Source organism: Pseudomonas sp. S3_A09 (assembly GCF_054668065.1).
Genome location: NZ_CP162752.1, coordinates 2057180 through 2172261, shown reverse-complemented (window position 1 = coordinate 2172261; position 115082 = coordinate 2057180). Strand labels below are relative to the sequence as shown.

Here is a 115082-nt window from a genome sequence, read left to right as displayed (position 1 = left end):
CTTGGGCACCGGCGGCGGGGTGACTTTATTCACCTTGTTGTCCTGGAACGGTGCGACCTCGGTGGTCTTGGGTACCGCCTTTTTATCGAGGGTGCCGCTGCCCTGCTGGTTGTCTTGGGCGAGGAAATCAGCTTTCTCGGGCTTTTTTTCGCTCTTGAACGTGGCGAGGGTGATTTCCAGGGTTTTGCTGATCTGTTTGGGCTCGACCATGGTGAAACCCACGCCGAGGATCAGGGCCAGATGAATCAACGCTGCCAGAAACAGGGTAAAACCGAGCCGATCAGCCGGGCGCACGCCGCTGTGGGAGAGTTCGGGGGGCAGCTCGGACGGGAGTGTCATGACAAAAAAACCAACATCGCGCGTTTCACAGGTGGGGCATGATAGCGCAATGTTGGTGCGTGTCCGGCTGTTCTATATCACTTGGCTTGCAGCTTGCGCTCAATGGCGGCCATCAGCATTTCGCCGATGTTGGTGCCAAACGCATTGTCGATCTCGCGGATGCAGGTCGGGCTGGTGACGTTGATTTCAGTCAGGTGCTCACCGATCACGTCCAGGCCGACAAACAGCAAGCCCTTTTCACGCAAGGTCGGGCCGACCTGGGCTGCAATCCAACGGTCCTTGTCCGACAGAGGGCGTGCTTCACCACGACCACCGGCCGCCAGGTTGCCGCGGGTCTCGCCGGCCGCCGGGATGCGCGCCAGGCAGTAATCCACCGGCTCGCCGTCGATCATCAGGATGCGCTTGTCGCCGTCCTTGATCGCCGGCAGGTAGGCCTGCCCCATGATCTGCTGGGTGCCCAGGGCGGTCAGGGTCTCCAGGATCACTGACAGGTTCGGGTCGCCCGCGCGGTGACGGAAGATCGAGGTGCCACCCATGCCGTCCAGCGGCTTGAGGATCACATCGCCATGTTTGGCGGCGAACTCACGCAGCACGTCGGCGCGGCGGCTGACCACGGTCGGCGGCGTGCATTGTGGGAACAGGGTGGCGAACAGCTTTTCATTGCAGTCGCGCAGGCTCTGCGGCTTGTTGACGATCAGCACCCCGGCGCGCTCCGCCTGCTCCAGCAAGTAGGTGGAGTAGACGAATTCCATGTCGAACGGCGGGTCCTTGCGCATGAGGATCACGTCCAGATCGCTCAGCGGGCTGTCGATTTCATCCGCAAGCTCGAACCACTTCTGCGGGTTGGCAAACACCTGCAGCGGGCGCATGCGTGCACGGGCCTCGCCGTCGCCCTGGTAAAGATCGCGCTGTTCCATATAGAACAGGGTCCAGCCGCGGGCCTGGGCGGCCAGGAGCATGGCCAGCGAGCTGTCCTTTTTATAGGAAATGCTGGCGATAGGGTCCATGACAATGCCGACGCGAACGCTCATGGGGGATTTCCTCTAGCAAATTAGGGCGCATAAAAGTGGCGTCAGAGTGGCGCTGTGGCTGTTGTGGGTCAAGGAAAAACCACCTGGCCGGTTGCTCGATAGATTGCGTCCGGAGACTGTGCTAAAAAGACTGCCACGGCGCAGCAGCCCTTGAATTCCAAGGCTTGTGGCGCTCATCCTGTGCAACATCAGGCAGTACACACCGAAAACCGATTCGCTGTGGCGATGGCAGAGCAGATATGGAACAGCATTCCAACGCCTTGAGAGTGATGGTGATCGACGATTCGAAGACGATCCGCCGCACCGCTGAAACTTTGTTGAAGAATGTGGGATGCGATGTCATCACGGCCATCGACGGTTTCGATGCCCTGGCCCGGATTGTCGATCATCACCCGCACATTATTTTTGTCGACATCATGATGCCGCGCCTGGATGGCTATCAGACCTGCGCACTGGTGAAGAACAACCCGGCGTTCAAGTCGATCCCGGTGATCATGTTGTCCTCCAAGGACGGCCTGTTCGACAAGGCCAAGGGGCGCATTGTCGGTGTCGATCAGTTTTTGACCAAGCCTTTCAGCAAGGACGAACTGCTGGGTGCGATCAAGGCCTACGTGCCGGGGTTCGCCGCAGTAGAACAAGCACACTGACGCCGCCTCACAAGGGCCGGCGTCCACCTATGTAGTGGGGAAAACCATGGCACGTGTTCTGATCGTCGACGACTCGCCGACCGAAATGTACAAACTGACGGGCATGCTGGAAAAGCATGGCCATCAAGTCCTCAAGGCCGAAAACGGCGCGGATGGCGTGGCCCTGGCCCGCCTGGAACTGCCCGACGCCGTACTGATGGACATCGTGATGCCTGGCCTGAATGGCTTCCAGGCCACCCGCCAGCTGTCCAAGGAGCCGGAAACCAACGGCATCCCGATCATCATCATCACCACCAAGGACCAGGAAACCGACAAGATCTGGGGCGCGCGCCAGGGCGCCAAGGATTACCTGACCAAGCCGGTGGACGAAGAAACCCTGATTGCCACCCTGAACAAGGTATTGGCCGGCTGACGGTCCGCCATCATGACCGAGTCGCAAACCGCCTTCGAGCTGCTGTTGGGCATCGACCAACGTTGCCGTCTGCTGGCGGCTGACCTGCCGTCCCAGGAAACCCGCCTGCAACGCTGGAGCGGGATCGGCTTTCGCCTGGGCCAGCATTGGTATGTTGCGCCCATGGGCGAAGTCGCCGAAGTCCTGCATGAACCGCGTTGCACGCTGATGCCCGGGGTCAAGGCCTGGGTCAAGGGCGTGGCCAACCTGCGTGGGCGCTTGCTGCCGGTAATGGACCTGGGCGGCTTTCTCGGCCTTGAGCTGTCCAAGGCGGGCAAACAGCGGCGGGTGTTGGTGGTGGAATATAACGACCTGTTTGTGGGGCTGCTGGTGGACGAGGTGATGGGGATGCAGCATTTCGCACAAGACGCATGGCTGGCCAACGACGCCCCCGCCGCTCCGTTTATCCAGGGCCGGTTCGATGGCGACCCGCTGTGGCAGGTCTTCAGCCCCTTCGCTCTGGCCCAGGCCCCTGGCTTCATGGATGTTGCCGCATGACCACCGCTACCACGCCAAAACCCCAGGCCGGCTCGCGCAGTCGCTCGCAGATCGTCGTGCTATTCATTGCACTGATCGTGTTCATCATGTTGCTGTTCGCCAATTTCGCCTACCTCAACACCCAGTCCACCTATGACAAGCAGTACATTGGCCACGCCGGTGAGTTGCGCGTGCTGTCCCAGCGCATTGCCAAGAACGCCACCGAAGCCGCCGCCGGCAAGGCGGCTGCGTTCAAGTTGCTGGGGGAGGCGCGCAACGACTTCGCCCAGCGCTGGGGTTACCTGAAAAAAGGTGATCCGCAAACCGGCCTGCCTGCCGCACCCAGCGCCGTACGCGCCGAGATGCGCGCGGTACAGACCGACTGGGAAGCGCTGCTGAAGAACACCGATGCGATCCTCGCCAGTGAGCAGACCGTGCTGTCGTTGCATCAGGTGGCGGCGACCCTTGCCGAAACCGTGCCGCAACTGCAGATGGAGTCGGAAAAGGTCGTTGACATCCTCCTGCAGCGTGGCGCGCCGGCCAGCCAAGTAGCGTTGGCCCAGCGCCAATCACTGCTGGCCGAACGCATCCTTGGCGCGGTGAACACCGTGCTGGCCGGCGACGAAACCGCCGTGCAGGCCGCCGACGCCTTTGGCCGTGATGCCAACCGCTTTGGCCAGGTGCTCAGCGGCATGCTCCAGGGCAACCCCGGCCTGCGCATCACCCAGGTCGAAGACCGCGACGCCCGCGCACGCCTGACGGAAATCGCCGAGCTGTTCGAGTTTGTCTCCGGCTCCGTGGATGAAATCCTCGAAACCTCGCCGCAGTTGTTCCAGGTGCGAGCCTCGGCGAGCAATATCTTCAACCTGTCGCAAACGCTGCTTGAGGAAGCCTCGCACCTGGCCACCGGGTTTGAAAACCTCGCCAGCGGGCGCAGCTTCGACACCATCGGCGGCTATGTGCTGGGCCTTCTGGCGCTGACCTCGATCATCCTGATCGGCCTGGTGATGGTGCGCGAGACCAACCGCCAATTGCACGAAACTGCCGAGAAGAACGAACGCAACCAGAACGCGATCATGCGTCTGTTGGATGAAATCGAAGACCTGGCCGACGGCGACCTCACAGTGACCGCCTCGGTGACCGAAGACTTCACCGGCACCATCGCCGACTCCATCAACTATTCCGTCGACCAACTGCGCGACCTGGTCGCCACCATCAACCTGACCGCCGGGCAAGTCGCTGGTGCGGTGCAGGACACCCAGGCCACCGCCATGCACCTGGCCCAGGCGTCGGAGCATCAGGCCCAGCAGATCGCTGAAGCTTCCACCGCAATCAACCAGATGGCCCAGTCCATCGATCAGGTTTCGGCCAACGCCGCCGAGTCCTCGGCGGTAGCGGAGCGCTCGGTGGAAATCGCCAACAAGGGCAACGAGGTGGTGCACAACACCATCCACGGCATGGACAACATTCGCGAGCAGATCCAGGACACCGCCAAGCGCATCAAACGCTTGGGCGAGTCGTCCCAGGAGATTGGCGACATCGTCAGCCTGATCGACGACATTGCCGACCAGACCAACATCCTCGCCCTCAACGCCGCGATCCAGGCGAGCATGGCGGGGGATGCCGGGCGCGGTTTTGCGGTGGTCGCCGATGAAGTGCAGCGCCTGGCCGAGCGCTCATCGGCGGCCACCCGGCAGATCGAAACCCTGGTACGGGCGATCCAGGCCGACACCAACGAAGCGGTTATTTCCATGGAGCAGACCACTACCGAGGTGGTGCGCGGTGCGCGGCTGGCCCAGGACGCCGGGGTGGCGCTGGAAGAGATCGAAGGCGTGTCGAAAACCCTGGCGGCGCTGATCCAGAGCATCTCCAACGCGGCGCAGCAACAGACCTCGTCGGCGGGGCAGATTTCCCTGACGATGAATGTGATCCAGCAGATCACCACCCAGACCTCGTCGGGCTCCACGGCGACGGCTGAAAGCATTGGCAACCTGGCGAAAATGGCTAGCCAGTTGCGCCGGTCGGTGTCGGGGTTCACCCTCCCGCCGCCCAAGCAGGTCAATGATTGAAATGCTATCTGAAGAACACCACAGTCCAACTGTGGGAGCTGGCTTGCCTGCGATAGCGGTCTGTCAGATACAGATGTGTTGCTGACCCACCGCTATCGCAGGCAAGCCAGCTCCCAAATTTGATCTCCACCAGTCGGGAGATCTTGGCAACATCAGCAACCCACGAATTCTAAGCGGAGCAGTTATGGTTGATCGGCACGACTACGTGGCCCTCGAATGGGTCAAGGGCGACATTGCCGAAACCCTGAAACAGGCCCGTTCGGCGCTGGACGCGTATGTCGAAACCAGCGACGGAGACGCCATCAGCGAGTGCCTGGCCGCTGTCCACCAAGTGCATGGCGCGTTGCAAATGGTCGAGTTCTACGGCGCAGCCTTGCTCGCCGAGGAAATCGAAGCACTGGCCCTGGCCCTGCAAGCCGCAGGCGTCAGCCAGCGCGACGAAAGCATCCGCCTGCTGCAACAGGCCCTCAACCAGTTGCCGCTGTACCTGGACCGCGTGCACAGCGCCCGCCGCGACCTGCCGCTGGTGGTGTTGCCACTGCTCAATGACCTGCGCAGCGCGCACGGCGAAAGCCTGCTGTCGGAGACCAGCCTGTTCAGCCCGCAACTGCTGACGATAGCGCCGCTGCCCGACGAGGCCCTGGCCCAACGCGCGGTGCCCGACCTGAAAGAGCAACTGCGCCAGTGGCATCAACTGCTGCAACAGGCCCTTGCCGGGCTGCTGCGCGAAGATCATGGGCCCAGCAACCTGGAAGACATGGCGCGGGTGTTCGCGCGCCTTGAAACGCTGTGCCAAGGCGCGCCGCTGTTGCCGCTGTGGCAAGTCACCTCGGCACTGGTCGAAGGCATGCTCACTGGCGTGATCGCTAACAGCCCGGCGCTGCGCAGCCTGCTCAAGGCCAGCGACAAACAACTCAAGCGCCTGCTGGCCCAGGGCATCGGCGGGATCAACCAGCCGGCACCGGATGAGCTGCTCAAGAGCCTGCTGTTCTATGTCGCCAAGGTCACCCGGCCGACGCCGCGCATGCAAAGCCTGAAAGAGCGCTACGGCCTGGATGAAGCCTTGCCCGACAGTGCGTTAGTCGACGCCGAACGCGCCCGCCTGGCCGGGCCGGACCGCAACGCCATGGGCTCGGTGCTGGGGGCCTTGTGTGAAGAGCTGGTGCGGGTCAAGGAACGCCTCGATTTGTTCGTACGCAGTGACCGCCAGCACACCAGCGACCTCGATGCGTTGCTCGCGCCGCTGCGGCAGATCGCCGATACCCTGGCGGTGCTGGGCTTCGGCCAGCCGCGTAAAGTCATCATCGACCAACTCGCCGTGGTGTTGAGCCTGGTTCAAGGCCAACGCGAACCCAACGACGCAGTGCTGATGGACGTCGCCGGCGCGTTGCTCTACGTCGAAGCCACACTGGCAGGCATGGTCGGTACCGTCGAGCCGGAAAGCCGCGAAGAAAACCGCCTGCCCACCACCGACCTGACCCAGATCCATCAGTTGGTGATCCGTGAATCCTGCCAGTGCCTCAAGCAAGCCAAGGAGCTGGTGATCGACTGCATTGAAGCCGACTGGGACCGCCAACGCCTTGAGTCCCTGCCGGAGCTGCTGAGCCAGGTGCGCGGCGCTTTGGCGATGATTCCGCTGCCCCGCGCGGCAAGCCTGATGCGCGGCTGCACGGATTATGTTGATGAACAGTTGATGGGTAACGACGCACCACCCTCCGAGGGGCAACTGGCGCATTTCGCCGATGTGATCAGCAGCCTGGAATACTACCTCGAACGGATGCTCCAAGACCCCGATGCCGCAGGGGAACGGGTGCTGGAGCTGGCCACGCACGGCCTGGCGGCGCTGGGTTACCTGCCTGCCGAGAAACCCTGGCGCCAAGCCCTGGTTGCACCGGACGGAGCACGTGCGGTGGAGGTTACGCCGAGCCAGTCGCAGTTCGACGCGCTGGCCAGTCCCACGTCGCGCCTTAACCCGCCCGCCCTCCAGCGCCCCGGCAGCCTGCTGCCGCCGCCGGCCGATGAAGAACCCATCGACGATGAACTGCGCGAGGTCTTCCTTGAAGAGACCGACGAAGTGCTTGAGGTGCTGCACCGCAATCTACCCAACAGCGCGGACAAAATCGCCCAGGGCGAAATGCGCCGTGCCTTCCACACGCTCAAGGGCAGCGGCCGCATGGTCCGCGCCCTGGTCTTGGCCGAGCTGGCCTGGGCGGTGGAGAACCTGCTGAACCGTGTGCTCGAGCGTAGCGTGACCCTTGGCCCCGACGTGCAGCAGGTACTGGATGAAGCGGTGGCCTTGCTGCCGGAGTTGATCGCTGACTTTGCCATCGACGACCAGCGCCAAAGGGATGAGGTCGACGCCCTGGCCGCCCGCGCCCACGCCTTGGCCAGCGGCATGCCGGTGCCGGCCGCCGAGCCTCATGACCCGATGCTGCTGGAGATCTTCCGCAACGAAGCCCAGAGCCATCTGGACAGCCTCAATCACTTCCTGCACCAGGCCGCCGAGCACGTGCCATTGCAAGTCAGCGATGAACTGCAACGCGCCCTGCATACCCTCAAGGGCAGCGCCTACATGGCGGGCGTGTTGCCGATCGCCGAGCTGGCCCGCCCGCTCGACCACCTGACCCGCGAATACAAGGCCCACCGCCTGCCGCTGGACCTGGACGAGGTGGAGTTGCTGTTGGAAGCCGAAGGTCTGTTTCAACGGGGTTTACGCGATCTGGACCGCGATCCCCTGGCGCCGATCAAAGGTGCAGAGGACTTGATCAACCGTACCCAAAGCCTACTGGATCATCAGCTTGAAGCGCTGCTCGACGTGCGCATCAAGCGCGACCCTCAGCTGATCGCCAACTTCCTCGCGCAGGGCATGGACATCCTGCTCGATGCCGAAAACCTGCTGCGTCGCTGGCAGCAACACCCCGGCGAGCGCCAGGAACTCACCGCGCTGCTGGACGAACTGACCACCTTGGGGGAGGGCGCACACGTCGCTGACCTGCACGCCATCGATGCACTGTGTGAAGCCTTGCTCGACCTGTATGGCGCTGTTGAGGAAAGCAGCCTGGCCGTCAGTGAGCGGTTTTTCCATGAGGCCGAACAGGCCCATGAAGCGCTGATCAGCATGCTCGACCAACTGGCCGCCGGCCAGGAAATCAGCCCGGCGCCAGCCCGCGTCGAAGCCCTGCGCGAGCTGCTGGATGAAGCCCTCGACCCGTCCGCCACCGGCCTGATCAAAAGCGACGGCAGCCGGGTGTTGAGTGTTTCCGAACTGGGCGCCGCCACACAGCAGTTGGATCACGAAACGGAGAGGGACGACGAGATCGTCGAGATCTTCCTCGAGGAAGCCGTGGACATCCTCGACAGCGCCGGGCAGTCGCTCAAGCGCTGGTTGCTGGAGCCCGACAACGCCGCACCGCTGTCGTCGCTGCAACGCGACCTGCACACCCTCAAGGGCGGTGCGCGCATGGCTGAAATCGAGGCCATTGGCGATCTGGCCCATGAGTTGGAATGCCTGTACGAAGGGCTGGTGGACCGCCGCTACAGCTACACTGCCGAACTGTCCCACGTGCTGATGGCGAGCCATGAACGCCTCGCCTTGCAGCTTGAAGAACTGCACCATCACCAGCCGCTGAGCGACAGTGTCGAGCTGATCGCCAGGGTGCGGGCGTTGCGCCAGGGCAGCGCGCCAGCGGCACCGGCCGCCGCACCGCCAGCGTCCGGCGCCGACCCTGAGCTGCTGGATATCTTCCTCGAAGAAGCCGCCGACATCCTCGACAGTTCCAGTGCTGCGCTGTCGCGCTGGCAGGCAGAGCCGGGCAATCGCCAAGAAGTGGAAACCCTGCTGCGCGACCTGCATACCCTCAAGGGCGGCGCACGTATGGTCGAGATCGCGCCCATCGGCGACCTGGCCCATGAGCTGGAGTTTCTCTACGAAGGCCTGTCCGCTGGTTTGCTCGCGCCGTCCCCGGAGCTGTTCGCGTTGCTGCAAGGCTGCCACGACCGTTTGGCGCAGATGATCGACGCGGTGGCGGATGGTTTGCCGGTCGGTTCGGTGGACAAGCTCATCGAGCGCATCAAAACCCTGGTACATCCGAGCGACGAACCGGTGACGCCGGTGGCGCTGCCTGCAGGCAAGGCGGAGGCCGTCGTCGACCCGATGGCCGATATGGTGAAGATCTCTGCCGAGCTGCTCGACGACCTGGTCAACCTGGCCGGTGAAACCTCGATCTTCCGTGGCCGCATCGAACAACAAGTCAACGACGCACGCATCGCCCTCACCGAAGTGGAAACCACCATCGAGCGCATGCGCGACCAACTGCGACGCCTCGACACTGAAACCCAGGGCCGCATCCTCAGCCGCCAGCAAGCCGAAGCCGAGCGCCTGGGCTATGAAGACTTTGATCCGCTGGAAATGGACCGTCATTCGCAGTTGCAGCAACTGTCTCGCGCGCTGTCCGAGTCCGCCTCCGACCTGCTCGACCTCAAGGACACCCTTGAGCGCCGCAACGAGGACGCCCACGACCTGTTGCAGCAACAGGCGCGCATCAACACCGAGTTGCAGGAAGGCCTGATGCGCACGCGCATGGTGCCGTTCGAACGCATGTTGCCGCGCCTCAAGCGCATCGTGCGTCAGGTGGCGGAGGAGTTGGGCAAAGACGTGGAGTTTATCGTCGGCAACGCCGAGGGGGAGATGGACCGCAACGTGCTGGAGCGCATGGCCGCGCCGCTGGAACACATGCTGCGCAACGCCGTGGACCATGGCTTGGAATCCCGCGACGCAAGGCTGTTGGCTGGTAAGCCGGAAAAAGGTCGCATCACCCTGGACCTGACCCACGAAGGCGGCGACATCGTCTTCGACATGCGTGACGACGGCGCCGGCGTTCCGCTGGAGGCCGTGCGGCGCAAGGCGATCAAGCGTGGGTTGCTCGACCCGAATCAAGACATCAGCGACCGCGACGTGTTGCAGTTCATCCTGCAACCGGGGTTTTCCACGGCGGAAAAGATCACGCAGATTTCCGGTCGCGGCGTGGGCATGGACGTGGTGCATGAGGAAGTGCGTCAGTTGGGCGGCTCGATGGTCATCGATTCGACGCCGGGCGAAGGCGTGCACTTTCGCATTCGCTTGCCGTTCACCGTGTCGGTCAACCGCGCATTGATGGTGCAGTGTGCAGACGACCAATACGCGATTCCGCTCAACACCATCGAAGGCCTGGTGCGCGTGCTGCCCCATGAGCTGGCCGGGCACTATCAGCAAGACCCGCCGCGATATGAATACGCCGGGCAGCGCTACGAGCTGTTTTACTTGGGCGACCTGCTGCACACCGTCAGCCGCCCGAAACTGCTGGGCCACTATCAACCGGTCCCGGTGCTATTGGTGCAGTGCAACGAGCGGCGCGTGGCCATCCATGTGGACGCCATGGCCGGTACGCGGGAGATTGTGGTCAAAGGCCTGGGCCCGCAGTTTGCCGGTGTGCAGGGTTTGTCGGGTGCGACGATCCTGGGTGATGGCCGCGTGGTGCTGATTATCGACTTGCTGGCGCATATCCGTGCGCGGCAACCCGCGTTGCCGGCGCAAACGGCTGACCTGCCATTGATCCTCAACGACCCGCTGAAAAAGCGCCCGTTGCTGGTGCTGGTAGTGGATGATTCCGTCACCGTGCGCAAAGTCACCAGCCGTCTGCTGGAGCGCAACGGCATGAACGTCCTCACCGCCAAAGACGGCATCGACGCGCTCGCTGTGCTCGAAGAACACACCCCGGACCTGATGCTGCTCGACATCGAAATGCCACGCATGGACGGTTTTGAAGTCGCCACCCAAGTGCGCAACGACCCCCGGTTGATGCGCCTGCCGATCATCATGATCACCTCGCGCACCGGCCAGAAACACCGCGACCGCGCCATGGCCATCGGCGTCAACGACTACCTCGGCAAGCCGTACCAAGAGTCGGTGCTGCTCGAAAGCATCGCCTACTGGAGCAAGTCCCATGCTTGACCACCGCACCAGCCAACTCACCGGCCTGCTGCTGCCCCTGGCCGACCGCCACCTGGTGTTGCCTAACGTCGCCATTGCCGAATTGATCGACTTCCAGCGCGGCGAACCGGCCAGCGATGCCCCCCGTGGTATTTGCGGCAAGTGACCTGGCGCGATCGGCAAATACCACTGATCAGCTTTGAAGCGGTGTGCGGCGAAGCGAGCGTAACCGGCGAACGCTCGCGGATCGTGGTGTTGAATGCGTTGGGTGGGCGGCCGACGTTGAAGTTTATTGCGCTGGTGATCCAGGGCATTCCACGCTCGTACAAGCTCGACAGTGAGTTGAGTTACGTGGACGTGCCGCTGTGCTCGCTGGAGTTGGCGGCGGTGCAGGTGGGGGAGCATGTGGCGAGGGTGCCGGATCTCATGGGGCTTGAGGCCCTGCTGGTCGAATCCGGTTTGGCATAGATCCCTGTAGGAGCCGGCTTGCCGGCGATGACGGTCTGCCAGCCCACTCATTAACAACTGACCCACCGCTATCGCTGGCAAGCCAGCTCCTACAGGGGATTGTGCGTGCCTTTAGGCCTCAATCAATCCGCGCAAACCGCTCAATCACTGGCTGCTCCCGATGCTCGGCCTGCCACAAGTCATAGGCGCTTTGCATCGACAGCCATAACTGCCCAGTGCTCACACCTGCCCGCTCAAGCCGCACCGCCAAGTCAGGACTGACAGGCGCACGCCCATGCAAAATTCTCGAAAACGTCTCACGGGCGAATCCCAGGCGCCGGGCCATTTCGGTGATGGTGATGTCCAGGGTAGGGATTACATCTTCAAGCAGGATTTCACCTGGGTGAGCCGGGTGGCTGGGCTCATCCACGTCACTGTTCGTGGGGAGGTTTATGAATACCGCAGCTACCCGCTGGAAGGGTTGGGCGCTGTGACCATAGATATGAAGTTGTAGGCCGAATGGGCTCTCGGATTTTTCCTGCAAGATTTTGGGCTGTGCATGAACTTGTCGCGTGCCGTCAGCGCGCCTAGTCTTCGTTCTGTCATCGCAAAAAACGGTGACACGGACGTGCAAGTCCGACGAAACTGTTTAGGCGTACAAACGCCCAGCCATCCAACGGGCGTTTTTTGTGCTCGCTGCTTTATGGCGGCTGCGCGCAGGAGGTCTTCGGACCTGCTGGGTGTCCTAAACAGGCCCGGTCTTGCACACCTGCGCACGGTCGCCACCCTCATTCGCGTGCAAGCGAACGGTGGCGCTCCTTAGTCACTGTTTAGGAGCTTCATCATGGTCAAACCTACCCCTAATCCGCCGCTCTTCACCGTAAACCCGCACGAAAACACCGAAACCCTGCTGGTCAACGCCAGCGAAACCCTGTCTTCCCTCAACGCACTCACCTGCAACCTGGCCTTCGACCTGGACACCTCCCAGCGCGCAATCATGCTCGGCATCCAGCAAATGGCCGCGTTGGGGCAGCTATTAGTGGACCGTGCCCTGGAACAGATTTCCCCTTCTCCAGTCGCTTAAAACTTGATCGTTCCCAAAAAGGGACCTATCGTTCCCTTTTTGGGACTCTTTGGCCGCTGCCATGCACACCTTGCCGCTCAGCACTGCACTCTTCACCGTCACCCAACAAAAAGTACTTGGCTTGCTGTTCGGCAAACCCGACCAAAGCTTCTTCACCAATGAAATTGCGCGATGGGCCCAGGTGGGCAAGGGCAGCCTCACCCGCGAGCTTGAACGTCTGCAGTTGGCGGGCATCTTGAGCATGACGCGCCAAGGCAACCAGACCCATTATCAAGCCAACCCCCAATGCCCGATTTATTCGGAATTGTTGGCCATCGTGCGCAAGACCCTGAGCCTGGATGAACCATTGCGCACTGTACTGGCGCCGTTCGCCAAGCAGATAACCTGGGCGTTTATCTACGGCTCCATCGCCAAAGGCGAGGCGCACTCATCCAGTGACATAGATCTCATGTTGATCGGCGAAAGCCTCAACTACAGTGAAGTCATGGAGCGGCTCATGCCGCTGGAAGAGCAACTGGGCCGCACCCTCAACCCGACGCTTTACACTCCCGAAGACTGGATCGGCAAATGGAATGCCGGGAACAGTTTTGTGCAGCGGGTCGTGCAGCAGGACAAGATCAATCTTATGGGGAGCGACCCCCTGGAATCCACGGATGGACAACAAGGTAAATCTGGAGAACCTGCAACGTAGCGGCGGCTTGAAGGCTGAGCCGCCGGATCGCAAGGAGTGTGATGGGCTGGTGCGTTCAGCCAGAGATCGGTTGAGGGATGCTGGCAATCCACAGTTATCATTCGCCAGTCGTTTCGACCTGGCTTACAACGCCGCCCATGCCATTGCTCTTACGGCTTTGCGCCTGCAAGGGTATCGCTCGGACAAACGCTATCTGGTCTTTCAATGCCTGGTTCATACCGCAGACGCCGGCAAGGTGCAGGTGAGGTTGTTGGCGTTGTGTCATGAACGTCGGAACCTGGCGGAATATGAAGGGTACATGGATGAAGATGAGGCGCTGCTGGGCCAGTTAATGGAAAGTGCTAAGACATTAATGAGCAATATGGAAGCATTGCTTGCTGGTCATAGGTGGGAATGAATCACCGGTCAACTGTAGGAGTTGGCGAGCCAGCCCCAACAGGAGGCTGCATGTTTGTTGGTGCTCTGTTACTCCAACCGTAACGATCCGCCGCCGAGCTTGATTGATGGCCCCCTCAATCACTCCTAAGGTAAGCCCCACGACAGCAAACCCGTGGAGCGACCATGACAACAACAATAACCCCCGACTCGCGCTGGACGCGGCGGCGCGACGAGAAGCAGCGGCGGCTCGCGCTGGTCAAGCAGTATGCGGACGGGGCGGTGTTGCCCAGTGACAAGATCGTCGAGGCGCTTGAGGCGCTGATCCTCCCCGGCGACCGTGTTGTACTGGAAGGCAACAACCAGAAACAGGCCGACTTCCTCTCGCGCTCCCTCGCAAAAGCCGACCCCGCCAAGCTTCACGACTTGCACATGATCATGCCCAGTGTCGGCCGTTCCGAGCACTTGGACCTGTTTGAAAAGGGGATCGCCCGCAAACTCGACTTCTCCTTCGCCGGCACCCAGTCCCTGCGCATCAGTCAGTTGCTGGAGGACGGCCTGCTGGAAATCGGCGCGATTCATACCTATATCGAACTCTATGCACGGCTGGTGGTGGACCTGATCCCCAACGTCGTGCTTTCCGCCGGTTTCATGGCTGACCGCGCCGGCAATATCTACACCGGCGCCAGCACCGAAGACACCCCGGCGCTGATCGAACCCGCCGCGTTCAGCGATGGCATCGTCATCGTGCAGGTCAATCAACTGGTGGATGACGTCACCGATCTGCCCCGTGTGGATATTCCGGCGAGCTGGGTGGATTTTGTGGTGGTGGCTGACAAGCCGTTCTACATCGAGCCGCTGTTCACTCGCGACCCGCGCCATATCAAGCCGGTGCACGTGTTGATGGCGATGATGGCGATCCGTGGCATCTACGAAAAACACAATGTGCAGTCGCTCAACCATGGCATTGGCTTCAATACCGCCGCCATCGAGTTAATCCTGCCCACCTACGGCGAATCCCTTGGCCTCAAGGGCAAGATCTGCCGCAACTGGACCCTCAATCCGCACCCAACCCTGATCCCTGCGATTGAAAGCGGCTGGGTGGAAAGTGTGCACTGCTTCGGCACCGAGCTGGGCATGGAGAACTACATTGCCGCCCGGCCGGATGTGTTCTTCACGGGCCGTGATGGCTCGATGCGCTCCAACCGGATGTTCTGCCAACTCGCCGGCCAATATGCGGTGGACCTGTTTATCGGCGCCACCCTGCAGGTCGATGGCGACGGCCATTCCTCCACCGTGACCCGTGGCCGCCTTGCCGGGTTTGGCGGCGCACCCAACATGGGCCACGACCCGCGCGGCCGTCGCCATGGCACGCCCGCCTGGCTGGACATGCGCCACGACGATGCCCCGGAAGCCCTGCTGGAACGCGGCAAGAAACTCGTGGTGCAAATGGTCGAGACCTTCCAGGAAGGCGGCAAACCCACTTTCGTCGACACCCTCGACGCCGTGGAAGTTGCCCGCAAAAGCGGCATGCCCTTGGCGCCGATCATGATCTACGGCGATGACGTTACCCACCTGCTTACCGAAGAGGGCATCGCCTACCTGTATAAGGCGCGTTCCCTCGAAGAGCGCCAGGCGATGATCGCCGCTGTCGCAGGTGTCACGGCCATCGGCATGCGCCACAACCCCAAGGACACCGCGCGCATGCGCCGCGAAGGCCTGATCGCCTTGCCCGAAGACTTGGGTATCCGCCGTACCGACGCCACCCGCGAGCTGTTGGCCGCCAAAAGTGTGGCCGACCTGGTGGACTGGTCCGGTGGTTTGTACAACCCGCCCGCCAAATTCAGGAGCTGGTAAATGCGCGCACTCAAACTGCATGAACTGACCCTTGCTGAACGCCTGGCGGACATGGCCGTCGATGCGCTGATCGATGAAGCTGACTTGTCGCCCAAACCCGCTCTGGTGGACCGTCGTGGAAACGGCGCCCACCACGATCTGCATCTGGGCCTGATGCACGCCTCGGCGCTGTCGCTGTGGCCGATGTTCAAGGAGATGGCTGAAGCGGCGATTGAATGGGGTGAAGTTGGCGTGCCCTTGCGCGAAGCTCTCGGTCGTATCGGCCGTGAAGGTGAGCAAGCAATGCTCGTCACCACCAACGGCGTGAATACCCATCGCGGCGCGATCTGGGCCCTGGGCTTGCTGACCGCAGCGGCGGCGCTGGAACCCCGCGCCGTCACCCTGAACGCAGCCAGATTAGCCCTGCTCAACGACCGCTACGCCCCACAACCCATGAGCCACGGTGCCCAGGTCGCGCAACGCTACGGCGCTCGCGGTGCCCGTGAAGAAGCCCAGCTCGGCTTCCCCTCGGTTGTGCAACGCGGCTTGCCGCAACTGTATAAAAGCCGCCAGCAAAATGCAGGCGAACAGAACGCACGCCTGGATGCCCTGCTGGCGATCATGACCGAGCTGGCCGACACCTGCGTGCTCTACCGCGCCGGTCCCGAAGGGATCAGCACCATGCAACGCGGTGCGCGCGCCGTGCTGGACGCGGGGGGCAGCGCCACTCTGGCCGGTCGTCGTCAATTACATGAACTCGATCAACACCTGCTGGCCCTGAATGCCTCCCCCGGCGGCGCCGCCGACCTGCTGGCCGCCTGCCTGTTTATCGACCGCCTCGACGGAGCGTTGTGATGGAAACCTTATCCTTTGAATTCCCCGCCGGGCAGCCGCCAACAGGCCGAGCGCTGGTAGGTTGCGTTGGCTCGGGCGACCTGGAGGTGCTGCTGGAACCGGGTACCCCGGGCAGGCTGACCATCCAGGTGCAGACCTCGGTGAATGGCGCCGAACAACGCTGGCAGCATCTGTTCGAACGCATCTTCCAGGAACAGACGCCACCGGCCTTGAAGATTGATATCCACGATTTCGGTGCCACCCCCGGCGTGGTGCGTTTGCGCCTGGAGCAGGGTTTCGAGGAGATCGGCCATGACTGACTTACTCGCCAAACACAGCTTCGTTGAGTTGGGCGCTCGGCAGCGGGCCAAGGCTCTGCTGGACGCCGGCTCCTACCGCGAATTGATCGACCCGTTCCAGCGCGTCATGTCACCGTGGCTCGGCCGCCAAGGCGTGGTGCCCCAGGCCGATGACGGCGTGGTGATCGCCAAGGGCAGCGTCGATGGCAAGCCTGTCGTCATTGCTGCCATCGAAGGCAACTTCCAGGGCGGTAGCCTCGGTGAAGTGGGTGGCGCGAAAATCGCCGGCGCCTTGGAGCTGGCAGCCGAAGACAATCGCAAGGGCATTCCCACTCGCGCCGTGTTGCTGCTGGAAACCGGTGGTGTGCGCCTGCAGGAAGCCAACCTCGGCCTGGCAGCCATCGCGGATATCCATGCGGCGATTGTTGACCTGCGCCAGTACCAGCCAGTGATCGGCGTGGTGGCCGGCAGTGTCGGCTGCTTCGGCGGCATGTCCATCGCGGCCGGGTTGTGCAGTTACCTTGTCGTCACCCGCGAAGCCCGCCTGGGCTTGAATGGCCCGCAAGTGATCGAACAGGAAGCGGGGCTTGACGAGTACGACTCCCGCGACCGGCCTTTCATCTGGAGCCTCACCGGCGGCGAGCAACGTTTCAACAGCGGCTTGGCCGACCGATATGTGGCTGATGATGTGGTCGAGCTTCAACAGACCGTCAGCGCATTGCTGCAACAAGGCCTGCCCACCCAGCAACGCAGCCGCCAGGCCGAGTATTACCTGGCACGCCTGGCCGAACTGGACGCCACGGCGCAGATCGACCCGGTGACGGTGCGCGAGTTGTATCAAGGAGAACGCTCATGAGAGGTTTGCAGTGGTTCAACGCATTGAGCGTCGGAGCGACAGCCGTTGAAGGTTTGCCAAATTCGCTGAAAGTCGCCGATGGTGTACTGGGCGAACAGCCCGTGCGCTATATCGCCGTGGTTACCGACGCGCAAAACCACTTTCCCCGCGCACGCAAGGGTGAGGTCGGTCTGCTGGAAGGCTGGGGTCTGGCGAAGGCCGTCGATGAAGCCATCGCCCGTGGCGACAAGCGCCCCATCATCGCCATCGTCGATGTACCGAGCCAAGCCTACGGGCGTCGCGAAGAAGCCCTCGGCATCCACCAGGCCCTGGCGGCCGCCGCCGACAGCTACGCCCGTGCTCGCCTCGCCGGGCACCCGGTGATCGCGCTGCTGGTGGGCAAGGCCATGTCCGGCGCGTTTCTCGCCCATGGGTATCAAGCCAACCGCCTGATCGCCCTGCGTGATCCCGGTGTGATGGTGCACGCGATGGGCAAGGCCTCGGCCGCGCGCGTGACGCTGCGCAGCGTCGAAGAGTTGGAAGCCCTGGCCGCCAGCGTGCCGCCCATGGCCTATGACATCGACAGTTATGCCAGCCTGGGTTTGCTGTGGGGAACCTTGTCGGTCAGCCACATTGAGCAGCCCACGCCGGAGGATGTGGCGCAGGTCAGCGATTGCCTGGTGAGTGCGATCAAGGATATTGCCAGCACCGACTTGAGCGGGCGCCTCGGCGCGACCAACCGCGCCGCCTCCAGCCACGTGCGCCAACTGCTGCGGGAGCAATGGTGAACGCTCACGACCTGCTCTGGGGCATGACCCCGGCGCACCTGCCCGCTGACGCTGCGGCGTGGGCGGTGGAGGCGGTTGGCACGGTGGTGGTGCGTCGCGCAATTGTCGCGCCGGGCCTGGTCGCGGTGGGCGTGCGCGGGCGTCTGCGTGAGCAGCGTTTTGCCGCTGAACTGCCGATTGCTGCTGTGCAGCGGCGAGTCGTGCCGGAAGCGCTGCGTGACGTTGTCTCGACACGCGACTTACCGGCTTTGCAGGCACTCGAACAGCTGCGACCGGTGCTGGCACCCTTGAATTGGGGCATCACCGGCAGCGCAGGTTTTGAGCTGGCAACGGGCATTGAAGCAATGCATGCCCAGAGCGATCTGGACTTGATTCTGCGCACGCCCGCGCCGCTGGATCGCAACGATGCGCGCGACCTGCTGGCAACGTTGGACAAGGCCGCGTGTACCGTGGACCTGCAACTGCAAACACCGTTCGGTGCTGTCGCCTTGCGCGAATGGGCGAGTCCATCGCGGCGGGTGCTATTGAAAACCGCCGGCGGTGCGCACCTCGTCATCGATCCCTGGCAGGCCGTGGCATGAGCAGCCTTCTGGTCTTTCCCGGCCAGGGCGCCCAGCGCCCCGGCATGCTCCAGGCGTTGCCGGCCGATGTATTGGAACAGGCCAGCGATGCCTTGGGTGAAGACGTTCGCGCATTGGATTCGGCGCAAGCCCTGGCGAACACCCGCGCGGTGCAGCTTTGCCTACTGATTGTCGGCGTAGCCCACGCCCGCCAGCTGCAACGCACGCCGGATTACGTCGCGGGACTGTCCATCGGGGCTTACCCTGCGGCGGTGATCGCGGGTGCGCTGGACTTTGCCGATGCGATCAGGCTCGTCAGCCTGCGCGGCGAGCTGATGCAGAACGCTTATCCACAGGGCTACGGCATGACGGCGATCATCGGCCCCGAGTTATCCACTGTCGAACACCTGCTGGCCGATATCCACAGCCCCGACAGCCCGGTGTACCTGGCCAATATCAACGCCGACAACCAGACCGTTATCGCCGGCAGCAACGCAGCGATGAAGCGTGTCGCCGACCGCATCAAAGGCAACGGCGTCGCCAAGCGCCTGGCCGTCAGCGTGCCGTCCCATTGCGCGTTGCTGGAGCAACCGGCCCAGGTCCTGGCGCAAGCCTTTGTGCCGCTCAAGGCGCCGCGTATCACCTACCTGAGCAGCACCCGCGCGCGGCCTATCCACAACCCCGAGCAATTGCGCGACGACCTGGCCTTCAACATGTGCCGCATCGTCGACTGGCGCGGCACCGTACAAAGCGCCTACGAGCGCGGCGTGCGCCTGCAAATCGAATTGCCACCGGGCGCCGTGCTCACTGGCCTGTCACGCCGGGTGTTTGAACAGGGCACGGTGATCGCCTGCGAAGGTGCGCGCCTGGATACCTTGCAGGCCTTGCTGGAAGAGGAGGGGCTACGCCACCGATAAAGCACTACCCAAGGCTTTCGAAGCACAAAAACAACAATTTCGATCGAGCACTTTGAGGACAACAACAATGATTATCTACGGTGTGGCATTGCTGGCGATCTGCACGCTTGCGGGCGTGATCATGGGCGACATGCTTGGCGTGTTGCTCGGCGTCAAATCCAATGTGGGCGGGGTAGGCATCGCGATGATCCTGCTGATCTGCGCCCGCCTTTGGATGCACAAACACGGCGGCATGACCAAGGACTGCGAAATGGGCGTTGGCTTCTGGGGCGCGATGTACATCCCGGTGGTGGTGGCGATGGCCGCACAACAAAACGTAGTGACCGCTTTGCATGGTGGCCCCGTTGCGGTGCTGGCAGCGATTGGTTCAGTGGTGCTGTGTGGTTGCACCATCGCGCTGATCAGCCGTACCCACAAGGGCGAACCCTTGCCCGATGAAGAGCCACTGATCGCGCCAGTGGGAGGTCGTTGATATGTGGGATCTCATCGAAAAAGGGTTGGAACATAACGGCCTGATCACCGCATTTGCCTTTGTCGGCGTGGTGATGTGGATTTCCGTGGTGCTGTCCAAGCGCCTGACGTTCGGGCGCATCCACGGCTCGGCGATTGCTATCGTCATCGGCCTGGTCCTGGCGTGGGTCGGCGGCACGATCACGGGCGGCCAGAAAGGCCTGGCTGACCTGGCGCTGTTCTCCGGCATCGGGTTGATGGGTGGCGCGATGTTGCGCGACTTCGCCATCGTCGCAACGGCGTTTGAAGTGCAAGCCACCGAGGCGCGCAAGGCCGGGATGATCGGCGTGATTGCGCTGCTATTGGGCACGATCCTGCCGTTTATCGTCGGTGCGAGCATGGCCTGGGCGTTTGGTTATCGCGATGCAATCAGCATGACCACCATCGGTGCTGGCGCCGTGACTTATATCGTCGGCCCAGTGACGGGGGCGGCGATTGGCGCGACCTCGGATGTGATGGCGCTGTCGATTGCCACCGGGTTGATCAAGGCGATTCTGGTCATGGTGGGAACGCCGGTCGCGGCACGCTGGATGGGGTTGGATAACCCGCGTTCGGCGATGGTGTTTGGTGGGTTGGCCGGCACGGTGAGTGGGGTGACGGCGGGCCTGGCGGCGACGGATCGGCGGTTGGTGCCGTATGGCGCGCTGACGGCGACATTCCACACCGGGCTGGGTTGCCTGCTTGGGCCTTCGTTGCTGTATTTCATCGTACGGGGGCTGGTCGGCTAACTTCGGAATGTGTGTTGTCGGGTCGGGCGTCTTCGCGAGCAAGCCCGCTCCCACATTTGGAATGCATTTCAAGTGTGGGAGCGGGCTTGCTCGCGAAAGCGGTGTGTCAGGCTGTCACCTGTCGATTGGCATACATCCGACACTCCGCCAACAATGCCAGCAAATTCGGATCACGCTCCTTGGCCTTCAGAAACACCACGCCAATATGCTGCTGCAACCGATACCTGGGTTGCAGCGGTATCAGTTTCACGCGGTTCTCATACACGGCTGCAATCCGCCCCGGCAGCAGCGCATAACCTACGCCTGAGCTGACCATGCTCAACAGCGTGAAGATGTCATTCACCTGCATCGCCACCTTCGGCTCGAACCCTGCCTGCTTGAACACGCGGTTGCCATCCTGGTGGGTGGCGAAGCCTTGGGTGAGGGTGATGAAGGTTGCGTCACGCACGTCGGCGAGGTCGATCTCACGCTCGCGGTCGAAGGGCGAGTCGGCGGGAGTGGCGAGGAAGATATCGTCGGAGAACAGCGCGATTTGTTCGCAGTCCGGGTCGTTGGCGTGCTCGTCGAGGGAGATCAGGATCGCGTCCACTTCCATGTTCTTGAGCTTGTAGAGCAGGTCGAAGTTGGAGCCCAGGATCAGGTCGATATTGAGTTCGCTGCGGCGGATCTTCAGGCCCATGATCAGTTGCGGCACGGTTTTCACCGTCAGCGAATACAACGAGCCAAGCTTGAAACGTTCGGCGGAGAAGCCGGCCGCTTCGCGGGTCAGGCGTACGCTGTCGACCACATCGGCCACCAGTTTCTGCGCGCGTTCTTCCAATACGTAGGCGCTTTCCAGCGGCGTGAGGTTGCGCCCTTCGTGTTTGAACAGCGGGCAGCGCAGGGCGTTTTCCAGGGAGTGGATGGCGCGGTGCACGCTGACATTGCTGGTTTGCAGCTCGGCGGCGGCGCGGGCCAGGTTGCCGGTGCGCATGAACGCCAGGAAGATTTCCAGTTTCTTGAGGGTGAATTCTTCGTCGATCAGCATGGCCGTGGGCTCTTGTTCGAATGCTGTTGATTGTGCCCGCAAAACCCTCTCGCGTCCTCGGAACGTCATAAGCCGCTTGCACTCTTATGCGCAAGGCTGGACGCTTGGCAGCCAGCCCATGACGGTTACAGGAGGTCGGAGAACGATGTACCACGGGGAACGATTCAACGCCTGGAGCCATTTGCTCGGTGCTGTCGCGGCGTGCATTGGCGCCGTGTGGATGTTGGTGGTGGCAAGCCTCGACGGCAGCCCTTGGAAGATCGTCAGCGTGGCGATCTATGGTTTTACCTTGATGGTGCTGTACAGCGCTTCCACCGTGTACCACAGCGTGCGCGGGCGGCGGAAAGAAATCATGCAGAAGGTCGATCACTTTTCGATCTACCTGCTGATCGCCGGCAGCTACACGCCGTTCTGCCTGGTGACCCTGAGAGGGCCGTGGGGCTGGACGCTGTTTGGCATCGTGTGGGGGCTGGCGGTGATTGGCATCCTGCAGGAGATCAAGCCGCGCTCAGAGGCGCGCATCCTGTCGATCGTGATTTACGCGGTGATGGGGTGGATCGTGCTGGTGGCGGTCAAACCGCTGCTCGCCGCGCTGGGCACGGCGGGGTTTATCTGGTTGGCGTCGGGCGGGGTGCTGTATACCGTCGGGATTATCTTCTTTGCCCTGGAGGACCGCCTGCGCCACTCCCATGGTATCTGGCATTTGTTTGTGATTGGCGGGAGCCTGCTGCACTTCGTGGCGATCATGCATTACGTGCTCTGACGGACAACATCTGTGATCCTCGTTGCTTCGACAGAACGGTCTCTACAGCCGCTCCAATAACTCCCGGGCGCGGTGGCCGAAGATCTCCAGCAAATTCGCCAGCATATGCGGCGGAGGCTCATCGGCGCGGGTCAGGGCGTACAGGGTGATCGGCAGCGGCGGCGTGAGCGGGCGGATGCAGGTGGTGGCCGTCGACGCACCCAGCGCGGTGAACGGATCGATCACCGTCAAGCCGGCCCCGGACTCCACCATCGCGCGGGCCAGGGAATAGGTTTGCACCGAGATCGTGACCTTGGGGGGTGGGTCGACGTTTTCCAGGTAGCTATCGAGTTTCGCTGCCAGCGGGTCGGCGCTGGAAAGGCCAATCAGCGCCGTGCCTGCCAGGTCCGCCAGGGGCAATGGTTGGCTCAGTTCGGCGTCGGACCAATAGCCTTTAGACGCCAGTGCCACCAGCACACCATTGGCCAGCACTTGCGTGGTCAACCCTGGATGGCCGGAGAAGTTGAGCGTCAACGCCAGGTCAATCTCGCGCATCAGCAGCTTCTGCACCAACTCGCGGCTATGGTCGCTGGACAGCTCGCACGCCATCTCCGGGTAATCGCGCTTCCATTCCAGGATCGCCGGCGGCAGCAGCGACAACGCCAGCGCCGGGATCGCGCCGATGCGCACACTCTGGCCCGGTGCTCGGCGCAGACTTTTGGCCAGCCGCCGCACGCCTTGCAGGCTTTCGGTGACTTTCTCCACTTCGCTTTCCAGCGCCAGGGCTTCCGGTGTGGGCTGCAATTTGCCGCGCACCCGCAGAAAAAGGGGGAAGCCCAGTTGCAATTCGGCGTGCTGCAGCACCTTGGTCACCGCCGGTTGCGACACATGCAGCAACTGCGCGGCGGCGCTAACGGAGCCGGTCTGGCGGATGGCCTGGAAGATTTCGATATGACGCAAGCGCATGGCAAGTCCATAACCTTTGTTTATAGGTGATCCATCTTTATTCATTGTCGGCAGCCTGTCACCTGCCCCTAGGCTTGAGGCCTCTGGATTTAAAGGTGGGCGGCGGAAATGGTGTGCATCATTGGGGGGGAGTGATTGGTCTGGCCAGCGCCTATGCGTTGGTGCGTGCAGGTCATGAGGTGACGCTGATCGATGCACGCGAGACCCTGGGCAGCGAGACCAGCTTTGCCAATGGCGGGCAGTTGTCCTATCGCTACGTGGCGCCACTGGCCGATGCAGGGGTGCCGCTGCAAGCCATCGGTTGGTTGTTGCGCGGTGACTCACCATTGAAACTGCGGCCGCGCCTCGACCCCCAGCAATGGCGCTGGATGGCCGCGTTCCTCGGCGCTTGCCGTGGCTCGGTGAACAAACGCAATGCCGCCCACCTGTTGCGCCTGGCGTCCCTGAGCCAGGACACCTTGCAAGTGTGGCGCGATCTCGATCGCCTGGATGGCTTCGACTGGCGGCGCAACGGCAAGCTGGTGACCTTTCGCAATGCCAACGCTTTTGAGCGCGCGCGTGGCAAGGTCACCGATATCCTGCAACAGCAGGTGCTGTCGACCGCCGATTGCGCTCGCCTGGAGCCTGCGCTGGCGGACGGTGGTTTTGTCGGTGGGATTTATACGCCGAATGAGGAAGTCGCTGATTGTCATGCCTTCTGCCAGCGGCTGGCGGCGCGATTGGAAGCGTCGGGACGTTGCCGCTTTATGCTGGGCCGAAAGGTCACCGGCATTCGCCACGCCAAGGGTAGGGTGCAGGCCATCGAATTGGGCGATGAGGTTATGCCAGTCGAACACCTGGTGCTGGCGGCTGGGTATCGCAGCGCGGAGTTGGGCGTGCCGTTGCCGCTTTACCCGCTCAAGGGTTACAGCCTGAGCGTACCGATTGGCGCGCAACACCAGGCACCGAACGTGAGCATCACCGATTACGACCGCAAGATCGTCTACGCGCGCATTGGCGAACAACTGCGGGTGGCGGCCATGGTGGATATCGTCGGCTTCGACGCCCGTCTTGAGCCCAAACGCCTGGCGCTGATGAAACGTCAGGCCTTGGAGACCTTTCCACTGGCGGGCGACTACGACCAGGCGGTGGAGTGGGCCGGTATGCGCCCGGCCACCCCGACCGGCGTGCCGCTGATCGGCGCCAGTGTCTATCGTAACCTGTGGCTAAACCTGGGCCACGGAGCCCTCGGTTTTACCCTGGCCTGTGGCAGCGGCCAGCTGCTGGCCGAGTTGATTGGCCAACACGCGCCTTCTATTGATATGCAGGGCCTGGCACCCCGCGCCGCATGAGGATGTCTGCATGACTATCACCCGCATCAGCAGTAACGAGCGCCTCTCGGGCGCAGTGACGTTCAACGACTTGGTGTTCCTCTCGGGCCAGGTGCCCGGCGATGGCCTGGACGTGGCGACACAAACCCGTGAAGTGCTGGCCAGGATCGATGCGTTGCTGGCCCAGGCGGGCAGCGACAAGGATCATCTGCTCAACGCCACGATTTACCTGAAAGACATCAGTGAAGGTTTCGCACCGATGAATGAAGTGTGGTCAGCCTGGCTGTCACCGGGTTTAGCGCCGACGCGCACCACGGTGCAGGCAGAACTGGCGCGACCGAGTGTATGGGTGGAAATCAGTGTGATCGCTGTACGTAAATGACTTTAAAGACCAACGGAGAATAACAATGAAAAAGATCCTGTTGACCGGCTGCACCCTGGGACTCTTGCTGGGCGCACAGGCCCATGCGAATCAAGCACCGCTGGACGGCACGCTGGGCAAGATCGCCAGCGCCAAGTCCATTACCTTGGGCTATCGCGATGCGTCGGTGCCGTTTTCCTACGTGGGGGATAACAGTGGCAAGCCCATGGGCTATTCGGTGGAGCTGGCGAGCAAGATTGTCGAGCGCATCCAGCAGAAAACCGGCGTGGCCACGCTTAATGTGAAATACAACCTGGTGACGTCCCAGACCCGCATCCCCTTGGTGCAGAACGGTACCGTCGACCTGGAATGCGGTTCCACCGGCGTAACCGCCGAGCGGCAGAAGCAGGTGGCGTTTTCCTACGGGTTCATCTACGTGAAGGGGCAATTGCTCACGGCCAAGGACAGCGGTATCAAAGGCTTTCCCGACCTGGCAGGCAAGAACGTGGTGACCACCGCCGGCACCACCAACGAGCGCTTCCTCAAAAGCTACAACGCCGAGCACAAGACCAACATGTTCGTGATCAGCGCCAAGGATCACGGTGAGGCGTTCAAGATGCTGGAGACCGGTCGCGCTGCGGCCTTTTACATGGATGACGCGTTGCTCTATGGCGAGCGGGCCAAGGCCAAGGACCCGCATAACTGGGTGGTGGTGGGCGAGGAGCAATCGCGGGAAATCTACAGCTGCATGTTGCGCAAGGACGACCCGCAGTTTCTTGCGGTGGTCAACGAGACACTTGGCGACCTTTACCGCAGTGGGGAGATCAACGGGATTTACCAACGCTGGTTCGAATCCCCCATTCCGCCCAAGGGCTTGAACCTGGAATTCCCGATGACCCGTGAGTTGAAGGCGATTATTGCCAAGCCGATCAGTGATCCGGTGGAGTAAGCCCTAGAAATCGCCCCACAACTGTTGGGCGACGGCCAACGCCACCACCGGTGCCGTCTCGGTGCGCAATACACGCGGGCCGAGGCGGGCGGCGTGGTAGCCGGCGGCTTGCGCAGTGTCGACTTCCAGGTCGGTCAGCCCACCCTCAGGGCCGATCAGGAAGGCCAGGCTCGATGGCTTGGCATGGCTGACCATCGGCTCGGCCACGGGGTGCAGCACCAGCTTCAAGTCCGCTTGGGTCTGTTTCAACCAGTCCGCCAACAGCAGCGGCGGATGAATCACCGGCACCGTGGAGCGCCCGCATTGTTCACATGCGCTGATTGCCACCTGGCGCCAGTGCTGCAGGCGTTTGTCGGCGCGTTCGTCCTTGAGGCGCACTTCGCAGCGGTCGCTGAAAATCGGGGTGATTTCGCTGACGCCCAACTCGGTGGCTTTCTGGATCGCCCAATCCATCCGTTCGCCACGGGACAGGCCCTGGCCCAGGTGAATGCGCAGTGGCGATTCGGTCTGGCCGCTGAAGCTTTCCGTAAGCTGCACGGTGACGCGCTTTTTGCCGACCTCCAGCAGGCTGCCCCGGAACTCCAGGCCGGAACCGTCGAACAATTGCACGGCATCGCCTTCGCCCATACGCAATACGCGGCTGATGTAGTGCGCCTGGGCTTCCGGCAATTCGTGATCGCCGAGGCTCAGCGGGGTGTCAGTGAAGAAGCGGGACAATCTCATTTCTGTTCTCTGAAGAGGTTTACGTAGGGGGTCGTTGATCAACCCGGATCGCGGAAGCCTGGGTGGAAGTCCTTCGGCACTGCAACGCTGACGTTGCTGTGGGTGGCAATGTCGATGCCTTCGCTGGCCACTTCGGCGAGGAAGTCGATCTGCTCGGGCGTGATCACATAGGGCGGCAGGAAATACACCACGCTGCCCAATGGCCGCAACAGCGCACCGCGTTCCAAGGCGTGCTCGAACACCTTCAGGCCACGACGCTCCTGCCAGGGGTAGGCGGTCTTGGTGGCTTTGTCCTGGACCATCTCGATGGCCAGCACCATACCGGTCTGACGCACTTCCGACACGTGCGGGTGGTCCACCAGGTGCGCCGTGGCGGTGGCCATCCGCTGGGCCAGGGCCTTGTTGTTTTCGATGACGTTGTCTTCTTCGAAAATATCCAAGGTCGCCAGCGCCGCCGCGCACGCCAGCGGGTTGCCGGTGTAGCTGTGGGAGTGCAGGAAGGCGCGCAGGGTCGGATAGTCGTCGTAGAACGCGTCGTACACGTCATCGGTGGTGACCACGGCCGCCAACGGCAGGTAACCGCCGGTGAGGGCCTTGGACAGGCACAGGAAGTCCGGACGGATGCCGGCCTGTTCACAGGCGAACATGCTGCCGGTGCGGCCGAAACCTACAGCGATTTCATCGTGGATCAGGTGCACGCCATAGCGGTCGCAGGCTTCGCGCAGCAGCTTGAGGTACACCGGGTGGTACATGCGCATGCCGCCGGCGCCCTGGATCAGCGGTTCGACGATCACGGCGGCGACGGTGTCGTGGTTGTCGGCCAGGGTCTGTTCCATGGCCAGGAACATATTGCGCGAGTGTTCTTCCCAGCTCATGCCCTCGGGGCGCAGGTAGCAATCCGGGCTCGGTACTTTGATGGTGTCGAGCAGCAGCGCCTTGTAGGTTTCGGTGAACAGCGGCACGTCGCCCACCGACATCGCGGCGATGGTTTCGCCGTGATAGCTGTTGGTCAGGGTGACGAAGCGTTTTTTGTTCGGCAGGCCGCGGTTGAGCCAATAGTGGAAGCTCATCTTCAGCGCGACTTCGATGCAGGACGAGCCGTTGTCAGCGTAGAAGCAGCGGGTCAGGCCCTCGGGGGTCATTTGCACCAGGCGCTCGGACAGTTCGATCACCGGCTGGTGGCTGAAGCCGGCCAGGATCACATGTTCCAGCTGATCGACCTGGTCCTTGATGCGCTGGTTGATGCGCGGGTTGGCGTGGCCAAATACGTTGACCCACCAGGAGCTGACAGCATCGAGGTAGCGCTTGCCTTCGAAGTCTTCCAGCCACACGCCTTCACCCCGCTTGATCGGGATCAGCGGCAGTTGCTGGTGGTCTTTCATCTGGGTGCAGGGATGCCACAGCACTGCGAGGTCGCGTTGCATCCACTGGTTGTTCAAGCCCATCGGTTATCTCCTCGAAGCGGTCCTGCGGCCGGCGCAGGTAAATCAATCGCGCAAGCCTATGCAATGGACGGCTGTGTCACAACCTATTAGAGATAATTCGCAGTAAACGTAGGACGATCTGTCACGTTTCTTAGGAATAGTCCTTAATCCATCGTTAACGTACTGTGCATAATCTCAAGATCGTATTTCTCGATATTTCAAAGCGAAATTTTCGGCTTTAATTCGATAGGTAAATCGCTAGTCTTGGGCACAGCTCTTACGGGATTTGGGACATGCAGCTACGTAATTCGTCGGCCCGCTATGGTTGGGTCAGTATGGTTTTGCACTGGGGCGTAGCCTTGGTGGTGTTCGGGTTGTTCGCGCTGGGCCTGTGGATGGTCGGTCTCGACTACTACAGTGCCTGGCGCAAAGACGCGCCCGACTTGCACAAGAGCATTGGCATCACGCTGTTCGCCATCATGCTGGTGCGTATTGTCTGGCGCCTTGTCAGCCCACCGCCGCCACCGCTGGCCAGCTACAGCCGCATGACCCGTATCGGTGCTGCGTTTGGCCACGCGTTCCTGTATCTCGGGCTGTTTGCCGTGATGATCGCCGGTTACCTGATTTCCACCGCAGACGGTGTCGGTATTCCGGTGTTTGGCCTGTTTGAGATTCCTGCCGTGGTTTCCGGATTACCGGACCAGGCAGATAACGCCGGCTTGGTGCATCTGTACCTGGCCTGGGTGTTGGTGGTCTTCGCCGGCTTGCACGGCGTGGCTGCGTTGAAACACCACTTTATCGATCGTGATGCGACCCTTACGAGAATGCTGGGGCGCAAAGCCTGATGTTCAACCTCGACTCACAAGGAATAGAAAGCATGTTGAAAAAGACCCTCGCTGCTCTGGCAATCGGTACTGCTCTGCTCTCCGCAGGCCAGGTGATGGCTGCTGACTACAAGATCGACAAAGAAGGCCAGCACGCCTTCATCGACTGGAAAATCAGCCACCTGGGCTACAGCTTCATCCACGGTACCTTCAAGGATTGGGACGGTACCTTCAGCTGGGATGCCGCCAAGCCAGAAGCCAGCAAAATCGCAGTCGACGTGAAAACCGCCAGCTTGTGGTCCAACCACGCCGAGCGTGACAAGCACATCGCCAGCAAAGACTTCCTGGACGTTGCCAAGTTCGCTGACGCCAAGTTCGTTTCCACCGCAGTCAAGTCCACCGGCGACAAAACCGCTGATGTGACCGGCGACCTGACCTTCCACGGCGTGACCAAGCCTGTGACCTTCAAGGCCACCTTCAACGGTGAGGGCAAAGACCCGTGGGGCGGCGAGCGTGCCGGCTTCAACGCCAAGACCACTGTCAACCTGAACGACTTCGGCATCAAAGGCCCAGGCCCGTCCTCGCAGACTGTGGACCTGGACATCTCGCTGGAAGGTGTGAAGCAGAAGTAATTTCTGTTTTACCCAAAAAAACCGGATCCTGCGATCCGGTTTTTTTATGCCAGGAATGCAATCAATGCGGGAGCTGGCTTGCCTGCGATTGCATCGACTCGGTGGGCCTGACGCGCCGAGGTGCCCGCATCGCAGGCAAGGCAGCTCCCACCGCTGATTTGTGTTGAGTCAAAAAAAAGCCCCGTCTCGAAAAGAGGCGGGGCGTTTTTTATGGCGCTTTGAAACTCAGCGATTGCGCGTCAGCAGCGCTGGTTTTTCACCACGAGGACGGCCTGGCAGTTGATCCAACTGCTCGGGTGTCGGGAAGCGATCAGCCTTCGACTCCTTGTGGATGATCTTTGGCGCCGGACCACCACGAGGGTTCTGCACGGCTGGCTCGGACGAACGTTGCTGGTCGTCACGGGCCGGGCGGCGGTTGTTGCTGCGCGAGTCTTCGCGGCGAGCCTGGCCATCACGCGGCGCGCCGTTACGCGGGCCATTGCGCTTGGCTGGCGGCGTACCGGTAGTGCCGCCGCTGCTGTTGCGTGGACCATTCTGACGACCACCTTGTGGCTGGCCGCCACGGGGAGCACCTGCGCCAGCGCCCTGTGCCGGGGCGCCTGGGCGACGGCCACGGCCTTGGGCCGGCTTGGCCTGGGGCACGTAGTCGACGCGGTTACCGAAGTTATCCACATCGTCGTCCAGGAACTCGTCCGGAGCACGGTCGGCAGCAGCGCGTGGCGGCTGGCTCGGCTGGCGCTGTTCGCGGGCCGGAGTGCCTTCGCGGGGCTTCTGCTCACGGGCCGGGCGTTCGCCACGGCCGCTGGCAGATTTTTCCTTGCCCTTGTCTTTGCCCTTGTCGCGACGGCCACCGCCACCCCCGCCGCCGTTCGGGCCATCGCCCTTCGGACCGCGTGGGTTGCGCGGGTTGCGCACGTCCGGACGCTCGCGCGCTTCAGGCTTCTCGGCCTCCACGGCGCTGGCATCGAAGCCCATCAGGTCGCCGTCGGCGATTTTCTGCTTGGTCATGCGTTCGATGCTTTTCAGCAGTTTTTCTTCGTCCGGTGCAACCAGGGAGATGGCTTCACCCGAACGACCGGCACGGCCGGTACGGCCGATACGGTGCACGTAGTCTTCATCGACGTTTGGCAGCTCGAAGTTGACCACGTGTGGCAATTGGTCGATATCCAGGCCGCGGGCGGCGATATCGGTGGCAACCAGGATGCGTACGGAGCCGGCCTTGAAGTCGGCCAGGGCCTTGGTGCGCGCGTTCTGGCTCTTGTTGCCGTGAATGGCGACGGCGGTGAGGCCGTGCTTGTCCAGGTACTCGGCCAGGCGGTTGGCGCCGTGCTTGGTGCGAGTGAAGACCAGCACCTGTTCCCACGCGCCGGCGGTGATCAGGTGGGCCAGCAGCGCACGCTTGTGGCTGGCGGCCAGGCGGAATACGCGTTGCTCGATACGCTCGACCGTGGTGTTCGGCGGCGTGACTTCGATGCGTTCCGGGTTGTGCAGCAGCTTGCCAGCCAGGGCAGTGATGTCCTGGGAGAACGTTGCCGAGAACAGCAGGTTCTGACGTTTGGCCGGCAGGCGGGCGAGCACCTTTTTCACGTCATGGACAAAGCCCATGTCGAGCATGCGGTCGGCTTCGTCCAGCACGAGGATTTCCACGTGGGACAGGTCGACGCTGCCTTGGCCGCACAGGTCGAGCAAACGACCTGGGCACGCGACCAGCACGTCCACACCACGGGACATGGCCTGAACCTGTGGGTTCATGCCGACGCCGCCGAAGATGCAGGCGCTGACGAACTTCAAATCGCGGGCATACAGCTTGAAGCTGTCGTGCACCTGGGCGGCGAGTTCGCGGGTGGGGGTCAGGACCAGAACACGCGGTTGGCGCGGGCCGTGACGCTGGGATTTGTCCGGGTGACCATTGGGAAACAACCGCTCCAGAATCGGGAGGGCGAAGCCGCCGGTTTTACCAGTACCTGTCTGAGCCGCAACCATCAAGTCGCGACCTTGCAACACGGCGGGAATGGCCCGCTGTTGCACCGGAGTAGGCTCGGTATAGCCCGCTGCCTCGATGGCGCGGACTAAAGCCTCGGAGAGACCGAGGGAAGCAAAGGACATGAGTAATCCTGTTTTAGTTAGGGCTTGGCCCAAAGGGATAATCTTGCCGGGCGTGAATGGCGCTTAGGGGAGCGCAACCCCGTCCGGTCCTGCTGCGTCTGGCGGGCACTCCACCGGCTCGCGCGGGCTGAAAGCTGCGCTGTAGCGGGGTTGGGTGCCTTTTTCAAGACCTCAGCGGCCGGGCGTGAGCCTGGCGGAAAGGCCGGAGTATAACAGAGCAATCACGGCGCGCTGCTTTCCTGCTGCTCAACGGTGTGTCCAGCGCCCGTAATCGCTTGGATTCCACCATATTTGGCGCTCAATGCGCTATATGCCGGTTCTTGTTTGAAGCGTTTGAGCTCGGCGGCAAAGCGTTGTACCAACAGATCCATGCCCGCGCCACGGCGCACCGCAAGGAACTGCTGCTGGCGGCTGACCACCGCCGGCGCCTGGCTGACCTTGCCTTCCAGGCCCAATGCCTTGATCACATGCTGGCCCACCCTGCGGTCCGTGATCACCAAGTCGATGCGCCCGAGCATCAATTTGCCGAAGTTGGCCTCATGGCTGGGAGCCGGTTCGTGGTTGAACAGCGCTGAATCGCTGAAGTCGGCGCCGTACAGGTAGCCCGGCGACGTGCCGACCGTAAGGCCGCGCAGGTCTTCGAGCCCTTGTACGGGGTGTGGGCGCTCATTGGCGTAGAACAGCACGAACTCCACATCCGACAGCGGTTCGCTGGGATACAGCAGCAAGGCGTCGCGCTCATGGCTGTGGAAAATGTCCAGTGCCCCGTCGGCCTGGCCCTGGTCGAGCATGGCCAGGCAGCGCTTCCAGGGCAGGAACTGCCATTGCACCTCGACGCCCAGGCGTTGGAACACGATCGCCGTGGTTTCGTAGTCCAGGCCGCGCATGGTGCCATTGTCGTCGTACACATAAGGCGCCCATGGCTCGGTGACAATGCGCAGTTTCTCGCCATAAGCGGCCAGGCTCAGGCAAGTAAAGAGGGTGGCGGTCAACAACTTGAGAATGACGGGCATGGCCTGAGGTTACGATGCTCCCGCCCTAAAGAGAAGCTCTGGCACGCGCATCCGCAGGCGGGGCTAGGTGGCGCTATTTGGCCGGCGACGTCATCAAATGCTCATAGATCGCCACGCGGCGCTTGCCGAGAATCAGGCGCACCACGGGGTTGGCGAACCAGTGTTCCAGCTGGTGGGCATCGATCGGGCGTTTCTGGCGTTCTTCCTGGTTCTGTCGGGCCTTGTCCCACCACACCGGGCCACACGCCTGGTCGAATTCATTCTCGTGCTCGTAGCAGCCATAGAGAATTTCGCGGATGAACTGCTGCTGGTGCTTGGGCAATACCAGGGTAATCAGTTTGTACAACAGGCGCTGCAGGCGGGGAGGGCGCGGCAGGTGTGAGGAGACCTGGCGAGTGTCGGCCAGTGCCAGTGCGCTGGTCGGGGCCGCCCCATGCTTGGCGATCCACGCCTTGACCTTGGCGCGAAACAGCTGCTTGCGGCTCCAGTAATGGTGGATCAGGTCCGGGCATTCGCGCACGTTGACGGTGCGATAGGCGGCGATCGACAGGCAGAATTCTTCCAGGGTGTAGGCGCCCTGGGCATGGGGGAACAGTTCGTCCATCAACTCGATGGAGCGATCGAGGATATGCGCGTCCTGTTGCGTCAGGCCCATGACCCCGGAGTTGAGGGTCATCATGTCATCGTCGGCCACGCCCATGTTCAGCAGGCGCTGGCGCAGGGCGGTGTAGAGAAGGCTTTCGTGGTTGTCGCCGTACTTGGTGTAGAAGGCGTTGCACAGCAGGGTGCCAGGCTGCACGCGCTCGAACAGGTCCATCGGTGAGTGATGGAAAAAAGTGTCGGTGTCGATCAGCATGGCCACCGGCGATTCTTCCAGCACTTGGCGCAACACCACATGCTTGGTGCGGAAGTGATAGCCGTGGGGCTCGCTCCAGCGTTTACGGGTGGCTTCGTCCAGCGGGCGTACGCGCACTGGCAAAAGGCGATAGGGCTCCGGGTTGTCGCTGAATACCTGGATGTCCACGGCGGCTTCCGGGGTGTCCTGCAGGAAGGCCAGCGCACTGGCGATGCTGAACACCGCTTCCTGGTGGTAGGTCTCGGAGCCGAAGACCAGGTAGACCAGTTGTGGGCGGGAAGTCGTGGGCACTGTATTCATGGACTGCTAGGTTCCGTGGCATGTAAAACGACGAAGGCCCTCGTAGAGACGAGGGCCTTGGCACAGCCGGACAAACTTCAGCGTGGCAGCTTGAGGTTGTTCCAGATGGCAAGGCTGGGTTCAGCCTGGTTCAGGGTATAGAAGTGCAACCCTGGCGCGCCACCTTGCAACAAATCTTCACACATAGTGCTGATGACCTGTTCGCCGAACGCCTGGATGCTCTTGACGTCGTCGCCATAGGCTTCCAGTTGTTTACGCACCCAGCGTGGGATCTCGGCACCGCAGGCGTCGGAGAAGCGCGCCAGCTTGCTGTAGTTGGTGATCGGCATGATGCCTGGCACGATCGGGATGTTCACACCCATGGCCCGTACACGCTCGACAAAATAGAAGTAGCTGTCGGCGTTGAAGAAGTACTGGGTGATCGCGCTGTCAGCGCCGGCGTTGGCCTTGCGCACGAAGTTTTGCAGATCGTCTTCGAAGTTGCGGGCCTGGGGGTGCATCTCCGGGTAGGCCGCCACTTCGATATGGAAGTGATCGCCGGTTTCTTCACGGATGAAGCTCACAAGGTCATTGGCGTAGCGCAGCTCACCGCTGGCCATGCCCATGCCGGAGGGCAGGTCACCGCGCAGGGCGACGATGCGCTTGATGCCGGCGGCCTTGTATTGGGTCAGCAGGCCGCGCAGGTCGTCCTTGCTGTCGCCCACGCACGACAAGTGCGGAGCGGCGGGAACTTTGACTTGGCTTTCCAGTTGCAACACGGTGTTGATCGTGCGGTCACGGGTCGAGCCGCCGGCGCCGTAGGTGCAGGAGAAGAAGTCGGGGTTATAGCTGGCCAACTGCGTGGCAGTCGCCATCAGTTTTTCATGCCCAGCATCGGTCTTGGTCGGGAAGAACTCGAAGCTGTAGCGACGGTCTTGGGACATGGTCGTATCCTTGGAAACTCAAAACTGGAAGGCTTACACCGTCAATGTGGGAGCGGGCTTGCTCGCGAATGCAGTGGGTCAGTCATGATTGCTCCGACTGACACTCCGTATTCGCGAGCAAGCCCGCTCTCACACAAGCCCGCTCCGATAGGGAGAGAGCCGGTTACTTAGTAGCGGTAAGCGTGCGGCTTGAACGGACCTTCAACCGTCACGCCGATGTAGTCGGCCTGGGTCTTGGTCAGTTGAGTCACCACGCCGCCGAAGCCGCGGACCATTTCCAGGGCCACTTCTTCGTCGAGTTTCTTCGGCAGTACTTCCACGGTCAGGCGCTCGGCTTTCTGCGCAGGCGACAGGTCGGCGTACTTCTGGCCGAACAGGAAGATCTGCGCCAGTACCTGGTTGGCGAACGAGCCGTCCATGATGCGGCTTGGGTGGCCGGTGGCGTTGCCCAGGTTAACCAGGCGGCCTTCGGCCAGCAGGATCAGGTAGTCGTCGTTCTGTGGGTCGAAATCACCAGCGCCGGTGCGGTGAACCTTGTGCACCTGTGGCTTCACTTCTTCCCATGCCCAGTTCTTGCGCATGAAAGCGGTGTCGATTTCGTTGTCGAAGTGACCGATGTTGCAGACAACGGCGCGCTTCTTCAGGGCTTTGAGCATGTTCGCGTCGCAAACATTCACGTTGCCGGTAGTGGTCACGATCAGGTCGATCTTGCCCAGCAGGGCCTTGTCGATGCTGGCTTCGGTGCCGTCGTTCTGGCCGTTGATGAACGGCGAAACCACTTCGAAACCGTCCATGCAGGCTTGCATGGCGCAGATCGGGTCAACTTCGGAGACCTTGACGATCATGCCTTCCTGACGCAGGGACTGGGACGAACCCTTGCCCACGTCACCGTAGCCGATCACCAGGGCTTGCTTGCCCGACAGCAGGTGGTCGGTGCCGCGCTTGATGGCGTCGTTGAGGCTGTGACGGCAGCCGTACTTGTTGTCGTTCTTGCTCTTGGTCACCGAGTCGTTGACGTTGATGGCCGGGATTTTCAGCTCGCCCTTGGCCAGCATGTCCAGCAGGCGGTGCACGCCAGTGGTGGTTTCTTCGGTCACACCGTGGACGCGGTCGAGGATCTGCGGGTACTTCTTGTGCAGCAGCTCGGTCAGGTCGCCGCCGTCGTCGAGGATCATGTTGGCGTCCCATGGCTTGCCATCTTTGAGGATGGTTTGCTCCAGGCACCACTCGTACTCTTCTTCGGTCTCGCCTTTCCAGGCGAACACGGCGATACCGGCAGCAGCGATAGCGGCAGCGGCCTGGTCTTGAGTCGAGAAAATGTTGCAGGACGACCAGCGTACTTCGGCACCCAGGGCAACCAGGGTTTCGATCAGCACGGCAGTCTGAATGGTCATGTGGATGCAACCGAGGATCTTGGCGCCTTTGAGCGGCTGCTCAGCGGCGTACTTGCGACGCAGACCCATCAGGGCAGGCATTTCGGATTCGGCGATGAATGTTTCGCGACGGCCCCAGGCGGCGAGGGACATGTCGGCGACTTTGTAGTCGTTGAAACCTGCAGGCGTGTTTACTGCGCTCATGAAGAGCCTCCATTCGTAGTGTGCGAATGGGCGCCGTTGTGCGTTTAGTATCAGGCCAGGTGGACCAGGCCGGACAACGCCCCATCCGAGCCTGACAGGTTGAACCTGCTGCAGCGCCCCTCGGACAGGTGGCGGGAGAACGGTATCAACCAGAGATGACCGTTTTGAAACGGCGCCGATTATAGCCTTGTGCGCCAGACTTCCCAAGCCTTTCCGTCGGCCATATGAAGATCGCTGATGGGGTTGATAGGTAATGGCACATAGAGCTTGGGCCCACGCTCTGCCATGATGTTGCCCATCATTCGGCAAGACGCTTTGGAGTGACCATGAACTTCCACACCCGCAAATGGGTAAAACCTGAAGACCTCAACCCCAACGGCACCCTGTTCGGCGGCAGTCTGCTGCGCTGGATCGACGAAGAAGCGGCGATCTACGCCATTGTGCAACTGGGCAACCAGCGCGTGGTGACCAAGTACATCTCCGAAATCAACTTTGTCAGCGCCTCGCGCCAGGGCGACATCATCGAGCTGGGCATCACCGCCACTGAGTTCGGTCGCACCTCTATCACGTTGACCTGCGAAGTGCGCAATAAGATCACCCGTAAAAGCATCCTCACAGTAGAGAAAATGGTGTTCGTCAACCTGGGTGAAGACGGTTTGCCGGCACCCCACGGTCGCACCGAGATCCGGTACGTGAAGGATCAGTTCAAGGACGATAGCCTTCCCGAGTAACCCCGCAGTGGGGTGATTTGCTTTACCAAATCATTCCGTACGGATCTTTCGCAGGCGCTCTCATCACTCAGGGCCACATCCCGTAGAGAGAGCCCGTGCATGAAAGTGTTTAATGCGATCGCGACAATCCAACCCTCATTGAACGAAGAGGCCTTCTCCCCGACCCATCAAGCGGTGGAGACGCCTCTGGTGGAGGGGGTTGGTGCGCGCAATATGACGCTTCTGCGTGATCACCAGGGACGGGTAGACGTATTTTTGTCGGCGCCACCCGTTACCAGCCTTGTACTCAGTGGGGGTGGCGCCAAGGGCATTGCTTTCTCGGGGGTGGTGCGGGCACTTGAGGATGCTCAGAAGCTGCAAGGTATCCAATCGATCTCCGGTTCATCTGCCGGTGCGATTTCAGCGGCACTGATTGCCAGTGGTATGGGGGCGCAAGCGTTCGACAGGTTGTCGGACAGCATCGATTTGCCCAGCCTGCTGAACAGCAAGGACGTCGTGACGGCCTGGATGCAGGATGCCAGTTCGACACTGGGCAAACTGGTCGGCCGCTTGCCCGGCGCTGCCGGCAATATTTCTCAGTTGCTGATGACCTTGCTGCCGCGCCTGCAGACCGAGGCATTACCCCTTGAAGAAGTGATCCGCAACGAGTCGCGCCAGTCGATTCTGGAGCATATCGCGCAAACCCCTCGGGAAACCCGGCCGGGCGAAGTCATGCGCATTGCTGACAAATTGAGTGCCGGTGCCGCCCCTACGTTTGGCGATCTTGACGTGTTGAGCCGGCATATTCCTGCGATCAAGCAGCTCAACATTACCGGCACCGGCATGTTTGCTGGCCGTCCGCAGTTGGTGGTGTTCAATGCCAGCCTGACCCCGCAGATGGATATCGCCCGGGCGGCGCATATTTCCGGCTCGTTGCCGCTGGTGTTCAAAAGCCCGGAGGAGCGGGGGCATGGTTTCCAAACCTCAACTGAAACCACCGCGTTCAAGGACGGCGGCATGCTGCTCAATACACCGGCGCCAGGTGTGGTGGATCGGGCATTTCCCGAGAGTCCCCTGACCAAGTCTGAGTCCTTGATCGTCAAGTTCGAGTCCGACGCGGCTGATGCGCGAACGCGCAGTGGCAGTTTTTTCAGCAGCTTGGCAGACCGCATCACCGGTGTTCCGCATTCGGCTGCGGGAGCCTTTCAGGACAAAAAGCTTGAGGCGTTCGCCGAGCAGATCGTGACATTGCCCCTGAAGACGGAAAAAGGTGATTTTCGAGGCCTGCTCACGGGCACGGTCAACTTCACGATGCAGGATGAGCATAAGCAACATCTGCAGGCGAAGGCGCGCCAGGCGGTAGACGCGCATCTGGAGCGTCGCAGCACCGCGCTTGAGCGCCACTCGTTCCAATCGCTGGATGACGCCGTGTTGGCCATGGACGATGCAATGCTCGCCAGTGTGCAACCAGCGCTGCAAAAAGATCCCGCCGCCGCGGATGTGCTGACGTTTCGCAAGAACGCCCAACAGGCGTTGCACGCCCTGGATGGCGCGATTATCGAAGCCAACCAGGCGAAGGGCGCGCTGGTGTTCACGCCGAAAATCTTATCGGCCCTGCGTAACCTCGACGCCCTGGCCCGGCGTCCCGAGCAAATCGATTGGTTGGGGCGGCGTCTCAATGTCGCCAGTCAGCGCAATTTCCAGCAGTTGTTGCAAGTGGCAGCCAAGCAGATCGCGTCGGGCGCCTTGCCGATGTCCAAGGTCATTGGCAGCGCTGTCGCTGAGATGAGCGTGCGTGATATTGCGATGAAAGCTGAAAGCTTCACGCGGGAAGTGATCTACCCTTCGCTGTTTCGGCCGGGCCAGCCCGACGCCAATGTAGAGCTGTTACACCGTGCGGCCCAGGATTTGGCGTGGTCTTCCACGCCCACTGAATTCAACCGAGTGCTCGATACCATCAGCGACCGCTACAAGGCGCGCAACAAACCCTGGGACCGGATGTCCAGTGCCACCACCGTGGAGCAGGCCAAGGCCTGGCGTGTGCAGGTTTAGTTGCCTGGCCACTGAACAGCCATTGCGGCGGCGTGTCGTAGCTACAGGCACCCCTTGGACTCTGGATGATCATGACCACCGACGAAGCAGGCAAAACCCCCAACCTGTCGCAGGAAGAGCAGCACGACGTGGACAAAAACCAGCCGCCCCGTGCGGCGGTGTTGCATGAAATCATCCGCACCCAGGGCGACCAGGAGCTGGAGCGCAGTGTCGCCGCGTTGTGGTGGTCGGCATTGGCTGCCGGGCTGACCATGGGGTTGTCGCTGATGGCGATGGGCTTGCTCAATTCCCGTTTGCCGGAGGGCGAAGCTTTCAAGGTGATCGCCAGCTTCGGTTACTGCGCAGGCTTCCTGGCGGTGATCCTCGCGCGCCAGCAATTGTTCACTGAAAATACCCTGACCGCCGTGTTGCCGGTGATGAGCAAACCCACGCTGGGCAACGCGGGGCGACTGTTGCGGCTATGGACGGTGGTGCTGGTCGGCAACCTGTGCGGCACCCTGCTGGTAGCCTATGTGATGTTGCACCTGCCGATCTTCGATACCAAGACCGACCTGGCCTTCCTCGAAATCGGTCGCAAGATCATGGAGAACGATACTGGCCAGATGTTCGCCAAAGGCATCATCTCCGGCTGGATGATCGCGACCATGGTGTGGATGATCCCGTCGATGGAAAGCGCCAAGATGTTTATCATCATCTTGATCACTTACCTGATGGCCCTGGGGGATTTCACGCATATCGTGGTGGGTTCGGCGGAGGTGTCGTACCTGGTGTTTGCCGGCGAGCTGGCATGGAAGGACTTCTGGCTGGTGTTCGCCGGCCCGACCTTGGCAGGCAATATCATTGGCGGCAGCTTTATCTTTGCGTTGATCAGTCATGCGCAAATTCGCAGTGAAGGCAGCCTGCCGGACAAGAAAGCTGCGGACCCGAGGCATCCGCAGCAGATCAGCAAGGATCAGTGAGTGTCCGGCGCGGCCTGGGGCTCGTCCCGGGTCACGCGCTTGACCAGTTTGCCGATGCTCAACCCCTGCAACAGGATCGACGAGAGCACCACGATGTAGGTGATGCTCAGCAGCAGGTCACGCTCCGGGCCCAGCGGCAGTGCCAGGGCCAACGCTACCGACACACCACCGCGCAAGCCGCCCCAAGTGAGGATGCGGATGGTGCCGCGTGGCACCGTGCGCCAGCGCCGTAGCAGCAGGATCGCCGGGGCCACCGTCAACAGGCGCGACAGCAGGATCGCCACGGCCAGCAAGCTGGCGGCGAGCACGTGCAGCCAATTGAACGGCAACAACAGCAGTTCCATGCCGATCAGGGCGAACAGTAGGGCGTTGAGCATGTCATCGAGCAACTCCCAGAAACCGTCGAGGTAGCGACGGGTCATGTCGTTCATCGCCAGCTTGCGGCCGAGGTTGCCGATGATCAGGCCGGCTACCACCATCGCAATCGGTGCCGAGACGTGCAGTTCGGTGGCCATCGCCGAGCCGCCGATCACCAGGGCGAGGGTCAGCATCACTTCGATCTGGTGCTGCTCGATGCTCTTGATCATCAGGTAGACCAGGTAGCCGATCAGGCCGCCGAACGCCACGCCGCCGATGGCTTCATGGGCGAATAGCATGGCGGTGGCGCCGACCGTGGGGGTTTCGCCCAGTTGTGCGATGCCCAGCAGTACGGTGAAGACCACGACTGCGGTACCGTCGTTGAAAAGTGATTCACCCACGATGGTGGTTTTCAGTGGTTTCGAAGCATTGGCCGTACGCAATACACCCAGCACGGCAATCGGATCGGTAGGTGAAATCAGCGCGCCGAACAGCAGGCAGTAAAGGAAGCTCACGTGCCAGCCGAACAGGGCAAAGATGTAGTACGCCAGGCTACCGATCACCACCGTCGCGATCAGTACGCCAAAGGTTGCCAGCAGGCCGATGGGCCAGCGATAGCTGCGCAGGTCGTTAAGGTTTACGTGCAAGGCGCCGGCGAACAGCAGGAACGACAGCATCCAGTTCATCAGCAGGTCGCCGAAGTCGATCTGGCCGATCAACTGCTGGATGCGCTCTTCCAGGCCAGGGTAGCCGAGAACGCTCAACCCTTGCAGGATCAGCGAAAACACCAAAGCTGTGACCATCACACCGATAGTGGGCGGCAGGCCGATAAAGCGGAAGTTCACATAGGTGAGCAGGGTGGTGAGGCAGATAAAGGCGGCGACAAGTTCAAGCATCCGGGGTCCTTGGAGTTGGGTGGCAGTGCGTTATTGGGTGGATGGACCGCACCTGTGGCGCGATGTTGCAAGGCATTGGCTAAAACGCCATAGAACCTTTGGGCGAGCCAGGGCTCATAGCGGTGAGTGCGGTTTGGTATTTTTAGTGCTAAAACTCTAATCGCTGTTTAAAACTACAAAAGGAATGTGTGATGACGGTGGCTTTCTGGTGTGTGTTGATCGCAATTTTTCTACCTTACCTGTGCACGGGTGTGGCCAAGTTCAGCGGTGGCAAGTTCGGTCCACGGCAGAACCACGACCCCCGCGCGTTCCTGGACACCCTTGAAGGGTTTGCCAAGCGTGCCCACAGTGCCCAGCTCAACAGTTTTGAAGTCACACCGGCCTTCGCGGCCGCAGTGATCATTGCGCACCTGGCCGGTACGGCCGAATTGGTGACCATCAATGTGCTGGCCGTACTGTTTATCACCAGCCGCCTGCTGTACATCATCTGCTACCTGGCGGACTGGGCGATGCTGCGGTCGCTGGTGTGGTTCGTGGGGATGGCGTTGATTGCGAGTTTCTTCTTCGTATCGATCTAAAGGTCGAGCGGAGCCCCTATGGGCGCGGGCTATTGTGGCGAGCGGGGCAAGCCCGCTCACCACAATAAACCGAGTTTGGCAGAGCGCTTTCAGCTCCCGACAGGTGCATCCGGCACGTGCGGCAATGCTGCGCCCTTGGGCCACAACATCCAGATCTGCCCCTGCTGCTTCATGTTCCCCGCCAGTTCGCCGGCCGTATCACCGGTACCCCAGAACAAATCCGCACGCACTTCACCCGTGATCGCACCACCGGTGTCCTGTGCGGCGACGGGCCGTATGATCGGTGAACCGTCCGGCTTGGTAGTCGACAGCCACAGCAGGCTGCCCAAAGGAATTACCTTGCGATCCACCGCCACGCTGTAGCCGGCGGTCAGCGGCACGTTCAAGGAGCCGCGCGGGCCTTCGTTGCTGTCGGGACGCGCGCTGAAGAACACATAGCTGGGATTGCTCGCCAGCAGTTCCGGGATACGCTGCGGGTGCGACTTGGCCCAGGCGCTGATGGTACCCATGGTGACGTCTTCTTTCTTCAATTCGCCTTGTTCCACCAGCCAACGGCCGATCGGGCGATAGGGGTAGCCGTTCTGGTCGCCATAACCGATGCGCAGTTGGCGCCCTCCGGCCAGTTGGATGCGGCCAGAGCCCTGGATTTGCAGGAATTGCAGGTCCATCGGGTCAGTCAGCCAGGCGATTGGTTTGGCTGTGGAGCCCTGGCCGTTGATGACGCTGGCATCGTCGTAAGGCTTGAGCACGCGACCTTCCAGGCGACCGCGCAGGCGCTTGCCCTTGAGTTCGGGGTAGATACTTTCCAGGTTGACGATAATCAGGTCGTCCGGCACGCCGTATACCGGCACGTTGGCTTTGGCGGTCTTGGTCAGGCTCCCGGGGTAGACCGGTTCGTAGTAGCCGGTGATCAAGCCGTTCGGGGTGTTGTCAGCCGAGCGTAGGCCGAACACATCCAGGCGTTCCTTGAGAAACCCGCGCACCGCCACGGCATTGCTCGGCACTGTCGCGGCTGCCGCACAGGTCGCGCCCCACACCGGGTCGGCCTTGAGGCGCTGGCAGGCGCTGCGCCAGGACTCAAAACCCGCCAGCAGGTCGCTGTCGGACACTGCCGGCAAGGCTTCCCATGGCGCACTCACATAGGTGGCGACAGCGTGGGGTTTCGACGTTTCGTCTTTGGCTGTTTCTTTGCCCGCGTCGCAGCCAGCCAGCAGCGCGATCATCGGCAGGGCCCACGCCAGGCGGCGGCCCCAGGGTTTCAACGTGACATTCATACAAACAATTCCTGAAGCGATTGCCCGCGCCACAGCGCTGTTTGGCAACCCTTATTATTAATAGGGCTATTGGTCTTTACGGGCGGGGCGAGGATACTGGCCGCCGTTTCCCGTGACCTCGAAGCCACCATGACTTTTAAAAAACTGACCGTTGTATTGCTGGCCTGCCTGACACTGTCCGCCTGTGGCGGCGTGGATCCGAATTCGCCGCTGGGCCAGCGCAAGGCGATCTTCAAGCAGATGCTCAAAACCGGCGAAGACCTGGGCGGCATGTTGCGCGGGCGGATCCCATTCGACGGCGCTAAATTTGCCGAAGGCGCAGTCAGGCTGGACGCGTTGTCCCATGAGCCTTGGAAGCATTTTCCGAGCGTGCGCGAAGAAGATCACACCAGTGCCAAGGATGATGTCTGGCAAAAGCAGGCGCAGTTCCAGCAACTGGCCCGCGACCTTGAAGCGGCCACCGGTGAATTGGTGATCGCCAGCCAGGTTCAGCCATACAAAGCGAGCAACCTGGGGCCGGCAGTGCAGAAAGTCGAAGATGCCTGCAGCGCATGCCATAAGCAGTTCCGAGACCACTGACCGGTTTTACTGGTCGAGCTCTTCCACCGCGTCCTGCAGTTCTTTGCGGGACTCGGCGAGTTTGTCCTTACGTTTGTTGATCTTGTCCGCGTCACCTTTTTTCATGGCCTTGTCGAGGTCGGCCTGACGGCGGCTGACTTCATGCTTGGCATCAAGCACCTTGTTTTCCCGTTCCTTCTTCAAGGACGCCTCGGTGCAGTTGGCGGTGACTTCGCTCAAGGCTTTTTCCAGACCGGCTTGCTGGGCGCTGTTGCCGTGCGCCTTGGCCTGTTCGATCTGGGTGCTGATGGCTTGGCGCTTGGCGGCGCAACCGGTGAGCTGCGGGGCTTCTTCGGCGGCCAGCAGGGGGGTGGCCATGAAGCTTGCGACGGTCAACAGGGCAAAGGGGGCTAGAAATTTCATGTGGGACTCCAAGGTCGCAATCTGATGGTCGGCTCGGGTTCAAAACCCATCGATGCCGGCCACGCGTAATGTGTCTGCCAAGGCCTGTACTTGCGGGTCGCGGAAAAAGGCGCTCAGTTGCGCCGCGCGGCCCGGGCCGATGCCATCGATGGCCAGCCAGGCCTGGGTGTCTCTGGCGACCAGCGTCTGCCAGTCGCCTTCCAGGTTGTTGCGTGCCGCGGGTGGTACGCCCAAGGCTTTGAGCCATTGTGCAAAGGACCGCTGTCGTGCGCTGTTGAGGCTTTCGAGCACTCGCGTACGGCTGCTATCACCGAAGCCCTCAATGTTAGCAAGCTCTGCCACATCCAGGGTTAACCAATCGAGAAAGCTTGCGATTAGACCGGCCTGGATCAATACGTTCCAAGTCTCGCGACCTATGTGCGGTAACGCCAGGCCCTGATTGCCGCTCAACCAGGTGAGGCGCGCCAGCAGTTGCTCTTCGCAGCCTGGGTCCAGTTGCCAGCAACTCAAGGCATGAAAGTCCCGAGGGTCAGGTGCCGCCAAGTCGGCCCTATGAGCATTTCGCAGGATGACCTCGTCCAGTCGGGGGATCACCTGGCCCGCAAGGCTGATGGAGACCTGGTCGCCAGGGCGGATATCCAGCGTTTGCCAACGCTTCAATGACCCGGCGCTCACACGACTGATCTGGCGGTCATCCAACTGCACCGGTTCCAGCTCAAGCATGGGTGTGATGCGTCCGGTGCGACCGATCTTGAATCGTACGTTGCGCACCAGCGCCAGGGCCTTGGCCGCCGGATACTTCCAGGCGACCGCCCAATAAGGTTCGCTGGCCTTCCATCGTCTGGCGGGCGGACGCTGTGCCTGGTGCAACACCACCCCATCGCTGGCGAATGGCAGTGGATGGTTGTACCAATAGGCGCGCCAGTGCGTGGCTTCGGCGATATCCCGAATGGGCTGACTGTAGCGTCGGCTGTCGGTAAAACCCCAGCGTGCCAATGCGGCCAAACGCTCGGTAAACGACCCCGGACCCTCGGGCCATGCCCATACGAACAGACCGATGCCGGCGGCGTCGGCGTCGCTCAATTCGAGGCGGTTCATCAGCCCGGCCACCTTGCTGCGGGCATTGAGCCCTCCGTTTGCCGATTGCACGTGGTCGTCGAGGTGCCAATAGAGTTCGCCTTGCAGCACCAGGTCGATGGGCTCCGGCAACTGCTGGACAATGCCGGGGATCCTGCGCGCGGACGCCGACCAGTCGTGGCCCATCAGGCCATCGCCCCGGCTGATGACTTGGCGCAGGCGACCTTGTCGATACACCAGGGTCACCGCCACACCGTCCACCTTGGGTTGAATCCAGACATCCTGGCGTGTGCTCAGCCAGGCGCCGACTGCCTGTTCATCCAGCAGTTTCTCAAGGCCCGTATGGGCAATGGGGTGGCGTAGGGTGCCGCGTGAGCTCGCCAGGGGGTTGTCGGGTTTCGGGGGGGACTCAGGGAAGCACCGGCGCCAGTGGGTCAGACGTTGGCGCGCCTGGTCATAGAGTTCGTCGCTGACGGGGGATTGGTTGAGGCGGTGGTAGCTGTCGTCCCAGAGGCGTATCTGTTCGGTCAGTGTGTTGACCTGTGCCCGGGCTGTGTCGGGACACTCTTCGGCCCACCCCCTGAAGGGTAAAATGCTGAGTAAAAGCGCTAGCAGTAAAGGCATCATGAGCATCCTTGCTCGGAAAGGGTGCCCAGCCTAAATGATCCGATCGGCCACAAAAAAGCCCCGACGCTGCGGGGCTTTTTACTGGGTATTTCTATTTACTTGAACAGACCGCCCAGGGCCTTCACGGCGTCTGGTTTATCGGCCTTCGCCTCTTGAGTTTGCTGCTTCGCGTCGGCTTTTGCCTGGGCTTCAGAAAGTTTGTTGCAACCTTTGTTGATCTGGTCTTGCGCGGCTTTGAAGGCCTTCACCTTCAAGGTGTCCTTCTGGGCTTCAGCTGCATCGATCTTGGCTTGCAGATCGGCTGCTTGTTTCTGGCAATCGCCAGCGTTGCCGCCACCCAGTTGGGCGCTCAGGGCACCACTCAATGCGCTCAGGTCGGCGGCGTTTACCGGCAGGGCGAACAGGCTGAAGAGAAGGGCGGCAGGGGCGAGCGTGGAGATGCGCATGAAAAACCTCAATGTTCGATTGCCTGCGCGTTTGTCTGTCTCGGGCTGGCGCAGGGCAATATCCAAATAAGGTAAAGGGCCCGAGAGGGCGCGGATTCTAGAGGGCCATCATTAGGCCTGCAAGGTTTGGATCCAAAAAACGTGAAGATCATCGCGCAATAAAAAGCCCCGCCGGAATAACCCGGCGGGGCTTTTGTGCATCGAGAGCGATTACAGGCCGGCGGCAATCCGCAGGTCGTTGGCGCGGTCGGTTTTTTCCCAGGTGAAGGTGGTGAAGGTGTCGTCGCCGACGGTCTTCTGCGCTGGGGTACGACCGAAGTGGCCGTAGGCTGCGGTTTCCTGGTACATCGGGTGCAGCAGGTCGAGCATGGTGGTGATCGCGTAAGGGCGCAGGTCGAAGATCTCACGCACCAGCTTGACGATCTTGTCATCGCTGATCTTGCCGGTGCCGAAGGTATTCAGCGAGATCGACGTAGGCTGGGCTACACCGATTGCGTAGGAAACCTGGATCTCACAACGCTCGGCCAGACCGGCCGCGACGATGTTCTTGGCCACGTAGCGACCGGCGTAGGCCGCCGAACGGTCAACCTTGGACGGGTCTTTACCCGAAAACGCACCACCGCCGTGGCGGGCCATGCCACCGTAGCTGTCGACGATGATCTTGCGACCGGTCAGGCCGCAGTCGCCTACTGGGCCACCGATGATGAACTGGCCGGTCGGGTTGATGTGGAACTGGGTGTCCTTGCTCAGCAGTTCGGCCGGCAGCACGTGCTTGACGATAAGCTCCATGACGCCTTCGCGCAGGTCGGCGTAGGACACGTCCGGGTTGTGCTGGGTCGACAGCACGACCGCGTCGATACCCACCACCTTGCCGCCTTCGTAACGGCAGGTCACCTGGGACTTGGCGTCCGGACGCAGCCACGGCAGCAGGCCGGATTTACGGGCTTCGGCCTGGCGCTGTACCAATTGGTGCGAGAAAGTGATCGGCGCAGGCATCAGCACGTCGGTTTCGTTGCTGGCGTAGCCGAACATCAGGCCTTGGTCGCCGGCGCCTTGATCTTCAGGCTTGGCACGGTCGACACCCTGGTTGATGTCTGGCGATTGCTTGCCGATGATGTTCATCACGCCGCAGGTCGCGCCGTCGAAGCCGACGTCGGAGCTGTTGTAGCCAATGTCGGTGATCACGTCACGCACCAGCTGTTCCAGGTCAACCCAGGCGGAAGTGGTCACTTCGCCGGCGATGATCGCTACGCCGGTTTTCACCAGGGTCTCGCACGCCACACGGGCGAACTTGTCTTCAGCAATGATGGCGTCCAGCACCGCGTCAGAAATCTGGTCGGCGATTTTGTCCGGATGCCCTTCAGACACGGACTCGGAGGTGAAAAGGGAGTATTCGCTCATCTCGATGTTTTCCTGATATTTACCGATGGTGAGTGTCGCCAGCCGGTCGCTGAAAATGGCGGACCTGGATCTGGAAACCATTACGTAAACCTACATAGAGGCTTTCCCCGGGAACGAGTCCCGCAGCGGTGGCCCAACGGGCCAGATCATCCTGTTCAAAACCCAACCAGAGATCACCGCAGGCCTCCCTGGCCCAATTCTGGTTGTGGCTGCATAAATCCGTAACCAACAGGCTACCGCCGGGGTGCAGCAGCCCGGCCATTTGCTTGAGGGCGTCGGCGGGTGCGGCGAAATGGTGCAAGACCATGTTCAGCACCACGCAGTCGGCCTTTAACGCCGTGCTGTTCAATGCGTCGGCCAGTTGCAGGCTGACATTGCCCAGTGACTCGCGCTCACAAAGCTGGCGCGCCAGTTCCAGCATCGCCGGGCTGTTGTCCAAGGCTGTGACTTGCTGAAAGCGCCGCGCCAGCTCCGGCAGGAAACCGCCATCGCCGGGGCCGACTTCCAGTGCCGTGGCCTCTTCACTGAAGCTCAGCTTGTCGAGCAACGCCAATACGCTGTCGCGGTATTGGGCAAGACCGGCAATCAGGTCTTGCTGGGCGCGAAACTTCTCGGCAACCCGTGCGAAAAAATCCTGACTCGCGGCAGCGCGCTGCCCATGGACCTGGCCGATGCGCGACTGTACGTCGCCTGGCAGGCTGAGGTTGTCCACTTCTTCGAGCAGGGCAGCGTGCAGTTTGCCGCCCAGCAGTTCGGTATGGGGCAGCGCACGGCGGTAGAAAATCGCATTGCCTTCACGGCGGGTGGCTACCAGGTCGGCCTGGGCCAGTACCTTCAAGTGGTGACTCATGCCCGATTGGCCGATGGCGAAGATCTGTGCCAGTTCCAGTACGCCGAAGGAATCGTTGGCCAGTGCGCGCAACACGTTCAGACGCAACGGATCGCCAGCGGCCTTGCACAAGGCTGCCAGTTCATCGCCGTCGTCGGGGCGCAGTGAGGGCATAGGTAGATTCATAAGGCCAGCAGTCTAGTGACGGGTGGAGGGCATCGCAAGGTCAATATCAAAAAGTTTTGATATTGATCGATAAGTGGTGGTTATAAGCCGCCGCTATAACTGTTAGACGAACCGGTTAAAGGTTTCTGCAAGGGATTGATGCCCAAAGCACAGGAAAAACGTCCTCAAGTGACTATCTGTCATTGCCCGCAGGCGGTGGCTGAGGGAAAATGCCGGTCCTTTTTTCCGTTTCTTTTCAGCAAACCCAGGAGATCAGCGATGCCCAGCCGTCGTGAGCGTGCCAACGCCATTCGTGCACTCAGCATGGATGCCGTGCAAAAAGCCAACAGCGGCCATCCCGGTGCCCCGATGGGCATGGCGGATATCGCCGAGGTGCTTTGGCGTGACTACCTGAAACACAACCCGAGCAACCCTTCGTTCGCCGACCGTGACCGCTTCGTGCTGTCCAACGGCCATGGCTCGATGCTGATCTACTCGCTGCTGCACCTGACCGGCTACGACGTCACCATCGACGATCTCAAAAGCTTCCGCCAGCTGCACAGCCGCACTCCGGGTCACCCTGAATTCGGCTATACCCCAGGCGTCGAGACCACCACCGGTCCCCTGGGCCAAGGCCTGGCCAATGCCGTTGGTTTTGCGCTGGCCGAGAAAGTCCTGGGCGCGCAGTTCAACCGTACAGGCCACAACATCGTCGACCACCACACCTACGTATTCCTGGGTGATGGCTGCATGATGGAAGGCATTTCCCACGAAGTCGCTTCCCTGGCCGGCACCCTGGGCCTGGGCAAGCTGATTGCCTTCTACGATGACAACGGCATCTCCATCGACGGCGAAGTCGAAGGCTGGTTCACCGATGACACCCCTAAGCGTTTCGAAGCCTACAACTGGCAGGTGATCCGCAACGTCGACGGCCACGATCCGGAAGAAATCAAGACCGCCATCGACACCGCCCGCAAGAGCGCGCAGCCAACCCTGATCTGCTGCAAGACCACCATCGGTTTCGGTTCGCCGAACAAGCAGGGCAAAGAAGACTGCCATGGCGCCCCACTGGGTGACGCGGAAATCGCCCTGACCCGTGAAGCATTGAAGTGGAACCACGGCCCGTTCGAAATTCCGGCCGACATCTACGCCGAATGGGATGCCAAGGAAAAAGGCCTGGCCACCGAAGCCGAGTGGGACCAGCGTTTCGCAGCCTACTCCGCCGAATTCCCTGAGCTGGCCAACGAGCTGGTCCGCCGCCTCGCCGGCGACCTGCCTGCCGACTTCTCGGAAAAAGCCTCGGCCTACATCGCCGAAGTCGCGGCCAAGGGCGAGACCATCGCCAGCCGTAAAGCCAGCCAGAACACCCTGAACGCGTTTGGCCCATTGCTGCCTGAGATCCTCGGCGGTTCGGCCGACCTGGCCGGCTCCAACCTGACACTGTGGAAGGGCTGCAAAGGTGTTTCGGCTGAAGACGCCAGCGGCAACTACATGTACTACGGCGTACGTGAGTTCGGCATGAGCGCCATCATGAACGGCGTGTCCCTGCACGGCGGCCTGGTGCCTTACGGCGCGACCTTCCTGATGTTCATGGAATACGCCCGTAACGCCGTGCGCATGGCTGCGCTGATGAAGAAGCGCGTGATCCACGTGTATACCCACGACTCCATTGGCCTGGGCGAAGACGGCCCTACGCACCAGCCGGTCGAGCAATTGACCAGCCTGCGTACCACGCCAAACCTGGACACCTGGCGTCCAGCCGACGCGGTGGAATCCGCCGTGGCCTGGAAACACGCCATCGAACGCAAGGACGGCCCTTCGGCGCTGATCTTCTCGCGTCAGAACCTGCAGCACCAAGTGCGTACCGACGCACAGATCGCCGACATCAGCCGTGGCGGCTACGTGCTCAAGGACTGCATCGGCGAGCCTGAGTTGATCCTGATCTCCACGGGTTCCGAGGTGGGCCTGACCGTCCAGGCGTACGACAAGCTGACCGCCCAGGGCCGCAACGTACGCGTTGTGTCCATGCCGTGCACCAGCGTGTTCGAAGCCCAGGACGCCGGCTATAAGCAATCGGTCCTGCCATTGCAGGTCAGTGCGCGTATCGCCATCGAAGCGGCTCACGCCGACTACTGGTACAAGTACGTGGGCCTGGAAGGCCGTGTGATCGGCATGACCACCTACGGTGAGTCGGCGCCGGCGCCAGCATTGTTCGAAGAGTTCGGTTTCACCCTGGAAAACATCCTGGGTCAGGCTGAAGAGCTGCTGGAAGACTAAGCTGTCGATTGAGGTGGCTGTACTGGCCTCTTCGCGAGCAAGCCCGCTCCCACATTGGAATGCATTTCAACTGTGGGAGCGGGCTTGCTCGCGAAAGCGGTCTAACAGCCACCCCTTCACCCAAGGTAATCGAGAACCCCATGCCTCAACCGCGTCGCTACAAAGTTGCACTCAACGGCTACGGCCGCATTGGTCGTTGCGTCTTGCGTGCTCTGTTCGAGCGAGGGGCGGATGCCGGGTTTGAAATTGTTGCGATCAATGATCTTGCCGACATGGCGAGCATCGAATACCTGACACGCTTTGACTCCACCCACGGCCGCTTTCCCGGCAAAGTGCGGGTCGAAGGCGATTGTCTGCACATTAATGGCAACTGCGTGCAGGTCTTGCGCAGTGCCACCCCTGAAGGCATCGACTGGACGGCATTGGGCGTTGACCTGGTGCTGGAATGTTCCGGTGTCTACCACACCCGTGCCGATGGCCAGCGTTTTCTCGACGCCGGCGCACCCCGTGTGCTGTTTTCCCAGCCGATGGCCAGCGAGGCAGATGTCGACGCCACCATCGTCTACGGCATCAACCAGGACTGCCTGACTGGCGATGAACTGCTGGTGTCCAACGCCTCCTGCACCACCAACTGCAGCGTGCCGCTGTTGCGTCTGTTGGATCAGGCGATCGGCCTGGACTACGTGTCGATCACCACGATTCACTCAGCGATGAACGACCAGCCGGTCATCGATGCCTATCACCACGAAGACCTGCGCCGTACGCGCTCGGCGTTCCAGTCGGTGATTCCGGTATCCACCGGCCTGGCGCGCGGCATTGAGCGACTGTTGCCGGAACTTGCCGGGCGAATCCAGGCCAAAGCCGTACGGGTGCCGACGGTGAACGTGTCCTGCCTGGACATCACTATGCAAACTGTCAGCGACACCGATGCGACGGAGGTCAACCGGATCCTGCGCGACGCCGCCACCAGCGGCCCGCTCAAAGGCCTGCTGGCCTATACCGAGTTGCCCCACGCCAGTTGCGATTTCAACCATGACCCGCATTCGGCGATTGTCGACGCCAGCCAGACCCGCGTTTCCGGCCCAAGGCTGGTGAATATCCTGGCCTGGTTCGACAACGAATGGGGTTTTGCCAACCGAATGCTGGATGTTGCGGAACATTATCTGCACATCGCCTCTAAACAACCTCAACAGTAATTCAGGAACTGCGACCCATGACCGTGTTGAAGATGACCGACCTCGATCTGCAAGGTAAGCGCGTACTGATCCGCGAAGACCTCAACGTCCCAGTCAAGGACGGTGTTGTCGCCAGCGATGCGCGAATCCTGGCCTCGCTGCCGACCATCAAGCTGGCCCTGGAAAAAGGCGCGGCCGTGATGGTCTGCTCCCACCTGGGTCGTCCGACCGAAGGTGAGTTCTCCGCCGAAAACAGCCTCAAGCCCGTCGCCGATTACCTCAGCAAAGCCCTTGGCCGCGACGTGCCGCTGGTGGCTGACTACCTAGGCGGCGTTGACGTGAAGGCTGGCGACATTGTGCTGTTCGAAAACGTGCGCTTCAACAAAGGCGAGAAAAAGAACAGCGACGAACTGGCCCAGCAATATGCGGCGCTGTGCGACGTGTTCGTGATGGACGCGTTCGGCACCGCCCACCGCGCTGAAGGCTCGACCCATGGCGTGGCCAAGTTCGCCAAAGTTGCTGCCGCTGGCCCGCTGCTGGCCGCTGAACTGGACGCACTGGGCAAGGCCCTGGGGGCTCCGGCCCAACCAATGGCCGCCATCGTGGCCGGTTCCAAGGTGTCCACCAAGCTGGACGTGCTCAACAGCCTGAGCCAGATCTGCAACCAGCTGATCGTTGGCGGCGGTATCGCCAACACCTTCCTGGCCGCAGCCGGGCATCCCGTGGGCAAGTCCCTGTACGAGCCGGATTTGCTCGACACTGCCCGTGCCATCGCCGCGAAAGTCAGCGTGCCACTGCCGGTGGACGTAGTGGTCGCCAAGGAATTTGCCGAAAGCGCCGAAGCCACCGTCAAGCTGATCGCGGATGTGGCCGCCGACGACATGATCCTGGATATCGGCCCACAAACCGCAGCCAACTTCGCTGAACTGCTGAAAGCCTCCCAGACCATCCTGTGGAACGGTCCGGTGGGTGTCTTCGAGTTTGACCAGTTCGGTAACGGCACCAAGGTGCTGGCCAAGGCCATCGCTGAAAGCTCGGCATTCTCCATCGCCGGCGGCGGCGACACCCTGGCGGCCATCGATAAATATGGCGTTGCTGACCAGATCTCCTACATTTCTACCGGTGGTGGCGCCTTCCTCGAATTCGTCGAAGGCAAAGTACTGCCCGCCGTTGAAGTGTTGGAAACCCGAGCCAAAGGCTGAGGCTCGTGATCCGGAAAAGGAGTGTTCCTATGACCAAGTCGTTGGCAATGGTGATCGCAGCGGGCCTGCTGGCTGGCTGCGGCAGCACGCCAAATGCGGAGCCGGAAGCTGGAAAGCCTGCGGCGCAGCAGAAAAAAGCTGCTACCAGGCGGACTGGCAAGCCGAGACCATGCCGGTGATCAACAAACGCATCGGCAACGAACGGCTGGAGAAATACGACTCCGCGCCCAACGGTCAGGAACAGGGTTGCCCTTGACGGGTCTGATCAACTAACCGACAGCAGCGGCGGCCTCCGGGTCGCACTGTGAGGATTGGCAATGAAAGGCGTTTTCGCCCTGGCAGCTCTGGCCTTGTTGGCCGGCTGCAGCAGCATGAACATGTTCGACAGCAAGGCAGAAACTGCCGACAAGTGGACCACTTGGACCTGCGACAGCAAGGCCGAGGTCAACTGGCGTTTCGCCAACCAGGCTAAATCCGAGGTGGAGTTGCGCCTCGGCGGTTCCGACCAGATCTACCGTCTTAAACAGGACGTCGCTGCCTCGGGCGTGCTGTATGCCAACGACCAATTGGCGTTTCACACAAAAGGTGAGGAAGGCCTGGTTTACTGGGTGGCCACCGATGATTTGATCGGCCGCGGCTGCAAGGCTCAATAGAGAGATCACGATCTCAAAGTTGATGAGGCCCAAGTGTGGGAGCGGGCTTGCTCGCGAATGCGGTGTATCAGTCACCGAATCCGCTAGCTGCTTTTCACCGCTTTCGCGAGCAAGCCCGCTCCCACATTGAGCCGGTTTCAAAGTGAGATAGGTGTTGAGCCCGCCTGAAAAAACGATTCAGCAGGCCAGGCATGTAAAACCTGACCGGCAATAACTTGAATAGCAGCCGCCGCTACGGCAGGCTTGCACGATTAACGACCCTCGACCGGGAGAGACAACACAATGGCACTTATCAGCATGCGTCAAATGCTGGACCACGCAGCCGAGTTCGGCTACGGCGTCCCAGCCTTTAACGTCAACAACCTTGAGCAGATGCGCGCCATCATGGAAGCCGCTGACAAGACCGACTCCCCCGTGATCGTCCAGGCTTCGGCCGGTGCCCGCAAATACGCCGGTGCTCCGTTCCTGCGTCACCTGATCCTCGCCGCGATCGAAGAATTCCCGCACATCCCGGTGTGCATGCACCAGGACCACGGCACCAGCCCGGACGTGTGCCAGCGCTCCATCCAACTGGGCTTCAGCTCGGTCATGATGGACGGCTCCCTTGGCGAAGACGGCAAGACCCCGACCGATTACGAGTACAACGTGCGCGTCACTCAACAAACCGTCGCCATGGCCCACGCCTGCGGCGTGTCGGTTGAAGGCGAGCTGGGCTGCCTGGGTTCCCTGGAAACCGGTATGGCCGGCGAAGAAGACGGCATCGGCGCCGAAGGCGTGCTGGATCACAGCCAGATGCTGACTGACCCGGAAGAAGCTGCTGACTTCGTGAAGAAGACCCAAGTTGACGCCCTGGCGATCGCCATCGGCACCAGCCACGGCGCCTACAAGTTCACCAAGCCACCTACCGGCGACGTGCTGGCCATCGACCGCATCAAGGAAATCCACAAACGCATCCCTAACACCCACCTGGTGATGCACGGTTCTTCCTCGGTGCCGCAAGAGTGGCTGGCGATCATCAACCAGTACGGCGGCGACATCAAAGAAACCTACGGCGTACCGGTTGAAGAAATTGTCGAAGGCATCAAGTACGGCGTGCGCAAGGTCAACATCGACACCGACCTGCGCCTGGCGTCCACCGGTGCGATGCGTCGCTTGATGGCCACCAACCCGAGCGAGTTCGACCCGCGTAAATTCTTCGGCGCCACCGTGACCGCGATGCGTGACGTGTGTATCGCACGCTACGAAGCGTTCGGCACTGCGGGTAACGCTTCGAAGATCAAGCCGATCTCGTTGGAAGCGATGTATCAGCGTTATTTGAAAGGTGAGTTGAACGCCAAGGTGAATTAAGCCTCAGCGTTTAAAAGGAGCCCGCAGTGATGCGGGCTTTTTTGTGGTTGGTATTCAGTCGTGATCAATATCCAGCTTCGCAAACGTCACCCGTGCACCTTCCTTGCTATCCCCACTGTTGTCCTGCACATACGCTCCTGCCTTGAAGTACAACGGCTTCGCCCCCCACGCAGCGCCAATGCGCTCATTCCACTCACCATCGGCGGCATACACACTGAGCAGCCCGGCTTTGTTGAGGTTGATCACGTAAGTGAAGCTCTTCTCCAGTGGCACGTTCGACGCCACGATGATTACCCGCCCTTCATCCTCATCCGGGCGCATGCGGACTTTGGCGACGATGTTGCCTGTCTGGGTTTTTTCCTTGAATTGATACTCCAGTTTGATCAGCGGCTTTTGGCTGTCATAGGCATGAATCTGCCCAATCACGATTTTGCCGGTGGAGGGCACTTGGTTGACTGCCAAGGTCGCGCGCAGGAAGTTGTCCGCATCCGGATAGGTCCAGTTACGCAGCCGTCCATCGGCGTAGGTCTCACGCAATTCGCTGCGCGGGTAAACGGCATTTTCGGTGCGGGTGCCGGTGACAGGGGTCCAGAATTGCACGTTGCTGCCTTCGGCCTGGAAATACTGGTCGTTGAAACCATTCATCAGTTTCGGAGTGTCGATGGTGGCGGGCGGGGAGCCGACCGGAATGCTCAGGTTCCAGGTGGAAAGGTCGATCATGGCATTTGCCTTTTTACAGAAGGTGAAGGCTTTGGCCCGTGGGCCAGACAGGTTCTTTATAGGTGGTGTTAACCATCTTGTTAAATGGTCGATGGCAAATTATTGGCGTCAAGGGAATGCCAAAAAGCCATGTTTCCCAGGAATCGCGGGCTGTAGCGGGTTACCGTTAGTCGGCTTCCTGAAAATTGGCGCAATGATGGCACCGTCGTTACTTCTGCTTTTTTGGAAGCGGGGCTAGAGTGAGGCCTCAGAGTTTGTCCGGGTTTTCTGTCAGAATTGACCGGAGTGGCTCCCTAGGAAGAGACGTAGCATGGAATGCGCTCCACACCACGCCGATGGCAGTTCAGTTCTTTTGGTGGTCGATGACTACCCCGAAAACCTAGTCAGTATGCGTGCGCTCTTGCAGCGTGAAGACTGGCGGGTGATCACCGCAGGTTCTGGCCTGGAAGCTTTGGAATTGTTGCTCGCCCACGACGTCGATCTGGTCTTGCTGGACGTGCGCATGCCAGGCATGGATGGCTTTGAGGTGGCGCGGCTGATGCGCGGCAGCCAACGCACGTGCATGACGCCTATCATCTTTCTTACGGCTAACGCCCAGTCCCCCGCGGCGGTGCTGGAGGGTTATGCCAGTGGCGCCGTCGATTATCTGTTCAAGCCGTTTGATCCGAACATCCTCAAGCCCAAGGTCCAGGCTCTGTTGGAGCATCAGCGCAATCGCCGTGCCTTGCAGCGCTTGAGCCATGACCTAGAGTCCGCCCGCGCCTTTAATGCATCGGTGCTGGATAACGCTGCCGAGGGCATTCTGGTGGTGGGTGAAGGGAGTGTGATCGAGTACGCCAACCCGGCTATTTCGCGGCTTCTGAATGCCACCATGACCGAATTGCAGGGTGAGAGCTTCCTGAGTTTCCTGCAAAAACCCCATGTACCGGCCTGGCTGGGGTTCCCGATGTTCGAGGCTTATCGCAAAGGCGAAACCTGGCGTCAGCACGACGCTATTTTACGCACCGGTCGCGGTCAGCAGGTACCGGTGGCGCTGTCATGCGCGCCGTTGCCCGCCGAGCAGAAGGCCATGGTGGTGACGGTGCTGGACATGTCTGAAGTGCGCCATTTGCATCAGCAGTTGGAGTTCCAGGCGGTGACCGATCCGTTGACCGGGTTGTTGAACCGGCGTGGCTTTCATCAGGCGGTGGAGAACATGCTGCTGCGCAGTGAGCGTAGCGAGCAGTCCCTGGTGTTGCTGTACCTGGACCTGGATGGCTTCAAACGGGTCAATGACTCGTTGGGGCACGACGCAGGAGACCGGGTGTTGCGCTGGGTCTCGGAACAGATGCAGGCCTGTTTGCGATCCGGCGACATGCTCGGGCGGATGGGCGGGGATGAATTCACGGCGTTGCTGGAGCTGGAATTTCCAGAGCAAGCCGCGAAGATTGCGGAAAAACTGATCGAACGAGTATCGGTGTGCCAGCAGATCGACGGCCTGGATGTGATGCTGGGCGTCAGTATCGGCATTGCGATGTTCCCGGAGTGTGGTTCGGACTTGAGCGGTCTGTTGCGTGCGGCTGACATTGCCATGTACGAGGCCAAGCGCGCCGGGCGTCAGCAATACCGTTATTACGATCAGGAAATGAACGGGCGCGCCCGCTCTCGGCTGATGCTCGAAGACAGCGTGCGCACGGCGATTCAAAACAAGGATTTCACTCTGGTTTACCAGCCCCAGGTGTCCCTGGAAGGCGGGCGTCTACGCGGTGTCGAGGCGCTGTTGCGCTGGCAGCATCCGAGCGTCGGCGATGTGCCGCCGGGTTTGTTCCTGCCGTTGCTTGAAGAAGCGCGGCTGATCAGCCAGTTGAGTACCTGGATCTACCAGCAGGTCGCCGCCCAGCGTCAGGCCTGGCAATCGGCGTTCGATGAGGAGCTGGTGCTGAGCGTGAGCCTGAGCAGCAGCCAGTTCAATATGCCTAATCTGGCGGCCCAGTTGCAGCAGGTCATTGAGCGACATGGGTTGCAGGGTCGACAGCTGGAGGTGGAAATCAGTGAAGACTGCCTGATGAGTAACCTGGAGGAGTCGACCAAACAGCTTAAGTTGTTGCGCCAGATTGGTGTGCGCACCGCCCTGGATGATTTTGGCCTGGGCAATTGTTCCCTGGCGCATCTGCGTGATCTGGCCTTCGACACCCTCAAGCTCGACCCACAACTGGTCGCGCGCCTGCCCGACTCGGCGCGGGATGCGGTGATGGCGCGCAGTATCATCGAGCTGTGCGGGCATTTTGATGTTGTGGTAGTGGCTGAAGGGGTGGAAACCCAAGAGCAAGCCCGATGGCTCAAGGCCAATGGTTGCCCGTTTATACAGGGCCCGATAGCGGCGTCGCCGTTGATGGCTGAGGAAGTGGCTGATTGGTCGCGCGCTCGCGCGTGCTGAATTCGCTACACTGGCGCCCATTCGAACCCTGTTGCAGACCCCATGACCGCGCTGAAATACCTCCAGGCCTATCCCGCCGCTCTGCAAGAGCAAGTGCGCCAATTGATCGCCAAGGACCAATTGGGTGCCTACCTGGAACAACGTTACCCCGAACGCCACGCCGTGCAGAGCGACAAGGCGTTGTACGCCTACGCCCTGGCCCTGAAGCAGGAACACCTGCGCAATGCCCCGGCCATCGATAAGGTGTTGTTCGATAACCGTCTGGACCTGACCCACCGTGCCCTCGGCCTGCACACCACCATCTCGCGGGTGCAGGGCGGCAACCTTAAATCCAAGAAAGAGATCCGCATTGCGGCCCTGTTCAAGGAGGCCGCGCCGGAGTTCCTGCGCATGATCGTGGTGCATGAACTGGCGCACTTCAAGGAATCGGACCACAACAAAGCGTTCTACAAACTCTGTGAGTACATGATGCCGGGCTACCATCAGGTGGAATTCGACCTGCGCGTCTACCTCACGTACCGCGACCTGCAGGGCAAACCCTGACCGCACAAGGCGACCGACCATGGATGTGAGCAAGACCAAGAGCAGCTTCTACCGCCGCCTGTACGTGGCTTACCTGATCGACAGCGGGCAAGCCAGCAATGTCCCGGCGCTGACCGACGTCACCGGCATGCCCCGGCGCACGGCCCAGGATACGATTGCGGCGTTGGCTGACCTGGATATCCTGTGTGAATTCGAGCAGGAAGACGGTGCCCGCAACCATGCCGGGCACTATCGGATTCGCAGTTGGGGGGCCATTGATCGGCGCTGGATCGAGGCGAACCTTGGGCTGATCAAGCAGGTGCTGGGTTATCCCTAGTCCTTTCTCATGCCAATGTGCGGAATATCGTCCTCAAGGTATTCCTCTCCGGCCACCACAAATCCGTATCGCCCGTAATACCCCTGCAAATGCGCTTGGGCTGACAGGAAAATCGGCGTCTGCGGCCAGATATCGCCGATCCGCTTGAGTGTCTCTTCCATCATTTGATGCCCCAGCCCAGTGCCGCGCGCTACCGACGCCACGATCACGCGACCGATGACCACATCACCGCCCTGTGATTCCGGGTCCAGCAGGCGCAGGTAGGCCACCAGTTGGTCATCCTGCCAGGCCATCAGGTGGTGGGTGTCGCCCGACAAGTCCTGCCCGTCGAGGTCCTGGTAAGCACATTTCTGTTCGACAACGAAGACCTCGTTGCGCAGGCGCAGGATGGCGTAAAGCTGCTCCTTGCCCAGGTCATCGTGGTGCTTGCAGACCCATTCAATTGTCATGGCATGTTCTCTTATTAAATGTCTGCTGCGGATAGTAAGCGCGACAGCCATTTGTGTCTAAATCGACTATTTTTGTGAGTGAAATCAATTTGCCATCATTGAGTGCGTGCGGCGCCGCTTTCTTTGTGTAATCTGAGCTACTGTTAGAACCTCAGGTCTCGCCTGAGCTAGCCTGCCAAGGACTTTGAGCATGCCGCGATTCTCTCGTGCCGTTGCTTTGATTGGAGTGTTATTGCTGGCTCAGCCGGCCTTCGCACAGCGTCTGCGCCTGGTAGCGGATGCCTGGCCACCCTTTACCGACGCCACCTTGATCAATGGCGGGCTGGCCACCGACATCGTCAGCACCGCCCTGGCCCGCGCGGGTTATGCCAGTGATTTCGAACAGGTGCCCTGGGCTCGCGCGTTGATGGGCGTTGGCGACGGTCGTTATGACGTATTGGTGAACGCCTGGTACGACGATGCGCGCACACAGCTGGGGCAGTTCTCCGGTGAGTACTTGCTCAACCGCGTGCGTTTCATCAAGCGACGTGACGATCCCATCGAATTCCAGAACCTTGAGCAACTGCACGACTACCCCATTGCCGTGGTGCGCGGGTATGCCTATTCGGCGGCGTTCGATGGCGATGCGCAGTTACAGAAAGTGCCGGTGCATAACTTCGCCATGGCCGTGCGCATGCTCGCGGCGCAGCGGGTGCGGCTGACGGTGGAGGATGAATATGTGGCGCGGTATTACTTGTCCCGCGAATCGACGCGGGTGCGCAATACAGTGGAGTTCTTACCCAAGCCCTTGAGCGAAAACAGCCTGCATATCCTGGTGAGCTTGAAGAACCCCGAGCATGCGCAGATCGTCGCCAGCTTTGACCGGGAGATTGCCAAGATGAAGGCCGATGGCAGTTATGCGCGGTTGATGAAGCAGCATGGGATGTAGGGTTCTTGCGGGCCTCTTCGCGAGCAAGCCCGCTCCCACATTCGACCACATTCCAAAGGATGGGCGCGGTTAAATGTGGGAGCTGGCTTGCTCGCGAAAGCGGTCTAAGCCGCACGGGTGTCCTTGATCAGATGCGCAGCCAATGTCCTCAGTGGCCCCAACTGCCGGCAAATCAACGCCAACTGTGTCTGCACCAGCCGTTGCCCCTCATCAATCTCATCCGGCATCTGCTCCAGCTCCACCGCCAGCGCTTCCTCGGCATCGCTCTGAATCGCAATCGGCTGCTTGTTCGCCAGCCCCGTGGCGATTTCATCGATGCTCGCCGCCAAGGTGTTCCCTGCGCCTTCGATCAGGTGTTCCCGCACCTCGGCTGGCAATTGGGTCTCGCGGTGTGCCCCCAGCCCTGACAAGTAGCTGAGCAAAGTGTGCGACAGCACCAGGAAGCGGAAGCCCACGTCCGCCTCCTTACGAAAGTGCCCCGGTTCCATCAGCATATTCGCCAGGGTGGTCGACAGCGCCGCATCCGCGTTGTGCGCATTGCGTCGGGCCAGGCGGTAGGCCAGGTCATCGCTTTTGCCGGCGGCGTATTGCTGCATGATCTGGCGTAGGTAGATGCTGTTGCAGGTCAGGGTGTTGGCCAGCACTTTGTTCAAGCGGCGGCCCTGCCAGTCCGGCAGGAACAGGAACACCGCCAGGCCCGCAATCAAGCTGCCCAGCAAGGTATCGAACAGGCGCGGCAGGAACAGGCCGTAGCCGTCACCCACCTGGTTGAAGCAGAACAACACCATCAAGGTGATCGCGGCGGTGGCCAGGGTGTAGCGGGTGGTGCGGTTGATAAAGAACACCAGGCCGGCCGCGATGGCGAACATCGACTGCACCAGTGGGCTTGGGAACAGATCGAACAGCGCCCAAGCAACGGTTAGCCCGATGGCGGTACCGATGATCCGCTGGCCGAGTTTGCGGCGGGTGGCGCCGTAGTTGGGCTGGCACACGAACAGCGTGGTCAGGATGATCCAGTAGCCTTGGGAGGCGTGAATTGCATGCAGCATGCCGTAGCCCACGGTCAGCGCCAGGGACAGGCGCAAGGCATGGCGGAACAGCAAGGAGGTGGGGGTCATCTGCGTACGCAGGCGTGTCCACATTTCCTTGAGGTTGCGCGGGGCGCGGTCCAGCAGGTTGCTGTCGGTAGCATCCGCCAGGCTGTCGGGGTTGCTGGCGTCGCCCAGCAGGCGGTCCAGGGTGGACAGGTTGGCCGCCAGGGCGCGCAGCGAGCGCAGCAGGCCGCGCCAGGCCGGGTTGCTCTGGATGCGCAGGTGTTCCAGGGAGGCGTTCAGATCGCCCAAGGCTTCGGCGAAGCTGTCGTCATAGATGAATGGCTGGCGCAGTTGGATCGATTCGGCCAGGGTCTGGCAGGCCTTGCCCTGTTGGCGCAGCAGGCGCTGGCAACGGAACAGCACGTCGCTGTGGAAGAAGGCGTCGGCCAGGGCGTTGTAGGGGTAGTGGGACGAGCTGGCGCGTTCGTGGATGTCTTGGGCCAGGAAGTACAGCTTGAGGTAGCGGCTGACTTTCGAACCAGGGCGGCCATTGCCGACGCGGTGCAGGATGATCTCCTTCGCCGCATTCAGCGCGGCAACGACTCGCCCATTTTGCTGGGCCAGTTCCAGGCGACGCGCCTCAACATCCAGTTGGCGGATCGGTTCGAACAACGATGACTTGAGCTTGAGGTAACGCCCCAATTCGCGAAACAGCCGCGCCAGGCTCTGCTGCACCGGCTGGTTGGAAAACAACGCTTGCCACAGCACCGACAGCGCGCCATACCAGGCGGCGCCAGCCACCAGCAGCAACGGCTCGTGCCAGAAATCGGAGACGGCGCCACCGCGCTGGTCCACGCCGATCATGGTGTACACCGACAGGATCAGCGTCGCCGATGCAATCGCGCCATACCGTTCGCCCAAGGCGCCGAGCATGGTCAGGCAGAAGGTGGCCAGGGCCAGGGAGATCGCGAAGATCCAGGGATAAGGGAACAGCAGCTCCACCGACAGCGCGGCGATGCTGAAACACACCAGCGTCACCGCCAGGGCATTGAGACGGCCTTGCCAACTGTCATCGGTCTCGGCCAAGGCGCTGGCGATAATCCCCAGGAACAGCGGGATCAGCAGTGTCATTTCATCCTGATACCAGCACAGCGCCATGCTGCCGGTGAGGGCGATGAACACCCGAATGCTGTAGCTGAATTTATCCAGCGCCCACAGGCGCCGCATGGACTGCTTGAACGAGGTTGATGACATGAAGTCTGGAGTCTTCCGGGACGATGCCGCTAAATTGAGCTATCAAGGACGCCACGGCAAGCGTGACGATCACATCCAACAGCAAAATTTATTCCGGCCACACCACAAATCGAATGTGGGAGCTGGCTTGCCTGCGATGGCGTCGGCACATTCAGCATTAGCGTTGCCTGGCTCACCGTCATCGCAGGCAAGCCAGCTCCCACAGTTTGATCGAGTACATCCTTTAGTCAGGCGTACTGTGCGGCGGCGTAACCCGACGCCCACGCCCACTGGAAGTTGAAGCCGCCCAGGTGGCCGGTCACATCCAGCACTTCGCCGATAAAGTACAGGCCAGGGCTTTTCAGCGACTCCATGGTCTTGGACGACACTTCCCGCGTATCCACCCCACCCAACGTCACTTCCGCCGTGCGATAACCCTCGGTGCCCGCCGGCACCAGTTGCCAGCTGCCGAGCTTTTGCGCGATATCGGCAATCTCGGCATGGGTGTACTGCTTCATTGGCTTGGACGCGAACCAGGTCTCCGCCAGCAGGTTCGCCATCTTCTTGGTGAAGATCTCGCCCAGCAGGGTTTTCAGCTCGCTATTGGGGCGCTCGACCTGTTGCTGTTGCAGCCAGGTGTGGGCGTCGTGGTCGGGCAGGAGGTTGATTTCCACCGTGTCGCCGGGCTCCCAGTACGAGGATATCTGCAAGATCGCCGGCCCGCTCAGGCCACGGTGGGTAAACAGGATGTTCTCGCGAAAGCTCTGGCCGTTGCAGCTGACCAGGCAATCCACCGAGGTGCCGGACAACTCGCCGCACAGATCCTTGAGCTGGTCGGTGATGGTGAACGGCACCAGCCCGGCGCGGGTCGGCAGCAATTCATGGCCGAATTGCTTGGCCACTTGGTAACCGAACCCAGTGGCGCCCAGGGTCGGAATCGACAGGCCGCCCGTGGCGATCACCAGGGATTCGCAGCGCAGCTCACCCAAGGTGGTTTGCAACTGATAACCGGCTTCCAGTTTGGCAATCTCCTGGACCGACGTGTCCAGGTGCAGGCTCACACCGACCTGGATGCACTCATCGAGCAGCATGTCGAGAATGTCGCTGGACTTGTTATCGCAGAACAACTGGCCGAGCTTCTTCTCGTGATAGGGCACGCCGTGCTTGGCCACCAGCCCGATAAAGTCCCACTGGGTGTAGCGCGCCAGGGCGGACTTGCAGAAATGCGCGTTGTGCGACAGGAAGTTGGCCGGCTCGGTGTACATATTGGTGAAATTGCAGCGGCCACCGCCGGACATCAGGATCTTCTTGCCGGCCTTGTTCGCATGGTCGATCAACATCACTTTGCGCCCACGCCCGGCGGCGGTCAGTGCGCACATCAAGCCCGCGGCGCCGGCGCCAATGATCACAACTTCGGTCGAGCGCAAAACGGTGTCCTCATACATTTTCTGATTTGGAATACAGTCAAATGTGGATCTCCCTTAAGTTGGAGATCTTTACAGGATGCGCACGCGCAACGAACGGCCTTTGATCTTGCCGTCGTTCAAACGCTGCAACGCCTGCTTGGCGATCCCGCGCTCCACGGCCACGAAGGCCTGGAAGTCAAAGATCGCGATCTTGCCGACCTGGGCACCCGGGATGCCGGCTTCACCGGTCAGCGCGCCGAGGATGTCGCCAGGGCGAACCTTGTCTTTACGGCCGGCAGCGATGCACAGGGTGCTCATCTGCGGCAGCAACGGACCACCGCTTTGTGGCTTGAGGTTGTCCAGTTGATCCCAGTTCAGTGGCGACTTCTGCAGTTGCTCGATGGCCTGGGCGCGGTGCGCTTCGGACGGTGCCACCAGGCTGATGGCGATGCCGGTTTCGCCAGCACGACCGGTACGGCCGACGCGGTGAATGTGGATTTCCGAGTCGCGGGCCAGTTCGACGTTGATCACCATGTCCAGCGAGTCGATGTCCAGACCGCGTGCGGCAACGTCCGTAGCAACGAGCACCGACGTGCTGCGGTTGGCGAACATCGCCAGCACTTGGTCACGGTCGCGCTGTTCCAGGTCACCATGCAGGCCGACGGCGGAAATGCCCTTGGATGTCAGGTGATCCACGGTTTCCTGCACTTGCTGCTTGGTAAAGCAGAAGGCCACGCAGGAGGCTGGACGGAAGTGCGCCAGTACTTTGGTCACGGCGTCCATGCGCTCTTCCGGCGAGATCTCGTAGAAACGCTGTTCGATCTGATCGTCGGAGTGGAACGCTTCGGCTTTCACTTGCTGCGGCGCGCGCATGAACTTCGAGGCCAGCTGCTTGATGCTCACCGGGTAAGTGGCCGAGAACAGCAGGGTTTGGCGGCGCGGTGGGGTCTTGCTGATGATGTCTTCGATGGCGTCGTAGAAGCCCATGTCGAGCATGCGGTCGGCTTCATCGAGGATCAGCGTGTTCAGGCCGTCGAGTACCAGCGAACCTTTGCGCAAGTGCTGCTGGATACGACCCGGTGTGCCGACGATGACGTGGGCACCGTGTTCCAGGGAGGCGATCTGCGGGCCGAGGGACACGCCGCCGCACAGGGTCAGTACCTTGATGTTGTCTTCGGCACGGGCCAGGCGACGAATTTCCTTGGCGACCTGGTCGGCCAGCTCACGAGTCGGGCACATCACCAGGGCCTGGCAGCCGAAGTAACGCGGGTTGATCGGGTTCAACAGGCCGATGCCGAAGGCGGCGGTCTTGCCGCTGCCGGTCTTGGCCTGGGCAATCAAGTCCAGCCCCTTGAGGATCACCGGCAAGCTTTGCGCCTGGATCTGCGTCATCTCGACATAACCCAGCGAGTCGAGGTTAGCCAGCATGGCGGCGGACAGGGGCAAAGTATTAAAAGCGGTGGCGATGGTAGTCACGGGACTGGCTCTGCAAAACAAAATGTCGCGCAGTGTACCAGCCTCGTGGGAATTTCCCTGCAAGTTCTAGACGAGAAGCCTGTTAATGCTCGATATGCTGCTCCGGGCTGGCTGCACGCTTGCCGTCTTTGGGCGACAGTTGCAGGAAGATCGCCGCCGCCAGCATCGCCATGATGCCCACGGTGAGGAAGGTCAGTTGGAACGCGCCGAGGACGCTTTCCACACCGTCGTTGCCGGTTTCGGCGGTAAATCCGCCGAGCAGTGCACCGGCGCACGCGACCCCGAGGCTCAGCGACAACTGCGCCACCACCGACAGCAGGCTGTTGCCGCTGCTGGCCTGGGCATCATCGAGGTCGATCAGGGTGACGGTGTTCATGGCGGTAAATTGCAGCGAATTGATCGCCCCCAGTACCGCCAGCATACCCAGTAGCAGCGGGTAGGGCGTGTGCTCCGTGACCAGTCCCATGCTCGCCAGCATGATGCCCAGCGCCAGGGTGTTGCCGGTCAGGACGATGCGGTAGCCCAGGTGTTCGATCAGCGGGCGTGCCACGGACTTGGCAAACATCGCCGCCGCCGCCAGGGGCAACATGCTCATGCCGGCTTCCGACGGTGAATAACCCAGTGCCACCTGCAACAGCAACGGCACCAGGAACGGCAGGGCACCGCTGCCCAACCGCGCGAACAGGTTGCCGAGGATGCCCACGGCGAAGGTGCGGGTCTTGAACAGCACCGGTGAGAACAACGGGTTATCGATATGCCCGGCCCGCAGCCAATACGCCGCCAGGCACGCGAGCCCGCCGAACAGCAGCAACATCACCCGCAAGTGCGGCAGGTGCAGCTCGCCCAGGCCTTCCATGGCGATGGTAATCAGGATCATCGCGGCGCCAAACAGCAGGAAGCCGATTCCGTCGAATCGCGTGCGCTCAGTGCCGCGCAGGTCGGGGATGAATTTCCACACGGCGTAGCAGCCGATCATGCCCACCGGCAAATTGATCAGAAAGATCCAGTGCCATGTCAGGTACTGCACCATCCAGCCGCCCATGGTCGGGCCGAGCAACGGGCCGAGCAAGCCGGGGATGGTGATGAAGCCCATGATGCGCACCAGTTCGGAGCGGGGGTAGGCGCGCAGCACCACCAGTCGCCCGACGGGCAGCATCAGCGCACCGCCCAGGCCTTGGATCACCCGTGCGCCCACCAGCATGGTCAGGCTGCTGGACAGGGCGCACAGCAGCGAGCCAATGCTGAACAGCATGATGGCGCCAAAGAAGATTTTCTTGGTGCCGAAGCGGTCAGCGATCCAGCCCGACGCCGGGATCAGCAAGGCGACGGTGAGCATGTAGGCGATCACCACCCCTTGCATGCGCAATGGGTTCTCTGCGAGGTCCCGTGCCATCGCCGGCAGTGCCGTATTGAGGATCGTCCCGTCCAGCGACTGCATGAAGAAGGCAATCGCGACCACCCAGGGGAGCCAGCGGGCGGTCTTGGCATCAAGCGGGACGCGGTTCGGCATGGAATACCTTTTTGATAGCAGGCTATGTGTTTGCGATTATGCGCCAACCGTCGCGTGTTTTCCCACCAGGAAATCCAGCAGCTCACGGTGCACCGCTACGGCGGCTTCGTTGGATTCAAGGTCGAGCAAGTGGCCCGTCTGCTCGGCCACGGCAAAGCTGCTGCGCCCCACGTACTGCTTGAACAACTGGGCCTCGGCGGCGGGGGTGTATTCGTCCAGCGCGCCGTTGAGGAAGTGCACTGGCGTTTCAATCTGCCGCAGTGCCGGCAGGTAGTTGCCATCGCCCAAGGCCAGTACCTGGTGGATATGGAAACGCGCCTGGCGGTACTCGGTGGTGGCCATGGTCGACAGGTGACGGTGGTTGTTGCGTTTGAGCCGGGGCGACAAGTATTTGCCCACGGTTTCATTGAGCAAGTGGCCGACGGCAGACTTGTCATCCGCTTCGATCAGCACGCGCACACGTTCCACGTAGTCGAGCATGGCCTGATTGAGGTTGGGTGCCAGGGCCATCACCACCGAGCTTTCGATGGAGGGAGGGTTGTGCGCCAGGGTCAGCAGCGTCGAGATACCACCCCAGGAGGCCGACACCAGGTGGTTGACCTGGAAACGCTCGACCAGGGCGCGCAGCATGTGCACCTCGTCGTCCTTGGTTACCAGGTCGAGGTCAGTGTTGTGTTCGCGGGAATAGCCGGAGAACGGCAGGTCGAACAGCAGCACATTGAAATGCTCTGCCAGGCATTTACTGGTGCGAGCGAACGAGCGCGTGGTGGACAGCGCGCCGTTGACCATCAAGACGGTCTTTTTTGCAGAATCGTTTCCTAGCTGCTCAACATGAACGTTGTAGTGCTTGAACAGCTTTTCAATGACAAAACTTCCATGGTTCATGTCAACGCTCCAGCTTGCCCTTCCCGGGCAAGTGCATGCAGTACTACCTGTCGGGTGGCGGGATGCCACTAACCGTTATATCGAGGTTTTTTACAGGCGACAACAGGCTGCCCCACGGAATGGGAAGAAGAGAATTGACCGTAGGAGGGGATGGAACCGAGGTGTCAGAAGCTGACACAGCCCCTGTGGGAGCGGGCTTGCTCGCGAATGCGCAGTGTCAGTCAGTACATGTGTGACTGATGCACCGTATTCGCGAGCAAGCCCGCTCCCACAGGGGATAGTGGTGGTTAAAGGGTTAGCGTCAGGCGTTTTACCAAAGCCCCCGGCAGCAGGTTGGAGGCGGTGTTGCGCTGGCTGTAAGTGCTGGCCGACAGCAGCAGTTCCCGTTCAGCGGTCAGGGCTTCCAACTGCGTGCCGAGCAGGTGGTAGACGCTGTCATCAAAGCGCATGGTGCTGACCGGCGCCTTGATCTCGCCGTCTTCCACCCAAAAGGTGGCGAAACGCGTCATGCCGGTCAGGCGTGCCGCCGGAAGGTCCGAATAGTTCAGGTACCACAGGTTGCTGATGTACAACCCGGTGCCCAACTGCTTGAGGATATCGGCTTGGGCCAGGCTGCCGGCGGCCATCTGCAAGGCGCTGGGCGATTCATCACTGCTCGCGCCGTTGGTGCTCAAGCCGTATTCGGCAGCGCTGCGCGAATTGATCAATTGGCCATCGGCTTTCCCCGCCTTGATCAGTGTGACGTCGCCGCGTGGATAACCCTCGGTGGAAAACGCCTGGCTCAGGGAGCCGCTGATCTGTTCAGTCAGCGTCACCTGCGGGCTCAGGGACTGTTCGCCGGCATACAGCTTTTGCAGCGAGCTGCCCTTGCTGGCGATCGCCTGGGCGGAAAACCCGCCCCAGGTGATGATGCTGATGATTTCTTCAATCGCCGCCGGGGCGAGGTAGGCGCGGTAGTGTCCGGGCGCCAGTGTGTGCAGTGGGCGGCCGAGGAACTCAAGCTGTTCGCGGGCCTGCTGGAAGCGCGCGGCAAATTCGGCGCTGTCCCAGGTGTGTCCGGCGTAGCTGGCTTTCACCGCTTCGCCATTGGCGTGGAACAGGCTGAAATCGAAATTGAAGCTATTGGCCTGGTGCCAGCCGAAGGCGCCCGACGAACTGGCAAAGCCTCGGGTGATGGGGCCGGCTGCATAGAAACCGACCAGGTCGACGCCGTGGGCGGCCGCCTTGATGTCTTCCAGTACCTGCGCCAGTTCCGGCAACGGCCGGGTTTGTTCGTTGCTGCTTTGCCAGGCGTTGTGGTTCAGCAGCAGGTACGGATCCTGCGGCAGCAACGGCAGGGTTTCACGCAACTGTTGCAGGCCATCGGCCAAGCGTTGGCGGTCCAGTTCCAGCTCGCCGGCCAGGGTGATGCCGAGGTCCGCGTGGCGGCCGTCGTTGATCAGTTTCAAGCTGAGGCTGGCCTGTTGCACTTGGCCGGCCTGGCGCACCTTGGCGTGGTTGAAGCGCACGAACTCGGACGCTTCATCCGCATACCCGAGGTGGAATTGTTCGCTGTCGGTGATGGCGTGCTTGAGCCAGTCCACCAATGCCTTGAAGGTGTTCATCAGGCGTCTCCCCCAAATACGTCGACATCACTGAATACGCAGGCGGGCGACGCATGGCCGACGCGGATCACCTGGTTGGGTTCGCCTTTGCCACAGTTCGGCGTGCCCAGCACCTTGAAGGTACTGGCGTCACCGACCGCGCTGAGGTTGCGCCAGAAATTCGCGGAAATAGCCCGGTAGTTGGGGTTTTTCACCACGCCTTTCAGCTCACCGTTCTCGATCAGTTGGCCCCATTCACAGCCGAACTGGAATTTATTGCGCGCATCGTCGATGGACCATGAACGGTTGGTCGACATCAAGATGCCGTTTTCGATGCCACCGATCAGTTGCGCAAGGCGCTTGTCGCCCGCTTCGATGTTCAGGTTGGCCATGCGGTCGATGGGGGCGCGGTTCCAACTGCTGGCCCGGCTGTTCGCCACGCCGCTCATGCCCGAACGGTATTGCGACAGCGCTCCGCCCAGCGGTTTGAGCAGCAGCCCTTCGCGGATCAGGAACTGCTTGCTGGCGGGAGTGCCGTCGTCGTCATGGCTGTAGCTGGCGAGTTGTTCGGGGATGTCCGGGTCGAACGTCACGTTGAGCAACTTGGAGCCATATTGCAGGTGACCGAAGTCGCTGGCCTTCACAAAACTGGTGCCGGCGTAATTGCGCTCGTCACCCAGGATACGATCCAGCTCCAGTGGGTGACCGATGGACTCATGGATCTGCAGGATCATCTGGTCGGGCATCAGCAACAGGTCACGCGGGCCGTTGGGGGTGTTGGGTGCAAGCAGCAATTGCACGGCTTCGTCGGCAATGCGTGGCGCGGCTCCGACCAGGCCGAAGCGGCTGATCACATCAAACCCGCCTTGCTGGCCGAAATTGCTGCCGCCGAGGGTGCGGCTCTGGCTGTCGTTGCCGTCGTAGGCGGTGACATTGACGCCGGGGAATACAAAGCGCTGGGCCTGGCGCAGTTCGGCGCCGGCGTTGTTGAGGTAGATTTGCTCGACGTGGGTCAGGCCGAGGCTGACTTCCCAGCTCACCAGGCGCTCGTCCTTGGGCACCGCGGCGGATTCGTCACCCAGCAATTGGTAGCAGTCGCTCAGGGACGGGAAGGGCTGGTTGAGTTCGGGGGACAGATAGTCCGCCACATCGCTGGAGACGTGCTGGTCACGCAGGTCGAGTAGCGCGTGGGGCTTGATCAGGCGGGCTTGCTGTTCGGCACGCTCAAGGGCGGCTTGCAGGCCAGGCAGGGAAATGTCGTTGGTCGCTGCGTAGGCTTCCACACCGTTGAGGCGCACGGTGAGCATGGCGCCCTCGTCGTGGTTCAGGTGTGGTGGTTCGGCGACGTTTTTGCGCACGGCCAGGTATTGGCCGGATTCGCGTACGTAGCGCAGGGAGAAGAATTCGGCGCGAGTGCGCAGGGCACTGAAATGCTGTTTGAGTGTGGCGTGGTGGTCGAACATGGGGCCTTCCTTGTGGGCGGCTCGGCGCGGGCAGGCAAACAGAGTAGCCGATCAAGGAGAGGTTTTGCAGTGAATGGTTAGGCCCCTTCACGAGCAAGCCCGCTCCCACATTTTGACCGTGTGAACCCGATCAAAGGTGGGAGCGGGCTTGCTTGTGAAGGCAGCACCGCGGTGTATCAGTTACTGCGCCAGCGGGCCCACTTCACGCATCGGCTTGCCACGCACCGGCGCATCGCCGGCCACGTAGTAGTCGGCGGTGCTGCGCGGCAGTGGCTGGCGGCCACGGATCTTGTCGGCGATTTTCTCGGCGATCATGATCGTCGGTGCGTTCAGGTTACCGGTGGTGATGATCGGCATGATCGACGCATCCACAACGCGCAGACCCTGCATGCCATGCACGCGGCCTTCGCCGTCCACTACCGCCATCTCGTCGGTGCCCATCTTGCACGAGCAGGACGGGTGGAACGCGGTTTCAGCGTGTTCGCGGATGAACTTGTCGAGCTGTTCATCGGTTTGCACGTCAATACCTGGGCTGATTTCGCGGCCACGGTAGGGGTCCAGTGCCGGCTGCTGCATGATTTCACGGGTCAGGCGGATGCCGTCGCGGAATTCCTGCCAGTCCTGTTCGGTGGCCATGTAGTTGAAGAGGATGCTCGGGTAGTCCCGTGGGTTCTTCGACTTCAGCTGGATGCGGCCACGGCTCGGCGAACGCATGGAGCCCATGTGCGCCTGGAAACCGTGCTCTTTCACACCGTTGCTGCCGTTGTAGTTAATCGCTACCGGCAGGAAGTGGTACTGGATGTTCGGCCACTCGAATTCTTCACGGGTGCGGATGAAACCGCCCGCTTCGAACTGGTTGCTGGCGCCGATGCCGGTGCCGTTGAACAGCCACTCGGCGCCAATGGCCGGCTGGTTGTACCAGAGCAGCGACGGGTACAGCGACACGGGTTGGGTGCACGCGTATTGCAGGTACAGCTCAAGGTGGTCCTGCAGGTTTTCGCCGACGCCTGGCAGGTCATGGACCACCGGGATGTCGAGGCTTTCCAGCAGTTTGGCCGGGCCGACACCGGAGCGTTGCAGCAATTGCGGCGAAGCGATTGCGCCGCTGCACACCAGTACTTCTTTACGGGCGCGGGCTTCAACGCGTTCTTCGGCGGCGCCGATCAGGTAACGCACGCCCACGGCACGCTTGCCTTCGAACAACACTTTGTCGGTGAGGGCGTGGGTGACGATGGTCAGTGTCGAACGCTTCTTGGCCGTGTCCAGGTAACCGCGCGCGGTGCTGGCACGACGGCCGTTTGGCGTGACGGTACGGTCCATCGGGCCGAAGCCTTCCTGCTGGTAGCCGTTCAAGTCTTCGGTGCGTGGGTACCCGGCCTGTACGCCGGCTTCAACCATGGCGTGGAACAGTGGGTTGTTGCCGGCTTTCGGCGTGGTCACGCTGACCGGGCCATCGCCGCCGTGCCAGTCGTTCGGGCCGATGTCCCGAGTTTCAGCTTTTCTGAAATAGGGCAGGCAGTCCAGGTACGTCCAGTTTTCCAGGCCTGGCAATTTCGCCCAGTTGTCGTAGTCCATGGCGTTGCCACGGATGTAGCACATGCCGTTGATCAAGGAAGAGCCACCCAGGCCCTTGCCGCGACCGCATTCCATGCGACGGCCGTCCATGTGTGGCTCTGGATCGGTCTCGTAGGCCCAGTTGTAGCGGCGGCCTTGCAGCGGGAACGCCAGGGCGGCTGGCATCTGGGTACGGAAGTCTAAGCGGTAGTCGGGGCCGCCGGCTTCCAGCAGCAGGACGGTGACGCCTTCGTCTTCGGTCAGACGGGTCGCCAGGGTGTTACCGGCGGAGCCGGCACCCACAATGATGTAGTCGTATTCTTGGGACATTGGATGCACCCTCTTTGAAGTCTAGTCAGGTCGGGCCTCATCGGGGGGCAAGCCCCCTCCCACCTTTGACTGTATTTACACAGCTGAACTTGTGAACACAGTCAGTGTGGGAGGGGGCTTGCCCCCGATGGCGGCCTTATAGGCAATACAAGGCTCGGTTCTTAGAACACCGAGGCGTAGTCGCCCAGTTCAACCTGTACCGATTTGATGCGGGTGAAGTTGTTCAGCGAGCTGATACCGTTCTCACGACCCACACCGGATTGCTTGTAGCCACCCACCGGCATCTTCGCGTCGGATTCGCCCCAGGCGTTGATCCAGCAGATACCCGCTTCCAGCTGATGAATCACGCGGTGGGCGCGGTTCAGGTCTTTGGTCACCAGGCCGGCGGCCAGGCCGAAGTCGGTGTCGTTGGCGCGGCGGATCACTTCTTCTTCGGTTTCGTAGGTGAGGATACTCATCACTGGGCCGAAGATTTCTTCACGGACGATGGTCATTTCGTCAGTGCAGTCGGTGAACACGGTCGGGGCCACGAAAGCGCCTTTGGCGAATTCGCCGTCGGTCAGACGGTCGCCGCCGCACAGCACGCGTGCGCCTTCTTCCTTACCTTTGGCGATGTAGCCCAGCACGCTTTCCATGTGGGCGAAGCTGACCAGCGGGCCGAAGTTGGTGTTGTCGTCTTGCGGGTTGCCGACGCGGATGCGTGCAACGCGCTCAACGATCTTGGCTTCGAACGCCGCTTGCAGGTGCTTGGGCACGAACACGCGAGTGCCGTTGGTGCAGACCTGGCCGGAGCTGTAGAAGTTGGCCATCATCGCGATGTCGGCGGCACGATCCAGGTCGGCATCTTCGAACACGATCAGCGGCGACTTGCCGCCCAGTTCCATGGTCACTTCCTTGAGCGACGAGCTCGAAGCGCTGGCCATGACTTTCTTACCGGTGTCGGTGCCGCCGGTGAACGAGACTTTTTCGATGCGCGGGTGCTCGGTCAACCAGGTGCCGACTTCACGGCCGCTGCCGGTCAGGACGTTGAACACGCCAGCCGGAACACCGGCTTCGGTGTAGATCTCGGCCAGTTTCAGGGTGGTCAGCGAAGTGACTTCGCTAGGTTTGAAGATCATCGCGTTACCCGCGGCCAGGGCCGGTGCGGATTTCCACAGGGCGATCTGGATCGGGTAGTTCCACGCGCCGATACCGGCGACCACGCCCAGCGGCTCGCGGCGGGTGTAGACGAAGGAAGTGTCGCGCAGTGGGATCTGCTCGCCTTCGATGGCCGGCACCAGGCCTGCGTAGTATTCGAGCACGTCAGCGCCGGTAACGATGTCGACGTACTTGGTTTCGGAGAAGGCTTTACCGGTGTCCAGGGTTTCCAGGGCGGCCAACTCGTCGTTGCGCTCGCGCAGGATGTCGACGGCACGACGCAGGATGCGCGAACGCTCCATGGCGGTCATCGCAGCCCAGATTTTCTGGCCTTTTTCGGCGCTGACCACGGCACGTTCAACGTCTTCTTTCGTTGCGCGTTGCACTTGGGCGAGAACTTCACCGTTAGCCGGGTTGATGGCTTCGAAGGTGGCATCGCTGCCAGCGTCGGTGTAGCCGCCGTCAATGTAGAGTTTTTGCAGGTCGAAACGGGCCATAAAGTCCTCGCAAGTGCATAAGTGGTTGGCGTTAACCGCCGAAAAGTGGGCCATAAGGGTCTGGCGACACTGATCAACAGCCGTTCAGGGGTTGAGCGGTTATAGATGCTCTAACTCACCTGCTTGGCCAATTGGAAATCCATGTATTCGTAAGCGATCCGTTGCGCCTGCTCCGTGTCGAAAGCGTCTCCCGACAGGGCGCCGCGCAACCACAAACCGTCGATCAGGGCCGCCAGGCCTCTGGCTGCTTTGCGTGCGTGCGGCAGCGGCAGCACTCGGCGGAACTGGCAGCACAGGTTGGAATACAGACGTTGATCGTTGATCCGCTGCAACCTGTGCAATGACGGGTGATGCATGCTGGTGGCCCAGAAGGCCAGCCAGGTTTTCATTGCCGGGCCATTGACCTGGCTGGCGTCGAAGTTGCCCTCGATGATCACCCGAAGGTGCGCCCGTGGGCTGTCGTCCTTCAGCGCAAGCCTGCGTTCGTGGACGTTCTCGATCAGCACATTCATCAAGTACCGCATCGTTGCGGCGATCAGGCCGTTCTTGTCCTGAAAGTAGTGACTGATGATGCCGTTCGAGACGCCGGCCAAACGGGCGATCAGCGCAATGCTGGCATCTCCCATTCCGACCTGATCGATCGCCGTCAGTGTGGCTTCGATCAACTGCTGGCGGCGTATGGGTTGCATACCGACCTTGGGCATGTAGCACCTCTCCTTAGGCCTGCCGATGGACGATCCACGTCCGTCGGCTTGAGGGCCAGTCTATTTTGTTTTGATTGAACGTTCAATCAACAAAGAATAAGATCTGCGACAAATGGTCGCTGCCTACAGATATTTCCTACTTGTGAGCCGCGACATCTGACACCTGTAAAAAACCTTGAAACAGGCCGTATCAGGGCCTGGGCGTCGCTTCGGCGAGGCTCAAGAATTTTAGGGGTGTCTTTATAACACCCGTCCGTCGACTGCCGAAAAATCGATGTCCCGGGATAACCGTTGCCTTGTGTTTCTCTCTCGCACTGCCCGGAGCATCTGCGCCATGAGTTCTGCCTCTCTTATAAAGACCCCGCCGGAAAAGGTGCGGGTCAACGGTTGGGTGTTCTACACCTCCACCGCGTTGATTCTGTTGTTGACTGCCATCCTGATCATCGCCCCGCAGGAGGCCGGGCGCATGCTCGGCGTAGCACAGGCGTGGCTGTCGAAAAGCTTTGGCTGGTACTACATGGTGGTCATCGCCGCCTACCTGGTGTTCGTGGTGGGCCTGGCATTTTCGTCCTACGGCAAGTTGAAACTGGGCAGCAAGGACGACACCCCGGACTTCAGCTACGGCGCCTGGGCCGGCATGTTGTTCTCGTCGGGCATCGGCATTTCGCTGTTGTACTTCGGTGCTTCCGAGCCGCTGGACCACTACTTCAACCCGCCCGAAGGCGCAGCCGCCAGCAATGGCGCTGCACGCCAGGCGCTGCAACTGACGTTCCTGCACTGGGGCCTGCACGGCTGGGCGATCTATGCCTTGGTCGGCCTGGCCGTGGCGTACTTCGCGTATCGCCATAACCAGCCGCTGGCCTTGCGTTCGGCGCTGTACCCACTGGTGGGCGAGCGTTGGGTGAAAGGCGCGGCCGGCCACGCGGTGGACGGCTTCGGCATGTTCGTGACCCTGCTGGGCCTGGTGACGAACCTGGGGATTGGTTCGATGCAGGTGTCGTCCGGGTTGGAAAACCTGTTCGGCATGGAGCACAGCAACACCAACCTGTTGATCGTGATCATCGTGATGAGCACCGTGGCGACCATCGCCGCCGTGTCGGGTGTTGAGAACGGCATTCGGCGCCTGTCCAACCTCAACATCGTGTTGTTCAGCGGCCTGTTGATTTTCGTACTGTTGTTCGGCCCGACCCTGCACTTGCTCAACGGTCTGGTGCAAAACACCGGTGACTACCTCAACGGCATCATCCTGAAAACCTTCGACCTCTACGTGTACGAAGGCGACGCCGACAAGACCGAACGCTGGATGGGCCTGTGGACACTGTTCTACTGGGCCTGGTGGATTTCCTGGGCGCCATTCGTGGGCATGTTCATCGCGCGTATTTCCCGTGGTCGCACGGTGCGTGAACTGGTGGCCGGCGTGCTGCTGATCCCGTTGGGCTTCACCTTGGCGTGGCTGTCGATCTTCGGTAACTCGGCATTGGACCTGGTGCTGAACCAGGGTGCGGTGGCGTTGGGCAAGACTGCGTTGGAACAGCCTTCCATGGCCATCTACCAACTGCTTGAGCATTACCCGGCGTCGAAAATCGTGATCGGCGTGTCGATCTTCGTGGGCTTCGTGCTGTTCCTGACCCCGGCGGATTCCGGCGCGGTGATGATGGCCAACCTTTCCTGCAAAGGCGGCAACGTGGATGAAGATGCGCCGCACTGGCTGCGGATCTTCTGGTCGGCGGTGATCACCCTGGTGACCATCGGCTTGCTGTTCGCGGGCAACTTCGAAGCCATGCAGACCATGGTGGTGCTGGCGGGGCTGCCATTCTCGGTAGTGTTGATCTTCTTTATGTTCGGCTTGCACAAAGCCATGCGCCAGGATGTGGCCATCGAACAGGAGCAGGCGCAATTGGCCGAGCGGGGTCGTCGTGGTTTCAGCGAGCGCTTGACCGCGCTGGACCTGCAACCGAGCCAAGGCACCGTGCAACGCTTCATGGACAAGCACGTGACGCCAGCGCTGGAAGAAGCGGCGACGGCGTTGCGTGAACAGGGGCTGGAAGTGCAGACCCTGCTGGGTAAATCCAAGCGCTGCATCGGTGTGCGCATCGAGATGGCAGAGGGCAACCCGTTTGTCTACGAAGTGAGCCTGGATGCTTACTCGTCGGCACCGAGCGACCTTCCCGAGGAAGAGCGCACGCGTTACTACCGCGCGGAGGTCTACCTGCACAATGGACCTCAGGAATACGACCTGATGGGCTTCACCCAGGAGCAGATCACCCGGGACGTGCTCGATCAGTTTGAAAGCCATCGGCAGCTCCTTGGCCGTGTCTATAGCTGATAGTTGAAAACGGGTGGTGTCCTCACTGACACCACTGGGTCCAAATGTGTAAACAGAACTAAATGTGGGAGGGGGCTTGCCCCCGATAGCAGTGTGTCAGTCAGTACTTCTGTTACTGATACACCGCAATCGGGGGCAAGCCCCCTCCCACATTGACCCAGTTTCTACATTGAGATGTGCAGTGTTTGTCAGCCCAGGTTCTTGCCCAGCAGGGCATGGTAAAGCTCACTGTCCCCCAGAATCCCCACTACCTGGTTGTTGTCATGCAGCACCAGCTTGTTTCCGGTGTGATAACGAATCTGCAACGCATCACGCATGCCGATGTTCGAGTCCACCAGCGTCGGCACCCGGCCCAGACCTTCCACCGCTTGCCCCGGTACCCAGTTCTGCAGGTTCATCACCGCGCCATTCTGGCGAGCGCCCTTGATGGTGTTGCCCTCGGCCAGGTCCAGCCACGAGTCGCCGCCCGGGTCCAGGCAGACTGAACCGTTGACGCGCTTGCAGTTGTCCAGGGTGCGCATCAGGCTGCGGCCGCACAACACGTTCAGTGGGTTGGTATGCGCGACGAAGGTACGCACATAGTCATCCGCCGGGTTCAGGACGATCTCTTCCGGCACGCTGTACTGGATGATCTTGCCGTCTTTCATGATCGCGATACGGCTGCCCAATTTGAGTGCTTCGTCGAGGTCGTGGCTCACGAACACGATGGTCTTGCTCAGCTTGCGTTGCAGTTCCAGCAGCTCGTCCTGCAGGCCCTGGCGGATCAGCGGGTCAAGGGCGGAGAAGGGTTCGTCCATCAGCAGGATATCGGCGTCCATCGCCAGCGCACGGGCCAGGCCGACGCGCTGCTGCATGCCGCCGGAGAGTTCGTCCGGCTTCTTGTTACGCCATTGGGTCAGGCCCACCAGCTCAAGTTTTTCATCCACCAGCTTGCGTCGGTCTTTCTCCGGGCGGCCCTGCATTTCCAGGCCGAAGCTGATGTTTTCGCGCACCGTCAGCCAAGGCATCAGGGCGAACTTCTGGAACACCATGGCGATGCGCTTGGTGCGCATCATTTTCAGCTCGGCGGGTGTGCAGGAGGCGATGTCGATCTGGCGACCTTCATGCTCGACGAACAGCTGGCCACGGCTCACGGTGTTGAGGCCGTTGATGCAGCGCAACAGACTGGATTTGCCGGAGCCCGACAGGCCCATCAACACACAGATCTCGCCTTTCTCGATGTCCAGGCTGGCTTTTTCCACGCCAACAATCTGCCCGGTTTTTTTCAGGATCTCGTTACGGCTCATGCCTTGGTCCAGCAGCTTGAGCGCTTCGCGTGGGTCTTTGGAGAAGATCACGTCGACTTTGTCGAATCGGATAATGCTCATGCATCACCCCCTACTTTAGCGTCGGGTTGTTTGCAGATGCGGTCGAGCATGATGGCCAGCAGCACGATCGCCAGGCCCGCTTCAAAGCCCAGGGCGATATCGGCGGTGTTCAGTGCGTTGACCACGGGTTTGCCGAGGCCATCGGCGCCCACCAGGGCAGCGATCACCACCATCGACAACGACAGCATGATGCATTGGGTAATGCCGGCGGCAATGCTCGGCATGGCGTGGGGCAGTTCAATGCGCGAGAGCAACTGACGGCGCGAGCAGCCAAAGGCCTTGCCGGCGTCCATCAACTCTTGGGGTACATCACGGATACCCAGGTAGGTCAGGCGGATCGGCGCGGCAATCGCGAACACCACCGTAGAAATCAGCCCAGGCACCACACCCAGCCCGAAGAGGGTCAGGGTTGGGATGAGGTAGACGAAGGTCGGCACGGTCTGCATCAGATCGAGTACCGGCCGCATCATGGTGTAAAACATCGGTTTATGCGCGGCAACAATGCCCAGCGGCACACCGATGACCACGCAGACCAGGGTGGCGAACAGCACTTGCGCCAGGGTCTCCATGGTTTCCTGCCAGTACCCCAGGTTCAGGATCAGCAGGAAGGAGGCGATGACAAAAACAGTCAGTCCCCATTTACGTTGGATAAAGTGAGCCAGCAGCGCAATCAGACCGATCAATGCCAGCGGATTGAACCAGGTCAGCGCGAACGTCACGCCGTGGATCATCGTTTCCAGTGTCGATGCGATTGCGTCGAAGTAGTTGGCGCCGTGTTGGGTCAACCATTCGACGAAGGCAGCGATGTACTGGCCTAGTGGGATTTTCTGTTCAGTCAGCATGGTAGTGAATGTCCACATGCGAAGAGGGAAAACATCCCGGGACAGCGCACCGCCCCGGGGATAGCGGATTACTTGGCGAGGTAGGCTTTAACGGCGTCGAGTCCTGGTTTGCCATCTATGGTGGTGACACCGGCAAGCCAGGTGTCGAGGACTTGCGGGTTCTTCTTCAGCCAGGCTTTCGCCGCGGCGTCGGGTTTCATCTTGTCGTCCAAGACATTACCCATCAGGGTGCTTTCCATATTCAGGGTGAACACCAGGTTTTTCAGCAACTGGCCCACGTTGCTGCATTCCTCGGTGTAGCCCTTGCGGGTATTGGTGTAGATGGTGGCCTGGCCGTAGTTGGGGCCGAACGAATCGTCACCCCCGGTCAGGTACTTCATCTTGAAACGGGTGTTCATCGGGTGCGGTTCCCAGCCGAGGAACACGATGGCCTGGTCGCGTTTGGTGGCGCGTTCGACCTGGGAGAGCATGCCGGCTTCGCTGGACTCGACGACTTTGAACCCTGCGGTTTTCAGGCCGAAGGCGTCTTTGTCGATCAGCGTCTGGATGGTGCGGTTGCCGTCGTTACCCGGCTCGATGCCGTAGATCTTGCCGCCCAGTTCATCCTTGAATTTGGCGATATCGGCGAAGTCCTTGAGGCCTTTGTTGTACAGCGCTTCCGGGACGGCCAGGGTGTACTTGGCGTTCTCCAGGTTGGCGCGCACGGTTTCCACGGTGCCGGCATCACGGTACTGCTTGATGTCGTTTTCCATGGTCGGCATCCAGTTGCCGAGGAAGACGTCCATGTTCTTGCCGTCGGCCAGCGACTTGTAGGTCACTGGTACCGAAATCATCGTGGTGCGCGGCTTGTAGCCCAGGCCCTTGAGGATCTCGCTGGTAGTCGCGGTGGTGACGGTGATGTCGGTCCAGCCGACATCGGAGAAGTTGACGGTCTGACATTGTGCCGGTTCTGCGGCGTGCGCCATGACTGGCAGACTCAGCATGGCGGCCAACAACAACGAGGGTGAACCTTTCATCTGGGTAGACTCCTGTGTTTTTTCTGGCGGCATTCGCCGCGCTTTATAAGTGTTGCGGTTGGTGCGTGCGACAACAGCTCTGGCACGGTGCCTTGCAAACGAGTCGAGACTGATCATGTACCAGTGAAAATCTGACGCCTACAGGGGGCGTCGTATCCAGTACAGGGATGGTCGTATCCAGTGTCGGTGACGTCGCTTACAGATTTTTCCACAGGCAAAACTGCAGTTTTTGCCCATCTGCACCGTTAAAAACGGCCAAAACAGGCGATCGCACGGGAGCGACGCTGGTGAGCATGAGTGCGTCGGTGTGAGACGCCGTGACGGCAAGTAAAAGCTTGATGATGCCGCCATCTGGGCGATCTGAGCGTAGCAGCTCCTTGGTGTCCGGCCTGTTCACCTGCGGAGTCCCACGTTAATGGCTATCAGTGTTTTCGACCTGTTCAAGATCGGCATCGGGCCTTCTAGTTCTCACACCGTCGGCCCCATGCGCGCCGCGGCGTTGTTCGTTCAGGCTTTGCGTGAACGTGAACTGTTGGAACAAGTGCGGCGCGTCGAAGTTCAGCTCTACGGCTCATTGTCGGCCACCGGAATTGGTCACGGGAGCGACACCGCGACCATCATGGGCCTGATGGGCGAATGGCCAGATGCGATCGACCCATCGCAAATCGGCCTGCGCATCCACACCCTGCGCGAGACCGATACGCTGCTGCTGGACGGCCGTTTGCCGGTGCCCTTCGTATGGGCGCGGGACATGCGTCTGCTCGACGAAAACCTACCGTTCCACCCCAATGCGATGACCCTGGTGGTGACGGGCGATCACGGTGAGCTGCACCGTGACACCTACTATTCGGTGGGCGGCGGCTTTGTGGTGGATGAAGCCCAGGCGCAGAGCGGCGTGGCCGATATGGACCGCACCGAGCTGCCGTATGATTTTTCCAGCGCAGTCGAGCTGTTGCAGCTGTGCAAGACTCACAACCTGCGTGTCGCCGAGTTGATGCTGGCCAACGAGAAAACCTGGCGCTCCGAGGAAGAAATCCGCAGCGGACTGATGAAGCTCTGGCGCGCCATGCAGGATTGCGTGGAGCAGGGGCTCAAGCACGAAGGCATACTGCCCGGCGGCCTGAACGTGCGCCGCCGTGCCGCCAAGTTGCACCGCAGCCTGCAGGAATTGAACAAGCCCAATGTGATCGGCTCGACGTTGAGCGCGATGGAATGGGTCAACCTGTTCGCCCTGGCGGTGAACGAGGAAAACGCCGCCGGTGGGCGCATGGTGACGGCCCCTACCAACGGCGCGGCGGGGATCATCCCGGCGGTGTTGCACTACTTCATGAAATTCAGCGAGGAAGTCACCGAAGCCAACGTGGTCGACTACCTGCTTGGTGCGGCGGCGGTAGGCATCCTGTGCAAGAAAAACGCCTCGATCTCGGGTGCCGAAGTCGGCTGCCAAGGGGAGGTAGGCTCGGCCTGCGCCATGGCCGCCGCCGGCTTGGCCGAGATTCTTGGCGCCACGCCGGAACAACTGTGCAACGCCGCTGAAATCGGCCTGGAACATAACCTGGGCCTCACTTGCGACCCGGTGGGCGGGCTGGTGCAAGTACCGTGCATCGAGCGCAATGCAATTGCGGCGGTGAAGGCAATCAACGCAGCGCAAATGGCGCTGCGGGGCGACGGCCAGCACTTTATCTCCCTGGACCGAGTGATCCGCACCATGCGCGATACCGGGGCGGATATGCATGACAAATACAAAGAGACATCGCGGGGCGGGTTGGCGGTGAGTGCTGTGGAGTGTTGAGCCAGTGACGCCGCTATCGCAGGCAAGCCAGCTCCCACATTTGGAATACATTCCCCTGTGGGAGCCGGGCTTGCCCGCGATAGCGGCAGTTCAAGCAACACTGCTCATAAAGTGAACACCGGATCCAAAAGCGCCACCTTTTAGCGCGTCGCAAACAGATAAGTAGCTACCGAACGATTTCCCGCCCGACCCGCTGTCACCCGTGCTTTGGGTGACAGACTTCTCCCACGCCCGCAAAGCGCCTTCCCACAAGTGCTACCGATCTGCTCATCCCCTGTGGATAGGCTCATTCCTACGGCTGATTTCGGCTATATCCGTACGTGCGGCGCGGGCTTATCTAGACACGTCATCAGGTCGTTTTTAGGAGTTATTGGACGGCCATTCAATTTTAGGCATGGCATTTGCTCTATCAATTCAAAGCCTCTCTCCTCGCTGGATGTAGAGCGCAATAACAAGAGCCTCGCCTGAGGCCATCACCCGCTTTTGTGTGAGGAGATACTGCGATGACGTCGTTCAACTCCGGGGCCCAACCCCAGAACCGTGCGCCTCAATCCATCGGCTTTTTGCTGCTGGACAATTTCACGCTGATTTCCCTGGCGTCCGCAGTCGAACCGCTGCGCATGGCCAATCAGCTCTCCGGCCGCGAGCTGTATCGCTGGACGACCTTGAGCGTCGACGGAAACCAGGTGTGGGCCAGCGACGGTCTGCAAATTACCCCCGATGCTTCCATGCACAAAGCCCCGGCCCTGGACACGGTGATCGTGTGCGGCGGCGTGGGCATCCAGCGCACCGTTACCCGTGAACATGTGTCGTGGCTGCAAAGCCAGGCACGCCAGTCCCGTCGCCTGGGCGCGGTGTGCACCGGCAGCTGGGCCCTGGCCTGCGCCGGTTTGCTTGATGGATTTGATTGCAGCGTGCACTGGGAATGCCTGGCCTCGATGCAGGAAGCTTTCCCCCGCGTGGCCATGAGCACACGCCTGTTCACCCTCGACCGCAACCGCTTCACCAGCTCCGGCGGCACCGCGCCGCTGGACATGATGCTGCACCTGATCAGCCGCGACCACGGCCGTGAACTCTCGGCCGCCATTTCCGAAATGTTCGTCTACGAGCGTATTCGCAACGAACAGGATCACCAGCGTGTGCCGCTCAAGCACATGCTCGGCACCAACCAGCCGAAGCTGCAGGAAATCGTCGCGCTGATGGAAGCCAATCTGGAAGAGCCGATCGACCTGGACGAACTGGCGGTGTACGTCGCGGTGTCTCGTCGCCAGCTGGAGCGCCTGTTCCAGAAATACCTGCACTGTTCGCCATCGCGCTACTACCTCAAGCTGCGCTTGATCCGCGCACGGCAGTTGCTCAAGCAAACGCCGATGTCGATCATCGAAGTGGCGTCGGTGTGCGGGTTCGTGTCTACGCCGCACTTCTCCAAGTGCTACCGCGAATACTTTGGCATTCCGCCACGGGATGAGCGCGTAGGTTCCAACACCACCCAGCAGGTGGCGATGATGCCGATCCCGCAGGCGCTGGTATTGTCACCGTTGTCGGGGCCGATGTCGGCGTTGAGCCAGGCCAGGAACGAGTCGACTTTCGCCAGCGTAAGGCTCTAGACCGAGTCGCCTGCGTTCGCGAGCAAGCCCGCTCCCACAGGTGACCGAGTTCCACCTTTGAAATGCGGTCGAATGTGGGAGCGGGCCTGCTCGCGAATGCGGACTATCAGGCGCCCGAGTTCTGCTTGAACTGCACCAAGGCCGGCAGCAACTGCTTATCGATCGCCTGCCGCACCGCCGGCAAGATCGTCGCGCTGCCGGTGTACATCTGCTCAACCATCCCCTTGAGCGCCTTGGCCCGAGCCTCGCTCAAACCACGCACCGCACACTCGCAGGCCTGCTCGGCGGTGGCGCCGCTGGACACTTCGAAACCCAGTGAGCGCAGTTGGCCCAGCAGGTCATCCTGGTCAATCAAATCCGCGTGCATCATGACGTTTATCCTGGTGAAGGGAACGGGGTTTGACCTGGATTCTGGTTGCCGTCCAAAGGGTCGGCAAGGGCAGATTGCACGAATGCCTCAGATGGCTATGAGCAGGTCGTTTTCGGGCCATTTACCGACCGTATTAATGGGCACACTGAACTCAAGCACTCAGCTTGAAGGTTTGGTCACCCTCAGGATGTAACGCTCACACAAGGCACTCTGCCCCGATCCAGTCACGGCTGGATCGGGGCTTTTTTTAGCCTGGGATTTGTGGCGTGAGTACCGGCCTCATCGCAGGCACGCCAGCTCCCACATTTGGAGTGCATTTCCCTGTGGGAGCTGGCTTGCCTGCGATGGCAGCGCCGCGGTCTACCGCTGCAACACCCGGATGCGCGACAGTAATTCATCGCGGTCGATGTAGCAGCCCTGGAAATGCCGTGCCCCGGAGGCCGGATCGAACGCATTGCGCGCATGCAGGGTGCGACGGTTGTCGAAGCACCACAATTCGCCCGGGTTCAGGCGCTTGACCAGCCGAAAACGATCCTCCCGCGTCTTCGCAATAAACCGCCGATACGCCCGATACAGCAGCGGCATCTGCGCCACGCTGGTCTCGAAAGGCCCGCGTAGAAAGTTGGCCATGCGAATCTCCGCCACGTCGCCCAAGGCATCCAGTGCAATGATCGGCGCCAGGCGGCGATAGTCGCTGTGACGGTCCTTGTTGCGAAACTCCACCGGGATTTCACACAGCGCCCTGAACGCTTCGGGATCTTCCGTGCGCAGGGCGTTGGCGATGGCAAACCCGTCGACAAAAATGCTTTCGCCGCCGTTGGCATCGTTCACCAGGCAATGCAGGAATTGCAGGCCCGGTTGCAGCTCTCGTGTGGGCAAATCACTGTGCAAGGGCAGGTTGAAAGCGGTGTAGGCATTGCTGTCGGCATCGGCCTTGGATTGCACATTGAACAGCACGCCGAAGTTGCTCTCGCGGATGAAGGAAATGCGCTTGGCCACCAGCGCCAGGGAGTCGCGCTCGGTGGGGACGCCTCGGACTTGCGTCAGGCCAGAATCGCGCAGCGCCAGCAACCATTGCAGCAGCGCGCTCGGGTCTTCCATGACGGCCGAATACTCAAAGACCGGTAGCGGGAACCGACTGTCCCACAGCCGCGATTTGGGCGTTGCCGCACGGCGTTCGGCACGGGATTCATCGTCGTAGGCATGCGCCCGCAGCCAACCCGGATCGTACTGACTGCGGTGGCCGCCGCTCCATTCCAGGCTCAGGTTGCCTTGATCAATACGGGCCGAGGCCGGCCTGAGATGGGCGTCCACATCCACAATCTCCAGCACTTGCTCGCGCGTCACGCTGTACACGCATTGGGTGCACGGGCAGTTGTCTCGCAGCCATTGATGATGAAACGGACTGACCCGTCCATCGGCCCACTGCACAAGGATCTGATCCTCCAGCACCCGTACATCCGCGATGTCGCAGATCTTCGGGTAAGTACGGAAATCGGCGACAGCGGCGGCGGTTTGCATGGTGGCTCCTAAGGGTATTTGCAGTGGCTATTTTTTCAGCGGTAGTCCAATCACTCGGCCAAGCAGGGCGGGGCGCGGCAGGTCAGCCTGCTCCGCGCTGATAGCCGTGAGTTTTTCCAGTGTGGACTCGGTGAACGGCGCCGAATGTGGACCGGCCAGATCAACGTGCAACAACATCTGCTCGTTGCCCGCCAGTTCCTTTTCATCCCCAACCAGGTGCAGGCTGTGATAGAGGTGCAGGCGCTTGGCGTCGTGGGCGATGAGTTGGGTATGCACCTCCACGTCGGCACCCAGCTTCACTTCGTGCAGGTAGTTGAGGTGCAACTCCAGGGTGAACAGTGAGTGGCCGCTGGCTTCGCGGTTTTCACTGTCCAGCCCCAGGGTGTCCATCAGCGCGTCGGTGGCGTAGCTGAAGATCAGCAGATAGAACGCGTCGCGCAGATGGCCGTTGTAGTCCACCCAGTCGGGGTGGACCTGGGTGGTGTAGGTGGTCAGTGCGGGCATGTCAGGATTTTCCCTTATTCGGCGAAGGTCATGCCGTGCTTGGCTTTGGTGGTTTTCACCGCCTCCAGCACCGCCAGCAGGCAGTCATCACGATAGCGCTCCAGCGCCGAAATGCTGTGTTTGCCCAGTTGATCGCTGGTGCCGTCGACCACATCGTCGATCAGCTTGTCGGTCAACTCCGGCGCTGGCAGGTAGGTCCACGGCAATTGCAGCGCCGGGCCGAATTGCGCCATGAAGTGGCGCATGCCTGCGTCGCCGCCTGCCAGGGTGTAGGTCAGGAAAGTGCCCATGAACGACCAGCGCAGGCCCGCGCCAAAGCGGATGGCGTCGTCAATTTCGCCGGTGGTGGCGACGCCGTCATTGACCAGGTGCAGGGCCTCACGCCAGAGGGCTTCGAGCAGGCGATCGGCGATAAAGCCCGGGACTTCCTTGCGCACATGCAGTGGGCGCATGCCGAGGGATTCGTACACCTTGATCGCCGCTTGAACGGCCTCCGGCGCAGTGTTCTTGCCGCCGACCACTTCCACCAGCGGCAGCAGGTAAACCGGGTTGAACGGATGGCCGACCACGCACCGCTCAGGATGGGTCGAGCCCTCGTAGAACTCGCTTGGCAACAGGCCGGACGTGCTCGACCCAATCAACGCATTCGGCTTGGCGGCGGCGCTGATCTTGCTGTGCAGGTCGAGTTTCAGTTCCAGGCGTTCCGGGGCGCTTTCCTGGATGAAGTCAGCGTCTTTCACACACTCTTCAATGGTGGCGACAAAGCGCAAGCGGTCCTGGGATGCACCCGGCGCCAGGCCTTGTTTTTCCAAGGCGCCCCAGGCGTTGGCAACACGTTTGCGCAGCGCGGCTTCGGCACCGGGCGCCGGGTCCCAGGCGATCACATCCAGGCCATGGGCCAGGGCGCGGGACACCCAGCCGCTGCCGATAACACCGCTGCCGAGGGCGGCGAAGGTTTTGATTTCAGTGATAAAGCGCATGGCAAGTTCCTAAAGAGTTCGGTGATCACCGGTGGGAGCTGGCTTGCCTGCGATAGCGGTGTGTCAGTTGGTGCATTTGGTGGCTGACGTACCGCAATCGCGGGCAAGCCCGGCTCCCACAGGGTTGTGGGGTGTTTGGAAGTCAGCCGCGTTTGGTCAGGCCCATCTTCACGCGGCCCTCGGCCGGGGTCATGACCCGTGCGCCCAGGCGGCTGAGAATTTCACTTGCCCGCTCCACCAACTGGCCGTTGGTGGCGAGCACGCCTTTGTCCAGCCACAGGTTGTCTTCCAGACCGACCCGCACGTTGCCGCCCAGCAGCACCGCTTGCGCCGCCATTGGCATTTGCATGCGACCGATGCCGAAGCCGGCCCACACGGCGTCGGCGGGCAGGTTGTCGACCATGGCTTTCATGGTGGTGGTGTCGGCCGGCGCGCCCCATGGGATGCCCAGGCACAGTTGGAACAGTGGGTCGTCCAGCAGGCCTTCCTTGATCATCTGCTTGGCGAACCACAGGTGACCGGTGTCGAAGATTTCCAGCTCGGCTTTCACGCCCAGTTCCTGGATGCGCTTGGCGCCGGCCCGCAGTTGTGCCGGGGTAGAAACGTAAATGGTGTCGCCGTCGCCAAAGTTCAGGGTGCCGCAGTCCAGCGTGCAGATTTCTGGCAGCAGCTCTTCGACGTGGGCCAGTCGAGTCAAGGGGCCGACCAGGTCAGTGTTGGGGCCGAACGCCATCGGGTTCTCGCCGCCGCCGATCTCCAGGTCGCCGCCCATGCCGGCGGTGAGGTTGACGATGATGTCGATGTCGGCCTCACGGATGCGCTCCATCACCTCGCGGTACAGGGCGACGTCGCGGCTGAACTTGCCGGTTTCAGGGTCACGCACATGGCAGTGCACAACCGTGGCGCCTGCCTTGGCGGCTTCCACCGCGGCGGCGGCGATTTGTTTGGGGGTGACCGGCACGTGTGGGCTTCGGCTGGTCGTGTCGCCAGCACCGGTGAGTGCGCAGGTGATGATGACGTCGTGGTTCATGAGGCGGTTCCTTACAGGCATAGTGGTGCCGTTCGCGGCCGAAAGTGGCCGCGAAACGGTGATTGAAATGGGCTTACTTGCTGGTCAATTTCAGGTTGGCCGCTGCCGGCTTGCCGTCGAAGGTGGTCACCCCTTCCAGCCAGCGCGCCTGGTCTTGCGGGTGATCCTTGAGCCACTGCTTGGCAGACTCGATGGCGTCCTTGTGATCCAGCAGTGGCTGCATCATCCGGCTCTCGTCGGCGGCGGTGAAGGTGAGATTGGTCAGCAGTTTGTGCACGTTGGGGCACTGCTCGGCGTAGTTCGGCGCGGTGACGCTCCACACGGTAGCCATGCCTTCGTTCGGGCCGAGGGCGTCGTCGCTGCCGGTGAGGTAGGTCATGGCGACGTTGACGTTCATCGGGTGCGGCGCCCAGCCGAAGAACACCACGGCTTCCTTGCGGCGGACCGCACGGTCGACGGCGGCGAGCATGCCGGCTTCACTGGACTCCACCAGTTGGAACTTGCCCAGGCCGAACTGGTTCTTGGCGATCATTGCCTTGATCTGGGTGTTGGCGCCTGAGCCTGGCTCGATGCCGTAAATCTTGCCGCCCAGTTCTTTCTCGAACTTGGCGATGTCGGCGAAGGTTTTCAGGCCCTTGTCTGCCAGATAAGTCGGCACGGCGAGGGTGGCGCGGGCGTCTTCCAGGCTGGGTTTGTCGAGGACCTTGACTTGCTTGGCGTCGACGAACGGTGTGATGGTCTGGGTCATCAGCGGGTTCCAGTAACCCAGGAACAAGTCCAGGCGCTGGTCGCGGATGCCGGCGAAGATGATTTGCTGGGAGGCGCTGGTCTGTTTGGTCTTGTAGCCGAGGCCGTCGAGCAACACTTGGGTCATGGCGCTGGTGGCGATTACGTCGGTCCAGTTCACCACGCCCATGCGCACGTTCTGGCAAGATGCCGCGTCGGCAGCCAGTACGTTCGTGCTCAAGATGGCGCTGGCGCTGAGTGCAAGCACACAGCGGCTGATCAGTCGGTTCATGGTGGATCCCTCGGCAGGTCGTTATTGTGGGGGCCGGCGTCTTTATGCGCCGTGAGGCTGATGTTGCGGGTTTAAGTTACGTAGCTTTGGAGGGGACAAAACGCACGGCGGCGACCAGCTCTTGCACTGCAGCGACCTGCCCCCTTGAATCCACCCGAGAACGGGAGTATCACAGTGCCACGCTGCCCGTCCGACGAGAGCGCCACCATGTCCCAGGATTTCTACTTTCTGCTGATGCCAGGCTTCTCGGCCATCGGCTTTATCTCCGCGCTGGAACCCCTGCGGGTGGCCAACCGCTTTCGCGGCGAGCTGTACCGTTGGCATGTGTTGAGTGCCGATGGCGGCGCGGTGCTGGCGAGCAATGGCATGTCAGTCAACGCCGATGCGGCGCTGGAACCGTTGAAGAAAGGTGCCACATTGCTGGTGGTGGCGGGTTTCGAACCGCTGCAGTTCGCGACCCCTGCGCTGGAACATTGGCTGCGCCGCCTCGACCACGAGGGCGTGACCCTCGGTGCCATCGACACTGGCGCCTGTGTGCTGGCTGAAGCGGGCCTGCTCGACGGTCATCGCCTGACCCTGCACTGGGAAGCCATCGACGCCTTCAAGGAAGCTTATCCACAGCTCACCGTGACCCAGGAACTGTTCGAGATCGACCGCCGCCGCATCACCTGCGCCGGGGGTACGGCCTCCATCGACCTGATGCTCGACCTGATCGCCCAGGCCCACGGCCCTGAGCTGGCGATCCAGGTCTCCGAGCAATTTGTGCTCGGCCGCATCCGCCCACGCAAAGACCACCAACGCATGCAGATCGCCACGCGTTATGGCATCAACAACAAAAAGCTGGTGCAAGTGATCGGCGAGATGGAGCAGCACACCGAGCCGCCCCTGAGCACATTGGCCCTGGCCGAGGCGATCAAAGTGACGCGCCGTCAGCTGGAGCGCCTGTTTCGCCTGCACCTGAACGACACGCCGAGTAACTTCTACCTCGGCCTGCGCCTGGAAAAAGCCCGGCAACTGCTGCGTCAGAGCGACATGAGCGTGCTGGAAGTGAGTATTGCGTGCGGGTTTGAATCGCCGTCGTATTTCACCCGCAGTTATCGGGCACGGTTTGCAAAATGCCCAAGGGAGGATCGGCGGCGGGAGGTGGTTTGACGGCTGATTATAGTTAATTGTATTCGCGACTATGATTTACAGTTCTTTTCATAATCTGGTGGGCCGACGCCCGGAAATGTTGCGCACCCTCCTTGGTGAGGTGGCATTGGAGCTCGGGGAAACGAGCAATCTGGGCCAACTGCTGCGCGCCGGCGTGTGGACCGAATTCGAAAGTGCCTGGAACGCCCTCACCATTCCCCAGCGTGCAGCGGCCTGAAGAACACAGAGATCAAATGTGGGAGCGGGCTTGCTCGCGAAGGCGGCGTGTCAGTCAGCACTTCTGATACCGACACACCGCCTTCGCGAGGCCCGCTCCCACCCTGATTGATGGTGTGGCTTACTTCTTGACCAGCGCCGAACACGCCGCTTTGTACGCCTCATGCTGATACTTGTTCAGCGTCGCCGGCAGATCAAAGTTGTGCTTCTTGTTCTGTGCATTGAGGGTCTGTGGCGACAACAGCGTCACCTCAACACCCTCCAGCAACTGAAACACCCCTTCAATCTTGAACGTGGTCGGGCCACCGGCGAATTCCCCTTTCTTGCTGCGCTTCTTGATCGCGATACGTTCGATGGCGTTTGCCTGCACAAACGCCCTCACCTGAGCGGCGAAGGCTTTGACGTTGGCCGCTTCATCGTCGTCTTCAAGGGCGATTTTTTTCGTGGCCAGAGCGACGTGGGTCAACACCTGGTTGTCCAGAGAGGCGACGGCGATGATGGCTTCGCTGCCTTTGATTTCGATGCCGCAAGTCTTCATGAATAGCCTTGGTTCGGAGAGAAAGTGACGAGGATTGTCGCTTATTCCTGGCCAATCGACTCCAAAAACTCCGACCGCTCATCACTCATCCGTGCCAAACAATCATTTTGCGCAATCGCGTACGCCTTGGTGCCGTTTACCGCTGGGAAGGTGTCCACCGCGCAATCAGCGTCGCGCAATTTTTCCCACTTCTGCTGGGCATCCTTCAGACGAGCGGTAATGTCCGCCAGCTTGGTCTTGTCGCTGCCATAGGTCGAAGCCATGCGTTCCAGCAGGCCCTGATAGTTATCCTTGAGCAGCTGTTCAGCGGTGGTTTTGTTGTAAGAGGCGCATTCCAGGGTTTGCTTGTCGTTTTCGATGCCGTCGCACGGCGTGCTGTCGGTGTCTTCGGCCGCGTGAACGCCGGTTGCGATGAGTGCCAAAGCCAGGAAAATCGATTTCATTGCGCCGTCTCATATCAGGTGATGCGGGAATTCTGGCTCAAGCGTAAGACAAAGAACAGTCGCCAGTCAGGCCTCTCACAACAGCCTTTGTCGCGGATTGACGCTTTCGGCAATTCCCCTGTCGTTTTTGCACCCGGCTCTGTCGGCCCCTGGGCATATGCTGGCCCCAAAGCGCCGGCAGACGATTCGGCGCATGAATCGCCAATAAGGGGACGCCTGATGAGCCCAGCCGAATTGCACGCCGACAGCATCGTTATCGACGGGCTGATTATTGCCAAGTGGAACCGCGACCTGTTCGAGGACATGCGCAAAGGGGGCCTCACCGCCGCCAACTGCACCGTGTCGGTGTGGGAAGGGTTTCAGGCCACTATCAATAACATCGTGGCCAGCCAGACCCTGATCCGTGAAAACAGCGACCTGGTGATCCCGGTGAAAACCACCGCTGACATCCGCAAGGCCAAGGAACAAGGCAAGACCGGCATCATTTTCGGCTTCCAGAACGCCCATGCCTTCGAAGACCAGCTGGGCTATGTCGAGATCTTCAAGCAGCTCGGCGTCGGTGTGGTGCAGATGTGCTACAACACCCAGAACCTGGTTGGCACCGGTTGCTACGAGCGCGATGGCGGCCTGTCGGGTTTCGGCCGTGAAATCGTTGCTGAGATGAACCGCGTCGGCATCATGTGCGACCTGTCCCACGTAGGTTCCAAGACCTCAGAAGAAGTCATCCTCGAATCGAAAAAGCCGGTGTGCTACTCCCACTGCCTGCCGTCCGGGCTTAAAGAGCACCCGCGCAACAAGTCCGATGAAGAACTCAAGTTCATCGCCGACCACGGCGGCTTTGTCGGTGTGACCATGTTCGCGCCGTTCCTGGCCAAGGGCATCGATTCGACCATCGACGACTACGCCGAAGCCATCGAGTACACCATGAACATCGTCGGCGAAGACGCCATCGGCATCGGCACTGACTTCACCCAAGGCCATGGCCAGGATTTCTTCGAAATGCTGACCCATGACAAAGGCTACGCCCGCCGTCTGACCAGCTTCGGCAAGATCATCAACCCGCTGGGCATCCGCACCGTGGGCGAGTTCCCCAACCTCACCGAGACCCTGCTCAAGCGCGGCCACCCCGAGCGCGTGGTACGCAAGATCATGGGCGAGAACTGGGTCAACGTCCTCAAGGACGTCTGGGGCGAATAACCCACCGCCAACGCCTCTTCTTCCCCCGGTTGTTCGCGCCGGGGGCATTAACAAGAATTTTTCTGGAGTTAAGTTTCCATGGCCAAGATCGCCCCGCAATTGCCTATCGAAGTCGACAGCGAAACCGGTGTCTGGACCTCCGACGCCTTGCCGATGCTGTACGTGCCACGCCATTTCTTCGTCAATAACCACATCGGCATCGAAGAAGTCCTGGGCGCCGACGCCTATGCCGAGATCCTCTACAAGGCCGGCTACAAATCCGCCTGGCACTGGTGCGAGAAAGAAGCTGAATGCCATGGCCTGGAAGGCGTCGCGGTGTTTGAGCACTACATGAAGCGCCTGTCGCAGCGCGGTTGGGGCCTGTTCAAGATTCAGGACATCGACCTCGATAAAGGCACCGCCAGCGTCAAGCTGGAACACTCGGCGTTCGTCTACGTGTACGGCAAGGTCGGGCGCAAAGTGGACTACATGTTCACCGGCTGGTTTGCCGGTGCCATGGACCAGATTCTGCAAGCACGCGGCAGCCAGATCCGCACTGTCGCCGAACAAGTCTACGGAGGCTCCGAAGAGGGCCACGATGACGGCCTGTTCACCGTCAAGCCGTTGTAAGCCGAGGACCGTGCCATGGCTTTCGAAGCAATGTTCCAGCCGATCCAGATCGGCAAACTGACCATCCGCAACCGCGTGCTCAGCACCGCCCACGCCGAGGTGTATGCGACCGACGGCGGGATGACCACCGACCGCTATGTGAAGTACTACGAAGAGAAAGCCAAGGGCGGTATCGGCCTGGCGATCTGCGGCGGTTCCTCGGTGGTCGCCATCGACAGCCCGCAGGAGTGGTGGAGTTCGGTCAACCTGTCCACCGACCGCATCATCCCGCACTTCCAGAACCTGGCCGACGCCATGCACAAGCATGGCGCCAAGATCATGATCCAGATTACCCACATGGGCCGTCGCTCGCGCTGGGACGGCTTTAACTGGCCGACGCTGATGTCGCCGTCGGGCGTGCGTGAGCCGGTGCACCGTGCCACCTGCAAGACCATCGAGCCGGAAGAAATCTGGCGTGTGATCGGCAACTACGCCCAGGCCGCGCGCCGCGCCAAGGCCGGTGGCCTGGACGGTGTGGAACTGTCTGCCGTGCACCAGCACATGATTGACCAGTTCTGGAGCCCGCGGGTCAACAAACGTACCGACGAGTGGGGCGGCACCTTTGAAGGCCGCATGAAGTTCGGCCTGGAAGTGCTGAAAGCCGTACGCGCCGAAGTTGGTGATGATTTCTGCGTGGGCATGCGCCTGTGCGGTGACGAGTTCCACCCGGACGGCCTGTCCCACGAGGACATGAAGCAGATCGCCAAGTATTACGACGACACCGGCATGCTCGATTTCATCGGCGTGGTGGGCTCGGGTTGCGATACGCACAACACCCTGGCCAACGTGATCCCCAACATGAGTTATCCACCGGAGCCGTTCCTGCACTTGGCCGCCGGTATCAAGGAAGTGGTCAAGGTCCCGGTGCTGCACGCGCAGAACATCAAGGACCCGAACCAGGCCACGCGCATTCTGGAAGGCGGTTATGTGGACATGGTCGGCATGACCCGTGCACACATTGCCGACCCGCACTTGATCGCCAAGATCAAGATGGGCCAGATCGACCAGATCAAGCAGTGCGTCGGTGCCAACTACTGCATCGACCGCCAGTACCAGGGCCTGGATGTGTTGTGCATCCAGAACGCCGCGACCTCTCGTGAATACATGGGCGTGCCGCACATCATCGAGAAGTCCACCGGGGCGAAACGCAAAGTCGTGGTGGTCGGTGCCGGCCCGGCCGGGATGGAGGCTGCACGCGTGGCCGCCGAGCGTGGCCATGACGTGACCTTGTTCGAGAAGAAAGAGTTTATTGGTGGGCAGATCACCACGGCGTCCAAGGCGCCGCAGCGTGACCAGATTGCCGGCATCACCCGTTGGTTCCAGTTGGAGCTGGCGCGTTTGAAAGTCGACCTGCGCCTGGGTGTCGCGGCCGATGCAGAGACCATCCTGGACCTGCGTCCGGACGTGGTGGTGCTGGCCGTCGGCGGGCATCCGTTTATCGAGCAGAACGAACACTGGGGCGCCGCCGAAGGTTTGGTGGTCAGCAGTTGGGATGTGCTCGATGGCAAGGTCGCGCCGGGCAAGAACGTGCTGGTCTACGACACCATCTGCGAGTTCACCGGCATGTCGGTGGCCGACTTCCTGGCCGACAAAGGCTGCCAGGTGGAAATCGTCACCGATGATATCAAGCCGGGCGTGGCCATCGGCGGTACGTCGTTCCCGACCTACTACCGCAGCATGTACCCCAAGGAAGTGATCATGACCGGCGACATGATGCTGGAGAAGGTCTACCGCGAGGGCGACAAGCTGGTGGCGGTGCTGGAGAACGAATACACCGGCGCCAAAGAGGAGCGGGTGGTGGATCAGGTGGTGGTGGAGAACGGCGTGCGTCCGGACGAAGCCATTTACTACGCGCTCAAGGAAGGCTCGCGCAACAAAGGCCAGATCGACGTTGAAGCCTTGTTCGCGATCAAGCCGCAGCCTTGCCTGAGCGAGGCGGGTGATGGGTACTTGCTGTTCCGCATTGGCGACTGCGTGGCGCAGCGCAACACCCATGCTGCGATCTATGACGCCCTGCGCTTGTGCAAGGATTTCTAGAAACCACCGAACCACTGTGTACTCGATCTAAATGTGGGAGCTGATCAATGTGGGAGCCGGGCTTGCCCGCGATGCAGGCGACTCGGTCTTGAGTGAAACCGAGGCGATGCCATCGCAGGCAAGCCAGCTCCCACAGTGATCCGGCTTCCATGCTGGACCCGCGTGGTCTTTGGGAGCTTCACCATGTTGAACACCCTTCTTCCGATTCTCTTGTTTGCCGCCCTGGGCCTTGCCGTCCTCGGTGCCCTGCGCCGAGTGAACATGTGGCGCCGTGGCCGCGCGTCCAAGGTCAACCTGCTGGGCGGCCTGTTGGCTATGCCAAAGCGCTACATGGTCGACCTGCACCACGTGGTCGCTCGCGACAAATACATCGCCAATACCCACGTCGCCACCGCGCTGGGTTTTGTGCTGTCGGCGTTGCTCGCCATTCTGGTCCATGGTTTCGGCCTGCAGAACCGCATCCTCGGCTATGCCTTGCTGCTGGCGTCGGTGCTGATGTTTGTCGGCGCCACCTTTGTTTACCTGCGTCGCCGTAATCCGCCTTCACGCCTTTCGAAGGGCCCCTGGATGCGCCTGCCGAAAAGCCTGATGGCGTTCTCGGTAAGCTTCTTCCTGGTAACGCTGCCGGTGGCCGGAATTCTGCCGGTGGACTTTGGCGGCTGGCTGCTGGCGGCGTTGCTCAGCGTCGGTGTGCTGTGGGGCGTGTCCGAAATGTTCTTCGGCATGACCTGGGGCGGCCCGATGAAACACGCCTTTGCCGGTGCGCTGCACCTGGCCTGGCACCGCCGTGCCGAGCGCTTCGGAGGTGGCCGCTCCACCGGTTTGAAGCCGCTGGACCTCAGTGATAAAAGCGCGCCCCTGGGCGTGGAAAAACCCAAGGACTTCACCTGGAACCAACTGCTCGGTTTCGACGCCTGCGTGCAGTGCGGTAAATGCGAAGCCGCCTGCCCAGCCTTCGCCGCCGGCCAGCCGCTGAACCCAAAAAAGCTGATTCAGGACATGGTGGTCGGCCTGGCGGGCGGCACCGATGCCAAGTTCGCCGGCAGCCCCTATCCTGGCAAACCCATCGGTGAGCACAGCGGCAACCCCCATCAGCCGATCGTCAACGGCCTGGTGGACGCCGAAACCCTGTGGTCATGCACCACCTGCCGCGCCTGCGTGGAAGAGTGCCCGATGATGATCGAGCACGTGGACGCCATCGTCGACATGCGCCGCCACCTCACCCTGGAAAAGGGCGCGACCCCGAACAAAGGCGCCGAAGTCCTGGAAAACCTGATCGCCACCGACAACCCCGGCGGCTTCGCACCGGGCGGTCGCCTGAACTGGGCGGCAGATTTGAACCTGCCGCTGCTCAGCGAAAAAGGCAGTTGCGACCTACTGTTCTGGGTCGGTGACGGTGCCTTCGACATGCGTAACCAACGTACCCTGCGCGCCTTCGTCAAAGTGCTGAAAGCGGCCCAGGTCGACTTCGCGGTACTCGGCCTGGAGGAGCGCGACAGCGGCGATGTTGCGCGGCGCCTGGGTGATGAAGCGACTTTCCAGTTGTTGGCCACACGCAACATCCAGACCCTGGCCAAGTACAGCTTCAAGCGCATCGTGACCTGCGACCCGCACAGCTTTCATGTACTGAAGAACGAGTACGGCGCCTTCAACGGTCATTATCGCGTACAGCACCACAGCACCTTCATGGCGCAACTGATCGATGAGGGCGCGTTGAACCTGGGCCAGCACAAGGGCAGCAGCGTGACCTATCACGACCCTTGCTATCTGGGCCGTTACAACGGTGAGTACGAAGCGCCGCGTCAGGTGCTGCGAGCCCTGGGCATCGAGGTCAAGGAGATGCAACGTTCGGGCTTCCGCTCACGCTGCTGCGGCGGCGGTGGCGGGGCGCCGATTACCGACATTCCCGGCAAGCAACGTATCCCCGACATGCGCATGGAAGACATCCGCGAAACCGGCGCCGAACTGGTGGCCGTGGGTTGCCCGCAATGCACCGCGATGCTCGAGGGTGTGGTTGAGCCGCGCCCGTTGATCAAAGATATCGCCGAGCTGGTGGCGGATGCATTGCTTGAAGAGGCGCCAGCCAACGTTCCATCCAAGCGCGAACCTGCGGAGGTGCATTGATGAGCGACATTATCCGCCGCGACCCACGGGCCGAATGGATCGCCCGTAACCGTCTTCATCCCCTGCATGCGGCGATGCAGCCCGTGCAACACAGCTGGATGGGGCCCAACGGCGTTGTCCGCAAGAACGTGCATGGCGTTGGTTTTATCGGCCCCAACGGGATCAAGCGTATCGACCGCAGCGGCGCCCAGCAGGGCGGCGCGGCGAAGCGTACGGCGGCGGTCGAGGTGCAGTTGCCGCTGCACCAGGTTCCGGCGCCGGCGTTCTACATCAACGTGGTGCCGGACATGGTCGGCGGCCGCCTGAGCAGTCACGACCGCGACTTGCTCGGCCTGGCGCGGCAGCTCGCCGGCAACGACGGCGCAGTGTTGGCAGTGGTGTTTGGCGAGCATAAAGAAACCACCTTTGCCACAGCGGGCGTTGATCGCCTGCTGGTGCTGGAGGGCCATGAGTTCGACGGTTATTCACCGGAGCAACGCGTCCAGGGCCTGCGCGCTGTGGATAACCAGCTCAACCCCCGCCATTGGCTGCTGCCGGACAGCCGCAGCGGTGGCGGCGAGCTGGGCCGGCGTTTTGCCGCCAGCCTCAAGCAGCGTCCGGCCACGCGGGTGTGGCAGATCAAAGGCGAGTCGTGTATCGGTCGCGCCGGTGCGGGCCAGGAAGATTTGGCCCGGCCGCTGCCACGCCTGATCCTTGCGGCCGCCGAGTGTGCCGATCCGGTCAGCGAGACACGTCATGAAGTACTGCCCGTGGAGTTATCCACAACCCTGGCGCGCAGCCTGCCACGGATCGAAGATCTAGGTGCCGTGGCGGTAGACCCGGCGGCGATTCCCATGGCCGAAGCGGAATTCATCTTCTCCGGCGGTAACGGCGTGAAGGACTGGGCCCTGTTCCACCAGACCGCTGCGGCTCTGGGCGCCACTGAAGGCGCGTCGCGGGTAGCGGTGGACGATGGCTATATGGCGCGTGATCGCCAGGTCGGCGCCAGCGGCACCTGGGTCACGGCACGGGTCTATGTGGCCGTGGGCATTTCCGGGGCGATCCAGCACCTGCAGGGCATCGGTGCCTGCGACAAGGTGGTGGCGATCAACCTCGACCCCGGTTGCGACATGATCAAGCGTGCCGACCTGTCGGTGATCGGCGAAAGCGCCGCGATTCTGCAAGCCTTGATCGTCGCGGTCGAGGCCCACCGCAACGGCGCCAAGCGCGACGCGGCTTGAGGATATGAGCATGAACACAAATGTTATCAGCTTGGTGTCCATCGGCGCCCACCCGACCTCCGGGCGACCACGCCGTGCCGAGCAAGACGCGCGCGCGGTGGAGCTCGGCCTGCAAATGGCTGGGGATAAGTTGCAGGTGCTACACGCGGGCGACATCAGCGAGCCGACCCTGCGCAGCTACCTGGGCATGGGGTTGCCGCAGTTGCATGTGCTGGAGCAGCCAGCGGGCAGTGATGCCTTGCCGGTGCTCAGTGAATACCTGCGTGACGCCGGTGCCCAGGTGGTGCTCGCCGGCAGCCAGGCGGAAACCGGTGAAGGCTCGGGCATGTTGCCGTTTTTGCTCGCCGAGCAATTGGGTTGGCCTTTGATTGTCGGGCTGGCGCAGGTCGAGTCCATCGACGGCGGTGTGGCCCATGTGCTGCAAGCTCTGCCACGTGGGCAACGACGACGCCTGAAGGTACGCCTACCGTTTCTGGCGACGGTGGATAACGCCGCGCCCAAGCCTCGGCAGAGTGCCTTCGGCCCGGCGCAGCGCGGTGAGCTGGCGGCCCACGAAGTCGAAATCGAACAAGACGAGTTATTCACAGACGCCGTGCTGCAGCCGGCCAAGCCACGCCCCAAGCGCCTCAAGGTAATCAAAGCCAAGAGCGGTGCTGACCGCATGAAAGCCGCCACGGCCAAGGCCAGTGGTGGCGGTGGTCAAGTGCTCAAGGGGCTCAGCCCGGAAGCGGGCGCCGAGGCCATTCTCAAGCTGTTGATCGAGGAAGGCGTCGTACGCTGATCGAATGTGGGAGCGGGCTTGCTCGCGAATGCGGTGTGCCAGTGCCTGTGTTGGCTGACACCTGCCTTCGCGAGCAAGCCCGCTCCCACCTTGGTTTTGCACTGTCCGTGGGATTACCCACAATCCCTGTTGACCCGTCTGTGGATAACCTGTTCGCGGTTGTCCACAGCCCGTTACAATCAAGCCCTCCAGCCCTTTGTACGAAAAACAACCAGGCTAACTGACGGTTTTTACTCGGTTTTTTTGCGCTGCCCGGGCATTTTTACGCACAGAGTTGCCCCCATACTCTGTTGGCGCTTCTGTGGATAACGTGTTCGCTATCGGCTGCAGCCCTTATTAATCAAGGCTTTCAATCGACTGATCAAAATATGATCAATTAGGGGTATTTACTCACCGGAATCTCTGGAAACCGCGATTTATGAAGCTTTGAAGGGGTTTTCCACAGCGTCGTGCAAGTTGCCCCCAAAGTCTGTTGGTGCTTCTGTGGATAAGGTGTTTGCGTACCTCTACACGTCACGTAATACAACGCTTTCAGGGGTTTGATCAATAAGTGATCAACCGCTGACAAAACCCCGGTACTCAAATAAGTCACGGATTTTCTTCATTTAATTTAGGGGGGAAGGCGCACTTGCCCACAATTGCTGTGGGTGGCTCTGTGGATAAGTTGTTGGGTAAAGGCTGGAGGGTACGTCAGGAGAGGGGTTCAGAGGTTTTGATTAAAATTTGAACACTACATAGGAGCCGGCTTGCCGGCTCCTACAGAGGGGAAGGTTACTCGTGAGCCGCAACGCCTTTGAGGTAAGGCGCCGGAGCGGCCCCCAGGTTGCTCAACATGCGCTCGCTGTACCAGTCCACGAAGTTCACCACGCCGAATTCATAGGTCTTGGAATACGGGCCTGGCTGGTAAGCGGTGGAGTTGATCCCGCGCTGGTTCTCTTCGGCCAGGCGACGGTCCTGGTCGTTGGTGGCGTCCCACACTTGGCGCATGCGGTCCACGTCGTAGTCCACGCCTTCCACGGCGTCCTTGTGCACCAGCCACTTGGTGGTGACCATGGTTTCCTGAGCGCTGATCGGCCACACGGTGAACACGATGATGTGATCGCCCATGCAGTGGTTCCAGGAGTGGGGCAGGTGCAGGATGCGCATCGAGCCCAGGTCCGGGTTCTTGATGCGGCCCATGAGTTTGGCGCAGCCCTGCTTGCCGTCCAGAGTCATCGACACGGTGCCCTTGAGCAGCGGCATGCGCACGATGCGGTTACGCAGGCCGAAGCTGGCGTGGGCGTAAGGGATCTTCTCGGCATCCCAGGCGGCGGCGGAGGCGGCCACGTGGTCCTTGAACGCCTGGTCGGCGCGCGGGTCGGTGACGTCGTCCCATTCCAGCAGGGTTTTCAGCAGTTCCGGGTGCGACGCGTTGCAGTGATAGCACTCGCGGTTGTTTTCCAGCACCAGCTTCCAGTTGGCTTTCTCCATCAAGGTGGTGGTAATCGCCACCTTGGTGTTCTCCATGTCGTAGGGTTCCATGTAGTGGTTCAGCGTCGACAGGAAGTCATCAATGGCTGGCGGGTTCTCCGACAGGCTGATGAAGATGTAGCCACCGGCGGTCTTCACGTTGACCGGCTTGAGGCCGTACTGCTTCATGTCGAAGTCGGCGCCCATCTCGGTGCCGGCGAACAGCAGGCGGCCATCCAGTTCGTAGGTCCACTGGTGGTAGTGGCAGACCAGTTTGGCGACCTTGCCCTTGTCGCTGGTGCACAAGCGCGAACCACGGTGACGGCACACGTTGTGGAAGGCATGCACCACGCCTTCGGCGCCACGGATCACGATGATCGGGTTCTTGCCCACTTGCAGGGTCAGGTAGTTGCCCTTGGCCGGGATCTCGCAGGTCATGCCGGCGATCAACCACTCTTTCTGGAAGATCTCCTGCATGTCGATATCAAACAACCGCTCATCAGAGTAAAACGGCTGCGGCAGCGAGAAAGTGCGCTCGCGCTCTTGCAGCATTTGCGCGGTGGCCTTGCGTGCGGGTTCCAGCGGATCGCCCAAGCTTAAGGTTGCGGTGACGTCCATCGTGTGTGTCCTCATGGCCATTCTGTGTGGCCGGCGAATAGTGGCTACGGTTGGTGCTTTGCAAGGCGTAAAGAAAGCGTCGTTGTTGGGAGCGAGTGTGGGGCCGGCGATGTGGCGAACCTTATCCATGGGCGACATGGCCCAATCTGTTCCCGACGCGCAACCCTAGGTCGTTGGGGGCTGGTCGCGATAAGTATGTGAATGTCGCAGATAGGTAAATGGGTGGTTCTGACGTTACGCAGAATCGCCACCATAAGGCCGATGTCGGCGGTGGAGAACAACATGTCCAATAATTTCCTGAATCCGGTAACCACCCAGACCTGGGCCAATGGTCGACACATTGTCCGTTGCGTCAAAGTCATCCAGGAAACCTGGGACGTGCGCACCTTCTGTTTCATGGCCGACCAGCCGATCCTGTTCTTTTTCAAGCCAGGGCAATTCGTCACCCTGGAGCTGGAAATCGACGGCCAGCCGATCATGCGCTCCTACACCATTTCCAGCTCGCCCTCGGTGCCTTACAGCTTCTCGGTGACCATCAAGCGCGTGCCGGGCGGCAAGGTTTCCAACTGGTTGCACGATACCCTTCATGAAGGGCAAGAGTTGGCGGTGCACGGGCCGGTGGGCTTGTTCAACGCCATCGACTTCCCGAGTCCGAAAGTGCTGTACCTCAGCGGCGGCGTGGGCATCACGCCGGTGATGTCGATGGCGCGCTGGTTCTACGACACCAACGCCAACGTCGACATGACGTTTATCCACAGCGCCCGTTCGCCCAAGGACATCATCTACCACCGCGAGCTGGAGCATATGGCGTCGCGGATCGACAACTTCAGCCTGCACCTGATCTGCGAAAAACATGGTTTGGGTGAGCCTTGGGCGGGTTATCGCGGTTACCTGAACCACAAGATGCTGGAACTGATGGTGCCGGACTTCCTGGAGCGCGAAGTGTTCTGCTGCGGCCCTACGCCTTACATGAACGCGGTAAAGCGCCTGCTGGAAGTGGCAGGGTTCGACATGACGCGGTACCACGAGGAATCGTTTGGCGCCACACCGCCGGAAGCCCGTGCGGACGCGGTGGAGCAAGCCGAACAAGCCGCCGACGCGCCGGAAATCGACCTGGCGGATCTGCACCAGGTGGAGTTCATTGCGTCGGGCAAAAGCATTCGCGTCGCCCCCGGCGAAACCGTGCATGCCGCAGCCGCCAAGCTTGGCCTGTTGATCCCCAAAGCCTGCGGCATGGGCATCTGCGGCACCTGCAAGGTGATGAAGCTGGGCGGCGAGGTGGAGATGGAGCACAACGGTGGCATCACCGAAGAAGACGAAGCCGAAGGTTATATCCTGTCGTGCTGCAGTGTGCCGAAGGGTGATGTGCGCATCGAGTTCTGACCCTCAGTAGAGTGCTGGCCGCCGACCCGGTTGACGCCGCGCGCTCCGCCGTGGCGGTCGCAGGCCGCGATGAACATGCAGTTGACCGCCGTCCAGGGCACCGGGAAATAGAGCATCAAGAGCCGAAGGCCTTGTGAGCGAAATCACATCAGTGCCGCGTCGCAGGTCATGAGTCTGCGGCGCGAGCCTTAGTGGTTAGCGGACGAAAAGGTTGATGGTGTACGCGCCGGATGCTGTCATTTCGAACTCTTTGCCGGTGACCGTAAAGAGCCTGGAAGGCTCGACGATGGTGTCGCCGACATTCGCCAGCTTCCTCAGGTCGTCGAGGCTGACGAGTGTGGCGCTGGTGGCGTCTCGGCGTTGCGAGTCAATCGTGTAGCGTTGAATTTCCATGATGTTGCCCTCTATAGGATTTCCCTTTCCAGCCGAATATTCGGCAGGCAGTCAGCCCCGAAAAAACGCGTCCGTTTGTTCGGGGTGACGAAATCCTAACCAAGGCAGGGGGTAGATAGATACTGTCAGAAATACCTACAAACAGTCTCTGAAAACGCCCTGAAGGGCCCGTCGTTTCAGGCTTCCATTACTTTCCGAATATCCGCCGCCAATTCTCTTACACGTTCTTCCTCGGTATCCCACGCACACATGAAGCGTGCGCCGCCTTTGCCGATGAACGTGTAGAAGCGCCAGCCCTTGGCGGTCAACGCCGCAATCGCCGGTTCCGAGAGCTGCAGGAACACGCCATTGGCTTGCACCGGGAACATCAGTTCCACGCCGGGAATGTCGGCCACCAGGCTGCTTAGCAGTTGTGCACAGTGGTTAGCGTGGCGTGCATGCTTGAGCCAGGCATCGTTTTCCAGCAGGCCCACCCACGGGGCGGAGAGGAAGCGCATTTTCGACGCCAACTGGCCGGCCTGTTTGCAGCGGTAGTCGAAGTCTTCGGCCAGCTTATGGTTGAAGAACAGGATCGCTTCGCCCACGGCCATGCCGTTTTTGGTGCCGCCAAAGCACAGCACGTCCACGCCGGCCTTCCAGGTCAGGTCCGCCGGTGAGCAGCCAAGGAATGCGCAGGCGTTGGAGAAGCGTGCGCCGTCCATGTGCAGGTTCAGGCCCAACTCTTTGCAGGTGGCGCTGATGGCGCGGATTTCATCCGGGGTATACACGCTGCCGACTTCGGTGGCCTGTGTCAGGGTGACCACGCGCGGCTTGGGGTAGTGAATATCCTGGCGCTTGAGGGCGATCTCGCGGATCGATTCCGGGGTCAGCTTGCCGTTTTCGGTGCGCGCGGTGAGCAGCTTGGAACCGTTGGAGAAAAACTCCGGTGCGCCGCATTCGTCGGTTTCGACGTGGGCGGTTTCCGAGCAAATCACGCTATGGTAACTCTGGCACAACGAGGACAGCGCCAGGGAGTTGGCGGCGGTGCCGTTGAAGGCGAAGAACACTTCGCAGTCGGTTTCGAACAGGTTGCGGAAACCGTCGGCGGCACGGTGGGTCCATTCATCATCGCCGTAGGCGCGCTGATGGCCCTGGTTGGCTTGTTCCATGGCGGCCCAGGCTTCCGGGCAAATGCCCGAATAGTTGTCACTGGCGAATTGTTGGCTCTTGTCGGTCATGGCCCATTCCTGTGGTCGATGTTGGTGCGCACTGTAACCAAGATTGTCGCGGGTGCGCACGCACTGTAAATGCAAAGTCACTGGGGAATTATGCACGGTACTGGAACCCTGCCTGTCGGACATGTCCGTGATGGCGCTTTGGATCTGCTCAAGTGGCTGGCGCTGTTGAGCATGGTGCTCGACCACCTGCGCTATGTCGGGCTGAGCCTGGACGGCCTGTATGTGCCGGGACGCTTGGCGTTCCCGTGGTTTTGCCTGGCGATTGCGGCGAATCTGCATCGGGTCAGGCACGCACCCGTGACACGCCAATGGCGCTACCTGGGCTGGCTGTTGGTGTTCAGCCTGATCAGCGAAGTGCCCTATCGGCTGTTTATCGAGGATGCCGATACGTTGAACGTCTTGCCGACCTTGGCACTGGGCCTGCTGGTTGCCCGAGGATGGCAGCAGAAGGCGCTTTTTGATCGCGTATTGGCGCTGATTGCCGTCACGATCGCCGCCGTGTTTTCCACGCAGCTGATGTTCGGTTTGTTTGGTGTATTACTGCCGCTGGCGATGCTGCTGGTGTTCCGTCGTCCCTGGTATTTCAGCGTGTTGCCGGGGTTGGTGTGTGTGGCCGCCAATCAATGGCAGATTCTGCTTAATAGCGGCACGCCTGTCGCGTTGTCGGGATTGGCCGCATGCCTGATCGCGCCGTTGGCGGGATTAGTCCTGTTGCGACATGCCAAAGATGTCACGCCGCCGGCCATGCGCCGTTGGGCTTACGCCCTCTACCCCCTGCATTTCCTTCTGCTGCTGCTCGTTCGCAAGATCATCGCTTAACCCTTGTGGGAGCTGGCTTGCCTGCGATGGCATCACCTCGGTTCTGCTTATAGACCGAGGTGTCTGCATCGCAGGCAAGCCAGCTCCCACACAAGCCCATTCCCACATTTGTTTCGGTGTTGTTCACGCCATGTCGTAAACGCACCTTTGCGTGGCGTCCGTAGGCATTTGATCTAGAGGCGTCAGCCCTACCATCGCATCAAAGGGCCCCTGAACGGGCCTCAACAATACGAAAGGCTGGGAGAGACGCGATGTTCAGCAAACAAGACCAGATCCGGGGATATGACGACGCACTGCTGGCGGCCATGAATGCCGAGGAGCAGCGTCAAGAAGATCATATCGAGCTGATCGCGTCAGAGAACTACACCAGCAAACGCGTGATGGAAGCCCAAGGCAGCGGCCTCACCAACAAATACGCGGAAGGTTATCCGGGCAAGCGCTACTACGGTGGCTGCGAGCACGTGGACAAAGTTGAAGCCCTGGCCATTGAACGCGCCAAGCAACTGTTCGGCGCCGATTACGCCAACGTGCAGCCGCACTCTGGTTCGTCCGCCAACAGCGCGGTGTACCTGGCCCTGCTGCAAGCCGGCGACACCATCCTCGGCATGAGTCTGGCGCACGGCGGTCACCTGACCCACGGCGCCAAAGTGTCGTCTTCGGGCAAGCTGTACAACGCCGTGCAATACGGCATCAACACCGACACCGGCCTGATCGACTACGACGAAGTCGAGCGCCTGGCCGTCGAGCATAAGCCGAAAATGGTGGTGGCCGGTTTCTCTGCCTACTCCAAGACGCTGGATTTCCCACGTTTCCGTCAGATTGCCGACAAGGTGGGCGCACTGCTGTTCGTTGACATGGCCCACGTCGCTGGCCTGGTTGCCGCCGGCCTGTACCCGAACCCGCTGCCGTATGCGGATGTGGTCACCACCACCACCCACAAGACCCTGCGCGGTCCACGGGGCGGTCTGATCCTGGCCAAGTCCAACGAAGAAATCGAAAAGAAACTCAACGCCGCGGTATTCCCCGGCGCCCAGGGCGGCCCGCTGATGCACGTCATCGCCGGCAAGGCCGTGTGCTTCAAGGAAGCGCTGGAGCCAGGCTTCAAGGCCTATCAGCAGCAAGTGATCGATAACGCCCAGGCCATGGCCGATGTGTTTATCAAGCGCGGCTACGATGTGGTATCCGGCGGCACCGACAACCACCTGTTCCTGGTCAGCCTGATTCGCCAGGGCCTCACCGGCAAAGAGGCGGACGCCGCCCTGGGCCGCGCCCACATCACCGTCAACAAGAACGCCGTGCCGAATGACCCGCAGTCGCCGTTCGTGACCTCGGGCCTGCGTATCGGCACCCCGGCGGTGACCACGCGTGGTTTCAAAGTGCCGCAGTGCATCGAACTGGCCGGCTGGATCTGCGACATCCTCGACAACCTCGGCGACGCCGATGTCGAGGCCAACGTGGCCAAGCACGTGTCTGCCCTGTGCGCTGATTTCCCGGTTTATCGCTGAGCGCGGTTTTGGAGTAATGACTATGCAACGCTACTCGGGCTTCGGCCTCTTCAAGCACTCACTCAGCCACCACGAAAACTGGCAGAAGATGTGGCGCACGCCGACCCCTAAGAAGGTCTACGACGTGGTCATCGTCGGCGGCGGCGGGCATGGTCTGGCGACCGCCTACTACCTGGCCAAGGAGCACGGCATCACCAACGTGGCCGTGGTCGAGAAAGGCTGGCTGGGCGGCGGTAACACCGCGCGCAACACCACCATCGTGCGTTCCAACTACCTGTGGGACGAGTCGGCCCACCTGTACGAACACGCGATGAAACTGTGGGAAGGCCTGTCTCAGGACCTGAACTACAACGTGATGTTCTCCCAGCGCGGCGTCTACAACCTGTGCCACACCCTGCAGGACATCCGTGATTCCGAGCGCCGCGTCAGCGCCAACCGCCTCAACGGTGTGGACGGCGAACTGCTCAACGCCAAGCAAGTGGCCGACGAGATTCCGTACCTCGACTGCTCCAAGAACACCCGCTACCCGGTCCTCGGCGCCACTGTGCAACGTCGTGGCGGCGTGGCCCGTCACGATGCCGTGGCCTGGGGCTTTGCGCGTGCCGCCGACGCACTCGGCGTGGACCTGATCCAGCAGACCGAAGTGATCGGTTTCCGCAAGGAAAACGGCGTGTGCATCGGTGTGGAAACCAACAAGGGCTTTATCGGCGCCAAGCGCGTCGGTGTGGTCACTGCCGGTAACTCCGGGCACATGGCTTCGCTCGCCGGGTTCCGCCTGCCGATCGAATCCCACCCGCTGCAAGCCCTGGTGTCGGAGCCGATCAAGCCGATTATCGACAGCGTGATCATGTCCAACGCCGTGCACGGCTACATCAGCCAGTCCGACAAAGGCGACCTGGTGATCGGTGCCGGTATCGACGGCTACAACGGCTACGGCCAGCGTGGTTCGTACCCGGTGATCGAGCACACCATCCAGGCCATCGTCGAGATGTTCCCCGTGCTGTCGCGCGTGCGCATGAACCGTCAGTGGGGCGGCATCGTCGACACCACGCCCGACGCTTGCCCGATCATCTCCAAGACGCCGGTGCCGAACATGTTCTTCAACTGCGGTTGGGGCACCGGTGGCTTCAAGGCCACACCGGGCTCAGGCAACGTGTTTGCCGCCAGCCTCGCCAAGGGTGAAATGCACCCGCTGGCCGCGCCTTTTTCCATCGACCGTTTCCACAACGGTGCGTTGATCGACGAACACGGCGCTGCGGCCGTCGCCCACTAACAGGAGAAATTCCCTATGTTGCATATCTTCTGTCCTCACTGTGGCGAACTGCGCTCCGAAGAGGAATTCCACGCGTCCGGCCAAGCGCACATCCCGCGCCCGCTGGACCCGAACGCCTGCACCGATGAAGAGTGGGGCGACTACATGTTCTTCCGCGACAACCCCCGTGGCCTGCACCACGAACTGTGGATCCACGCGGCGGGTTGCCGTCAGTACTTCAACGCGACCCGCGACACCCTGACCTACGAAATTCTTGAAACCTACAAGATCGGTGAGAAGCCACAATTCACCGCCAAGGCCTCTGGAGAGAAGGTATGAGCCAGACCAATCGCCTGTCCAACGGTGGCCGGATCGACCGTAATAAAGTCCTGACGTTTACCTTCAACGGCCAGAGCTACAAAGGCTTTGAGGGCGACACACTGGCCGCAGCCTTGCTGGCCAACGGCGTCGACATCATCGGCCGCAGCTTCAAGTACTCGCGTCCTCGCGGCATCTTCGCGGCAGGCGCTGAAGAGCCGAACGCGGTGCTGCAGATCGGCGCCACCGAAGCCACGCAAATCCCTAACGTGCGCGCTACGCAACAGGCGCTGTACCAGGGCTTGGTCGCCACCAGCACCAATGGCTGGCCGAACGTCAACAATGACGTGATGGGCATTCTCGGCAAGGTTGGCGGCAAGCTGATGCCGCCGGGCTTCTACTACAAAACCTTCATGTACCCGCAATCGTTCTGGATGACCTACGAGAAGTACATCCGCAAGGCCGCTGGCCTGGGCCGCTCGCCGACCGAGAACGATCCGGACACCTATGACAACTTCAACCGTCATTGCGACGTGCTGGTGGTGGGCGCAGGCCCTGCCGGTTTGGCGGCTGCACTTGCCGCTGCGCGCAGCGGTGCCCGTGTGATCCTCGCCGATGAGCAGGAAGAGTTCGGCGGTTCGCTGCTGGACTCGCGTGAAAGCCTCGACGGCAAGCCGGCGGCTGAATGGGTTGCCAGTGTCATTGCCGAACTGAAAGCCCTGCCGGACGTGGTGCTGCTGCCTCGCGCCACCGTCAACGGCTACCACGACCATAACTTCCTGACTATTCACGAGCGCCTCACCGATCACCTTGGTGACCGTGCGCCGATTGGCGTGGTGCGTCAGCGTATCCACCGTGTGCGCGCCAAGCGCGTGGTGTTGGCGACCGGTGCGTGCGAGCGTCCACTCGTCTACGGCAACAATGACGTGCCGGGCAACATGCTGGCTGGCGCGGTGTCCACTTACGTGCGCCGCTACGGCGTGGCACCGGGCAAGAAACTGGTGTTGTCCACCAACAACGATCACGCCTACCGCGTAGCGCTCGACTGGCTCGATGCAGGCTTGCAAGTGGTGGCCGTCGCCGATGTGCGCCACAACCCACGTGGCGCACTGGTTGAAGAAGCCCGCGCCAAAGGCATTCGTATCCTCACCGGCAGCGCCGTGATCGAAGCCCGTGGCAGCAAGCACGTCACCGCCGCCCGCGTGGCCGCGATCGATGTGAAAGCGCATAAAGTCACCAGCCCCGGCGAATGGCTGGACTGTGACCTGGTCGCCAGCTCCGGCGGCTACAGCCCGGTAGTCCACCTGGCTTCGCACCTGGGCGGCAAGCCGATCTGGCGTGAAGACATTCTCGGTTTCGTGCCGGGCGAAGCACCGCAGAAACGCGTGTGTGTCGGCGGTATCAACGGCGTTTATGGCCTTGGCGATTCGCTGGCGGATGGTTTTGAAGGCGGCGTGCGCGCGGCCAGCGAAGCCGGTTTTGCCCCGGTGGAAGGCACCCTGCCAAAGGCCTTGAGCCGGCTGGAAGAACCGACGCTGGCGGTGTACCAAGTGCCGCATGACAAGCCGACGGCACGGGCACCGAAGCAATTTGTCGACCTGCAAAACGACGTGACCGCTGCCGCCATCGAACTGGCGACCCGCGAAGGGTTCGAGTCGGTCGAGCACGTCAAACGCTACACCGCGCTGGGCTTCGGCACCGACCAGGGCAAGCTGGGCAACGTCAACGGCCTGGCCATTGCCGCGCGCTCGCTGAACGTGACCATCCCGCAGATGGGCACCACCATGTTCCGCCCGAACTACACGCCGGTTACGTTTGGCGCAGTGGCGGGCCGGCACTGTGGGCACATCTTCGAGCCGGTGCGCTACACCGCGCTGCACGCCTGGCACGTGAAGAACGGCGCCGAGTTTGAAGATGTCGGCCAGTGGAAACGCCCTTGGTACTTCCCACGCAACGGTGAAGACCTGCACGCCGCGGTGAAGCGTGAATGCCTGGCTGTGCGCGACAGCGTCGGCCTGCTGGACGCGTCGACCCTCGGCAAGATCGACATTCAAGGCCCGGATGCGCGTGAGTTCCTCAACCGCATCTACACCAACGCCTGGACCAAGCTCGACGTGGGCAAGGCGCGCTACGGCCTGATGTGCAAGGAAGACGGCATGGTCTTCGACGACGGCGTCACTGCCTGCCTCGCCGACAACCACTTCCTGATGACCACCACCACCGGCGGCGCCGCCCGTGTGCTGCAGTGGCTGGAAATCTACCAGCAGACCGAATGGCCAGACCTCAAGGTGTACTTCACTTCGGTCACCGACCACTGGGCCACCATGACCCTGTCCGGCCCCAACAGCCGCAAGCTGCTGGCGGAAGTGACGGATATCGACCTGGACAAGGACGGCTTCCCGTTCATGACCTGGAAAGAAGGTTTGGTCGGCGGTGTTCCGGCTCGCGTATTCCGGATCTCGTTTACCGGTGAGCTGTCGTACGAAGTCAACGTGCAGGCTGACTACGCCATGGGCGTACTGGAAAAAATCGTCGAGGCCGGCAAAAAGTACAACCTGACCCCGTACGGCACCGAAACCATGCACGTACTGCGGGCCGAGAAGGGCTTCATCATCGTCGGCCAGGACACCGACGGCTCGATGACCCCGGACGACCTGAACATGGGCTGGTGCGTCGGTCGTACCAAGCCGTTCTCGTGGATCGGCTGGCGCGGCATGAACCGTGAAGACTGCGTGCGTGAAGAGCGTAAGCAACTGGTGGGCCTGAAACCGATCGACCCGACCGTGTGGCTGCCAGAAGGCGCGCAGCTGGTGTTTGATCCGAAGCAGTCGATTCCGATGAAGATGGTGGGTCACGTCACCTCAAGTTATGCCCACAACTCCCTCGGTTATTCGTTCGCGATGGCAGTGGTGAAGGGCGGCTTGAAGCGCATTGGCGAGCGGGTGTTCTCACCGCAAGCGGATGGCAGCGTGATCGAGGCGGAGATTGTGTCTTCGGTGTTCTTCGACCCGAAAGGCGATCGCCAGAACATCTGATGCACCGAGTCGCCTGCATCGCAGGCAAGCCAGCTCCCACAGCGCAATGCGTTGCAAATGTGGGAGGGGGCTTGCCCCCGATGAGGCCAGAACAATCACCACAGCATTCAGAACAGGTGCTTTATGACAGCAGCCAACGTATACCAACAACGCCCCACCACCGGCGCCAAGGCCGAGTCGTCGCTGCACCATGCCGACCTCGCCAGCCTGGTCGGCAAAGGTCGCAAGAACGCCGGTGTGACCGTGCGCGAGAAAAAGCTTCTGGGCCACCTGACCCTTCGCGGTGATGGCCACGATGCAGCCTTCGCCGCCGGCGTGCACAAAGCTCTCGGCATTGAGCTTCCAGGGGCCCTGCAAGTCATCGTCAAAGGCGAAACCAGCCTGCAATGGCTCGGCCCGGATGAGTGGCTGCTGATCGTGCCAAGCGGTGAAGAATTTGCCGCCGAGCAAAACCTGCGTGCCGCCCTGGGTGATTTGCATATCCAGATCGTCAACGTCAGCGGCGGCCAGCAGATTCTTGAACTCAGCGGCCCGAACGTGCGTGACGTGCTGATGAAGTCCACCAGCTACGACGTGCACCCCAACAACTTCCCGGTGGGCAAGGCGGTGGGCACGGTGTTCGCCAAGTCGCAACTGGTGATCCGCCACACGGCTGAAGACACCTGGGAACTGCTGATCCGTCGCAGCTTCTCGGATTACTGGTGGTTGTGGTTGCAGGATGCATCTGCCGAATTTGGCCTGAGCGTCCAAGCCTGAGGAATACCCCATGAGCCGCGCACCCGATACATGGATTTTGACCGCCGACTGCCCCAGCGTGCTCGGCACGGTGGACGCGGTCACCCGCTACCTGTTCGAGCAGGGTTGCTACGTTACTGAGCACCACTCGTTCGATGACCGGCTGTCGGGCCGGTTCTTCATCCGCGTGGAGTTCCGCCAGCCCGACGGTTTTGACGAGCAGGCCTTTCGTGATGGCCTGGCCACCCGGGGTGAAGCCTTCGGCATGATCTTCGAGCTGACGGCGCCGAACTACCGGCCAAAAGTGGTGATCATGGTCTCCAAGGCCGATCACTGCCTGAACGACCTGCTGTACCGCCAGCGCATCGGCCAACTGTCGATGGACGTGGTGGCGGTGGTGTCCAACCACCCCGATCTCAAACCTTTGGCCGACTGGCACCAGATTCCCTACTACCATTTCCCCCTCGACCCCAACGACAAACCGTCCCAGGAGCGTCAAGTGTGGCAGGTGGTGGAAGACACCGGCGCGGAACTGGTGATCCTTGCGCGCTACATGCAAGTGTTGTCGCCGGAGCTGTGCCGCAAGCTGGATGGCAAGGCCATCAACATTCATCACTCGTTGCTGCCGGGGTTCAAAGGCGCCAAGCCGTATCACCAGGCGTACAACAAGGGTGTGAAATTGGTCGGCGCCACGGCGCATTACATCAACAACGACCTGGACGAAGGCCCGATCATTGCCCAGGGCGTGGAAGTGGTGGATCACAGCCACTATCCCGAGGATTTGATTGCCAAGGGACGGGATATTGAAGGGCTGACACTGGCCCGGGCGGTGGGGTATCACATTGAGCGAAGGGTGTTTCTCAACGCCAATCGCACGGTCGTTCTTTAGATCGCTATCGCAGGCACGCCAGCTCCCACATTCGACCGCATTTCAAGGTTGGAACCCGATCAAATGTGGGAGCGGGCTTGCCCGCGATGAGGTCCTTACTAACAACCAAAAACAGCATCTGTACCCGAGCACTTAAACGCGCTGCCCAACCAAAGAGGCAACGCAGTTCCATAAAAACAACAGCGAGGTGAAAGCATGTCTGGTAATCGTGGTGTCGTGTATCTCGGCAGCGGCAAGGTCGAAGTACAGAAAATCGACTATCCCAAAATGCAGGACCCCCGTGGCAGGAAGATTGAGCACGGCGTCATCCTGCGCGTGGTTTCCACCAACATCTGCGGCTCCGACCAACACATGGTGCGCGGCCGCACCACTGCCCAGACCGGCCTGGTGCTCGGTCATGAAATTACCGGTGAAGTGATCGAGAAGGGCAGCGACGTCGAGAACCTGAAAATCGGCGACCTGGTTTCCGTACCATTCAACGTAGCCTGCGGCCGCTGCCGCTCCTGCAAAGAACAACACACCGGCGTGTGCCTGACCGTCAACCCGGCGCGTGCCGGCGGCGCCTACGGCTATGTCGACATGGGCGACTGGACCGGCGGCCAGGCCGAATACGTGCTGGTGCCCTATGCCGACTTCAACCTGCTGAAACTGCCGGACCGCGACAAGGCCATGGAGAAAATCCGCGACCTGACGTGCCTGTCCGACATTCTCCCGACGGGCTACCACGGCGCCGTCACAGCGGGCGTGGGCCCAGGCAGCACCGTTTACATTGCCGGTGCCGGCCCTGTGGGCTTGGCCGCTGCGGCTTCAGCCCGCCTGTTGGGCGCAGCGGTGGTGATCATCGGCGACGTCAACTCTATCCGCCTGGCGCACGCCAAGGGGCAGGGCTTTGAAGTGGTCGACTTGTCCACCGATACCCCGCTGCACGAAC

Annotated in this window: 101 protein-coding genes, 3 pseudogenes and 1 riboswitch (2 of these 105 running past the window's edge); of the genes and pseudogenes, 59 read left to right on the top strand and 45 right to left on the bottom strand. The window is 61.1% G+C overall.

Annotation, left to right across the window (positions count from 1 at the left end; translation table 11 throughout):
- Positions 1-339, bottom strand: the 5' end (the start) of a protein-coding gene (locus AB4N92_RS10315) for an energy transducer TonB (RefSeq protein ID WP_010207219.1). The gene continues 567 nt to the left of window position 1, outside the view; 339 of the gene's 906 nt are visible here — the first part of the coding sequence; its start codon is at positions 337-339; its stop codon lies beyond the left edge, outside the window.
- Positions 340-416: 77 nt separating this feature from the next.
- Entirely contained in the window at positions 417-1370 is a 954-nt protein-coding gene (gshB, locus tag AB4N92_RS10310; protein ID WP_010207218.1) for a glutathione synthase, read from the bottom strand.
- A 239-nt stretch (positions 1371-1609) separates the two neighbouring features.
- Here gshB and pilG point away from each other — a divergent pair, with 239 nt between their 5' ends.
- The 6 genes and pseudogenes from pilG to AB4N92_RS10280 all read left to right on the top strand — a co-directional run bounded on the left by pilG (position 1610) and on the right by AB4N92_RS10280 (position 11450).
- Positions 1610-2017, top strand: a complete 408-nt coding sequence (gene pilG, locus AB4N92_RS10305; RefSeq protein WP_010207217.1) for a twitching motility response regulator PilG — start codon at positions 1610-1612, stop codon at positions 2015-2017.
- Between the two features lie 46 nt (positions 2018-2063).
- Positions 2064-2429, top strand: a complete 366-nt coding sequence (gene pilH / locus AB4N92_RS10300) for a twitching motility response regulator PilH (protein WP_010207216.1) — start codon at positions 2064-2066, stop codon at positions 2427-2429.
- A 12-nt stretch (positions 2430-2441) separates the two neighbouring features.
- A complete protein-coding gene (locus AB4N92_RS10295) occupies positions 2442-2966 on the top strand; it encodes a chemotaxis protein CheW (protein ID WP_010207215.1) in 525 nt (174 codons plus the stop codon).
- Entirely contained in the window at positions 2963-5014 is a 2052-nt protein-coding gene (locus AB4N92_RS10290) for a methyl-accepting chemotaxis protein (RefSeq protein WP_010207214.1), read from the top strand. The genes AB4N92_RS10295 and AB4N92_RS10290 overlap by 4 nt, the downstream gene beginning before the upstream one ends.
- A 184-nt stretch (positions 5015-5198) precedes the next feature.
- The gene (locus tag AB4N92_RS10285) at positions 5199-11003 is read left to right on the top strand and encodes an Hpt domain-containing protein (protein WP_460129994.1); all 5805 of its coding nucleotides are present in this window, start codon (positions 5199-5201) and stop codon (positions 11001-11003) included.
- Positions 10996-11450 (top strand): annotated as a pseudogene (locus AB4N92_RS10280) (chemotaxis protein CheW). The gene AB4N92_RS10285 and the pseudogene AB4N92_RS10280 overlap by 8 nt, the downstream one beginning before the upstream one ends.
- A 118-nt stretch (positions 11451-11568) precedes the next feature.
- Here the strand turns inward: AB4N92_RS10280 and AB4N92_RS10275 are convergent.
- On the bottom strand, positions 11569-11859 hold the full coding sequence (locus tag AB4N92_RS10275; protein ID WP_045791536.1) for a HigA family addiction module antitoxin: 291 nt from the start codon (positions 11857-11859) through the stop codon (positions 11569-11571).
- A 414-nt stretch (positions 11860-12273) separates the two neighbouring features.
- Between AB4N92_RS10275 and AB4N92_RS10270 the strand changes: the two genes are divergently transcribed.
- The 12 genes from AB4N92_RS10270 to madM all read left to right on the top strand — a co-directional run bounded on the left by AB4N92_RS10270 (position 12274) and on the right by madM (position 20886).
- Positions 12274-12513, top strand: a complete 240-nt coding sequence (locus AB4N92_RS10270) for a DUF6124 family protein (protein WP_010207208.1) — start codon at positions 12274-12276, stop codon at positions 12511-12513.
- A gap of 61 nt (positions 12514-12574) precedes the next feature.
- Positions 12575-13204 (top strand): nucleotidyltransferase domain-containing protein, encoded by a 630-nt coding sequence (locus AB4N92_RS10265; RefSeq protein ID WP_010207207.1) that lies wholly within the window; start codon positions 12575-12577, stop codon positions 13202-13204.
- Entirely contained in the window at positions 13167-13601 is a 435-nt protein-coding gene (locus tag AB4N92_RS10260; protein ID WP_010207206.1) for a hypothetical protein, read from the top strand. Before AB4N92_RS10265 ends, AB4N92_RS10260 begins: the two co-directional genes overlap by 38 nt.
- 164 nt (positions 13602-13765) lie before the next feature.
- Positions 13766-15436, top strand: a complete 1671-nt coding sequence (gene mdcA / locus AB4N92_RS10255; RefSeq protein ID WP_021492675.1) for a malonate decarboxylase subunit alpha — start codon at positions 13766-13768, stop codon at positions 15434-15436.
- Positions 15437-16270: a triphosphoribosyl-dephospho-CoA synthase gene (locus AB4N92_RS10250; protein ID WP_010207204.1), complete on the top strand. Its 834-nt coding sequence runs from the start codon at positions 15437-15439 to the stop codon at positions 16268-16270.
- Positions 16270-16569 (top strand): malonate decarboxylase subunit delta, encoded by a 300-nt coding sequence (locus AB4N92_RS10245; protein ID WP_010207202.1) that lies wholly within the window; start codon positions 16270-16272, stop codon positions 16567-16569. Before AB4N92_RS10250 ends, AB4N92_RS10245 begins: the two co-directional genes overlap by 1 nt.
- Complete coding sequence (locus tag AB4N92_RS10240) at positions 16562-17404, top strand: biotin-independent malonate decarboxylase subunit beta (RefSeq protein ID WP_010207201.1); 843 nt, start codon at positions 16562-16564, stop codon at positions 17402-17404. Before AB4N92_RS10245 ends, AB4N92_RS10240 begins: the two co-directional genes overlap by 8 nt.
- Positions 17401-18171 carry a biotin-independent malonate decarboxylase subunit gamma gene (mdcE, locus tag AB4N92_RS10235; protein WP_236266809.1) on the top strand — a complete coding sequence of 257 codons (771 nt, stop codon included), beginning with the start codon at positions 17401-17403 and terminating at the stop codon, positions 18169-18171. Before AB4N92_RS10240 ends, mdcE begins: the two co-directional genes overlap by 4 nt.
- Positions 18165-18752: a malonate decarboxylase holo-ACP synthase gene (locus tag AB4N92_RS10230; RefSeq protein WP_042571427.1), complete on the top strand. Its 588-nt coding sequence runs from the start codon at positions 18165-18167 to the stop codon at positions 18750-18752. Before mdcE ends, AB4N92_RS10230 begins: the two co-directional genes overlap by 7 nt.
- Positions 18749-19648 (top strand): malonate decarboxylase subunit epsilon, encoded by a 900-nt coding sequence (gene mdcH, locus AB4N92_RS10225; protein ID WP_047542533.1) that lies wholly within the window; start codon positions 18749-18751, stop codon positions 19646-19648. Before AB4N92_RS10230 ends, mdcH begins: the two co-directional genes overlap by 4 nt.
- 67 nt (positions 19649-19715) lie before the next feature.
- Positions 19716-20120: a malonate transporter subunit MadL gene (madL, locus tag AB4N92_RS10220; protein WP_010207195.1), complete on the top strand. Its 405-nt coding sequence runs from the start codon at positions 19716-19718 to the stop codon at positions 20118-20120.
- 1 nt (position 20121) lies between these two features.
- A complete protein-coding gene (gene madM, locus AB4N92_RS10215; RefSeq protein ID WP_010207194.1) occupies positions 20122-20886 on the top strand; it encodes a malonate transporter subunit MadM in 765 nt (254 codons plus the stop codon).
- Positions 20887-20992: 106 nt separating this feature from the next.
- Here madM and AB4N92_RS10210 read toward each other — a convergent pair whose 3' ends face one another.
- Positions 20993-21913, bottom strand: a complete 921-nt coding sequence (locus tag AB4N92_RS10210; RefSeq protein WP_010207193.1) for a LysR family transcriptional regulator — start codon at positions 21911-21913, stop codon at positions 20993-20995.
- A 145-nt stretch (positions 21914-22058) separates the two neighbouring features.
- On the opposite strand from AB4N92_RS10210, the gene trhA reads away from it, so the two are divergent.
- On the top strand, positions 22059-22676 hold the full coding sequence (trhA, locus tag AB4N92_RS10205; protein WP_010207192.1) for a PAQR family membrane homeostasis protein TrhA: 618 nt from the start codon (positions 22059-22061) through the stop codon (positions 22674-22676).
- A gap of 42 nt (positions 22677-22718) precedes the next feature.
- On the opposite strand, the gene AB4N92_RS10200 is transcribed toward trhA, so the two are convergent.
- A complete protein-coding gene (locus tag AB4N92_RS10200; protein WP_021492682.1) occupies positions 22719-23621 on the bottom strand; it encodes a LysR family transcriptional regulator in 903 nt (300 codons plus the stop codon).
- Between the two features lie 108 nt (positions 23622-23729).
- Between AB4N92_RS10200 and AB4N92_RS10195 the strand changes: the two are divergent.
- The 3 genes and pseudogenes from AB4N92_RS10195 to AB4N92_RS10185 all read left to right on the top strand — a co-directional run bounded on the left by AB4N92_RS10195 (position 23730) and on the right by AB4N92_RS10185 (position 26241).
- Positions 23730-24952: pseudogene (locus AB4N92_RS10195) on the top strand (D-amino acid dehydrogenase).
- Positions 24953-24962: 10 nt separating this feature from the next.
- Positions 24963-25313, top strand: coding sequence for a RidA family protein (locus tag AB4N92_RS10190; protein ID WP_010207188.1), 351 nt, complete (start codon positions 24963-24965; stop codon positions 25311-25313).
- Between the two features lie 25 nt (positions 25314-25338).
- Positions 25339-26241 carry a transporter substrate-binding domain-containing protein gene (locus tag AB4N92_RS10185; protein ID WP_010207187.1) on the top strand — a complete coding sequence of 301 codons (903 nt, stop codon included), beginning with the start codon at positions 25339-25341 and terminating at the stop codon, positions 26239-26241.
- A gap of 3 nt (positions 26242-26244) precedes the next feature.
- Here AB4N92_RS10185 and AB4N92_RS10180 read toward each other — a convergent pair whose 3' ends face one another.
- Positions 26245-26964 (bottom strand): 16S rRNA (uracil(1498)-N(3))-methyltransferase, encoded by a 720-nt coding sequence (locus tag AB4N92_RS10180; protein WP_021492685.1) that lies wholly within the window; start codon positions 26962-26964, stop codon positions 26245-26247.
- A 38-nt stretch (positions 26965-27002) separates the two neighbouring features.
- Positions 27003-28409: an adenosylmethionine--8-amino-7-oxononanoate transaminase gene (locus AB4N92_RS10175; RefSeq protein WP_021492686.1), complete on the bottom strand. Its 1407-nt coding sequence runs from the start codon at positions 28407-28409 to the stop codon at positions 27003-27005.
- 272 nt (positions 28410-28681) lie between these two features.
- On the opposite strand from AB4N92_RS10175, the gene AB4N92_RS10170 reads away from it, so the two are divergent.
- Both AB4N92_RS10170 and AB4N92_RS10165 read left to right on the top strand, forming a co-directional pair.
- Positions 28682-29233 carry a cytochrome b gene (locus tag AB4N92_RS10170; protein WP_010207182.1) on the top strand — a complete coding sequence of 184 codons (552 nt, stop codon included), beginning with the start codon at positions 28682-28684 and terminating at the stop codon, positions 29231-29233.
- A gap of 32 nt (positions 29234-29265) precedes the next feature.
- On the top strand, positions 29266-29844 hold the full coding sequence (locus AB4N92_RS10165; RefSeq protein WP_021492687.1) for a YceI family protein: 579 nt from the start codon (positions 29266-29268) through the stop codon (positions 29842-29844).
- Positions 29845-30069: 225 nt separating this feature from the next.
- On the opposite strand, the gene AB4N92_RS10160 is transcribed toward AB4N92_RS10165, so the two are convergent.
- From AB4N92_RS10160 to ahcY, 5 genes are all read right to left on the bottom strand, one after another.
- Positions 30070-31950 carry a DEAD/DEAH box helicase gene (locus AB4N92_RS10160; protein WP_010207180.1) on the bottom strand — a complete coding sequence of 627 codons (1881 nt, stop codon included), beginning with the start codon at positions 31948-31950 and terminating at the stop codon, positions 30070-30072.
- Positions 31951-32171: 221 nt separating this feature from the next.
- Positions 32172-32963, bottom strand: a complete 792-nt coding sequence (locus AB4N92_RS10155) for a substrate-binding periplasmic protein (RefSeq protein WP_010207179.1) — start codon at positions 32961-32963, stop codon at positions 32172-32174.
- 73 nt (positions 32964-33036) lie between these two features.
- Positions 33037-34119 (bottom strand): hypothetical protein, encoded by a 1083-nt coding sequence (locus AB4N92_RS10150; RefSeq protein ID WP_042571431.1) that lies wholly within the window; start codon positions 34117-34119, stop codon positions 33037-33039.
- A 77-nt stretch (positions 34120-34196) separates the two neighbouring features.
- Positions 34197-35042 carry a methylenetetrahydrofolate reductase [NAD(P)H] gene (gene metF, locus AB4N92_RS10145; RefSeq protein WP_010207177.1) on the bottom strand — a complete coding sequence of 282 codons (846 nt, stop codon included), beginning with the start codon at positions 35040-35042 and terminating at the stop codon, positions 34197-34199.
- Between the two features lie 167 nt (positions 35043-35209).
- Complete coding sequence (gene ahcY, locus AB4N92_RS10140) at positions 35210-36619, bottom strand: adenosylhomocysteinase (protein ID WP_021492689.1); 1410 nt, start codon at positions 36617-36619, stop codon at positions 35210-35212.
- Between the two features lie 21 nt (positions 36620-36640).
- Positions 36641-36747: riboswitch (S-adenosyl-L-homocysteine riboswitch) on the bottom strand.
- Positions 36748-36945: 198 nt separating this feature from the next.
- Between ahcY and AB4N92_RS10135 the strand changes: the two genes are divergently transcribed.
- From AB4N92_RS10135 to AB4N92_RS10125, 3 genes are all read left to right on the top strand, one after another.
- Positions 36946-37350 carry an acyl-CoA thioesterase gene (locus tag AB4N92_RS10135; protein ID WP_010207175.1) on the top strand — a complete coding sequence of 135 codons (405 nt, stop codon included), beginning with the start codon at positions 36946-36948 and terminating at the stop codon, positions 37348-37350.
- A gap of 99 nt (positions 37351-37449) precedes the next feature.
- Entirely contained in the window at positions 37450-39381 is a 1932-nt protein-coding gene (locus tag AB4N92_RS10130) for a patatin-like phospholipase family protein (RefSeq protein WP_236266810.1), read from the top strand.
- A gap of 71 nt (positions 39382-39452) precedes the next feature.
- A complete protein-coding gene (locus AB4N92_RS10125; RefSeq protein ID WP_031291098.1) occupies positions 39453-40340 on the top strand; it encodes a formate/nitrite transporter family protein in 888 nt (295 codons plus the stop codon).
- Here AB4N92_RS10125 and AB4N92_RS10120 read toward each other — a convergent pair.
- Positions 40334-41593, bottom strand: a complete 1260-nt coding sequence (locus AB4N92_RS10120) for a cation:proton antiporter (protein WP_010207169.1) — start codon at positions 41591-41593, stop codon at positions 40334-40336. The two genes, AB4N92_RS10125 and AB4N92_RS10120, sit on opposite strands and share 7 nt — an antisense overlap.
- Before the next feature lie 191 nt (positions 41594-41784).
- Between AB4N92_RS10120 and AB4N92_RS10115 the strand changes: the two genes are divergently transcribed.
- On the top strand, positions 41785-42171 hold the full coding sequence (locus tag AB4N92_RS10115) for an MAPEG family protein (protein WP_010207167.1): 387 nt from the start codon (positions 41785-41787) through the stop codon (positions 42169-42171).
- An 89-nt stretch (positions 42172-42260) separates the two neighbouring features.
- Here the strand turns inward: AB4N92_RS10115 and mltA are convergent, their stop codons facing one another.
- Positions 42261-43445, bottom strand: a complete 1185-nt coding sequence (gene mltA / locus AB4N92_RS10110; RefSeq protein ID WP_044288005.1) for a murein transglycosylase A — start codon at positions 43443-43445, stop codon at positions 42261-42263.
- Between the two features lie 129 nt (positions 43446-43574).
- On the opposite strand from mltA, the gene AB4N92_RS10105 reads away from it, so the two are divergent.
- Positions 43575-44024 carry a c-type cytochrome gene (locus tag AB4N92_RS10105; RefSeq protein WP_042571433.1) on the top strand — a complete coding sequence of 150 codons (450 nt, stop codon included), beginning with the start codon at positions 43575-43577 and terminating at the stop codon, positions 44022-44024.
- 6 nt (positions 44025-44030) lie between these two features.
- On the opposite strand, the gene AB4N92_RS10100 is transcribed toward AB4N92_RS10105, so the two are convergent.
- The 5 genes from AB4N92_RS10100 to AB4N92_RS10080 form a co-directional block, all read right to left on the bottom strand.
- The gene (locus AB4N92_RS10100; RefSeq protein ID WP_010207163.1) at positions 44031-44426 is read right to left on the bottom strand and encodes a DUF1090 domain-containing protein; all 396 of its coding nucleotides are present in this window, start codon (positions 44424-44426) and stop codon (positions 44031-44033) included.
- Positions 44427-44465: 39 nt separating this feature from the next.
- Entirely contained in the window at positions 44466-46130 is a 1665-nt protein-coding gene (gene ligB / locus AB4N92_RS10095) for an NAD-dependent DNA ligase LigB (RefSeq protein ID WP_031291100.1), read from the bottom strand.
- Positions 46131-46225: 95 nt separating this feature from the next.
- The gene (locus AB4N92_RS10090) at positions 46226-46576 is read right to left on the bottom strand and encodes a hypothetical protein (RefSeq protein ID WP_047542543.1); all 351 of its coding nucleotides are present in this window, start codon (positions 46574-46576) and stop codon (positions 46226-46228) included.
- A gap of 210 nt (positions 46577-46786) precedes the next feature.
- A complete protein-coding gene (gene metK / locus AB4N92_RS10085; protein ID WP_010207159.1) occupies positions 46787-47977 on the bottom strand; it encodes a methionine adenosyltransferase in 1191 nt (396 codons plus the stop codon).
- A 19-nt stretch (positions 47978-47996) separates the two neighbouring features.
- Positions 47997-48992, bottom strand: a complete 996-nt coding sequence (locus AB4N92_RS10080; protein WP_010207158.1) for an ArsR/SmtB family transcription factor — start codon at positions 48990-48992, stop codon at positions 47997-47999.
- Between the two features lie 258 nt (positions 48993-49250).
- Between AB4N92_RS10080 and tkt the strand changes: the two genes are divergently transcribed.
- The 6 genes and pseudogenes from tkt (at position 49251) to fba (ending at position 55625) form a co-directional block, all read left to right on the top strand.
- Positions 49251-51248 (top strand): transketolase, encoded by a 1998-nt coding sequence (gene tkt / locus AB4N92_RS10075; protein ID WP_021492696.1) that lies wholly within the window; start codon positions 49251-49253, stop codon positions 51246-51248.
- 140 nt (positions 51249-51388) lie between these two features.
- On the top strand, positions 51389-52444 hold the full coding sequence (gene epd / locus AB4N92_RS10070) for an erythrose-4-phosphate dehydrogenase (protein ID WP_021492697.1): 1056 nt from the start codon (positions 51389-51391) through the stop codon (positions 52442-52444).
- Between the two features lie 17 nt (positions 52445-52461).
- A complete protein-coding gene (locus AB4N92_RS10065; protein WP_010207155.1) occupies positions 52462-53625 on the top strand; it encodes a phosphoglycerate kinase in 1164 nt (387 codons plus the stop codon).
- Between the two features lie 29 nt (positions 53626-53654).
- A pseudogene (locus tag AB4N92_RS10060) lies at positions 53655-53881 on the top strand (hypothetical protein).
- A gap of 61 nt (positions 53882-53942) precedes the next feature.
- A complete protein-coding gene (locus AB4N92_RS10055) occupies positions 53943-54278 on the top strand; it encodes an MliC family protein (protein ID WP_021492699.1) in 336 nt (111 codons plus the stop codon).
- Between the two features lie 282 nt (positions 54279-54560).
- Positions 54561-55625 (top strand): class II fructose-bisphosphate aldolase, encoded by a 1065-nt coding sequence (fba, locus tag AB4N92_RS10050; RefSeq protein ID WP_003177554.1) that lies wholly within the window; start codon positions 54561-54563, stop codon positions 55623-55625.
- Positions 55626-55679: 54 nt separating this feature from the next.
- Here the strand turns inward: fba and AB4N92_RS10045 are convergent, their stop codons facing one another.
- Positions 55680-56345: a polysaccharide lyase family 7 protein gene (locus tag AB4N92_RS10045; RefSeq protein WP_010207150.1), complete on the bottom strand. Its 666-nt coding sequence runs from the start codon at positions 56343-56345 to the stop codon at positions 55680-55682.
- A gap of 310 nt (positions 56346-56655) precedes the next feature.
- On the opposite strand from AB4N92_RS10045, the gene AB4N92_RS10040 reads away from it, so the two are divergent.
- From AB4N92_RS10040 to AB4N92_RS10030, 3 genes are read left to right on the top strand one after another with little or no spacing between them, the layout of a single operon-like run.
- Complete coding sequence (locus tag AB4N92_RS10040) at positions 56656-58761, top strand: putative bifunctional diguanylate cyclase/phosphodiesterase (protein WP_045791545.1); 2106 nt, start codon at positions 56656-56658, stop codon at positions 58759-58761.
- Between the two features lie 42 nt (positions 58762-58803).
- Entirely contained in the window at positions 58804-59304 is a 501-nt protein-coding gene (locus AB4N92_RS10035) for a M48 metallopeptidase family protein (RefSeq protein WP_010207148.1), read from the top strand.
- Positions 59305-59323: 19 nt separating this feature from the next.
- Positions 59324-59620, top strand: coding sequence for a winged helix-turn-helix domain-containing protein (locus AB4N92_RS10030; RefSeq protein WP_010207147.1), 297 nt, complete (start codon positions 59324-59326; stop codon positions 59618-59620).
- Here the strand turns inward: AB4N92_RS10030 and AB4N92_RS10025 are convergent.
- Entirely contained in the window at positions 59617-60069 is a 453-nt protein-coding gene (locus AB4N92_RS10025) for a GNAT family N-acetyltransferase (RefSeq protein WP_010207146.1), read from the bottom strand. The genes AB4N92_RS10030 and AB4N92_RS10025 overlap by 4 nt on opposite strands.
- Positions 60070-60259: 190 nt before the next feature.
- Here AB4N92_RS10025 and AB4N92_RS10020 point away from each other — a divergent pair, with 190 nt between their 5' ends.
- Complete coding sequence (locus AB4N92_RS10020; RefSeq protein ID WP_010207143.1) at positions 60260-60997, top strand: substrate-binding periplasmic protein; 738 nt, start codon at positions 60260-60262, stop codon at positions 60995-60997.
- Between the two features lie 104 nt (positions 60998-61101).
- Here the strand turns inward: AB4N92_RS10020 and yccS are convergent, their stop codons facing one another.
- From yccS to betI, 10 genes are all read right to left on the bottom strand, one after another.
- Positions 61102-63285 (bottom strand): YccS family putative transporter, encoded by a 2184-nt coding sequence (yccS, locus tag AB4N92_RS10015; RefSeq protein WP_010207141.1) that lies wholly within the window; start codon positions 63283-63285, stop codon positions 61102-61104.
- A 227-nt stretch (positions 63286-63512) separates the two neighbouring features.
- The gene (locus tag AB4N92_RS10010) at positions 63513-64691 is read right to left on the bottom strand and encodes a BaiN/RdsA family NAD(P)/FAD-dependent oxidoreductase (protein ID WP_236266811.1); all 1179 of its coding nucleotides are present in this window, start codon (positions 64689-64691) and stop codon (positions 63513-63515) included.
- A gap of 69 nt (positions 64692-64760) precedes the next feature.
- Entirely contained in the window at positions 64761-66098 is a 1338-nt protein-coding gene (gene dbpA / locus AB4N92_RS10005) for an ATP-dependent RNA helicase DbpA (RefSeq protein ID WP_231501119.1), read from the bottom strand.
- Positions 66099-66228: 130 nt separating this feature from the next.
- Entirely contained in the window at positions 66229-67656 is a 1428-nt protein-coding gene (gene mdtD, locus AB4N92_RS10000; RefSeq protein ID WP_010207136.1) for a multidrug transporter subunit MdtD, read from the bottom strand.
- A 36-nt stretch (positions 67657-67692) separates the two neighbouring features.
- Positions 67693-68541, bottom strand: a complete 849-nt coding sequence (locus tag AB4N92_RS09995; protein ID WP_010207135.1) for an alpha/beta fold hydrolase — start codon at positions 68539-68541, stop codon at positions 67693-67695.
- Positions 68542-68828: 287 nt separating this feature from the next.
- The gene (locus AB4N92_RS09990) at positions 68829-70145 is read right to left on the bottom strand and encodes a TldD/PmbA family protein (RefSeq protein ID WP_044288002.1); all 1317 of its coding nucleotides are present in this window, start codon (positions 70143-70145) and stop codon (positions 68829-68831) included.
- Positions 70145-71587, bottom strand: a complete 1443-nt coding sequence (locus AB4N92_RS09985) for a TldD/PmbA family protein (RefSeq protein WP_042571442.1) — start codon at positions 71585-71587, stop codon at positions 70145-70147. Before AB4N92_RS09985 ends, AB4N92_RS09990 begins: the two co-directional genes overlap by 1 nt.
- 180 nt (positions 71588-71767) lie before the next feature.
- Positions 71768-73471, bottom strand: a complete 1704-nt coding sequence (betA, locus tag AB4N92_RS09980; protein ID WP_010207131.1) for a choline dehydrogenase — start codon at positions 73469-73471, stop codon at positions 71768-71770.
- Positions 73472-73632: 161 nt separating this feature from the next.
- Complete coding sequence (gene betB / locus AB4N92_RS09975) at positions 73633-75105, bottom strand: betaine-aldehyde dehydrogenase (RefSeq protein ID WP_010207130.1); 1473 nt, start codon at positions 75103-75105, stop codon at positions 73633-73635.
- A gap of 110 nt (positions 75106-75215) precedes the next feature.
- Entirely contained in the window at positions 75216-75809 is a 594-nt protein-coding gene (gene betI, locus AB4N92_RS09970; RefSeq protein WP_010207128.1) for a transcriptional regulator BetI, read from the bottom strand.
- A 391-nt stretch (positions 75810-76200) separates the two neighbouring features.
- Here betI and AB4N92_RS09965 point away from each other — a divergent pair, with 391 nt between their 5' ends.
- Positions 76201-78135, top strand: a complete 1935-nt coding sequence (locus AB4N92_RS09965; protein WP_226994565.1) for a BCCT family transporter — start codon at positions 76201-76203, stop codon at positions 78133-78135.
- 188 nt (positions 78136-78323) lie between these two features.
- Here the strand turns inward: AB4N92_RS09965 and choV are convergent, their stop codons facing one another.
- From choV to AB4N92_RS09950, 3 genes are all read right to left on the bottom strand, one after another.
- Positions 78324-79502, bottom strand: coding sequence for a choline ABC transporter ATP-binding protein (choV, locus tag AB4N92_RS09960; RefSeq protein ID WP_010207126.1), 1179 nt, complete (start codon positions 79500-79502; stop codon positions 78324-78326).
- On the bottom strand, positions 79499-80344 hold the full coding sequence (gene choW, locus AB4N92_RS09955) for a choline ABC transporter permease subunit (RefSeq protein ID WP_010207125.1): 846 nt from the start codon (positions 80342-80344) through the stop codon (positions 79499-79501). The genes choV and choW overlap by 4 nt, the downstream gene beginning before the upstream one ends.
- A gap of 68 nt (positions 80345-80412) precedes the next feature.
- Positions 80413-81360 (bottom strand): choline ABC transporter substrate-binding protein, encoded by a 948-nt coding sequence (locus AB4N92_RS09950; protein WP_010207122.1) that lies wholly within the window; start codon positions 81358-81360, stop codon positions 80413-80415.
- A 415-nt stretch (positions 81361-81775) separates the two neighbouring features.
- On the opposite strand from AB4N92_RS09950, the gene AB4N92_RS09945 reads away from it, so the two are divergent.
- Together AB4N92_RS09945 and gbdR are read left to right on the top strand one after the other, a co-directional pair.
- Complete coding sequence (locus tag AB4N92_RS09945) at positions 81776-83152, top strand: L-serine ammonia-lyase (protein WP_021491298.1); 1377 nt, start codon at positions 81776-81778, stop codon at positions 83150-83152.
- Positions 83153-83655: 503 nt separating this feature from the next.
- The gene (gene gbdR / locus AB4N92_RS09940; RefSeq protein WP_005792167.1) at positions 83656-84759 is read left to right on the top strand and encodes a choline metabolism transcriptional regulator GbdR; all 1104 of its coding nucleotides are present in this window, start codon (positions 83656-83658) and stop codon (positions 84757-84759) included.
- Positions 84760-84865: 106 nt separating this feature from the next.
- Here gbdR and AB4N92_RS09935 read toward each other — a convergent pair whose 3' ends face one another.
- The 6 genes from AB4N92_RS09935 to AB4N92_RS09910 form a co-directional block, all read right to left on the bottom strand.
- On the bottom strand, positions 84866-85129 hold the full coding sequence (locus AB4N92_RS09935) for a hypothetical protein (protein ID WP_010207120.1): 264 nt from the start codon (positions 85127-85129) through the stop codon (positions 84866-84868).
- Positions 85130-85489: 360 nt separating this feature from the next.
- Complete coding sequence (locus tag AB4N92_RS09930; protein ID WP_236266813.1) at positions 85490-86650, bottom strand: gamma-butyrobetaine dioxygenase; 1161 nt, start codon at positions 86648-86650, stop codon at positions 85490-85492.
- Positions 86651-86677: 27 nt separating this feature from the next.
- Entirely contained in the window at positions 86678-87154 is a 477-nt protein-coding gene (locus AB4N92_RS09925) for a thioesterase family protein (protein WP_010207115.1), read from the bottom strand.
- A 14-nt stretch (positions 87155-87168) separates the two neighbouring features.
- Positions 87169-88134 carry an L-carnitine dehydrogenase gene (locus tag AB4N92_RS09920; RefSeq protein WP_044287998.1) on the bottom strand — a complete coding sequence of 322 codons (966 nt, stop codon included), beginning with the start codon at positions 88132-88134 and terminating at the stop codon, positions 87169-87171.
- 142 nt (positions 88135-88276) lie between these two features.
- Positions 88277-89164, bottom strand: coding sequence for a beta-keto acid cleavage family enzyme (locus tag AB4N92_RS09915; RefSeq protein ID WP_010207113.1), 888 nt, complete (start codon positions 89162-89164; stop codon positions 88277-88279).
- 73 nt (positions 89165-89237) lie between these two features.
- Complete coding sequence (locus AB4N92_RS09910; protein WP_010207112.1) at positions 89238-90182, bottom strand: choline ABC transporter substrate-binding protein; 945 nt, start codon at positions 90180-90182, stop codon at positions 89238-89240.
- 207 nt (positions 90183-90389) lie between these two features.
- On the opposite strand from AB4N92_RS09910, the gene AB4N92_RS09905 reads away from it, so the two are divergent.
- Positions 90390-91334 (top strand): GlxA family transcriptional regulator, encoded by a 945-nt coding sequence (locus AB4N92_RS09905; RefSeq protein WP_010207111.1) that lies wholly within the window; start codon positions 90390-90392, stop codon positions 91332-91334.
- Positions 91335-91410: 76 nt separating this feature from the next.
- Positions 91411-91551, top strand: coding sequence for a hypothetical protein (locus AB4N92_RS09900; RefSeq protein WP_236266834.1), 141 nt, complete (start codon positions 91411-91413; stop codon positions 91549-91551).
- Positions 91552-91671: 120 nt separating this feature from the next.
- Here the strand turns inward: AB4N92_RS09900 and AB4N92_RS09895 are convergent, their stop codons facing one another.
- Positions 91672-92088, bottom strand: coding sequence for a DUF3010 family protein (locus tag AB4N92_RS09895; protein WP_010207109.1), 417 nt, complete (start codon positions 92086-92088; stop codon positions 91672-91674).
- 41 nt (positions 92089-92129) lie between these two features.
- Positions 92130-92531 carry a lysozyme inhibitor LprI family protein gene (locus tag AB4N92_RS09890; protein ID WP_016977792.1) on the bottom strand — a complete coding sequence of 134 codons (402 nt, stop codon included), beginning with the start codon at positions 92529-92531 and terminating at the stop codon, positions 92130-92132.
- A 219-nt stretch (positions 92532-92750) separates the two neighbouring features.
- On the opposite strand from AB4N92_RS09890, the gene AB4N92_RS09885 reads away from it, so the two are divergent.
- The 6 genes from AB4N92_RS09885 to etfB all read left to right on the top strand — a co-directional run bounded on the left by AB4N92_RS09885 (position 92751) and on the right by etfB (position 100538).
- A complete protein-coding gene (locus AB4N92_RS09885) occupies positions 92751-93728 on the top strand; it encodes a dipeptidase (RefSeq protein WP_010207105.1) in 978 nt (325 codons plus the stop codon).
- Positions 93729-93806: 78 nt separating this feature from the next.
- Positions 93807-94337: a DUF5943 domain-containing protein gene (locus tag AB4N92_RS09880; protein ID WP_016977793.1), complete on the top strand. Its 531-nt coding sequence runs from the start codon at positions 93807-93809 to the stop codon at positions 94335-94337.
- 15 nt (positions 94338-94352) lie between these two features.
- Entirely contained in the window at positions 94353-96413 is a 2061-nt protein-coding gene (gene dgcA / locus AB4N92_RS09875) for a dimethylglycine demethylation protein DgcA (RefSeq protein WP_010207100.1), read from the top strand.
- 183 nt (positions 96414-96596) lie between these two features.
- On the top strand, positions 96597-98537 hold the full coding sequence (gene dgcB / locus AB4N92_RS09870) for a dimethylglycine demethylation protein DgcB (RefSeq protein ID WP_042571446.1): 1941 nt from the start codon (positions 96597-96599) through the stop codon (positions 98535-98537).
- Positions 98537-99757 carry an electron transfer flavoprotein subunit alpha gene (etfA, locus tag AB4N92_RS09865; protein ID WP_044287995.1) on the top strand — a complete coding sequence of 407 codons (1221 nt, stop codon included), beginning with the start codon at positions 98537-98539 and terminating at the stop codon, positions 99755-99757. Before dgcB ends, etfA begins: the two co-directional genes overlap by 1 nt.
- Positions 99758-99767: 10 nt before the next feature.
- Positions 99768-100538 carry an electron transfer flavoprotein subunit beta gene (etfB, locus tag AB4N92_RS09860; RefSeq protein WP_010207097.1) on the top strand — a complete coding sequence of 257 codons (771 nt, stop codon included), beginning with the start codon at positions 99768-99770 and terminating at the stop codon, positions 100536-100538.
- Positions 100539-101309: 771 nt separating this feature from the next.
- Here the strand turns inward: etfB and gbcA are convergent.
- A complete protein-coding gene (gbcA, locus tag AB4N92_RS09855; RefSeq protein WP_010207096.1) occupies positions 101310-102605 on the bottom strand; it encodes a glycine-betaine demethylase subunit GbcA in 1296 nt (431 codons plus the stop codon).
- Positions 102606-102887: 282 nt separating this feature from the next.
- Here gbcA and gbcB point away from each other — a divergent pair, with 282 nt between their 5' ends.
- Entirely contained in the window at positions 102888-103988 is a 1101-nt protein-coding gene (gbcB, locus tag AB4N92_RS09850; protein WP_010207095.1) for a glycine-betaine demethylase subunit GbcB, read from the top strand.
- A gap of 195 nt (positions 103989-104183) precedes the next feature.
- On the opposite strand, the gene AB4N92_RS09845 is transcribed toward gbcB, so the two are convergent.
- Positions 104184-104381, bottom strand: coding sequence for a hypothetical protein (locus AB4N92_RS09845; RefSeq protein ID WP_010207094.1), 198 nt, complete (start codon positions 104379-104381; stop codon positions 104184-104186).
- A 176-nt stretch (positions 104382-104557) separates the two neighbouring features.
- Positions 104558-105598, bottom strand: coding sequence for a threonine aldolase family protein (locus tag AB4N92_RS09840; protein WP_010207092.1), 1041 nt, complete (start codon positions 105596-105598; stop codon positions 104558-104560).
- Between the two features lie 90 nt (positions 105599-105688).
- Here AB4N92_RS09840 and AB4N92_RS09835 point away from each other — a divergent pair, with 90 nt between their 5' ends.
- The 8 genes from AB4N92_RS09835 to fdhA form a co-directional block, all read left to right on the top strand.
- Positions 105689-106417 carry a TraX family protein gene (locus AB4N92_RS09835; protein ID WP_236266814.1) on the top strand — a complete coding sequence of 243 codons (729 nt, stop codon included), beginning with the start codon at positions 105689-105691 and terminating at the stop codon, positions 106415-106417.
- A 251-nt stretch (positions 106418-106668) separates the two neighbouring features.
- Positions 106669-107922: a serine hydroxymethyltransferase gene (glyA, locus tag AB4N92_RS09830; protein WP_236266815.1), complete on the top strand. Its 1254-nt coding sequence runs from the start codon at positions 106669-106671 to the stop codon at positions 107920-107922.
- Between the two features lie 22 nt (positions 107923-107944).
- Positions 107945-109195 (top strand): sarcosine oxidase subunit beta, encoded by a 1251-nt coding sequence (locus tag AB4N92_RS09825; RefSeq protein WP_010207084.1) that lies wholly within the window; start codon positions 107945-107947, stop codon positions 109193-109195.
- A 15-nt stretch (positions 109196-109210) separates the two neighbouring features.
- Positions 109211-109513, top strand: coding sequence for a sarcosine oxidase subunit delta (locus AB4N92_RS09820; protein ID WP_010207083.1), 303 nt, complete (start codon positions 109211-109213; stop codon positions 109511-109513).
- Positions 109510-112527, top strand: coding sequence for a sarcosine oxidase subunit alpha (locus tag AB4N92_RS09815; protein WP_010207082.1), 3018 nt, complete (start codon positions 109510-109512; stop codon positions 112525-112527). The genes AB4N92_RS09820 and AB4N92_RS09815 overlap by 4 nt, the downstream gene beginning before the upstream one ends.
- A 123-nt stretch (positions 112528-112650) precedes the next feature.
- Positions 112651-113283: a sarcosine oxidase subunit gamma gene (locus AB4N92_RS09810; protein ID WP_010207081.1), complete on the top strand. Its 633-nt coding sequence runs from the start codon at positions 112651-112653 to the stop codon at positions 113281-113283.
- 10 nt (positions 113284-113293) lie between these two features.
- Positions 113294-114151: a formyltetrahydrofolate deformylase gene (gene purU, locus AB4N92_RS09805; RefSeq protein WP_005792124.1), complete on the top strand. Its 858-nt coding sequence runs from the start codon at positions 113294-113296 to the stop codon at positions 114149-114151.
- Positions 114152-114346: 195 nt separating this feature from the next.
- Positions 114347-115082 carry the 5' portion of a formaldehyde dehydrogenase, glutathione-independent gene (fdhA, locus tag AB4N92_RS09800; protein WP_010207077.1) on the top strand. Its footprint extends 464 nt past the window's final position, so only the first 736 of its 1200 coding nucleotides appear in the window; the start codon lies at positions 114347-114349; its stop codon lies off the right edge, out of view.

Coding starts and splice junctions, on each gene's coding strand:
- AB4N92_RS10210 (WP_010207193.1), bottom strand. CDS start 21,913: ATGCTGATCGACGAAGAATTCACCCTCAAGAAACTGGAAATCTTCCTG.
- AB4N92_RS10100 (WP_010207163.1), bottom strand. CDS start 44,426: ATGAAATTTCTAGCCCCCTTTGCCCTGTTGACCGTCGCAAGCTTCATG.
- AB4N92_RS09925 (WP_010207115.1), bottom strand. CDS start 87,154: ATGCCCGCACTGACCACCTACACCACCCAGGTCCACCCCGACTGGGTG.
- AB4N92_RS10130 (WP_236266810.1), top strand. CDS start 37,450: ATGAAAGTGTTTAATGCGATCGCGACAATCCAACCCTCATTGAACGAA.
- AB4N92_RS09820 (WP_010207083.1), top strand. CDS start 109,211: ATGTTGCATATCTTCTGTCCTCACTGTGGCGAACTGCGCTCCGAAGAG.
- AB4N92_RS10025 (WP_010207146.1), bottom strand. CDS start 60,069: ATGACAATTGAATGGGTCTGCAAGCACCACGATGACCTGGGCAAGGAG.
- AB4N92_RS10090 (WP_047542543.1), bottom strand. CDS start 46,576: ATGCGCATCTCCACGCTCGCCCCTGCCGCCCTTCTCTTCAGCCTGTTC.
- AB4N92_RS10200 (WP_021492682.1), bottom strand. CDS start 23,621: ATGCGCTTGCGTCATATCGAAATCTTCCAGGCCATCCGCCAGACCGGC.
- AB4N92_RS10270 (WP_010207208.1), top strand. CDS start 12,274: ATGGTCAAACCTACCCCTAATCCGCCGCTCTTCACCGTAAACCCGCAC.
- AB4N92_RS09895 (WP_010207109.1), bottom strand. CDS start 92,088: ATGAAGACTTGCGGCATCGAAATCAAAGGCAGCGAAGCCATCATCGCC.
- AB4N92_RS10080 (WP_010207158.1), bottom strand. CDS start 48,992: ATGAATCTACCTATGCCCTCACTGCGCCCCGACGACGGCGATGAACTG.
- AB4N92_RS10285 (WP_460129994.1), top strand. CDS start 5,199: ATGGTTGATCGGCACGACTACGTGGCCCTCGAATGGGTCAAGGGCGAC.
- AB4N92_RS10250 (WP_010207204.1), top strand. CDS start 15,437: ATGCGCGCACTCAAACTGCATGAACTGACCCTTGCTGAACGCCTGGCG.
- AB4N92_RS10030 (WP_010207147.1), top strand. CDS start 59,324: ATGGATGTGAGCAAGACCAAGAGCAGCTTCTACCGCCGCCTGTACGTG.
- AB4N92_RS10160 (WP_010207180.1), bottom strand. CDS start 31,950: ATGTCCTTTGCTTCCCTCGGTCTCTCCGAGGCTTTAGTCCGCGCCATC.
- AB4N92_RS09995 (WP_010207135.1), bottom strand. CDS start 68,541: ATGAACCATGGAAGTTTTGTCATTGAAAAGCTGTTCAAGCACTACAAC.
- choV (WP_010207126.1), bottom strand. CDS start 79,502: ATGAGCATTATCCGATTCGACAAAGTCGACGTGATCTTCTCCAAAGAC.
- betB (WP_010207130.1), bottom strand. CDS start 75,105: ATGGCCCGTTTCGACCTGCAAAAACTCTACATTGACGGCGGCTACACC.
- AB4N92_RS09990 (WP_044288002.1), bottom strand. CDS start 70,145: ATGAACACCTTCAAGGCATTGGTGGACTGGCTCAAGCACGCCATCACC.
- etfA (WP_044287995.1), top strand. CDS start 98,537: ATGAGCGACATTATCCGCCGCGACCCACGGGCCGAATGGATCGCCCGT.
- choW (WP_010207125.1), bottom strand. CDS start 80,344: ATGCTGACTGAACAGAAAATCCCACTAGGCCAGTACATCGCTGCCTTC.
- mdtD (WP_010207136.1), bottom strand. CDS start 67,656: ATGCCGAACCGCGTCCCGCTTGATGCCAAGACCGCCCGCTGGCTCCCC.
- AB4N92_RS10295 (WP_010207215.1), top strand. CDS start 2,442: ATGACCGAGTCGCAAACCGCCTTCGAGCTGCTGTTGGGCATCGACCAA.
- AB4N92_RS10065 (WP_010207155.1), top strand. CDS start 52,462: ATGACCGTGTTGAAGATGACCGACCTCGATCTGCAAGGTAAGCGCGTA.
- mdcE (WP_236266809.1), top strand. CDS start 17,401: ATGAGAGGTTTGCAGTGGTTCAACGCATTGAGCGTCGGAGCGACAGCC.
- trhA (WP_010207192.1), top strand. CDS start 22,059: ATGTACCACGGGGAACGATTCAACGCCTGGAGCCATTTGCTCGGTGCT.
- AB4N92_RS09885 (WP_010207105.1), top strand. CDS start 92,751: ATGAGCCCAGCCGAATTGCACGCCGACAGCATCGTTATCGACGGGCTG.
- yccS (WP_010207141.1), bottom strand. CDS start 63,285: ATGTCATCAACCTCGTTCAAGCAGTCCATGCGGCGCCTGTGGGCGCTG.
- AB4N92_RS10190 (WP_010207188.1), top strand. CDS start 24,963: ATGACTATCACCCGCATCAGCAGTAACGAGCGCCTCTCGGGCGCAGTG.
- betI (WP_010207128.1), bottom strand. CDS start 75,809: ATGCCCAAGGTCGGTATGCAACCCATACGCCGCCAGCAGTTGATCGAA.
- AB4N92_RS09810 (WP_010207081.1), top strand. CDS start 112,651: ATGACAGCAGCCAACGTATACCAACAACGCCCCACCACCGGCGCCAAG.
- pilH (WP_010207216.1), top strand. CDS start 2,064: ATGGCACGTGTTCTGATCGTCGACGACTCGCCGACCGAAATGTACAAA.
- gbcA (WP_010207096.1), bottom strand. CDS start 102,605: ATGGACGTCACCGCAACCTTAAGCTTGGGCGATCCGCTGGAACCCGCA.
- gbcB (WP_010207095.1), top strand. CDS start 102,888: ATGTCCAATAATTTCCTGAATCCGGTAACCACCCAGACCTGGGCCAAT.
- AB4N92_RS10230 (WP_042571427.1), top strand. CDS start 18,165: ATGGTGAACGCTCACGACCTGCTCTGGGGCATGACCCCGGCGCACCTG.
- AB4N92_RS10125 (WP_031291098.1), top strand. CDS start 39,453: ATGACCACCGACGAAGCAGGCAAAACCCCCAACCTGTCGCAGGAAGAG.
- AB4N92_RS10105 (WP_042571433.1), top strand. CDS start 43,575: ATGACTTTTAAAAAACTGACCGTTGTATTGCTGGCCTGCCTGACACTG.
- AB4N92_RS09840 (WP_010207092.1), bottom strand. CDS start 105,598: ATGACCGACAAGAGCCAACAATTCGCCAGTGACAACTATTCGGGCATT.
- AB4N92_RS09905 (WP_010207111.1), top strand. CDS start 90,390: ATGTCCCAGGATTTCTACTTTCTGCTGATGCCAGGCTTCTCGGCCATC.
- AB4N92_RS09910 (WP_010207112.1), bottom strand. CDS start 90,182: ATGAACCGACTGATCAGCCGCTGTGTGCTTGCACTCAGCGCCAGCGCC.
- glyA (WP_236266815.1), top strand. CDS start 106,669: ATGTTCAGCAAACAAGACCAGATCCGGGGATATGACGACGCACTGCTG.
- madL (WP_010207195.1), top strand. CDS start 19,716: ATGATTATCTACGGTGTGGCATTGCTGGCGATCTGCACGCTTGCGGGC.
- dgcA (WP_010207100.1), top strand. CDS start 94,353: ATGGCTTTCGAAGCAATGTTCCAGCCGATCCAGATCGGCAAACTGACC.
- mdcA (WP_021492675.1), top strand. CDS start 13,766: ATGACAACAACAATAACCCCCGACTCGCGCTGGACGCGGCGGCGCGAC.
- AB4N92_RS09985 (WP_042571442.1), bottom strand. CDS start 71,587: ATGTTCGACCACCACGCCACACTCAAACAGCATTTCAGTGCCCTGCGC.
- AB4N92_RS09835 (WP_236266814.1), top strand. CDS start 105,689: ATGCACGGTACTGGAACCCTGCCTGTCGGACATGTCCGTGATGGCGCT.
- AB4N92_RS10020 (WP_010207143.1), top strand. CDS start 60,260: ATGCCGCGATTCTCTCGTGCCGTTGCTTTGATTGGAGTGTTATTGCTG.
- AB4N92_RS09880 (WP_016977793.1), top strand. CDS start 93,807: ATGGCCAAGATCGCCCCGCAATTGCCTATCGAAGTCGACAGCGAAACC.
- AB4N92_RS09900 (WP_236266834.1), top strand. CDS start 91,411: ATGTTGCGCACCCTCCTTGGTGAGGTGGCATTGGAGCTCGGGGAAACG.
- AB4N92_RS10035 (WP_010207148.1), top strand. CDS start 58,804: ATGACCGCGCTGAAATACCTCCAGGCCTATCCCGCCGCTCTGCAAGAG.
- AB4N92_RS10115 (WP_010207167.1), top strand. CDS start 41,785: ATGACGGTGGCTTTCTGGTGTGTGTTGATCGCAATTTTTCTACCTTAC.
- AB4N92_RS10150 (WP_042571431.1), bottom strand. CDS start 34,119: ATGAATACAGTGCCCACGACTTCCCGCCCACAACTGGTCTACCTGGTC.
- AB4N92_RS09845 (WP_010207094.1), bottom strand. CDS start 104,381: ATGGAAATTCAACGCTACACGATTGACTCGCAACGCCGAGACGCCACC.
- AB4N92_RS09915 (WP_010207113.1), bottom strand. CDS start 89,164: ATGAACCACGACGTCATCATCACCTGCGCACTCACCGGTGCTGGCGAC.
- mdcH (WP_047542533.1), top strand. CDS start 18,749: ATGAGCAGCCTTCTGGTCTTTCCCGGCCAGGGCGCCCAGCGCCCCGGC.
- madM (WP_010207194.1), top strand. CDS start 20,122: ATGTGGGATCTCATCGAAAAAGGGTTGGAACATAACGGCCTGATCACC.
- mltA (WP_044288005.1), bottom strand. CDS start 43,445: ATGAATGTCACGTTGAAACCCTGGGGCCGCCGCCTGGCGTGGGCCCTG.
- AB4N92_RS10135 (WP_010207175.1), top strand. CDS start 36,946: ATGAACTTCCACACCCGCAAATGGGTAAAACCTGAAGACCTCAACCCC.
- AB4N92_RS10175 (WP_021492686.1), bottom strand. CDS start 28,409: ATGGGCTTGAACAACCAGTGGATGCAACGCGACCTCGCAGTGCTGTGG.
- AB4N92_RS10290 (WP_010207214.1), top strand. CDS start 2,963: ATGACCACCGCTACCACGCCAAAACCCCAGGCCGGCTCGCGCAGTCGC.
- AB4N92_RS10240 (WP_010207201.1), top strand. CDS start 16,562: ATGACTGACTTACTCGCCAAACACAGCTTCGTTGAGTTGGGCGCTCGG.
- AB4N92_RS10040 (WP_045791545.1), top strand. CDS start 56,656: ATGGAATGCGCTCCACACCACGCCGATGGCAGTTCAGTTCTTTTGGTG.
- AB4N92_RS09950 (WP_010207122.1), bottom strand. CDS start 81,360: ATGAAAGGTTCACCCTCGTTGTTGTTGGCCGCCATGCTGAGTCTGCCA.
- gbdR (WP_005792167.1), top strand. CDS start 83,656: ATGACGTCGTTCAACTCCGGGGCCCAACCCCAGAACCGTGCGCCTCAA.
- AB4N92_RS10265 (WP_010207207.1), top strand. CDS start 12,575: ATGCACACCTTGCCGCTCAGCACTGCACTCTTCACCGTCACCCAACAA.
- AB4N92_RS10155 (WP_010207179.1), bottom strand. CDS start 32,963: ATGCCCGTCATTCTCAAGTTGTTGACCGCCACCCTCTTTACTTGCCTG.
- betA (WP_010207131.1), bottom strand. CDS start 73,471: ATGTCCCAAGAATACGACTACATCATTGTGGGTGCCGGCTCCGCCGGT.
- AB4N92_RS09815 (WP_010207082.1), top strand. CDS start 109,510: ATGAGCCAGACCAATCGCCTGTCCAACGGTGGCCGGATCGACCGTAAT.
- dgcB (WP_042571446.1), top strand. CDS start 96,597: ATGTTGAACACCCTTCTTCCGATTCTCTTGTTTGCCGCCCTGGGCCTT.
- epd (WP_021492697.1), top strand. CDS start 51,389: ATGCCTCAACCGCGTCGCTACAAAGTTGCACTCAACGGCTACGGCCGC.
- pilG (WP_010207217.1), top strand. CDS start 1,610: ATGGAACAGCATTCCAACGCCTTGAGAGTGATGGTGATCGACGATTCG.
- fba (WP_003177554.1), top strand. CDS start 54,561: ATGGCACTTATCAGCATGCGTCAAATGCTGGACCACGCAGCCGAGTTC.
- metK (WP_010207159.1), bottom strand. CDS start 47,977: ATGAGCGAATACTCCCTTTTCACCTCCGAGTCCGTGTCTGAAGGGCAT.
- dbpA (WP_231501119.1), bottom strand. CDS start 66,098: ATGCTGGCTAACCTCGACTCGCTGGGTTATGTCGAGATGACGCAGATC.
- AB4N92_RS09945 (WP_021491298.1), top strand. CDS start 81,776: ATGGCTATCAGTGTTTTCGACCTGTTCAAGATCGGCATCGGGCCTTCT.
- AB4N92_RS09920 (WP_044287998.1), bottom strand. CDS start 88,134: ATGCGCTTTATCACTGAAATCAAAACCTTCGCCGCCCTCGGCAGCGGT.
- AB4N92_RS10055 (WP_021492699.1), top strand. CDS start 53,943: ATGAAAGGCGTTTTCGCCCTGGCAGCTCTGGCCTTGTTGGCCGGCTGC.
- AB4N92_RS10120 (WP_010207169.1), bottom strand. CDS start 41,593: ATGCTTGAACTTGTCGCCGCCTTTATCTGCCTCACCACCCTGCTCACC.
- AB4N92_RS10170 (WP_010207182.1), top strand. CDS start 28,682: ATGCAGCTACGTAATTCGTCGGCCCGCTATGGTTGGGTCAGTATGGTT.
- AB4N92_RS10185 (WP_010207187.1), top strand. CDS start 25,339: ATGAAAAAGATCCTGTTGACCGGCTGCACCCTGGGACTCTTGCTGGGC.
- etfB (WP_010207097.1), top strand. CDS start 99,768: ATGAACACAAATGTTATCAGCTTGGTGTCCATCGGCGCCCACCCGACC.
- tkt (WP_021492696.1), top strand. CDS start 49,251: ATGCCCAGCCGTCGTGAGCGTGCCAACGCCATTCGTGCACTCAGCATG.
- AB4N92_RS10180 (WP_021492685.1), bottom strand. CDS start 26,964: ATGAGATTGTCCCGCTTCTTCACTGACACCCCGCTGAGCCTCGGCGAT.
- AB4N92_RS09890 (WP_016977792.1), bottom strand. CDS start 92,531: ATGAAATCGATTTTCCTGGCTTTGGCACTCATCGCAACCGGCGTTCAC.
- metF (WP_010207177.1), bottom strand. CDS start 35,042: ATGTCCCAAGACCGTCGCTACAGCTTCGAGTTCTTCCCGACCAAGACC.
- AB4N92_RS09935 (WP_010207120.1), bottom strand. CDS start 85,129: ATGATGCACGCGGATTTGATTGACCAGGATGACCTGCTGGGCCAACTG.
- AB4N92_RS10260 (WP_010207206.1), top strand. CDS start 13,167: ATGGACAACAAGGTAAATCTGGAGAACCTGCAACGTAGCGGCGGCTTG.
- AB4N92_RS10165 (WP_021492687.1), top strand. CDS start 29,266: ATGTTGAAAAAGACCCTCGCTGCTCTGGCAATCGGTACTGCTCTGCTC.
- gshB (WP_010207218.1), bottom strand. CDS start 1,370: ATGAGCGTTCGCGTCGGCATTGTCATGGACCCTATCGCCAGCATTTCC.
- ahcY (WP_021492689.1), bottom strand. CDS start 36,619: ATGAGCGCAGTAAACACGCCTGCAGGTTTCAACGACTACAAAGTCGCC.
- AB4N92_RS10045 (WP_010207150.1), bottom strand. CDS start 56,345: ATGATCGACCTTTCCACCTGGAACCTGAGCATTCCGGTCGGCTCCCCG.
- ligB (WP_031291100.1), bottom strand. CDS start 46,130: ATGATGCCTTTACTGCTAGCGCTTTTACTCAGCATTTTACCCTTCAGG.
- AB4N92_RS09930 (WP_236266813.1), bottom strand. CDS start 86,650: ATGCAAACCGCCGCCGCTGTCGCCGATTTCCGTACTTACCCGAAGATC.
- AB4N92_RS09825 (WP_010207084.1), top strand. CDS start 107,945: ATGCAACGCTACTCGGGCTTCGGCCTCTTCAAGCACTCACTCAGCCAC.
- AB4N92_RS10245 (WP_010207202.1), top strand. CDS start 16,270: ATGGAAACCTTATCCTTTGAATTCCCCGCCGGGCAGCCGCCAACAGGC.
- purU (WP_005792124.1), top strand. CDS start 113,294: ATGAGCCGCGCACCCGATACATGGATTTTGACCGCCGACTGCCCCAGC.